Origin of the sequence: Allonocardiopsis opalescens (assembly GCF_003002095.1) — a bacterium.
In the GTDB taxonomy this organism is placed as follows: domain Bacteria; phylum Actinomycetota; class Actinomycetes; order Streptosporangiales; family Streptosporangiaceae; genus Allonocardiopsis; species Allonocardiopsis opalescens.
In genome coordinates this window covers 56,331-171,673 of sequence record NZ_PVZC01000001.1, presented here as the reverse complement: position 1 = coordinate 171,673, position 115,343 = coordinate 56,331, and the positions used below count along the sequence as shown (strand labels likewise).

87 protein-coding genes, 1 other RNA gene and 1 pseudogene (1 of these 89 only partly in view) are annotated in these 115,343 nt (G+C 74.4%); 27 read left to right on the top strand and 62 right to left on the bottom strand.

Annotated elements, in window-relative coordinates; all coding sequences use genetic code 11:
- The first annotated feature begins 124 nt into the window (after positions 1 to 124).
- On the top strand, positions 125 to 1,168 hold the full coding sequence (locus tag CLV72_RS00700; protein ID WP_106237470.1) for an aminotransferase class V-fold PLP-dependent enzyme: 1,044 nt from the start codon (positions 125 to 127) through the stop codon (positions 1,166 to 1,168).
- A 14-nt stretch (positions 1,169 to 1,182) separates the two neighbouring features.
- On the opposite strand, the gene CLV72_RS00695 is transcribed toward CLV72_RS00700, so the two are convergent.
- Entirely contained in the window at positions 1,183 to 2,388 is a 1,206-nt protein-coding gene (locus CLV72_RS00695; protein WP_106237466.1) for an ROK family transcriptional regulator, read from the bottom strand.
- Between the two features lie 230 nt (positions 2,389 to 2,618).
- On the opposite strand from CLV72_RS00695, the gene CLV72_RS00690 reads away from it, so the two are divergent.
- The 3 genes from CLV72_RS00690 to CLV72_RS00680 all read left to right on the top strand — a co-directional run bounded on the left by CLV72_RS00690 (position 2,619) and on the right by CLV72_RS00680 (position 4,835).
- Positions 2,619 to 2,939, top strand: coding sequence for a hypothetical protein (locus CLV72_RS00690; RefSeq protein ID WP_106237463.1), 321 nt, complete (start codon positions 2,619 to 2,621; stop codon positions 2,937 to 2,939).
- Positions 2,940 to 3,042: 103 nt separating this feature from the next.
- Positions 3,043 to 3,642 carry a TetR/AcrR family transcriptional regulator gene (locus CLV72_RS00685; RefSeq protein ID WP_106237459.1) on the top strand — a complete coding sequence of 200 codons (600 nt, stop codon included), beginning with the start codon at positions 3,043 to 3,045 and terminating at the stop codon, positions 3,640 to 3,642.
- Entirely contained in the window at positions 3,639 to 4,835 is a 1,197-nt protein-coding gene (locus tag CLV72_RS00680; protein ID WP_106237455.1) for an FAD-dependent oxidoreductase, read from the top strand. The genes CLV72_RS00685 and CLV72_RS00680 overlap by 4 nt, the downstream gene beginning before the upstream one ends.
- Before the next feature lie 34 nt (positions 4,836 to 4,869).
- Here CLV72_RS00680 and CLV72_RS00675 read toward each other — a convergent pair whose 3' ends face one another.
- The 3 genes from CLV72_RS00675 to CLV72_RS00665 form a co-directional block, all read right to left on the bottom strand.
- The gene (locus tag CLV72_RS00675) at positions 4,870 to 6,810 is read right to left on the bottom strand and encodes a serine hydrolase domain-containing protein (RefSeq protein WP_170140829.1); all 1,941 of its coding nucleotides are present in this window, start codon (positions 6,808 to 6,810) and stop codon (positions 4,870 to 4,872) included.
- A 617-nt stretch (positions 6,811 to 7,427) separates the two neighbouring features.
- Positions 7,428 to 7,801, bottom strand: a transfer-messenger RNA (tmRNA) gene (ssrA, locus tag CLV72_RS00670).
- A gap of 129 nt (positions 7,802 to 7,930) precedes the next feature.
- Complete coding sequence (locus tag CLV72_RS00665) at positions 7,931 to 8,509, bottom strand: PadR family transcriptional regulator (protein ID WP_106237448.1); 579 nt, start codon at positions 8,507 to 8,509, stop codon at positions 7,931 to 7,933.
- A gap of 138 nt (positions 8,510 to 8,647) precedes the next feature.
- On the opposite strand from CLV72_RS00665, the gene CLV72_RS00660 reads away from it, so the two are divergent.
- Positions 8,648 to 9,538, top strand: coding sequence for an SDR family NAD(P)-dependent oxidoreductase (locus tag CLV72_RS00660; RefSeq protein WP_106237445.1), 891 nt, complete (start codon positions 8,648 to 8,650; stop codon positions 9,536 to 9,538).
- Complete coding sequence (locus tag CLV72_RS00655; protein WP_106237441.1) at positions 9,535 to 10,443, top strand: SDR family NAD(P)-dependent oxidoreductase; 909 nt, start codon at positions 9,535 to 9,537, stop codon at positions 10,441 to 10,443. Before CLV72_RS00660 ends, CLV72_RS00655 begins: the two co-directional genes overlap by 4 nt.
- On the opposite strand, the gene CLV72_RS00650 is transcribed toward CLV72_RS00655, so the two are convergent.
- The gene (locus CLV72_RS00650) at positions 10,440 to 11,348 is read right to left on the bottom strand and encodes an SDR family NAD(P)-dependent oxidoreductase (RefSeq protein WP_211302644.1); all 909 of its coding nucleotides are present in this window, start codon (positions 11,346 to 11,348) and stop codon (positions 10,440 to 10,442) included. The two genes, CLV72_RS00655 and CLV72_RS00650, sit on opposite strands and share 4 nt — an antisense overlap.
- A gap of 108 nt (positions 11,349 to 11,456) precedes the next feature.
- Here CLV72_RS00650 and CLV72_RS00645 point away from each other — a divergent pair, with 108 nt between their 5' ends.
- Entirely contained in the window at positions 11,457 to 12,053 is a 597-nt protein-coding gene (locus CLV72_RS00645) for a TetR family transcriptional regulator (RefSeq protein WP_211302643.1), read from the top strand.
- A gap of 60 nt (positions 12,054 to 12,113) precedes the next feature.
- Here the strand turns inward: CLV72_RS00645 and CLV72_RS00640 are convergent, their stop codons facing one another.
- From CLV72_RS00640 to CLV72_RS00540, 20 genes and pseudogenes are all read right to left on the bottom strand, one after another.
- Complete coding sequence (locus tag CLV72_RS00640; protein ID WP_170140828.1) at positions 12,114 to 14,039, bottom strand: penicillin-binding transpeptidase domain-containing protein; 1,926 nt, start codon at positions 14,037 to 14,039, stop codon at positions 12,114 to 12,116.
- Between the two features lie 25 nt (positions 14,040 to 14,064).
- Positions 14,065 to 14,538: an SsrA-binding protein SmpB gene (gene smpB, locus CLV72_RS00635; protein ID WP_106237430.1), complete on the bottom strand. Its 474-nt coding sequence runs from the start codon at positions 14,536 to 14,538 to the stop codon at positions 14,065 to 14,067.
- A gap of 155 nt (positions 14,539 to 14,693) precedes the next feature.
- Entirely contained in the window at positions 14,694 to 15,602 is a 909-nt protein-coding gene (ftsX, locus tag CLV72_RS00630) for a permease-like cell division protein FtsX (RefSeq protein WP_106237427.1), read from the bottom strand.
- A gap of 80 nt (positions 15,603 to 15,682) precedes the next feature.
- A complete protein-coding gene (gene ftsE, locus CLV72_RS00625) occupies positions 15,683 to 16,372 on the bottom strand; it encodes a cell division ATP-binding protein FtsE (protein WP_106240935.1) in 690 nt (229 codons plus the stop codon).
- 478 nt (positions 16,373 to 16,850) lie between these two features.
- Positions 16,851 to 17,969, bottom strand: coding sequence for a peptide chain release factor 2 (prfB, locus tag CLV72_RS00620; RefSeq protein WP_106237424.1), 1,119 nt, complete (start codon positions 17,967 to 17,969; stop codon positions 16,851 to 16,853).
- 56 nt (positions 17,970 to 18,025) lie between these two features.
- Complete coding sequence (locus tag CLV72_RS00615; protein ID WP_106237421.1) at positions 18,026 to 18,877, bottom strand: tetratricopeptide repeat protein; 852 nt, start codon at positions 18,875 to 18,877, stop codon at positions 18,026 to 18,028.
- Positions 18,878 to 19,018: 141 nt separating this feature from the next.
- Complete coding sequence (locus tag CLV72_RS00610) at positions 19,019 to 24,025, bottom strand: NAD-glutamate dehydrogenase (protein WP_106237417.1); 5,007 nt, start codon at positions 24,023 to 24,025, stop codon at positions 19,019 to 19,021.
- A 312-nt stretch (positions 24,026 to 24,337) separates the two neighbouring features.
- Positions 24,338 to 26,986, bottom strand: a complete 2,649-nt coding sequence (locus CLV72_RS00605; protein ID WP_342755644.1) for an acetoacetate--CoA ligase — start codon at positions 26,984 to 26,986, stop codon at positions 24,338 to 24,340.
- A 50-nt stretch (positions 26,987 to 27,036) separates the two neighbouring features.
- Complete coding sequence (locus CLV72_RS00600) at positions 27,037 to 27,723, bottom strand: HAD family hydrolase (RefSeq protein WP_106240931.1); 687 nt, start codon at positions 27,721 to 27,723, stop codon at positions 27,037 to 27,039.
- A 112-nt stretch (positions 27,724 to 27,835) separates the two neighbouring features.
- Positions 27,836 to 29,464: an L-glutamate gamma-semialdehyde dehydrogenase gene (gene pruA / locus CLV72_RS00595; RefSeq protein ID WP_106237409.1), complete on the bottom strand. Its 1,629-nt coding sequence runs from the start codon at positions 29,462 to 29,464 to the stop codon at positions 27,836 to 27,838.
- A 43-nt stretch (positions 29,465 to 29,507) separates the two neighbouring features.
- Positions 29,508 to 30,158, bottom strand: coding sequence for an HAD family hydrolase (locus tag CLV72_RS00590; RefSeq protein WP_106237406.1), 651 nt, complete (start codon positions 30,156 to 30,158; stop codon positions 29,508 to 29,510).
- An 845-nt stretch (positions 30,159 to 31,003) separates the two neighbouring features.
- On the bottom strand, positions 31,004 to 31,411 hold the full coding sequence (locus tag CLV72_RS00585; protein WP_106237402.1) for a DUF3224 domain-containing protein: 408 nt from the start codon (positions 31,409 to 31,411) through the stop codon (positions 31,004 to 31,006).
- Positions 31,412 to 31,746: 335 nt separating this feature from the next.
- Positions 31,747 to 32,226 carry a DUF6912 family protein gene (locus tag CLV72_RS00580; RefSeq protein WP_106240927.1) on the bottom strand — a complete coding sequence of 160 codons (480 nt, stop codon included), beginning with the start codon at positions 32,224 to 32,226 and terminating at the stop codon, positions 31,747 to 31,749.
- A gap of 44 nt (positions 32,227 to 32,270) precedes the next feature.
- Positions 32,271 to 33,971 carry a glycoside hydrolase family 3 protein gene (locus CLV72_RS00575; RefSeq protein ID WP_106237398.1) on the bottom strand — a complete coding sequence of 567 codons (1,701 nt, stop codon included), beginning with the start codon at positions 33,969 to 33,971 and terminating at the stop codon, positions 32,271 to 32,273.
- Between the two features lie 608 nt (positions 33,972 to 34,579).
- Positions 34,580 to 36,268 (bottom strand): phosphoenolpyruvate--protein phosphotransferase, encoded by a 1,689-nt coding sequence (gene ptsP / locus CLV72_RS00565; protein ID WP_106237391.1) that lies wholly within the window; start codon positions 36,266 to 36,268, stop codon positions 34,580 to 34,582.
- Complete coding sequence (locus tag CLV72_RS00560) at positions 36,261 to 36,530, bottom strand: HPr family phosphocarrier protein (RefSeq protein WP_170140826.1); 270 nt, start codon at positions 36,528 to 36,530, stop codon at positions 36,261 to 36,263. Before CLV72_RS00560 ends, ptsP begins: the two co-directional genes overlap by 8 nt.
- Positions 36,523 to 37,287, bottom strand: coding sequence for an HAD family hydrolase (locus CLV72_RS00555; protein ID WP_245929785.1), 765 nt, complete (start codon positions 37,285 to 37,287; stop codon positions 36,523 to 36,525). The genes CLV72_RS00560 and CLV72_RS00555 overlap by 8 nt, the downstream gene beginning before the upstream one ends.
- A complete protein-coding gene (locus CLV72_RS00550; RefSeq protein ID WP_106237383.1) occupies positions 37,278 to 37,721 on the bottom strand; it encodes a PTS sugar transporter subunit IIA in 444 nt (147 codons plus the stop codon). The genes CLV72_RS00555 and CLV72_RS00550 overlap by 10 nt, the downstream gene beginning before the upstream one ends.
- A 20-nt stretch (positions 37,722 to 37,741) precedes the next feature.
- Positions 37,742 to 37,996, bottom strand: a pseudogene (locus tag CLV72_RS00545) (PTS sugar transporter subunit IIB); the annotation flags it as partial.
- Positions 37,997 to 38,035: 39 nt separating this feature from the next.
- The gene (locus CLV72_RS00540; RefSeq protein ID WP_170140825.1) at positions 38,036 to 39,079 is read right to left on the bottom strand and encodes an SIS domain-containing protein; all 1,044 of its coding nucleotides are present in this window, start codon (positions 39,077 to 39,079) and stop codon (positions 38,036 to 38,038) included.
- 235 nt (positions 39,080 to 39,314) lie between these two features.
- Between CLV72_RS00540 and CLV72_RS00535 the strand changes: the two genes are divergently transcribed.
- From CLV72_RS00535 to CLV72_RS00525, 3 genes are all read left to right on the top strand, one after another.
- The gene (locus CLV72_RS00535; protein ID WP_425428038.1) at positions 39,315 to 40,058 is read left to right on the top strand and encodes a GntR family transcriptional regulator; all 744 of its coding nucleotides are present in this window, start codon (positions 39,315 to 39,317) and stop codon (positions 40,056 to 40,058) included.
- Between the two features lie 100 nt (positions 40,059 to 40,158).
- Positions 40,159 to 41,676, top strand: a complete 1,518-nt coding sequence (locus CLV72_RS00530) for a PTS transporter subunit EIIC (protein WP_106237372.1) — start codon at positions 40,159 to 40,161, stop codon at positions 41,674 to 41,676.
- Between the two features lie 315 nt (positions 41,677 to 41,991).
- A complete protein-coding gene (locus CLV72_RS00525; protein WP_106237369.1) occupies positions 41,992 to 42,378 on the top strand; it encodes an Rv3235 family protein in 387 nt (128 codons plus the stop codon).
- Between the two features lie 549 nt (positions 42,379 to 42,927).
- Here CLV72_RS00525 and secA read toward each other — a convergent pair.
- On the bottom strand, positions 42,928 to 45,813 hold the full coding sequence (secA, locus tag CLV72_RS00520; RefSeq protein ID WP_106237365.1) for a preprotein translocase subunit SecA: 2,886 nt from the start codon (positions 45,811 to 45,813) through the stop codon (positions 42,928 to 42,930).
- Positions 45,814 to 46,032: 219 nt separating this feature from the next.
- Here secA and CLV72_RS00515 point away from each other — a divergent pair, with 219 nt between their 5' ends.
- Positions 46,033 to 47,235, top strand: coding sequence for a winged helix-turn-helix domain-containing protein (locus CLV72_RS00515; RefSeq protein WP_106240915.1), 1,203 nt, complete (start codon positions 46,033 to 46,035; stop codon positions 47,233 to 47,235).
- Between the two features lie 275 nt (positions 47,236 to 47,510).
- Here CLV72_RS00515 and CLV72_RS00510 read toward each other — a convergent pair whose 3' ends face one another.
- The 6 genes from CLV72_RS00510 to mtrA all read right to left on the bottom strand — a co-directional run bounded on the left by CLV72_RS00510 (position 47,511) and on the right by mtrA (position 55,208).
- Positions 47,511 to 48,224: a response regulator gene (locus CLV72_RS00510; protein ID WP_106237361.1), complete on the bottom strand. Its 714-nt coding sequence runs from the start codon at positions 48,222 to 48,224 to the stop codon at positions 47,511 to 47,513.
- A gap of 212 nt (positions 48,225 to 48,436) precedes the next feature.
- On the bottom strand, positions 48,437 to 49,114 hold the full coding sequence (gene hpf, locus CLV72_RS00505; protein ID WP_106237358.1) for a ribosome hibernation-promoting factor, HPF/YfiA family: 678 nt from the start codon (positions 49,112 to 49,114) through the stop codon (positions 48,437 to 48,439).
- Positions 49,115 to 49,595: 481 nt separating this feature from the next.
- Positions 49,596 to 50,384: a ComF family protein gene (locus tag CLV72_RS00500; RefSeq protein WP_146159300.1), complete on the bottom strand. Its 789-nt coding sequence runs from the start codon at positions 50,382 to 50,384 to the stop codon at positions 49,596 to 49,598.
- Positions 50,385 to 50,973: 589 nt separating this feature from the next.
- Positions 50,974 to 52,782 carry an LpqB family beta-propeller domain-containing protein gene (locus tag CLV72_RS00495; protein WP_106237355.1) on the bottom strand — a complete coding sequence of 603 codons (1,809 nt, stop codon included), beginning with the start codon at positions 52,780 to 52,782 and terminating at the stop codon, positions 50,974 to 50,976.
- The gene (gene mtrB / locus CLV72_RS00490) at positions 52,775 to 54,493 is read right to left on the bottom strand and encodes an MtrAB system histidine kinase MtrB (RefSeq protein WP_106237351.1); all 1,719 of its coding nucleotides are present in this window, start codon (positions 54,491 to 54,493) and stop codon (positions 52,775 to 52,777) included. The genes CLV72_RS00495 and mtrB overlap by 8 nt, the downstream gene beginning before the upstream one ends.
- A 37-nt stretch (positions 54,494 to 54,530) precedes the next feature.
- Positions 54,531 to 55,208 carry an MtrAB system response regulator MtrA gene (gene mtrA / locus CLV72_RS00485; RefSeq protein WP_106237348.1) on the bottom strand — a complete coding sequence of 226 codons (678 nt, stop codon included), beginning with the start codon at positions 55,206 to 55,208 and terminating at the stop codon, positions 54,531 to 54,533.
- Between the two features lie 716 nt (positions 55,209 to 55,924).
- Here mtrA and CLV72_RS00480 point away from each other — a divergent pair.
- The 5 genes from CLV72_RS00480 (at position 55,925) to CLV72_RS00460 (ending at position 61,719) form a co-directional block, all read left to right on the top strand.
- Positions 55,925 to 57,145: a DUF7847 domain-containing protein gene (locus tag CLV72_RS00480; protein WP_106237345.1), complete on the top strand. Its 1,221-nt coding sequence runs from the start codon at positions 55,925 to 55,927 to the stop codon at positions 57,143 to 57,145.
- On the top strand, positions 57,142 to 57,771 hold the full coding sequence (locus CLV72_RS00475) for a DUF4129 domain-containing protein (protein WP_245929783.1): 630 nt from the start codon (positions 57,142 to 57,144) through the stop codon (positions 57,769 to 57,771). Before CLV72_RS00480 ends, CLV72_RS00475 begins: the two co-directional genes overlap by 4 nt.
- A gap of 448 nt (positions 57,772 to 58,219) precedes the next feature.
- The gene (locus tag CLV72_RS00470; RefSeq protein WP_106237342.1) at positions 58,220 to 59,431 is read left to right on the top strand and encodes a DUF4350 domain-containing protein; all 1,212 of its coding nucleotides are present in this window, start codon (positions 58,220 to 58,222) and stop codon (positions 59,429 to 59,431) included.
- Positions 59,428 to 60,414 (top strand): AAA family ATPase, encoded by a 987-nt coding sequence (locus CLV72_RS00465; RefSeq protein ID WP_106237337.1) that lies wholly within the window; start codon positions 59,428 to 59,430, stop codon positions 60,412 to 60,414. The genes CLV72_RS00470 and CLV72_RS00465 overlap by 4 nt, the downstream gene beginning before the upstream one ends.
- Positions 60,415 to 60,423: 9 nt before the next feature.
- A complete protein-coding gene (locus CLV72_RS00460; protein WP_106237334.1) occupies positions 60,424 to 61,719 on the top strand; it encodes a DUF58 domain-containing protein in 1,296 nt (431 codons plus the stop codon).
- A 10-nt stretch (positions 61,720 to 61,729) separates the two neighbouring features.
- Here the strand turns inward: CLV72_RS00460 and CLV72_RS00455 are convergent, their stop codons facing one another.
- A complete protein-coding gene (locus CLV72_RS00455) occupies positions 61,730 to 62,725 on the bottom strand; it encodes a stage II sporulation protein M (protein ID WP_106237331.1) in 996 nt (331 codons plus the stop codon).
- Between the two features lie 116 nt (positions 62,726 to 62,841).
- Between CLV72_RS00455 and CLV72_RS00450 the strand changes: the two genes are divergently transcribed.
- Positions 62,842 to 63,750, top strand: coding sequence for an RDD family protein (locus CLV72_RS00450; protein WP_245929782.1), 909 nt, complete (start codon positions 62,842 to 62,844; stop codon positions 63,748 to 63,750).
- Positions 63,751 to 63,775: 25 nt separating this feature from the next.
- On the opposite strand, the gene ahcY (CLV72_RS00445) is transcribed toward CLV72_RS00450, so the two are convergent.
- Both ahcY (CLV72_RS00445) and ahcY (CLV72_RS00440) read right to left on the bottom strand, forming a co-directional pair.
- A complete protein-coding gene (gene ahcY / locus CLV72_RS00445) occupies positions 63,776 to 65,035 on the bottom strand; it encodes an adenosylhomocysteinase (RefSeq protein WP_106237324.1) in 1,260 nt (419 codons plus the stop codon).
- A 5-nt stretch (positions 65,036 to 65,040) separates the two neighbouring features.
- Positions 65,041 to 66,477 carry an adenosylhomocysteinase gene (gene ahcY, locus CLV72_RS00440; protein WP_106237321.1) on the bottom strand — a complete coding sequence of 479 codons (1,437 nt, stop codon included), beginning with the start codon at positions 66,475 to 66,477 and terminating at the stop codon, positions 65,041 to 65,043.
- 143 nt (positions 66,478 to 66,620) lie between these two features.
- Here ahcY (CLV72_RS00440) and CLV72_RS00435 point away from each other — a divergent pair, with 143 nt between their 5' ends.
- The gene (locus tag CLV72_RS00435) at positions 66,621 to 67,034 is read left to right on the top strand and encodes a MerR family transcriptional regulator (RefSeq protein ID WP_106237318.1); all 414 of its coding nucleotides are present in this window, start codon (positions 66,621 to 66,623) and stop codon (positions 67,032 to 67,034) included.
- Between the two features lie 57 nt (positions 67,035 to 67,091).
- On the top strand, positions 67,092 to 68,345 hold the full coding sequence (locus tag CLV72_RS00430) for a hypothetical protein (protein ID WP_106237314.1): 1,254 nt from the start codon (positions 67,092 to 67,094) through the stop codon (positions 68,343 to 68,345).
- Positions 68,346 to 68,369: 24 nt separating this feature from the next.
- On the opposite strand, the gene CLV72_RS00425 is transcribed toward CLV72_RS00430, so the two are convergent.
- From CLV72_RS00425 to CLV72_RS00385, 9 genes are all read right to left on the bottom strand, one after another.
- Positions 68,370 to 69,728 carry a serine/threonine-protein kinase gene (locus CLV72_RS00425; RefSeq protein ID WP_106237311.1) on the bottom strand — a complete coding sequence of 453 codons (1,359 nt, stop codon included), beginning with the start codon at positions 69,726 to 69,728 and terminating at the stop codon, positions 68,370 to 68,372.
- A gap of 201 nt (positions 69,729 to 69,929) precedes the next feature.
- On the bottom strand, positions 69,930 to 70,817 hold the full coding sequence (locus CLV72_RS00420; RefSeq protein WP_146159299.1) for a hypothetical protein: 888 nt from the start codon (positions 70,815 to 70,817) through the stop codon (positions 69,930 to 69,932).
- A gap of 195 nt (positions 70,818 to 71,012) precedes the next feature.
- Entirely contained in the window at positions 71,013 to 71,627 is a 615-nt protein-coding gene (locus CLV72_RS00415; RefSeq protein ID WP_146159298.1) for a hypothetical protein, read from the bottom strand.
- A gap of 122 nt (positions 71,628 to 71,749) precedes the next feature.
- Positions 71,750 to 72,580, bottom strand: coding sequence for a hypothetical protein (locus CLV72_RS00410; RefSeq protein WP_106237302.1), 831 nt, complete (start codon positions 72,578 to 72,580; stop codon positions 71,750 to 71,752).
- Between the two features lie 320 nt (positions 72,581 to 72,900).
- Positions 72,901 to 74,871, bottom strand: a complete 1,971-nt coding sequence (locus CLV72_RS00405; RefSeq protein WP_106237299.1) for a serine/threonine-protein kinase — start codon at positions 74,869 to 74,871, stop codon at positions 72,901 to 72,903.
- Positions 74,872 to 75,136: 265 nt separating this feature from the next.
- Positions 75,137 to 76,282, bottom strand: coding sequence for an SIS domain-containing protein (locus CLV72_RS00400; RefSeq protein ID WP_106237296.1), 1,146 nt, complete (start codon positions 76,280 to 76,282; stop codon positions 75,137 to 75,139).
- A complete protein-coding gene (locus CLV72_RS00395) occupies positions 76,279 to 76,518 on the bottom strand; it encodes a Trm112 family protein (RefSeq protein WP_106237292.1) in 240 nt (79 codons plus the stop codon). The genes CLV72_RS00400 and CLV72_RS00395 overlap by 4 nt, the downstream gene beginning before the upstream one ends.
- A gap of 50 nt (positions 76,519 to 76,568) precedes the next feature.
- Complete coding sequence (locus CLV72_RS00390) at positions 76,569 to 77,933, bottom strand: phosphomannomutase/phosphoglucomutase (protein ID WP_106237288.1); 1,365 nt, start codon at positions 77,931 to 77,933, stop codon at positions 76,569 to 76,571.
- 65 nt (positions 77,934 to 77,998) lie between these two features.
- On the bottom strand, positions 77,999 to 78,391 hold the full coding sequence (locus CLV72_RS00385; protein ID WP_106237285.1) for a DUF3499 domain-containing protein: 393 nt from the start codon (positions 78,389 to 78,391) through the stop codon (positions 77,999 to 78,001).
- A 252-nt stretch (positions 78,392 to 78,643) separates the two neighbouring features.
- On the opposite strand from CLV72_RS00385, the gene CLV72_RS00380 reads away from it, so the two are divergent.
- Positions 78,644 to 79,012, top strand: a complete 369-nt coding sequence (locus tag CLV72_RS00380) for a metallopeptidase family protein (protein ID WP_106240905.1) — start codon at positions 78,644 to 78,646, stop codon at positions 79,010 to 79,012.
- A gap of 31 nt (positions 79,013 to 79,043) precedes the next feature.
- On the opposite strand, the gene CLV72_RS00375 is transcribed toward CLV72_RS00380, so the two are convergent.
- The 4 genes from CLV72_RS00375 to CLV72_RS00360 form a co-directional block, all read right to left on the bottom strand.
- Positions 79,044 to 80,447: a DUF5719 family protein gene (locus CLV72_RS00375; protein ID WP_106237281.1), complete on the bottom strand. Its 1,404-nt coding sequence runs from the start codon at positions 80,445 to 80,447 to the stop codon at positions 79,044 to 79,046.
- Complete coding sequence (locus CLV72_RS00370; protein ID WP_245929781.1) at positions 80,448 to 84,371, bottom strand: glycosyltransferase; 3,924 nt, start codon at positions 84,369 to 84,371, stop codon at positions 80,448 to 80,450.
- A 259-nt stretch (positions 84,372 to 84,630) separates the two neighbouring features.
- Positions 84,631 to 84,918, bottom strand: a complete 288-nt coding sequence (locus CLV72_RS00365) for a WhiB family transcriptional regulator (RefSeq protein WP_106237277.1) — start codon at positions 84,916 to 84,918, stop codon at positions 84,631 to 84,633.
- A gap of 180 nt (positions 84,919 to 85,098) precedes the next feature.
- The gene (locus CLV72_RS00360) at positions 85,099 to 86,778 is read right to left on the bottom strand and encodes a hypothetical protein (RefSeq protein WP_106237273.1); all 1,680 of its coding nucleotides are present in this window, start codon (positions 86,776 to 86,778) and stop codon (positions 85,099 to 85,101) included.
- A 468-nt stretch (positions 86,779 to 87,246) separates the two neighbouring features.
- On the opposite strand from CLV72_RS00360, the gene cofD reads away from it, so the two are divergent.
- Positions 87,247 to 88,203 (top strand): 2-phospho-L-lactate transferase, encoded by a 957-nt coding sequence (gene cofD, locus CLV72_RS00355; RefSeq protein ID WP_106237269.1) that lies wholly within the window; start codon positions 87,247 to 87,249, stop codon positions 88,201 to 88,203.
- A 67-nt stretch (positions 88,204 to 88,270) separates the two neighbouring features.
- Positions 88,271 to 89,539 carry a coenzyme F420-0:L-glutamate ligase gene (locus CLV72_RS00350; protein ID WP_425428037.1) on the top strand — a complete coding sequence of 423 codons (1,269 nt, stop codon included), beginning with the start codon at positions 88,271 to 88,273 and terminating at the stop codon, positions 89,537 to 89,539.
- A 7-nt stretch (positions 89,540 to 89,546) separates the two neighbouring features.
- Here CLV72_RS00350 and CLV72_RS00345 read toward each other — a convergent pair whose 3' ends face one another.
- Positions 89,547 to 90,527: an ArsR/SmtB family transcription factor gene (locus CLV72_RS00345; RefSeq protein WP_106237265.1), complete on the bottom strand. Its 981-nt coding sequence runs from the start codon at positions 90,525 to 90,527 to the stop codon at positions 89,547 to 89,549.
- Between the two features lie 408 nt (positions 90,528 to 90,935).
- On the opposite strand from CLV72_RS00345, the gene CLV72_RS00340 reads away from it, so the two are divergent.
- Positions 90,936 to 91,853, top strand: coding sequence for a hypothetical protein (locus tag CLV72_RS00340; protein ID WP_146159297.1), 918 nt, complete (start codon positions 90,936 to 90,938; stop codon positions 91,851 to 91,853).
- A gap of 146 nt (positions 91,854 to 91,999) precedes the next feature.
- Entirely contained in the window at positions 92,000 to 93,598 is a 1,599-nt protein-coding gene (locus tag CLV72_RS00335) for a Na+/H+ antiporter (protein ID WP_106237260.1), read from the top strand.
- Between the two features lie 7 nt (positions 93,599 to 93,605).
- Here CLV72_RS00335 and CLV72_RS00330 read toward each other — a convergent pair whose 3' ends face one another.
- The 7 genes from CLV72_RS00330 to CLV72_RS00300 all read right to left on the bottom strand — a co-directional run bounded on the left by CLV72_RS00330 (position 93,606) and on the right by CLV72_RS00300 (position 105,220).
- On the bottom strand, positions 93,606 to 94,910 hold the full coding sequence (locus CLV72_RS00330; protein ID WP_146159296.1) for an extracellular solute-binding protein: 1,305 nt from the start codon (positions 94,908 to 94,910) through the stop codon (positions 93,606 to 93,608).
- Positions 94,911 to 95,059: 149 nt separating this feature from the next.
- Complete coding sequence (locus tag CLV72_RS00325; protein ID WP_146159295.1) at positions 95,060 to 97,069, bottom strand: vWA domain-containing protein; 2,010 nt, start codon at positions 97,067 to 97,069, stop codon at positions 95,060 to 95,062.
- A 329-nt stretch (positions 97,070 to 97,398) separates the two neighbouring features.
- Positions 97,399 to 100,071: a bifunctional FO biosynthesis protein CofGH gene (locus tag CLV72_RS00320; RefSeq protein WP_106237250.1), complete on the bottom strand. Its 2,673-nt coding sequence runs from the start codon at positions 100,069 to 100,071 to the stop codon at positions 97,399 to 97,401.
- Between the two features lie 118 nt (positions 100,072 to 100,189).
- Positions 100,190 to 102,145 (bottom strand): serine hydrolase domain-containing protein, encoded by a 1,956-nt coding sequence (locus CLV72_RS00315; protein ID WP_106237247.1) that lies wholly within the window; start codon positions 102,143 to 102,145, stop codon positions 100,190 to 100,192.
- 233 nt (positions 102,146 to 102,378) lie between these two features.
- Positions 102,379 to 103,542, bottom strand: coding sequence for a glycosyltransferase family 4 protein (locus tag CLV72_RS00310; protein WP_106237243.1), 1,164 nt, complete (start codon positions 103,540 to 103,542; stop codon positions 102,379 to 102,381).
- Complete coding sequence (locus tag CLV72_RS00305) at positions 103,539 to 104,354, bottom strand: hypothetical protein (RefSeq protein WP_106237240.1); 816 nt, start codon at positions 104,352 to 104,354, stop codon at positions 103,539 to 103,541. The genes CLV72_RS00310 and CLV72_RS00305 overlap by 4 nt, the downstream gene beginning before the upstream one ends.
- Before the next feature lie 155 nt (positions 104,355 to 104,509).
- Positions 104,510 to 105,220, bottom strand: a complete 711-nt coding sequence (locus CLV72_RS00300; RefSeq protein WP_106237237.1) for a class I SAM-dependent methyltransferase — start codon at positions 105,218 to 105,220, stop codon at positions 104,510 to 104,512.
- Positions 105,221 to 105,365: 145 nt separating this feature from the next.
- Here CLV72_RS00300 and CLV72_RS00295 point away from each other — a divergent pair, with 145 nt between their 5' ends.
- Positions 105,366 to 106,310: a lysylphosphatidylglycerol synthase domain-containing protein gene (locus CLV72_RS00295; RefSeq protein ID WP_245929780.1), complete on the top strand. Its 945-nt coding sequence runs from the start codon at positions 105,366 to 105,368 to the stop codon at positions 106,308 to 106,310.
- Positions 106,311 to 106,537: 227 nt separating this feature from the next.
- On the opposite strand, the gene CLV72_RS00290 is transcribed toward CLV72_RS00295, so the two are convergent.
- The 5 genes from CLV72_RS00290 to CLV72_RS00270 form a co-directional block, all read right to left on the bottom strand.
- Positions 106,538 to 106,753 (bottom strand): hypothetical protein, encoded by a 216-nt coding sequence (locus CLV72_RS00290; protein WP_211302641.1) that lies wholly within the window; start codon positions 106,751 to 106,753, stop codon positions 106,538 to 106,540.
- A 112-nt stretch (positions 106,754 to 106,865) separates the two neighbouring features.
- Positions 106,866 to 107,180 (bottom strand): alpha/beta hydrolase, encoded by a 315-nt coding sequence (locus CLV72_RS00285; protein ID WP_106237229.1) that lies wholly within the window; start codon positions 107,178 to 107,180, stop codon positions 106,866 to 106,868.
- 393 nt (positions 107,181 to 107,573) lie between these two features.
- Positions 107,574 to 108,671 carry a glycosyltransferase family 4 protein gene (locus CLV72_RS00280; RefSeq protein ID WP_106237226.1) on the bottom strand — a complete coding sequence of 366 codons (1,098 nt, stop codon included), beginning with the start codon at positions 108,669 to 108,671 and terminating at the stop codon, positions 107,574 to 107,576.
- Positions 108,661 to 109,605 (bottom strand): glycosyltransferase family 2 protein, encoded by a 945-nt coding sequence (locus tag CLV72_RS00275; RefSeq protein WP_106237223.1) that lies wholly within the window; start codon positions 109,603 to 109,605, stop codon positions 108,661 to 108,663. The genes CLV72_RS00280 and CLV72_RS00275 overlap by 11 nt, the downstream gene beginning before the upstream one ends.
- Positions 109,606 to 109,669: 64 nt before the next feature.
- Positions 109,670 to 111,847 (bottom strand): hypothetical protein, encoded by a 2,178-nt coding sequence (locus CLV72_RS00270; RefSeq protein ID WP_245929779.1) that lies wholly within the window; start codon positions 111,845 to 111,847, stop codon positions 109,670 to 109,672.
- Positions 111,848 to 112,050: 203 nt separating this feature from the next.
- Between CLV72_RS00270 and CLV72_RS00265 the strand changes: the two genes are divergently transcribed.
- Together CLV72_RS00265 and CLV72_RS00260 are read left to right on the top strand one after the other, a co-directional pair.
- The gene (locus tag CLV72_RS00265; RefSeq protein ID WP_106237219.1) at positions 112,051 to 112,935 is read left to right on the top strand and encodes a TIGR03089 family protein; all 885 of its coding nucleotides are present in this window, start codon (positions 112,051 to 112,053) and stop codon (positions 112,933 to 112,935) included.
- Positions 112,936 to 112,963: 28 nt separating this feature from the next.
- On the top strand, positions 112,964 to 114,493 hold the full coding sequence (locus CLV72_RS00260; RefSeq protein WP_146159294.1) for an LCP family protein: 1,530 nt from the start codon (positions 112,964 to 112,966) through the stop codon (positions 114,491 to 114,493).
- Between the two features lie 65 nt (positions 114,494 to 114,558).
- Here the strand turns inward: CLV72_RS00260 and CLV72_RS00255 are convergent, their stop codons facing one another.
- Positions 114,559 to 115,343: the final stretch of a glycosyltransferase gene (locus tag CLV72_RS00255; RefSeq protein ID WP_106240895.1), read on the bottom strand. Its footprint extends 1,327 nt past the window's final position; the window shows 785 of its 2,112 coding nt (coding positions 1,328–2,112); its start codon lies off the right edge, out of view — the gene reads right to left on this strand; the stop codon is at positions 114,559 to 114,561.

Below are 115,343 nucleotides of genomic sequence, written 5' to 3'. Positions count from 1 at the left end.
GCGGCCCGCGGAGCCGCCCGCACGGGGGCCGGGCGGCGGTCCAAAGCAGCGCTTCACGGCGTGCAAAGCAACGCGAAGGCGGTGGCGCGCGTCCGCGGGCGGCATGATCGGTAAGACTGTACCCATGAGCGCTGACTGGCCGGGACGGTTGTGGGACCCCAGCCCCGGATGGCTGAACACCGCGAGCTACGGGCTGCCGCCCCGACCCGCCTACGAGGCGCTGACCGCCGCCCTGGACGACTGGCGGCACGGCCGCACCGACTGGATGCCCTGGCACGTGCAGTCCGATCGGGCCCGGGCCGGCTTCGCCGAGCTGGTCGGCGCCGACGCCTCCGCCGTCACGATCGGCGCGAGCGTGTCCGGCCTGCTGGCCCCGGTGGCGGCCGCGCTGCCCGAGGGCTCGCGCGTGGTGGTGCCGGAGGTGGAGTTCACCTCCAACCTCTTCCCCTGGCAGGTGCACGCCGACCGGGGCGTCGAGGTGGTCACCGTGCCGCTGCGCGAGCTGCCCGGCGCGATCGACGCCCGCACCACCCTGGTGGCCTTCAGCCTGGTCCAGTCGGCCACCGGCGAGATCGCCCCGGTGGCGGAGGTGCTGGCCGCGGCCGAGGAGCACTCCGTGCTGACCAGCGTCGACGCCACCCAGGCGGCGGGCTGGCTGCCGCTGGATGCCACTCGCTTCGACGTGGTCGTGGCCGCCGCCTACAAGTGGCTGATGGCGCCGCGCGGCGCCGCCTTCGGCTACCTGTCGGAGCGGATCCAGGAGCGCACCCGGCCGCTGGCCGCCGGCTGGTGCGCGGCCGAGGAGCCGCACTCCTCCTACTACGGGCCGATGCGGCTGGCCGAGTCGGCCCGGCGCTTCGACATCTCCCCCGCCTGGTTCAGCCACGTCGGCGCGGCCGCCTCGCTGCGGCTGATCAACGACATCGGCGTCAAGCGCATCCGCGACCACAACGTCCGGCTGGCCAACCGCTTCCTGACCGAACTCGGCGAGCAGCCGGGCGACAGCGCGATCGTCACCGTGGACCGCCCCGGCGCCGCCGAGGCGTTGGCCGGCGCGGGGGTGCGCACCTCCGTGCGCGGCGGCCGGGTGCGGGCGTCCTTCCACGTCTACACCACCGACGCGGACGTGGACCTGGCGCTGGAGGCGCTGCGGCCGCTGCCGCGCTGAACCCGCCCGGGGCGCTACCTGAGCAGGGCCTGGTTCACGTACTCGGGCGCCAGGTAGTGGTCGATGGCGAGGTGCCCCGCGCCGACCACACCGGCGTCCTCGCCGCTGCGGCTCGGCAGCACCTCCAGATCGTGGGTGGCCAGCGGCAGCGAGCGGCGGTAGATCACCTCGCGGATGCCGGCCAGCAGCTGCTCGTGCACCCGCGCCATCACCCCGCCCACCACGATGGTCTCGGGATTGAAGAAGTTCACCAGCCCGGCCAGCACCTCGCCGATCAGCCGGCCGGCGTCGCGGACCAGCCGCAGCGCCTCCACATTGCCCGCGGCGACCAGGTCGACCACGGCGCGGCCGTTCTCGGCCGGGTAGCCGAGCTGGGTGACGCGCTGCGCCAGCGCGCCGCCGCCGGCGACCGCCTCCAGGCAGGCGGTGTTGCCGCAGCGGCAGGCCGCCTCCTCGTGGCCGCTGACCCGGATGTGCCCGATGTCGCCCGCGCTGCCCTGCGCGCCGCGGTGCAGCCGGCCGTCGACGATGATGCCGCAGCCGATGCCGGTGCCGATCTTGACGAAGAGCAGGTATTGGGCGTCGGGGTAGCACAGCCGCTGCTCGCCGAGGGCGAGCACGTTCACGTCGTTGTCGACCAGCACCCGCACGTCGTACCTGCGGGTGAAGAAGTCGGGGATGGCGTACTCGTTCCAGCCCGGCATGATCGGCGGGTTGATCAGCCGTCCGCTGGCGAACTCCACCGGCCCGGGCACGCCGATGCCGATGGTGCGCAGGGTCTCCACCGGCCGGCCGGTGGACTCCAGCAGGTCGTGCAGGGCCCTGTCGACATGGCCGAGCACGACGTCGGGGCCGTCGGAGATCAGGATGGGGTCCTCGCGGACCGCGAGGACGGCGCCGCCGATGTCCATCAGCGCCAGCCGGCAGTGGGTGGCGCCGAGGTCGACGCCGAGCACGACGTTGTCGTCGGTGCTGAGCCGCAGCAGCTTGGGCGGGCGGCCGCCGGTGGATTCGCCGTCGTCGGTCTCCACGGCCAGGCCGTGCGCGATCAGGGCGTCCACCCGCTGGGATATAGTCGACCGCGCCAGCCCGGTGAGCCGGGCGAGGTCAGTGCGCGAGGTGGCGGCGCCGCGGCGGATCAGCTGCAGAACGTCGCCCGGCGAGCCGCTCTCGACCCTGTTGGCGCTCAGTCCGTTCGGACTCCCCGATGGCGACGGCATACGTTCACGCTAATCGCACTTATAACCCGCGTCAACGTGACTTGCGCCAGTGAACGAACGAAGTGATTCCACTTTCGTCGGCAAGGATCAGCCCTCGATCCGGTCCCGCTGCGGCGCGTCGCCGCCGCTCTCCGTCACAAAGACGGACACTGAGGGTGACGGAGTGGCGACGGCCAGCAATGATACTGCGCGCCGCCGTCCCGGATCCGAGCATTCGGAGGAGTAGTCCGATGACCGTTCCCCGGCACGCCAGGCCCGCACCCTTCCCGCCCGGCCAGGTCACTTCCACCGCCCGACGCCACCTCGCCGACCTGGCGACGGCCATGACGCCCTACGGGCTGTGGGCCCGGGTGATCGACGACGCGCAGCCGTTCCTGCGGGTGAGCAACCCGGCGTCGAAGTACGCCGAGGAGGACGTGGTGTGCGTGCGGCGCAGCCACGGCTACAGCTTCGCCACCACCTTCGACCTCGACCTCGGCCCGACCCACGACATCGACAGCGCCGCCTGGCGGCTGGCCTGGCTGCTGGGCGCCGAGGGCACCCAGCGCTGAGCCCGGCACCGGGCGGTCCCGCGCCGGCCGCTTGACTCCTTGGGCGTTCGTCCAATAGCTTCGTATTGGACGAACGCCCAAGACGAGTGGGGAGGCGGGGCGGATGGCGGCGCAGGCGCCCGAACGGGGCGGCGAGGTGCGGCGGCGGCTGCTGGAGGCGGCCGCCCTGCTGATCGGCGAACGCGGCTGGACCGCGGTGAGCACCCGGGTGCTGGCCGAGCGGGCCGGGGTCGCGCCCGGCCTGGTGCACTACCACTTCCACTCGCTGCCCGCGCTGCTGCGCGAGGCCGCGATCACCGCGATGCGCGGCGTGCTGGCGGAGGCGGCGCCGCCGCGGCCCGGCCCCGGCGGCGCTCCCGACGTCCTGGACGCCTTCCTGTCCGTCCTCGACCGCTACAGCGGCGACGACCCGGGCTCGCTGCTGTTCATCGAGGCCTACCTGGCCGCCACCCGCGACGGCGAACTGCGCGCCGAACTCGCCGGGCTGCTCGCCCAGGTCCGCGACGCGCTGGCCGCCCGGCTGGCCGAGGCCGGGCAGGCCGAGCCGGAGACGACCGCCTCCGTGCTCGCCGCCGCCCTGGACGGCCTGTTCCTGCACCGCGCGCTCAACCCGGAACTGACGGCCGCCGCCGTGGGCCCGGTGCTGCGCCGGCTGATCACCACCGACGGCGGCGCCGAAGCGCCGGAAGGAGAACCGGCATGAGGACCCTCATCTGCGGGGCGGGCATCGCCGGCCTCGCCCTGGCGCTGCGCCTGGCCGACCTGGGCGCGGAGGTCACCGTCGTCGAGCGGGCGCCCGGCCCGCGCGCCCAGGGCTACATGATCGACTTCTTCGGCCCCGGCTACGACGCCGCCGAGGCGATGGGCGTGCTGCCCCGGATCAAAGAGCTGGGCTACGCCATCAAGGAGATGGCCTACCTGGACGAGTCCGGGCGCCGCCGGGCCGGCCTGGACTTCGCCCGCTTCGCCCGGATGGCCGAGGGCCGGCTGGTCAGCGTGATGCGCCCCGACCTGGAACGGGCGCTGCGCGAGGGTGTCGAGGGCCGGGTCGACCTGCGCTTCGGCCGCACCATCACCCATATCGACAACCGCCCCGACGGCGTGCGCGCCACCCTGTCCGACGGCACCGTCTTCGATGCCGAACTGCTGGTGGGCGCCGACGGGATCCACTCCTCGGTGCGGCGCGCCGTGTTCGGCCCCGAGGAGCGCTTCCTGCGCTACCTCGGCTTCCACACCGCCGCCTTCGCCTTCACCGACCCCGAGATCCACCGCGAGGTGCGCGACCGCTTCGTGCTCACCGACACCACCGAGCGTGAGATGGGCCTGTACGGCCTGCGCGACGGCCGCACCGCCGTCTTCACCGTGCACCGCGCCGCCGATCCGGCCCTGCCCGCGGATCCCCGGCAGGCGCTGCGCACCGAGTACGCCCCGCTCGGCTGGCTGGCGCCCCGGGTGCTGGCGCACTGCCCCGACCCGTCCCAGGTCTACTACGACCAGGTCGCCCAGATCGAGATGCCCGAGTGGAGCCGCGACCGGGTGGTGCTGCTCGGCGACGCCTGCCAGGCCGTCTCGCTGCTGGCCGGCCAGGGCGCCTCCCTGGCGGTGGCCGCCGCCTACGTGCTCGCCCACGAGCTGGCGGCCGGCGGCACCGTGGCCGACGCGCTCGCCCGCTACCAGGACCGCTGGCACCGCGAGGCGACGGAGAAGCAGCAGCTGGCCCGCCAGGGCGCGGAGTGGTTCCTGCCCGCCTCGCGCACCCGCCTGCGCCTGCGCCGCCTCGCCCTGAACCTGGCCCGCCTCCCCGGTCTGGAACGCCACTTCGCCGCCGGCCTGGTCGGCAAGCCGAGCACCGCGATCCAGCACCTGACCTCGTCACCCGAACCCCTCGGCCGCTGAGGTCCGCCCCGCAGGCGGGGCCACGCACGGCCGGCTACGGCAGGGCGGGCACGTGGTAGGCGAAGGCCCACACGAGGTAGGCGGCGCAGGCCAGCACCGCAACGGTGTGGTGGATCCGTCCGGCCCGGGTCCACCACGCGTTCCGCCAGGCGAGGACGGTCGCCGCCGCGGCGCCGACCGTGGCGGGCACGGCTGCCGGCGGCAGGATCCCGATAGCCGTCAGCAGCGGGGACGTGCCCAGGAAGAACGCCGCCTGGGTCCCCTCGAAGTCGGCGAACATCGCCACCACCGACGCCGCGGACGCCAGGCACAGCACCGCCGCGGCCCAGCCGGGGACCGAGGCGAGCCAGGGCCCGCGGTGCGGCCGGTTCCGCAGCCGGCGGACGGCGCGGGCGAGGGGCCAGCCCGGCACAGCCGCCGCCAGCACCGCCAGACCGGCACCGACCACGCCCAGGTGCAGGTGGGGGTGCTCGTACCAGGCCAGCCGGTGCAAGGGCTGCACGGGATTGCCGGTGGCCAGCGACCCGTCGGCGCCGAAGCGGATCGTCTGGTGGCCGTTCTCCTCGCGGAACAGGCCCGGGGCGACCGGGTGCCACCGCCGCGGCTGCGACGGCCCCCATCCGACCGCCCCGGTGGTGCGCAGCGTCCCGTCCGGCGCGGCCGTGACCGCGACGGTGTTCGTCAGGCCCGCGAGCCGGCCGAGGTCCACGGTGTCGCCGATCTGCGCCGCGAGGTATGTGCCCGCGTACTCCTCCGCCTCGGACGGCGTTGCGGTGCGCGGGCCCGCTCCGGGCGCCGCCCCGGCCGGGGCGAAGCGGTCGGCGAAGGCGTCGACCAGGTCCCAGGCGGAGTCCGCCGCGCCGCCCTCGCCGCCGTTGTACGACGCGTAGATGCCGATGCGCCGCTCGGGGATCAGCGCGAGCACCGCGAAGGACCCGGGTATCGAGCCGCGGTGGACGAGGAGCCGCTGACCGCCTCGGGTGTACTCCTGGAATCCGTACCCCATGCCGGGTGTGCCGGACGCGTTCGCGAACTGCCGGCTCAGCATCTGCTCGACGCTGTCCGGACGCAGGATCCCCCCGCCCCCGTCCAGCATCGCCCCCATGAACCGGGCCATGTCGGCGGCGGTCGTGCGAAACCCCGCCCCGTGCGGCGGCATGTGCCCGTAGCGGGCGCCTTCGGCGGGGACGTGGCGCCCGTCGACGAGCCGGTGCCCGACGGCCTCGCCCTCGTGGACGCGGCTCGGCGTCGGCTGGGTGAAGGTCGTCCGGTCCATGCCGAGCGGCCGCAGGATGTTGTCGTCCACGTACCGGTCGAATGGCAGCCCGGACCGCCGCTCCACCAGGTATCCGGCCAGCGCCATCCCGAAGTTGGAGTACACCGCCCGCTCCCCGGGCGGCCGCACCCGCTCGGGCAGCTCCTCGGCGAGGTGGACCCCGAGCGGCCGCACGTCGCCCGGATCGGCCGCCGCCGTGCCCGAGTCCCGCACCGCGAAACCGGCCGTGTGCGTCAGCAGATGCGCCACCGTCACCGGCCGCCCCGGAAAGTCGTCCTCGACCTCGAAGTCGAGATAGGCGTTCACATCGGTGTCCAGCTCGATCGCCCCGTCCTCCACGAGCTGCATGACCGCCGCCGCCGTGAGAACCTTCGCCACCGACGCCGCCGCGAATGCCGTCTCCTCCGCGTCCACCAACCGCCCGCTCGCCACCTCCGCCAGGCCGTACTCCGTCGCGAGAACCCGCTCACCCCCCGCCACAACGGACACGGCCGCACCGGGAATCCGATACCGCTCCAGCTGCGCAGGCACGAACCCCTCAACGAACTCCGCCGCCGCCCGCGCCGACAACTCGTCGCCCACCGCCCCCGTCGACACCTCCCCAGCAGCCGGCCCCGGCACCGCGAACACACCCAGCACCGCCACCGCCACCGCCCCACCAAGCAAGCGCCCCCAGGTCAGCAGCCCAGCCGCCCCCACCGCCCCACCCCGAGCAGAAGCCGAAGCACCGGCGCCATGGCCGTATCTCGCGAAGTAACCGATCACCCCGCCATGCTCTCCACCGCCCCACCCCCACCTCACGCCACCAGGCACCCCTCCACCAGTGGAGCTAACCCCCCACCCGAAGCGGGGGCGCAGCCCAAGAAGGCAAGGAGCAGAGTTCCAAGGGGGCAAGACCCCCAAGGGGGGCCAGGGGCCAAGGCCCCCAAGGGGGGCGAGGGGGCGAAGCCCCCAGCAGGGGGCAAGGGGGCGGCAGCCCCCAACCCCGGCACGGACCCGCACCGCGCCACACACGCACATCCGCACACCGCCGAGGCCGAAGCTCAACGCCCCCACGCGGGGGCCAGGGGCGCAGCCCCACAGCCGTGAACGACGGTCGGCCACCCACCGGCTTCCCATCCACCCCACATCGTCGAGGTGAGTCCTCAACGCACAAAAACCCCACATCGTCGAGGTCGGTCCTCAACGAAGTGGGGTTCGGGGGTCCAGGGGGCAGAGCCCCCTGGCGTGGGGGCCCGGGGGCCGTGCCCCCGGAAAGAATCGCCGAAACGACCCTGCGAAGTCGCCCGCAAGGGCGACGAGCAAGGTCGTCCCAGTCGTGGAGGTGGCGGGAATCGAACCCGCGTCCTTCAGTACATCAACAGGGCTTCTCCGGGTGCAGCCTGTTAGGCGTTCTACTCGGCCCCAGCGCTCACACAGGCAAGTCGCTGACGGGCCCAGCCACGGTCAATGTCCCGATCGGCCCCCGTGGCCGCTGTCGATCGGTGAGTCCCCTGAACGATGCCGGACTCTGGGGCGGGAACGTCCCCAGGCCGACAGAGTTCTACTCTGCCTCAGGCGGCGAGAGCGAACTCAGTGCGCTGAGAATTGGCACTTATTGTTTTGCGGTCGCAGTGTTAACGAGGTTACGTCCGCGGTCCTCGACCCGCTTCCCCTGCATCAACTACCGAAGTCGAAGCCAGTCACCCCCCTGTGGATTTGTCAACGCGCGGGGCCCGTTGCGTGGTGGCACGTGCGGGGCGCCTGCGCGGTGTTCATGTGGCGTCGGCGTACCGGCCACCTTCGAACACTATCGAGTCAACGGTCGGGACGCCAGCGGTTATTCCGGCGGCGGCGGGTCGGCGGGGTGGCGGTCGCCTTCGGCGCGGGGGGCGGTGAGGGGGGTGGCGGTCTGGGCCCATTCGGCCCAGTCGGCGAGGGCGCCGAAGAGGCGGACGGCGGCTTCGACGGTGATGCGCATGGCGTGGGTGCGGGGAGAGTCTCCGTAGTCGCCGCGGTCTTTGGCGGCGGCGAGTTCGCGGTATTTGTCGGCTTGTTCGCGGTAGTAGCGGGCTTCGCGGCCGAGGTGGCCGGTGAGGTCGCCGGGTGTCATGTGCTGGAAGAAGAAGGCGCGGACGAGCGGTTCGAAGCGCATGGTGTGGTCGGTGTCGGTCTGGGCGAGCCAGCGGCGGAGTTCGGCGGTGCCGGTGTCGGTGACGCGGTAGACCTTGCGGCGGCGAGGGCCTTCGTGGTCGACCTCGATGAGGCCGTCGGCGGTGAGGCGGGAGAGTTCGCCGTAGATCTGGGGGTGGCCGGCGGGCCAGACGGGGCCGAAGATCTCGGCGCAGCGGTTGGTGAGGTCCCAGCCGCTGGCGGGTTCGTCGGTGATGAGGCCGAGCAGCGCGTGCCGCAGTGACATGGGTCGCCTCCTCGCCGGTTCTCGCTGACCAGTATCGCGGGTGCCCTGTGGTGGGCGGTCCGTCGGGCTTGACAGCGTGAGTCCTGCTGGATTTACATGTCTATCAGAACATGTCTAACTGAACATGTAGGAGAGATCATGTCTGACTCCACCGGCTCCGTGCTGGTGACCGGCGCGGCCGGCGGCATCGGCGCCGCCACCGTCGCCGCGCTGGCCGGCCGCGGCTACCGCGTGTTCGCGGGCGTCCGCTCGGCCGACCAGGCGGCCGCCTTCGACGGAGCGGCCCGGGTGCACCCCGTCGTGCTCGACGTCACCGAGCCCGACAGCGTGCGGACCGCGCTCGGGCAGGTCGCCGAGCGCGCCTCCGGCCTGAGCGCCCTGGTCAACAACGCGGGCGTGATCGTGCAGGGTCCGCTCGAACTGCTCTCGGCGGCCGAGCTGCACCGGCAGTTCGCGGTGAACGTCTTCGGCGCCGTGGCGGTGGCGCAGGCCTCACTGGACCTGCTGCGGGTCGGCACCGGCGGGCGGCCCGGGCGGCTGGTGAACATCAGCGCCCCGACGGCGAAGCTGGCCGTCCCCTACCTGGGCCCGATCTCGGCCAGCAAGGCGGCGCTGGAGGCGCTGAACGACGCGCTGCGGGTGGAGCTTGCGCCGTGGGGCGTCCCGGTGACCGCGGTCCGGCCCGGCGCCTCCGACACCGGCATCTTCGGCAAGGCCGACGCCGCGTCCCGGCGGGACCGGGCCCGGCTGCCCGCCGACCGGCAGGGGCTGTACGCGAGCGCGATCGCGGCCATCGAGAAGGCCACGGCGAACCAGTCCTACACGCCGGCCCGCGAGATCGCCGCCGTGGTGGTCCGGGCGGTGACCGACCGGCGGCCGCGGCCGTACTACTCCGCCGGGCGGGGCGTCGGCCTGCTGCTGGCGCTGAGCGGGCTGCCCGCACGGCTGCGCGACCGGCTGATCAAGCAGTCCTTCGGCCTGAACGGCGTCACCGCCCCCGCGGCCGACCCCGCCGGAAGCCGGCCGTGAGCCCCGCCCCGGCGCCCCGCGGGCGCCTGACGGTGCTGCTGACCGGCGCCACCAGCGGGGTCGGCCGGGAGGCGGCCCGGCGGCTGGCCGCCGCCGGCCACCGGGTGCTCGGGGTCGGCCGCGACCCCGACCGCGCCGCCGCGCTCACCGCCGAACTGCGGGCCACCGCCACCCGCTCGGAGCTGCTGGCCGCCGACCTTTCCGCCCGCGCGGGCTGGGACGCCGTGGCGGCCTGGGCGGCCGAGCGCACCGACCGGCTGGACGCCCTGGTGCACAATGCCGGCGTGATGACCCGCACCCGGCAGGAGACGCCCGACGGCAACGAGCTGAACCTGGCCGTGCACCACCTGGCCCCGTTCGCGCTGACCGGGCGGCTGTGGCCGCTGCTCGGCAAGGGCGCGGTGCCCGACGGCCCGCCCGCCGCGCCGGGCGGGCCGGCTCGGGCGCTGCCCCGGGTGGTCTGCGTCAACAGCGAGGGCCACCGCAGCAGCATGGGCGGGCACACCGGCATCCGGGTCGACTTCGACGACCTCCAGTCCCGCCGCGGCTTCGACCCCTTCCTCACCTACAGCCGCACCAAGCTCGCCAACCTGTACTTCGCCTACGAGCTGGCCCGGCGGCACGGCGACGAGGCGGCCGTGGCCGCGCTGCACCCGGGGGTGGTCCGCACCGACCTCGGCAGGCAGTTCCCCAAGGTGCAGGTGATGGCGGTCCAGCTGATGGCGATCAGCCCTCGCCGCTCGGCCACGTCGGTCACCGCGCTCGCGGTGGAGCCGCTGGACCGCAACGGCGGCTACTACGACCGCGACCGCCCGGCGCGCTCCTCGGGCCCGTCCTACGACGAGGCCGCGGCCCGGCGGATGTGGGCGGCCACCGAGGAGCTGTGCGGCCCCTTCGGCGGCTAGGCACCCGCCGCGGCACCGGGACCGGACTCCACCGGGGCGAGTTCGGCGCACAGGCGCCAGACCTCCGCGCGGACGCGCGGATCGGCGGTGCCGCGCGGCCAGCGGACGCGTCGGCGGCGCTGGTCGAAGTAGCCGCCGGTCACCGCGGCCACCCCGTCGTCGCAGGCCAGGTACACACTGGAGTCGGAGGCGCGCACCAGCGCCGCGCCGCCGTAGAGCACCGGCATAAGCCGGCGCAGCAGCGGCACCGCGGGTCTGACCGGCGCCGGGTAGGCGGCGGCGGTCAGACCCCGGTTCATCTCCGTGTAGGCGTGGCCGGGGTAGGCGACGTTCACGGTCACGCCCTCCGGCGCCAGCCGCTCGGCCAGCACGCGCGACATCGCCATCAGCGCCAGCTTGGTCTGGTTGTAGTGGGACAGCGCCGTGTAGCGCCGCTCCCCCTGGAGCCGGTCGAGCGCGATCCGACCGATCGGCACGCCTCCGGCCAGGTTGACCACCCTCCCGGCGCCGCTCGCCCGCAGCGCGGGCAGCAGCGCGCGGGTCAGCGTGAACGGCGCGAGCACATTGGCGGCGAAGGTGGCCTCGACGCCGTCCTCGGTCAGCTCCCGGAGCTCCCGCACGGCTCCGGCATTGTTGACCAGCACGTGCAGCCTGCCGTCGCAGCGGTCGGCCGCCCGCTCGGCCAGCTCCAGCAGGTCGGTGCGACGGGTGACGTCCGCGGTGAGCGCCTCGGCCGGCGCCCCGGTCCCGCGGCGCAGTTCCCGCGCTGCCTCGGCGGCGCGGCCCGGGTCGCGTCCGACGAGCAGTACGCGCGCCCCCATCTCGGCCAGCCGCCGCGCGGTCTGCCGGCCGATGCCGCCTGTAGACCCGGTGACCAGCACATTCCTGCCCCGCATATCTCCCATGTCCGCTCCCGTGGTCATGTCACGCCACCGCCGTCCGGTGGCATCGACTGCCATACTGGCACTGAGTGACATATACGGCAATAGATGCCAGGTCGTACACTCGGCGACATGACGGATGAGGGGACCGCCCGGGGCGGACTGCGCGACCGCACCCGGCGCACCATGCGGGCGGAACTCGCCGCGCTGGCGGTACGGCTGTTCACGGAGAAGGGCTACGACGCCACGACCGTCGACGACATCGCACGGGAGGCCGGCGTCTCCAAGCGGAGCTTCTTCCGCTACTTCGCCACCAAGGAGGACGCCGTCTTCAGCGCGGTCGAAACGCTGAGCGAGCGGGTCGCCGACGACATCCGCGCCTGCCCGGCCGGCGACGGCCCGTGGGAGTGCCTGCGCCGGGTGCTGGGCCGCTGGGAGCGGGAGATCGACGCCTCGCAGCGGCGCCTGTCCGATCTGCGGCTGATCGAGGCCACCCCGGCGCTGCGGGCCGCCTTCGCACGCAAGCGCGAGGAATGGCGCGACCAGGCCGCACAGGCCCTGCGCGCACGCCCCGGCACCGAACTCGACCCGTTCACCGCCGACCTGCTGACCGCGGCCGCGGCCTCGGCCCTGGACGCGGCCTCACGCGAATGGCTCCGCTCCGGCGGCACCGCCGACCGGGGCGCCCTGCTGGACCGCGCCTTCAGCGTGCTGCGCCCGGGCGTCTGAGCGTCCCCGCGCTCCCCGCCGCCCGGACCGGACCGCTTCTGCGCGGCCGGGCACCCGCCGCTACTGCTCGCCGTCCACGCTGGACGGGAGCGCGGCCAGGAACTGCGCGGCGGCGGTGACGGCGAACTGCTGGGCGCCTACGGTCGGCACGGTCTGCACCGCGATCGCGAAGGCGATATCGCCCCGGTAGCCGACGAACCACTGCACCTGGCGGGTCTCGCCGTCGATCTCCTGGGTGGCCAGGCCGGTCTGCGCGTACACCGGGTCGTCGCCGACGTTGGCCTCCTGGGCCAGGCCGTCGGTGACGGTGGCGCGCATCAGCTCGCGCAGCGGCTCCAGCCGGGCCGCCTCGTGCGGGCGGGCCGGGGGCCGCTCCTCCTGCACCGGCGAGGTGACCAGGCGGGGCGGCCACCAGGTGCCGTCGGAGACCGCGCCGGCCGCCAGCGCCATCGCGATCGGGCTGACGGTGACGTCCTGGCCGACGGAGGCGGCCGCCAGGTCGGCATTGCTGCGCAGCTCGGGGAAGGCGCCCGGGTAGGCGTCCACCGGCAGCGACCAGTCGATGCCGATGCCGAAGCGGGCGGCGGTGTCGGCCAGGACCTGCCCCTCCAGCGAGCGCGACAGCGAGGCGAAGGCGGTGGTGCAGGAGTTGGCGAAGTCCTGCTCGAAGGTGGGGGTCTGGCTGGTCATCTCGAAGACCGGGTAGCCGGCCAGGCCGGTGGAGAGGTTGGCGAAGGTGCGGCCGTCGACCGTGCTGGTCTCCTCGCAGGCCACCTCGGCGCCCGGCTCCACCACGCCCCCCTCCAGCAGCGCGGAGGTGGAGATCATCGTGAAGGCGTCGCCGGCGAAGAACTCGCCGGTCAGCGCCGCGTCGTTGCGGTAGCCGCCCGGCTGCTCGGCGACGGCGAGCACATCGCCGGTGCCGGCCTGCACGGCCACCAGGTGCGAGTCGGTCGGGATGTTGGCCAGCGCCGTCTCGGCGGCGGCCAGCACCTCGGAGTCCAGGGTGGTGTGCACGGGGGTGCTGGCCCGCCCGGCCCACTCCGCCAGCACCTCGGCGACATTGCCCTCGGGGTCCAGGGTGACCACCCGGGTGGTCGCCGTGCCGGCCAGCTCGACCTGGAAGGCCTCCTGCAGCCCGGAGACGCCGACGGTGTCGCCCGGCTGGTAGCGGTCGCCGACCTCGGCCTCGTCCTGGCGGGACGGGGTGCCGCTGACCGCGCCGATCAGCGCGCCCGCGTGCGCGGGCACCAGCGGCATCTCGATGTCGCGCTCCTCCACGCCGGGGATGCCGGTGACGGCGCTGCGCAGCTCGCCGGTGAAGTCGTTGCGGCGGAAGACGACCAGCGGCACGAAGTCGTTGGGCGGCGCGGAGGTGACCCGGTTCAGCAGCCGGTCGGCGTCGTGGTCGGTCGCCTCGGCCAGCTGGGTGACGCTCGCGGTGACGTCCTCCAGTTCACCGGGCAGCACGCCCAGGGCGACCACGGAGGCGTTGTCGACCAGCGGCTCGCCGTCGCGGTCGAGCACCTGGGCGCGCTCGGGGATCTCGTGCGAGACGGCCAGCCGCTCCCCGTCGCCCAACTGGGGGTGGATGACGCCGGGCTGCCAGACCACCCGCCACACGCCCTCGATCCGGTTGAGGGTCAGCTGCCCCTCGTACTCCCAGACGGGGTCGCTGATGCCGAGGTCGACCTCGGCGCGGTAGGCCGCCGACGCCGTCTCGTCGGCGACGGAGATGGGGCCCAGCCCGAAGCGGATCGCGGCGATGTCGAGGTGGCCGTGGTGGGCGCGCAGCGCCCCGGCGACCTCCTCGGCGGGGGCGCCGGTGGTGTAGGCGGCCGCGGACTCGTAGTCGCCCGCCTGCCAGTCGAGCAGGAAATTGCGTACCGAGATCTCCGGACTCGCCTGCGCGGCGCAGGCGGTGCCCGCGGCGGCGATCACCAGGCCCGCCAGCGCGGCGCCGATCCGACGGACGCGGGACCTCATTGCGCGGTGCACCGCTGGCCTCCTGTCAGCGCCGCCGCCGCTGGGCGCGCTCGATCTCCCGAGCCGCCTCCCGCGTGGCGATGTCGTGCCTCTTGTCATAGCTGCGCTTGCCCCGGACCAGCGCGATCTCGACCTTGGCCTTGCCCTCTTTGAAGTACAGCCGCAGCGGCACCAGGGTACGCCCGGGCTCGCGCGTCTTGGCGATCAGCCGCTCGATCTCCTTGCGGTGCAGCAGCAGCTTGCGCGAGCGGCGCGGGGCGTGGTTGGTCCAGGTGCCCATCACGTAGACCGGGATGTGCACGTTCTGCAGCCAGACCTCGCCGTCCTTGATGGTGGCGAAGCCGTCGACGAGGGACGCGCGGCCCTCGCGCAGCGACTTGACCTCGGTACCGGTCAGCACCATGCCGGCCTCGTACACGTCGTCGATGTGGTAGTCGTGCCGCGCGCGCCGGTTCTGCGCGATCACCTTGTTCTCCTGGTCGCCCTGCTCCCGTGCCACCGCTTACTTCCCGTCCCGACTGCGGCCGACGGTCCTCGGCCCACGTACACCGCCGGGCGAGCCGATCGGCCCACCCGGCGGCGATGCACTGCGTTCCGGGCGATGCCGCCCGGTACTCCCCCGGAATCCTAGATCGTGTCCGGCGGCCCCCGTACCTAGACGCGGAGGTAGCGGCGGAGCGAGATGAACGACGCCAGCGAGCACAGCAGCACGCCGAGCACGATGGAGAGCAGGATGACGTAGATCAGTTCGCTGATCGGAAGCGTCGTGGCGAACTGGAAGTAGTCCTGCATCCCGTCCAGCAGCAGGAACTTGGCGGCCACGATGAATATCGAGCCGACGATCCCGCCGATCAGGCCGGCGATGGCGCCCTCCAGCAGGAACGGCAGCTGGATGTAGAAGTTCGACGCGCCGACCAGCCGCATGATGCCCGTCTCCCGGCGCCTGCTGTAGGCCGACAGCCGGATGGTGTTGCCGATCAGCAGCGCCGCCGCCACGATCTGCACCAGCGCGACGATGAAGGCCGCGTTCTGCAGGCCGCTCAGCAGGTCGAAGAAGCGGTTGAGGATCTGCCGCTCGTCATAGACGTTGTCGACGCCCGGCGCCCCCTCGAAGGCGCTGGCCACCTGGTTGAAGTCCTGCGGGTTGTGCAGGGCGACCCGGAAGGACTCCGGCAGGTCCTCGGGGTCGGCGGCGTCGACCAGGGCGGGGTTGGACTCGAAGCGCTCGCTGAAATGCTGCCACGCCTCCTCCGCCGACTCGTAGGTGACGCTCTCCACCTGGGGCATCGCCTCCAGGTCGGTCTGGATCTGGGCGCGCTGCTCCTCGGTGGGCGGGCCGTTCTCCTGGCACTGCGGGTTGGCCGACACCTCGTTGCAGAGGTAGATCGTGACCTGGATCCGGCCTTCCCAGAAGCCGCGCATCTGATCGACCTGGCGGTTGATCAACAGACCACTGCCGAACAGTGCCAGCGAGATCGCCACCGTGACGATGACCGCGATCGTCATCGTCAGATTCCGGCGGAGGCCGATCCAGATTTCCGAAAGTACGAACTGTGCTCGCATTGTTGCCTCAGGGTCCGTCCTCGTCAGGCCGCGCGGCCCGACACATCAGCGCCCGAACAGGGCTGGTCACGGGGAACGACTCAGTACGCCTGTCCGTAGACGCCGCGCGACTGGTCCCGGACGACCTTGCCCTCTTCGAGCTCCACGACGCGCTTGCGCATCGAGTCGACGATGGCGGCGTCGTGGGTCGCCATGACGACGGTCGTTCCGGTGCGGTTGATCCGGTCGAGCACCTTCATGATGCCGATGGAGGTGGCCGGGTCGATGTTCCCGGTGGGCTCGTCGGCCAGCAGGATCATCGGCCGGTTCACGAACGCGCGCGCGATCGCGACCCGCTGCTGCTCGCCGCCGGACAGCTCGTCGGGCATCCGGTCGGCCTTGCCCTCCAGCCCGACCAGCTCCACGACCTCGGGCACCACCTTGCGGATGAACCGCCGGGGCTTGCCGATGACCTCCAACGCGAACGCGACGTTCTCGAAGACGTCCTTGTTGGGGAGCAGCCTGAAGTCCTGGAAGACGCAGCCGATACGGCGGCGCAGGTGCGGGACCTTCCAGTTGGACAGCCTGGCCAGGTCCTTGCCGGCGACATGGATCCGGCCGTCGTTGGGCCGCTCCTCCTTGAGGACCAGCCGCAGGAATGTCGACTTACCCGAGCCCGAGGGGCCGACGAGGAAAAGGAACTCTCCCTTTTCGACCTGGATGGAGACGTCCTCAAGAGCGGGACGCTTCTGGGTCGGGTAGCGCTTGGTGACGTTATCGAAGTTGATCACGGGCGCATGCTCTCGCAGGTTGTGGTGCCGGGTGTCGCTTCCGACCACCGCAGGATTCCGGCCGAACCGGCCAGCTGACAGTGTAGAGGGGAACGTGCCGCGGAATGTCCCGCATCGCATAATGCGTGGGAGCTGGGACCGCTATGACCGGGCAGGGGCGTCCGGTCACCGGGCGGGCGGACGCGCCGCCCGGTCGCGCGGTGCCTGGGACGACCGCTGGTCGCGGTGCGGGCCGCGTCGCCGGTGTCACCCGGCTCGGGGCCCCGCGGCTCCGCTGACGATCGCTCCCACCTCGCTCCCGTGGTGTTCCGGCTGACGAATACGAACAGATGCTATAACAGTTAAATAACACGCGAGACCATGACGAACCGGATGAGTCTCACACTCCCGGGGGTCTCTGTGCCGCGCATCACTGTACTGCCTCGCGCCGCCCGCGCCAGGGCGGTCGGCCCGCGACGGCGCCGGAGCCCCGGCGCCCTCAGTTCTCGCCGCCGCGCTCGCGGCTGCGCATCCACCGGATCTCCGCCTCGATGAACGCGTCGATCTCGCCGTCCAGGACCGCGCCGGTGTTGCCGGTCTCGGCGCCGGTGCGCACGTCCTTGACGCTCTGGTAGGGCTGGAGCACGTAGTTGCGCATCTGGGTGCCCCAGCTGCTCACCGCCTCGCCGCGCAGCTCGGCCATCTCGGCCGCCTCCTCCTGCCGCTTGCGCTCCAGCAGCCGCGCCTGCAGCACCCCCATGGCGGTGGCGCGGTTCTGCAGCTGCGAGCGCTCGTTCTGGCAGGACACCACGATGCCCGAGGGCAGGTGGGTGATGCGCACCGCGGAGTCGGTGGTGTTCACGCCCTGGCCGCCGGGGCCGCTGGAACGGTAGACGTCGATCTTGAGGTCGCTCTCGTCGATCTCGATGTGGTCGCTCTGCTCCACCACCGGCACCACGTCGACCCCGGCGAAGGAGGTCTGGCGGCGGTTCTGGTTGTCGAAGGGCGAGATGCGCACCAGGCGGTGGGTGCCGTGCTCGCCGCGCAGGGTGCCGTAGGCGTAGGGCGCCTTGACCGCGAAGGTGGTGGACTTGATGCCCGCCTCCTCCGCGTAGGAGGTCTCGTAGACCTCGGTGGCGTAGCCGTGCCGCTCGGCCCAGCGCAGGTACATGCGCTGCAGCATCTGGGCCCAGTCGGCGGCGTCGACCCCGCCCGCCTGGGCGTTGATGGTGACGACCGCCTCCCGCTCGTCGTACTGGCCGCTCAGCAGGGTGCGGACCTCCAGCTGGCTGATCTCCTTGCGCAGCGCGGCCAGCTCGCGCCGGGCCTCCTCGACCGTGTCGGCGTCGTCCTCCTCCTCGGCCAGCTGGAACAGCACGCCGAGGTCGTCGATCCGGGAGCGCAGCCCGCCCACCCGGTTGATCTCGCTCTCGACGGTGGACAGCTTGCGGGTGACGGCCTGGGCCCGCTCCTGGTCCTCCCAGAGCGCCGGGTCGGCAGCCTCTTCGCGGAGCCGGTCGAGCTCGGAGCGCTTGGTGTCCAGATCGAGCACGGACTCGATGCTCGACAGCGTCGACGCGAGTTCCTTGATCTCCTCAACGGGCTCCATGTCTGCCATATCGGCAGTCTAGAGGCTGTCCGGCGGCGCGGCCGCCGTGTCGGCGCCCGCGGGCCTCACAGGCCGGCCGCGGCGCAGGCGGCCCTGACCCGCCGCTCCAGCTCCGCCACCTGCCCGGCCGTCTCCGGCGGGACGCGCAGGCCCCGCAGCCGCGAGAGCGCCAGCGCCGCGTCGGCGGCCCGGCCCAGCCGCAGGTCCGCCTCGATCGCGTGGATCAGCGGCACCGGGCCGTGCACACCGCGCCAGCGGCGCAGCACCACGTCGGCCAGCTCGGCGAGCAGCCCGGCGCCCAGCAGCGCCTCCGCCACCCCCGACAGCGGCCCCGGATGGTTCGGGGCCAGCTCGCAGGCCGCCTCGAAGCAGGCGAAGGCGTCTTCGCGGTCGCCGCGGTCCAGCAGCACCGTGCCGATCATCAGATGCGCCCGCCAGCTGCGCGCCTTGTACCGCTCCAGCCAGTCCAGCGCCGCCTGGGCGCCGCCGTGGCGCAGGTAGTGGCGGTAGCCCCAGTGCAGGGTCTCCCAGTGGTCGGGGTCGTACTTCAGCGCGTTGCCCAGCGCGGTGCCGACGTCGTTCTCGCTGCCGCGCCAGGCGGCGAGCGGCGCGAGGCTGAACCAGATCCCCGCCGAGCCGCCGTGGGCGCGGATGTGGTCCAGCAGCACCCGCTCGGCGCCCTGGTGGTCGGCGCAGGTGCGCTTGACCAGGGCGAGCACCGCCGCGCTGCGGGCCGGTTCGGGGTCGATCTCGGTCAGCCGCCGCGCGGCCTCGCGCACCTCGGTGGCCCGGCCCTCGTCCAGCGCGGCGACGATGAGGTCGTGCAGGCGGTCGGGCTCGTCCCAGGCGGCCCGCAGCCACTCCGCCAGCTCTTCGCGCGTCAGCGCGGCGGCTGACCGATTCGCCCGGCGACTCACCGTTGAAACCTGCTCCACTGGCATCGTAAGGACGAGGAGGTTAGTACCGTACTCCCCGGTTTCGACCCCTTTCCACCCCGTCCGCCGCTTCGGTACCGGGATGTTCGTCACCCGGCACCGGCCCGCCCGGGGCGACGCGGCTCAGCCCGCCTCCTCCCGGGTGGACACCAGCGTGCGCACCGCGCGCAGCGCCACCGACAGCGTCGCCATGTCGAAGCGCTCGCTCTCCCAGATGTCGGACAGGGTCTCCCTGGCCCGCGCCACCGCCACCGCGTTGGCCTCCTCCCACGCGGCCACCCGCTCCGCCGCGCCGCCGCCCGGCGCCGTCGTCGACAGCACGGTGAGGGTCAGCTTGGCGTGCGCCGCGTACAGCTCGTCGCGCAGCGCCGAACGGGCCATCGTGTTCCACCGGTCGTCCCTGGGCAGCGCGATCACCCGGTCCCGCAGCCGGGCGATCTGCAGCCGGTCCGCCAGGTCGAAGTACACCTCGGCGACCCGCCGCACCGGCTCGCCGCGGTCGGCCGCCACCTCCACCAGGTCGAAGGTGGAGAAGGCCGGCACCATCGCGGCGGTCCGCTCGGCCAGCTCCACCGGCACGTCCGCCTTGACCAGCTGGTCGCGGCGCTCCTGGAAACCGGCCAGGTCGCGGCCGCGCAGCAGCTCGGGCAGCTGCGGCACGATCGTCGCCACCCCCTCGCGGAAGAAGTTGACCACCTCGCCGATCGGGTACCGGGCCGGCCGGTTCAGCAGCAGCCAACGGCTGCCCCGCTCGCTGAGCTTGCGGCACTCCAGCAGCAGCTTCAGCTGGGTGGCGGTGGACACCCGCTCGTCCAGCTGCTCGACCGCGTGCCAGAAGCCGCGCAGGTCGAACACGTTGCGGGAGACCGAGAACGCGCGGACGATCGCCGGGACGTCCGCCCCCGTCTCCTCCCGCATCCGGAACGCGAAGGTGGAGCCCGACCGGTTCACCAGGTCGTTGACGACCGCCTTGGTGATGATCTCCCGCCGCAGCGGATGGTCGGCCATCCGCTCGGCGAAGCGCTCCCGCAGCGGGGTGGGGAAGTACCGCACCAGCCGCGCCTGGAGGAACGGGTCGTCGGGCAGGTCCGACTCCAGCGTCCGCTCCGCCAGGTCGATCTTGGTGTAGGCGTGCAGCACCGACAGCTCGGGCCCGGTCAGCCCGGCGCCACTGGACCGGCGCTCGGCGATGGCCTTGGCGTCGGGCAGGAACTCCAGCCGCCGGTCCAGCCGCCCGGACCGCTCCAGCTCGCGCAGGTAGCGGCCGTGCACGTGCAGCAGCTGCGGCGCCTGCTTGCGCGAGGCGGCCAGCACCACGTTCTGGTGGTAGTTGTTGCGCAGCACCAACCCGGCGACCTCGTCGGTCATCGCCAGGAACAGCTCGTCGCGCTCGGCGCGCGACAGCTCGCCCGAGCGCACCGCCCGGTCCAGCATGATCTTGATGTTCACCTCGTGGTCGGAGGTGTCCACCCCGGCGGAGTTGTCGATGAAGTCGGTGTTCACCATCCCCCCGGCCAGCGCGAACTCGATCCTCGCCAGCTGGGTGAGCCCCAGGTTCCCGCCCTCGCCGACCACCCTGCAGCGCAGCTCGGACGCGTCGATCCTGACATGGTCGTTGGCCTTGTCCCCGGCCGCCGCGTGCGACTCCGACGCCGCCTTCACATAGGTGCCGATCCCGCCGTTCCACAGCAGGTCCACCGGGGCGCGCAGCACCGCCTGGATCAGCTCGGGCGGCGACAGCCGCGCCACGTCCTCGGGCAGGCCCAGGGCCGCCCGCAGCTGCGGGCCGACCGGCACCGACTTCGCGGTGCGGGAGAACACCCCGCCCCCCGGCGAGATCAGCGCCGGATCGTAGTCCTCCCACGAACTGCGCGGCAGCTCGAACAGGCGGCGCCGCTCCGCGAAGCCCACCGCCGGATCCGGGTCGGGGTCCACGAAGATGTGCCGGTGGTCGAAGGCGGCCACCAGCCGGGTGTGCTCCGACAGCAGCATCCCGTTGCCGAACACGTCCCCCGACATGTCGCCGATGCCCACCGCCGTGAACGGGGTCGACATCACATCGACGCCGATCTCCCTGAAGTGCAGCTTCACCGACTCCCAGGCGCCGCGGGCGGTGATCCCCATCGCCTTGTGGTCGTAGCCCACCGAGCCGCCCGACGCGAAGGCGTCGCCCAGCCAGAAGCCGTACTCGGCCGCGATCTCGTTGGCGATGTCGGAGAAGGTGGCGGTGCCCTTGTCCGCCGCCACCACCAGATAGGTGTCGTCGCCGTCGTAGCGCACCACGCCGTCGGGCGGCACCACCCGGCCGCCCACCAGGTTGTCGGTGATGTCCAGCAGCGCGCTGATGAACTGCCGGTAGCAGGCGACCACCTCGGCCATCACCGCGTCGCGGTCGCCGCCCGCCGGCAGCCGCTTGCACACGAAGCCGCCCTTGGCGCCCGTCGGCACGATCACCGCGTTCTTCACCGTCTGCGCCTTCACCAGGCCCAGGATCTCGGTGCGGAAGTCCTGCGGCCGCTCCGACCAGCGCAGCCCGCCGCGGGCCACCGGGCCGAAGCGCAGGTGCACCCCCTCCACCCGCGGCGAGTACACGAAGGCCTCCAGCCGCGGCCGCGGCAGCGGCAGGTCCGGGATGCGCTCGGGGTCCAGCTTCAGCACCAGGTACGGGTGGAAGGGCGGCGCCCCTTCCGCCCCCGAGCGGGCCGCCTGGAAGTAGTTCGTGCGCAGGGTCGCGTCGACGCAGGCGAGGAAGGTGCGCAGGATGCGGTCGTGGTCCAGGTTGGCCACCGCGTCCAGCTCACCCATGATCTCCTCGGTGATCGCGGCGGTCCGCTCGCCCTCGCCCCCCTGGTGGCGCGGGTCGAAGCGCGACTCGAACAGCCGCACCAGCAGGCTCGCCAGGTGCACGTTGGAGACCAGCACCCGCTCGATGTAGGACTGGCTGAAGGTGATGCCGGTCTGCCGCAGGTACCGGGAGTAGGCGCGCAGCACGGTGATCTGCCGCCAGGTCAGCCCGGCCCGCAGCACCAGCGCGTTGAAGCTGTCGGACTCCACCTCGCCGCGCCACATCGCCATGAACGCGTCGCCGAACAGCTCGATGTAGTCCTCGGGCCGGGTCAGCGCCCCGCCCGCACGCGGCACCGGCGCCCCCGACAGCCCCGCCACCGCGTCGGCCTCCTCCGGGTAGCGCAGGCCGAACACATAGATCCAGGCCGGGCGGGACCGCTCCCGCGACGGCGCCACCGGGTACGGGCGCTCGTCGACGACCTCCACGCCCATCCGCTCCAGCATCGGCAGCACGTCCGACAGCGACACCGGCCGGTCCGTGCGGAACAGCCGCAGCCGCCACTGGCCGCGCTGCGGCCCCGGGCACAGCCGCACCGAGGTCGCGCCCTCCCCCGCCGCGCCGCCGTCCGCCTCCCCGTACAGCTCCTCCAGCGCCGCGAGGTCGCCCAGCGCGTCGGCGGCCGGCACGTCCGCCTTGTAGCCCTCGGGCAGCGCGCCCGCGTAGGAGCGCAGCAGCGCCGCCGCCCGGTCCGGGCCGAAGCGCTCCGTCAGCGCCTCGATCAGGTCGTCGTCCCAGGAGCGGGTCGCCGCGATGACGCGCGCCTCCAGCTCGGCCTGGTCCACCACCGGCAGCGGGCGGCCCCGCTCGCCGCGCACCACCACGTGCAGCCGCGCCAGCTGGGAGTCGCTGACCATCGCGCTGTAGTCGAAGGAGGTCGAGCCGAAGGCGTCGGTGAGCACCCGCTGGATCTCCACCCGCACCTGGGTGGTGTAGCGGTCCCTCGGCAGGTACACCAGGCACGACATGAAGCGGCCGTAGGTGTCGCGGCGCAGGAACAGCTTGGTCTGCCTGCGCTGGCGCAGCCGCAGCACCCCCCGCGCGATCGGCAGCAGGTCGTCCACCCCGGTCTGGAACAGCTCATCGCGCGGGTAGGACTCCAGCAGCTCGATGAGGTCCTTGCCGTCGTGGCTCTCCGGGTCCAGCTCGGCCCGGCGCAGCACCTCGGTGAGCTTGCGGCGCAGCACCGGCACATGGGAGATGCCCGCACTGTAGGCGTCGCGGGTGAACAGCCCCAGGAAGCGCCGCTCCCCCACCACCGCGCCCGACGCGTCGAAGCGCTTCACCCCGACATAGTCCAGGTAGTGCGGGCGGTGCACCGTGCTGCGGGAGTTCGCCTTGGTCAGGATCAGCACATGCGGCTCGCGGGCCTTCGCCCGCACCTCCTCGGGCAGCCGCGCGAAACTCTCCGAGGTCGCCTTGTCGGCGCGCAGCAGCCCCAGGCCCGTGCCCGGCACCGGCCGCAGCGCCTCGCCCCCGCCCGAGTCCGGCCCCTCCGGCGCCTCCACCAGGTCGTACTCGCGGTAACCCAGGAAGGTGAAGTGGCCGCCCGCCAACCAGCGCAGCAGTTCGACCCCGTCGGACACCTCATCGCCCGGCACGCCCGCGCCCTCGGGCACCTCCGCACCCGACTCCAGCCGGTCGGCCAGGTCCAGGGCGCGCAGCCGCATCTTCGCGGCGTCCTCGTCGACCTGCCGCACATCGGTGAGCACCCGCTCCAGGTCGTCCTGGAGCCGCTTCAGCTCCGCCGCGCCGCTCTGGCGGTCGATCTCGATATGCATCCAGGATTCGGCGAACTTCGCGCCGTGCGCGACCGACTCCCCCGCCAGCGTCGGCGGGGCGCCATTGCCCAGCACCTCCACCAGCCGGCCGTCCACCGAGCGGATCACCCGCAGCTGCGGGTGGATCACCTGGTGCACCCCCACACCGCGCCTGGCCAGCTCCATCGTCACGGAGTCCACCAGGAAGGGCATGTCGTCGGTGACGATCTCGATCACCGAGTGCGCGACGGCCCAGCCGTCGGCCTCCACCGTCGGGGTGAACGCCTGCACCTTGGCGCGGCCCTGCGGGCGCAGCTCGGCCAGGCGCCGGTGCCGCAGCACGATACCGCCGAGCTCCTGCGGGCTGCGCTCGGCGATGTCCTCGGGCGGGACGTGCCGGTAGTACAGCTCCAGGAAGTCAGCGGTGATCTTCGGACCGTCCGCGGACGCGGCGGGCAGGGCGGCGCACGCCGCCCGCACCCGGTCCAGCAGATCCGAGCTGATCTCGTCGGCTTCGGCGGACATGCTCGCTCTCACTCCCTTGTGAGGTGGTGGGACGTGCGTCGCGTCCGGGGCGCGGGCCCGGGACGGATCGGCCGGGCGCCGTCCGACTCACCGGACGGCCGCTGGCGGGACGACTCCGTCGTCGCCCCGATCGGCCCATCGGAACACCGTACCTGGGGGCGCTTGAGCGACGCTTGCGGCGGGTGCCGGTTTCGCACCGCATCGGGCGGTGCGTGCCGCATTATCCCGGCGCCCACCTCGGCGAACCCCCATTCCGCCACGCTAACCGCCCCGACGGCCGCCCGCAGGCCACTCCGCGAAGCTCCCGGCCGCTCAGCCGCCGTCCGGCACGAAGTGCGCCAGCACCTCCGGATTGGCCAGCGAGTCCCGGCTCGCCGCCCGCTCCACCGGCACCCCCTGCAGGATCTTGCGGACCGGGATCTCCAGCTTCTTGCCCGACAGGGTGCGCGGGATGCCCGGCACCGCCCGCACGTCGTCGGGCACATGCCGCGGCGACAGCCGCTCGCGCAGCTGCGCGCGCAGCCGCGCCACCAGCTCCGCGTCCAGCTCCCGGCCTTCGGCCATCGCCACGAACAGCAGCAGCTCCCCCTCGGCGCCGAGCCGGCCGGTGTCGATGACCAGGCTGTCGGCGATCTCCGGGAAGGTGTCGACCACCCGGTAGAACTCGCTGGTGCCCATCCGCACCCCGCCACGGTTCAGCGTGGAGTCGGAGCGGCCGTAGATCACGCAGCCGCCGTCGGCCAGGATCTTCAGCCAGTCGCCGTGCCGCCACACCCCCGGGTACTGGTCGAAGTACGCGTCGCGGTACCGGGAGCCGTCGGAGTCGTTCCAGAACCGGATCGGCATCGACGGCATCGGCGCCGTGATCACCAGCTCGCCCACCTCGCCCGAACCCACCGGGGAGCCGTCGGGCCCGTAGGACTCGATCCGGGCGCCCAGGCAGCGGGTGGCCAGCACCCCGGCGCGCACCGGCAGCAGCGGCGACGGGCCGATGAAGGCCGTCACCACGTCGGTGCCGCCCGACGCCGAACCCAGCAGCACATCGCGCTTGACCGCCCGGTACACCCAGCTGAAGGCCTCGGGCGGCAGCGGCGCCCCGGTGGAGCCCACCCCCCGCAGCCGGGAGAGGTCGTAGCGGGCGCCCGGCTGCTCACCCGCCTTCATGCACGCCACCAGGTACGGGGCGCCGGTGCCGAAGTAGCTCGCCCCTTCCTCGGCCGCCGCCCGCCACAGCGCGTCGGTGCCCGGATGGGTGGCCGAACCGTCGTACAGCAGCACCGCCGACCCGGTCAGCAGCCCCCCGGCCAGGTAGTTCCACATCATCCAGCCGGTGGTGGTGTACCAGAAGAACAGGTCGTCCGGGCCCAGGTCGTGGTGGAAGGCCAGCACCTTCAGATGCTCCAGCAGCACCCCGCCCTGGCCGTGCACGATCGGCTTCGGCAGGCCGGTGGTGCCCGAGGAGTACACGATCCACAGCGGATGCTCGAAGGGCACCTCCTGGTACGGCGGCCGCGCCGGATGGCCCTCACCGCCCAGCGCCGACCACGGCACCGCCCCCTCCGGACCGCCGCCCCCCACCGCGACCGTCGCGGCCAGCCCGGGCAGCGCTGCCCGGATCCCGGCCAGCGCCTCGGACCGGTCGTAGGCCTTGCCGTTGTAGGCGTAGCCGTCGACCGCGATCAGCACCTTCGGCTCGATCTGGCTGAAGCGGTCGATCACACTCGCCGCTCCGAAGTCCGGCGAGCACGCCGACCACACCGCGCCCAGGCTCGCGGTGGCCAGGAAGGCGATCAGCGCCTCGGGCACGTTCGGCAGGTAGGCGGCGACCCGGTCGCCGCGCTCCACCCCCAGCTCCCGCAGCCCCCACGCCACCCGCGCCACCTCCGCGCGCAGCTCCGCGAAGGTGTAGGCGCGGCGCGCGCCCGACTCGTCGCGCGCCACCACCGCGACCGCGTCGGGCCGGTCGTCGGCGTGGCGCAGCGCGTTGCGGGCGTAGTTCACCGTGGCGCCCGGGAACCAGCGCACCTCCGGCATGGTCTCGCCCTCGCGCACCGGGCCGCGGCCCCGCTCGCCCAGCACGTCGAAGTACTCCCACACCGCGTCCCAGAAGGCGTCGGTCTCGGTGACCGACCACACCCACAGCTCGCCGTAGGACAGGAAGGCCGTGCCGCGGGTGCGCGACAGCCAGTCCATGAAGGCGGTGACCCGGGCGTGCTCGCGCTCCTGCACCCCCGGCTCCCATAGCAGCGCTTCCTCGTGCACCTCGCCGACCTGGTGTTCCGACGCGCTGATGACGGCCTCCCGCAGTTCAGGGCCCCGGCTCCGGCGGGCCCGCCCGGACACGGCACGCGGCGGGGCGACCGGCTCCGCCGCTCCCCCAAGCATGGCAGCCCCGCGCGGTCGCGCAAGAGTGCGGGGGCGGCGGGCCGGCGCGCGCCGGGGTGGGGGCGCGGTCAGCCGCCCGCGTCCGCGGCCGGGCCGCCGATGCGGGACCACCACGGGCCCGGCGCGACCAGCCAGTGCAGGACGAGGCTCACCGGGAACGGGCGCTCGGACCACCTCTTCGCCGACCGCCTCGGCGGCCTCCCGGTACGCGCCGTCCCGCAGCTCGAAGCCGATCAGGCCCGGCCCCTCGGGGTCCGGGGTGGCGATCCAGTACGACCCGATGCCGAAGGCGGCGTACTCGCGGAGCTTCACCCGGTGGTCGCGCAGCACGCTGTGCGGCGAGACGACCTCCACGGCCGGCAGCGGCGGTTTCGTCTGGTAGGGCTCCTCGGAGGACTCCGCCCGGATCACCACCGCGTCCGGGATCCGGTGCTGCGCGCCGTCCCGATCGAGGTCCATGCCCGCGCGTCGCAGCACCTCGAAACCGTCGGGCGCCGCGTCCGTCAGACGGTGGCCGAGCCGCGTCACCGCCCGGGAGTGCCCCGGTGCGGGCGAACGCCGTGTTGATGCCGTCATGACCGCCGCCATGGCGGCCGACACCGACAGTGGCGGCGGCGTCACACCGCTCAGCCCCCGGTCAGGTCCCGGATCGCCCGGCGGACCGCGATCGCGTCCGTCAGATCCGGCAGCACCAGGTCCGCGCCCGCCTCCCGCAGCTCGCCCTCGGTGGCCGCGCCGCTGGCCACCGCCAGCGCCGAGGCGCCGCCGATGTGCGCCGCCTCGATATCGCGGACGGCGTCGGACACGAACACGGTCGTCTCGTCGGTGAAGTTCGCCGTGTACGCCTCCCGCGCCCGCGAGCGCACCACCTGCAGCAGGCTGCCCTTGGGGAAGTCCTCGGAGCCGTAGCCGCCGATCTCGGTGTCCAGCAGCGCGGTGAGGCCGAAGGCCTCCAGCTTCGCCAGCGCGTTCGGCCGGATCGAACCGGTCAGCACCGTCTGCACGGTGGCGTCCAGCCGGCCCACCGCCGCCAGCGCGACGTCCGCGCCCGGCATCAGCCGGCCCCGCACGAACAGCTCGCGGCGCCGCTCGGCGAAGGCCCGCTCCAGCTGCTGGGTGTAGGCGGGCAGCAGCTTCTCGTCGGTGGCGACCCGGTTGACCGCCAGGAACTCGAAGAAGATCTCCGAATCGGTGCGGCCCTCCGTCGGCACCAGCCGCACCAGCGGCCGGCCCGTGACCCACTCGAACGCCTCGGCGCACGCGTCGCGGGTCACCTTGCCGACGTCGAGCAGCGTGCGGTCGATGCTCCACAGCACGAGCCGCTGCGCACTGGGTGGGGGCGTGCCGTCGATGGGGGCCTCCGGGGGGCGTGTCCGTATTGTCGACGGATACGTTACTGCGCTCCCACCCCCCGGACGCCCACGCTCAGCCCATGTGCGGATAGCGGTGGTCGGTGGGCGGCACGAAGGTCTCCTTGATGGACCGCGGGCTCACCCACCGCTGCAGATTGAACAGCGACCCCGCCTTGTCGTTGGTGCCGCTGGCCCGGGCGCCGCCGAAGGGCTGCTGGCCGACGATCGAACCCGTCGGCTTGTCGTTGACGTAGAAGTTGCCCGCCGAGAAGCGCAGCGCCGCGTGCGCCCGCACCACCGCCTCGCGGTCGTCGGCGATCACCGCGCCCGTCAGCGCGTACGGCGCCGCGTCGGCCGCCTGCGCCACCACCGCGTCGTAGTCGCCGTCCTCGAAGACGTGCACCGCCAGGATCGGGCCGAAGTACTCGGTGGTGAACACCTCGTCGGTCGGATCGTCGCACTCCAGCACCGTGGGCTGCACGAAGTAGCCCTCGGAGTCGTCGGCGCCGCCGCCCGCCACCACCCGGATCGACGGGCTCGCCGCGGCCCGCTCCAGTGCCGCGCTGTTCTTCGCGAAGGCCCGGTCGTCGATGACCGCCCCCATGAACGTGGACAGGTCCGCGGCCACATCACCCATGGTCAGCGAGGCGACCGTGTCCAGGAAGCCGTCACGCGCCTGCTTCCACACCGAACGCGCCACATAGGCGCGCGAGGCGGCCGAGCACTTCTGGCCCTGGTACTCGTACGCGCCGCGCACCAGCGCCGTCGCCAGCACCGCCGGATCGGCCGACGGGTGCGCGATCACGAAGTCCTTGCCGCCCGTCTCACCCACGATCCTCGGATAGCCCCGGTAGCGGGAGATGTTCTCCCCCGCCGTCCGCCACAGGTACTGGAAGGTGCGGGTCGAACCGGTGAAGTGGATACCGGCCAGGTCGGGCTGGTCCAGCGCCACCTTCGACACGGCCGCCCCGTCGCCCGTGACCATGTTGATCACCCCGGGCGGCAGCCCCGCCGCCTCCAGCAGCCGCATGATGAAGTGCGCCGACAGCTGCTGAGTGGGCGAGGGCTTCCACACCACCACATTGCCCATCAGGGCCGGCGCCGTCGGCAGGTTCCCCGCGATCGCGGTGAAGTTGAACGGGGTGACCGCCAGCACGAAACCCTCCAGCGGGCGGTACTCCATCCGGTTCCACACCCCGGGCGGGCTCTGCGGCTGCTCGGCGTAGAGCCGGCGCGCGTAGGACACGTTGAACCGCCAGAAGTCGATCAGCTCGCAGGCCGCGTCGATCTCCGCCTGCTGCACCGACTTCGACTGGCCCAGCACCGTGGCCGCGTTCAGCACCGCCCGCCACGGCCCCGACAGCAGCTCCGCGGCGCGCAGGAACACCGCGGCCCGCTCGTCGAAGGGCATGTCCCGCCAGGCGGGCGCCGCCGCCCGGGCCGCCTCCACCGCGGCGAGCGCGTCGGCCTTGGTGGCATTGCGCATCCGCCCCAGCACCGCGGCGCGGCGGTGCGGCTGCACCACGTCGATCGGCTCACCCGAGCCGAGCCGGTCCACACCGCCGATCGACATCGGCAGATCGAGGGGGCCGTCGGCCAGCTCGGCGATCTTGGCGGCGAGTTCGGCCCGCTCCGGGCTGCCCGGCGCGTAGCCGCGCACGGGCTCGTTCACCGGAGCCGGCACCTGGGTTACGGCGTCCACTCTGACAACCCCCTGGAAGCGACGACACTGTCACTTCCGGAATCTACCCGGACGTCCCTTCCCCGACATACCCCGCCACGTCGGCCAGCGAGTCCACCACCGGCACCCCCACCTCCTCCAGCGACGCCCGCGAGTGCATCCCGCCGCTGTACAGCACCGCCCGCGCACCGGCCGCCCGCGCGGCATGCGCGTCGTCGACGCTGTCACCCACCACCAGCACCGTCGCCGGATCCACCCGCAGCTCGGCCAGGTGCCTCACCAGGTGCTCGGCCTTCAAACCGCCGCCCTGGGCACGCACCCCGTCGATCCGCACAAAGGACCCGGCCACCCCCAGCTCCATCACCTTCGGCACCAGCTCGGCATGCCGCCACATCGACAGCAGCGACTGCGTGTGCCCCGCCGAACTCCAGGCGTCGATCAGCTCCCGCGCCCCCGCCGTCAGCGCACACGTCGGCAGATAGCGCCGGTACGCGGAGTGGAACGCCTCGTCCAGGCGCTCCCACTCCCCCTCGGCCAGCGGCCGCCCGAGCAGCCGCTCGTAATACACCCAGATCGGCCGCGTATACCGCGACCGGAAGTCCTCAGCCGTGAACGGCCCCAGCCCGTAACGGAGGATCGAATCATTGGTGGCGCAGACCACCGCATCCAGATCGTCGAAGAGCGTCCCGTTGAAATCCCAGACGATATGCCCCATAGCCGCGCCATCCTACGGCGGCCCCCCGACACCCCCACCGGCGGGGACACACGGCGACCGGCCCACGGGCCGGGCCGGCGCGGGGAGCGGCGGACGCATCCTGGCGGCGGTCATCGCCGTCGCGGGGCCCGGCGGCCGCACCTTGGCGGTGGATGGCGGCCAACGGACACCCGGCCGAGTCGCCCCCGAACCCGTCGCCCGGACGGAGCGCCACCGGCCGGCCGAGCCGGCGACGGTGTCCACCGAGCACCAGGCCATACCGCCACCGGTCCGGAGAACCTCGGTCAGCCGATCAGGCCACGCCACCCCGGCCGGCCGACCACACCACTCCGGTCAGAAAACCGCTGATCAGCCAACCCGGCTATTGCACACACCAAACACCCGTCCGCACCGCCGCAGATCAGAACTCCACCGCTCAGCCGAGCCGGCGACGGCATCCATCGAACATCCGGCCATGCGGCCCGTCCGTAGAACAACCGGTCAGCCGACCCGACAACAGCGATCGCCAGACACCCGGCCACGCCACTCCGGTCAGAAAGCCGCTGGTCAATCAACGCGCAACAACACACGCCAAGCACCCGGCCATGCAGCCGGTGCGGAGAGCCAGGGGTCGGCCACCCCCCGCAAGGGCACGCGCCCAGCACACGGCCGCACCGTCCGGTGCGGAAGCCTCCTGCCAACCGAACCGGCAACGGCGCCCACCAAGCACCCGGCCATACCGCCGCAGATCAGAACTCCACCGCTCAGCCGAGCCGGCGACGCATGCATCGAGTACCCGGCGCGTCACACCGGCAGCGGCGCCCGTCAGTCACCCGGCCGCACCGCCCGGACCGAAGCGCCGCTGTTCAGCCCAGGCGGTATTCGAACCAGATCCGGTGCGTGCCGTCGGCGTCGACCGAGATCCCGCCGCCACCCGAGATTCCGGCCAGCCCCCCGGTGCCGCTGCCGGGCACGACGGCGAAGAACTCGTCCGCGCGGTCACTCCCGGACGTCGACGCGGAGTGCACGAAGTTGAACGAGCCCTCCCGTCCGCCCAAGGTCCCTTCGAAGGACTCCATGGCCACATAGGTGCCGACACCGCTCGCCTGGTCGAAGGCCGAAGTGAACACGGTCGCCGACCGCCCGGCCACCTCCCCCTCGAAGCGCTTCTCCATCGTCGCCACCCCCACCGGCAGGCCAGTGGACACGCCCGGCTCCACCGCCAACTCGGCCGGAACGAACGACGTGACAGCGAAGGTCCCCGCAGCTCTCATACTCCGACCGTACCGACCCGCCCCGACAGCCGAGCGGACCGATGACGGGGCGCCGCGCGACCCGGCCGACACCGTGGTCTGAAGCAGGGCACCACTGCTCGCCCGACCGGCGGCGTTCCCTCGTAACGCCACCAGAACCACAAGCCGAGGTGGGCCGCTCGCCTCCCGGAACCGAGCCACGGCCGCCCGCAGCGCTCACTCTGATCGCGCTGCGCGACGAACAACCCTCGCCACTCCGGCGTCCGGGGCGGCCGTCAAGACGCCGACGTCGCCGTGTCGACACACGCGGGATCCGGCCGAACAAGGCCGCAGGGCGGCATCGGCGACGCGCCACCTCACAGGTAGCGCAGCTCCTGCGTCGCGTACCACAGCAGCTCGTGCCGCTCGGCGTCGCTCTCCGCGCGCTCCACGGCCTCGGCGTCGCCGTCGGCGGCCGCCAGCGCCGCGGCGGCCGCGGCGATGTCCGGGCGGGCCGCGTCCTCGTCGACGTGGCCGGAGACCACAAGCTCAAGGCCGACAGGCCCGTCGACACGGACCCTGGCCTCCCGTTCGGGGCTGACAGCCTCATCGGGCACCTCGGCGGCCAGCACCAGGCGCCGATCACCGCCTTCGGCGGCGAGCAGCCGCAGCGACGCACGCGCCGCGGCGCGCATCGCCTGGTACTCCAGTTCCTCCGGGTCGTCCGTCCCCAGTTCGGCGGCCAGCGCCCCGGTGGGGGCGTAGGCCGTCAGGGGTCCGCCGCCGGCCGCCTCGACGGCCTTGCTCTCCAGCACCCGGGCCAGCGTGGACAGGCTGCCCGGCAGGTAGATACGCATCGCCACCGGAGTGTAATCCGTTCCGGCGCCGTCCCCGCCCCCGGTCAGTAGCCCAGGCCGTCGCCGATCGCGAACTCGGGCCCGTCGCCGGCCGGCACGGCGACCGGCAGCCGCCCGCTGGGCGCGACCTCACCCGTGATCACCCGGGCGGCGGCGCGCAGCGAGACCTCCTGGCCCGAATAGGTGGCCAGGTAACCCGCGATGCCCGGCAGGGCGGCGACGTCATAGGGCGTGCCGACGGCTACCGCCACCACAGGTGTGCCCGTGTCGACCAGCGCGGCCACCGCCGCCCGCTGCTCGGCGTCGCCGCGCGCGCCATTGGTGCCGACCACGGCCAGATCGGCGCCCGCCGGCCCCTCGGTCACCACCTCCACGCCCGACTCGCCGAGCGCGGCGGCGAGCGTCTCGGCCCCGGAGCCGCTGACGTGCACCGTCGCCCCCTCGGCGGCGGGAAGCACCGGCGCGCCGTCGACCTCGTCATTGCGCAGCAGCGTGACCGACCGGTCGGCGACCCCCTGCGCGGCCGCCAGGCTCTCCTGGCTGCGGATCTCGGCCGGCGCGTCCGCGCCGGACTCGGCCGCCTGCTCCGGGAAGAGGCCGAGCCGCGCCTTGAGTTCCAGCACGCGCCGAACCGACTCCTCCAGCCGCTCGGAGCTGATCCGCTCCTCCTCGACGGCGGTCAGCAGCGCGTTGTAGGCGAGATCGAGATCGGGCGGCATCAGCAGCAGGTCGACACCCGCCTCCAGGGCCCGCACCGCGACCTCCCCGTCGCCGTGGCTCTCCCTGACCGCCTCCATGTTGAGCGCGTCGGTGACCACCACACCCTCGAAGCCCAACTCCTCGCGCAGCACACCGGTGACGATCGGCTCCGAGAGCGTCGCCGGGTCGCCGGAGTCGTCCAGGGCCGGCATGGACAGGTGGCCGACCATGACCATGTCGGTGCCGGCCTCGATGGCGGCCCGGAACGGCGGCAGGTCCGTCGCCTCCCAGTCGGCCCGCCCGGTCTCGATCACCGGCAGGCCGGTGTGGCTGTCGGTCGCGGTGTCGCCGTGCCCCGGGAAGTGCTTGACGGACGTGGCGACCCCGGCCTGCCGGAAGGCGCCGACCTCGGCCGCGACCATCGCGGAGACCGCCTCGGGATCGGCGCCGAAGGACCTGATGCCGATCACGGGATTGTCGGGATTCACGTTCACATCGCCGACCGGCACGAAGTCGGTGTTGATGCCGAGCGCGCGCAACTCGGTGCCGGTGATGCGGCCGAGTGTGGCGGCGTCGTCGGTGCTGCCGGTGGCGCCGATCGCCATTGCGTCGGGGAACTCGGTGACGATGGAGCCGAGCCTGGCCACCAGGCCCTGCTCCTGGTCCACGCCCAGCAGCAGCGGCGCCCCGGCGCTCGCGGCGCGCCCGGCCTCCTGCAGGCCGCTGGACATCTCGGCGATCTGCTCGGCGTCGGCCAGGTTCTCCGGAAAGTAGATCACGCCGCCCAGGTGGTACTGCTCCACCAGCGGCGCCGCCTCCTCCGCCGTGGTGCCCGGCACGGTCGGCATCAGCAGCTGGCCGACCCGCTGCTCGGTGCTCATGCCGTCCAGCACGGCCTCGATGTCCACCTGGTGCGCCTCCTGCTCGGCCCCGCCGCCGGTGGCATCCGCCGACGCGCCGGGGACGCCCTCGCCTCCGGTCGAGCACGCGCCGAGCACCAGAGCGGCGGCGATCGCGATCAGGCCCGTCTGGCGACGGCGTGACATGGGACTCCTCCGGTTCGACACTCGGGGCACCGGGCCGGCCCGCGACGGAGCGCGACCGGGCCGACACCCGGACCGACCGACCTTAACAGCGCCGACCCCGCCGAACGACGCACCTTAGCCACTCCCGCAAGCCCCCACCAGGCTCCCGCCCAGATCTGTGGATAAGCCCCACCCCGGCCCCCGGTTCATCCACAGCCCGCCACGGCCGCCTGGCCGACCACCGCCCCGACCGGCATTCTTCACGTGTGGCGGTCACGTTGCCGCCTCTTCTCAGGTCGCGAGGGAGGGATGGTGGATGCGCGCAATCCATCCCGCCAACACCTCGGGCCTGGGACGCCATAGGCCGTCGACGCGTGTCGGCGGTGCTTCACGGGAAGCCCGGGACGCGGCCAATGCCGCGCCCCGGTCCGACGACGAAAAACGATGGCCGCCGGGCGTACTCGCGGCAACGTGACCGTCACCCCGACCACCCAGGAAAGGAGCCGCCGAACCCCAGCACCCCCCACCAAGGGCAGGGCCGGGACCGAAGCACAGGGCGGAAGACGCCGACACCCCACCGACACGACAGTGTCCACCGATGGGTTGCCGACGCCTCCCAGCCCTGGCTCCTACAACCCGAGCTCAGCCAATCCAGGCAACTCGGCACGGGCCGCCGCCCGGGCCTGATCGGCGCTGCGCGCCGCCCGGGCCGCCGCGGCGGCGTTCCGGCACTGCTCATGCGTGTTCGACGCCAGCGCCACCCGCACCAGCGGCAGCGCCGAGGCGCCCATGGACAGGCTCGTGACTCCCAGCCCGGCCAGCACGCACGCCAGCGCCGGATCGGCGGCGGCCTCACCGCACACCCCGCAGGGCTTGCCGACTGCGCCGGCCGCCTCGGCGGTGGCCGCGACCAGGTCGAGCAGACCGGGCTGCCAGGGGTCCTGGTGGGCGCTGAGGCTTCCGACCTGGCGGTCGGCGGCAGCTGCGTACTGGGCGAGGTCATTGGTGCCGATACTGAAGAAGTCGACCTCGCCGGCCAGGTCGCGGGCGCGCAGTGCGGCGATTGGGACCTCGACCATCACACCGGCGCTGGCGACGCCCGCTTGTCCGGCCGTCGCGGCGAACCACGCCGCCTCCTCGGCGTCGGCGACCATCGGTGCCATGACCTGGAGTTCGGCGCGCGTGCCCTCGGCGGCCGCCACCAGTGCGGCCAGCTGGGTGGCGAGCACGTCGGGGTGGCGGCGCAGGATGCGCAGGCCCCGAACGCCCAGGGCGGGGTTCGGCTCGTCGGTGGCGCTCAGGAAGGCGAGCGGCTTGTCGGCACCAGCGTCGAGCACTCGGACCACGACCTTGCCGCCGGGGAAGGCGTCGAGGGCCGCACGGTAGGCGTCGCGCTGCTCGTCCAGGCTCGGCGGGGCGGCCCGGTCGAGGAAGAGGAACTCGGTACGGTACAGGCCCACGCCCTCGGCGCCGTGTTCGAGTGCGGCCGCGATGTCCTTGGGGCCGCCGATGTTGGCCAGCAGTGCGACGGGGTGGCCGTCGCGAGTGCGGCCGGGGCCGCTGGCCTGCTCGGCCGCGGCGGCGCGCGCCGCGATCAGTGCGCGGGCCGCTTCGACGGCGCCCTCCTCGGGGTCGACGTGCACCTCGCCGGTGCTGCCGTCGACCATGACGCGGGTCTCGGCCGGGATCGAGGTGGCGCCGGCCGCCGCGACGACGGCGGGGACGCCCATCGCGCGGGCGAGGATCGCGGTGTGGCTGGTGGGTCCGCCCTCCTCGGTGACGAAGGCCAGGACGCGCGCCGGGTCGAGCACTGCCGTGTCGGCGGGGGCGAGGTCGCGGGCGACCAGCACGAAGGGGTGGTCGACCTCGGGCACGCCGGGTACCGGGACGCCCAGGAGCCGGGCCACCGTGCGGTCGCGGATGTCGTCGAGGTCGGCCACCCGCGCGCCGAGGTACCCGCCCGCCGACTCCAGCAGCTTGCGGAACCGGGCGAAGGCGTCGAAGACGGCCCGGGCCGGGGTCGCCCCTTGGACGGCCCGTTCCTTGATCGCGTCGGCCAGTCCGGGGTCGCGCGCCATCAGTGCCTGGGCGCCGAGCACCTCCTGGGCCTCACCTCCGGCGGCGGCGCCGCGGGCCTCCAGGTCGGCGGCGGTGGCCTCCAGCGCTTCGGATGCCAGCCGAACGGCGGTCTCGGCGTCGCCGTTGAAGCGCTCGGTGCCGGACGGCTCGGGTACGGCTCCGGCCAGCAGCAGCACCGGTCCGACGCCCAGCCCGGCGCTGACTCCGACGCCGCGCACCGCCGCGGCCGGCTCAGGCACCTGCAGCCTCCGCGTTGACGATGCCGACCAACTGGTCGAGCAGGGCGTCGGCGTCGGGGCCCTCGACCCGGATCACCACGTCGTCGCCGTGCCGCACATCGAGGCCGAGGACGGACAGGATGCTCTTGGCGTTCACCGCGTCGCCCTCGCCCTTGGCCACGGTCACGTCCGCGCCCGATGCCGACGCCGCCTGCACGAACAAGGCGGCCGGCCGGGCGTGCAGTCCGACCTCAGATTCGACCTTTACCCGCCGCTCAACCACGGCTGCTCCCTTCCTCGGCATCCTCATGGGCTCCCGTTCCGGCAGAGGCCCCGGTCAGGGGCTCTCCGGTGGGAAGTCGTACGTGCGACAAGTCAGCCACGACCAGATCGGCGTGTGCCAGTTCCGACGCGTGGTGTGTCGTGGTCAGCGCCACGCAGGTGAGTCCGGCCGCCTTGGCGGCGGCGACCCCGGCCGGGGCGTCCTCGAAGGCGACCACCCGCTCGGGCGGGTGGCCGAGCAGCGAGGTGCCCAGCCGGTAGCCCTCGGGGTCGGGTTTGCCGACGGTGACGTCGGAGGCGCTGACCAGTACGCCGAAGCGGTCGCGCAGCCCGATCTGGGTGAGCAGCTGCTCGGCCCAGGCGCGGGTGGCCGAGGTGACCAGGCCGAGGTCGACGCCGCCGTCGGCCAGTTCGCGGGCGAAGGCGACGGAGCCGGGCAGCGGGCCGACCGGCGGCAGGTCGGTGCGGAGCTGGAAGCTCCGGATACGGGCGATGATGTCGTCGACGGACGCGCCGGGGAAGAGGTCGCTCAGCTCCCCCAGCACGTCGGCACCGCGCCGCCCGACGAAGCCGCGCAGCAGCTGCGGCGTGTGCGGAACCCCGTAGGACTCGAACAGCAGCGTCCACACCTGGAAGGAGCGGGGCTCGCTGTCGATGAGGGTGCCGTCCAGGTCGAAGAGCACGCCGAGGGGCATGACGGGCAGGGTGTGGAAGGCCGCCGGGGCGTCCGGCCCGGCCTGGGCGCCGCTCACGCCCACCGGAACAGGGGGTCGCCGGCCGCCACGGCGCCGGAGACGGCCGTGGAGATGACATCGCCCTCGGCGTCCAGCGCGACCACGGGCACGACGGGCGACTGGCCGTCGGCCTCGATCTGCGCGGGGTTCCAGCGGATCACCGGCTGGCCGGCCGCCACCTCGTCGCCCTCGCTGACCAGGAGCTCGAAGCCGTCTCCGCGGCGCTTGACGGTATCGATGCCGAGGTGGACGAGGACGGCGCGCCCGTTGTCGGCGACCACGAAGGCGTGGGGGTGCAGTTTGGCGATGGTGCCGCCGATGGGCGCCACCGCGACGCCGGGTTCCCTGGCGGGTTCGATCGCGGTGCCGGGTCCGACGATCGCCTGGGCGAACACCGGGTCCGGTACGGCGTTCAGCCCGACGACCTCGCCCGCGACCGGGGCAAGCACTGTGGTCACATTCGCTCCGTATCTCGCGGCTAGTCGAGGAGGTCCTGGATGTCGTCGTTGAGGCTGTCGGCCTCCGGTCCGACGACGACCTGGATGATCGAGCCCGAGCTGAGGACACCGTGCGCCCCGGCGGCGCGCAGGGCGGCCTCGTCGACCTTGGCGGGGTCGCGCACCTCGGTGCGCAGGCGGGTGATGCAGGGTTCGACGTCCAGGATGTTGGCGGCGCCGCCGAGTCCCGCGACGATGGCCTGGGCCTTGTCGGACATGCTGGTCTCCTCGCTCTCTGGCTTCCTGCGGCCTGTCCGCCGTCCGCGGTGCGGGGCTCAGGTGGTCTGGGTGACCTTGCCGAGCCCGCGCGGAGCGTCCGGGTTGATGCCCAGACGCCGGGCCAGCCGCTCGGTGAGCAGCTGCCCGGGCACGATCAGGCCGATCGGGGCGAGCCATTCGGGCAGTCGGGGTCCTTCCAGCGAAAGGGTGCACGCCTGTCCGAGTCGGTCGCCGCCACCGATACCGTACGCCGCCGCCCCGGCGGCGGTCACCCGGCGGGCCAGCTCGACGGTGCCGTCGAGGGTGGGGCCGGAGTCGGCGGCGAGCAGGATCGCGGGCGTCTTGTCGTCGACCACGGCGATCGGGCCGTGCAGCAGGTCGGCGTAGGACAGGCCCATGGCGTGCAAATAGCACGCCTCCTTGAGCTTGAGCGCCAGTTCGAGGGCGCTGGAGTAGGCCAGGCCGCGGCCGGAGACCACCGCGCCGCCGACCCCGGCGAGGCGCTCGACGATCTCTTCCAGGTCGCCGTTGGCCTGGCCGAGCATCCGCTCGATCTCGTCGGGGACGAGTTGCAGTTCGCCGGCGTCCACGTCGGCGCCCAGGCCGAGGGCGAGGACGGCGAGTGCGGCGAGCTGGGTGGAGTAGGTCTTGGTGGCCGGGACGGCGACCTCGTTGCCGGCCCGGGTGACGAGCGCCACGTCGGCGACCTCGGTCAGCGGGGAGCCCGCGCCGTTGGTGAGGCCGACGGTGCGGGCGCCGTTGGCGGCGGCCCACCGGAGGGTTTCGACGATCTCCTCGGTGCGGCCGGACTGGGAGATGGCGACGGCGAGGACCCCGGCGAGGTCGACGTCCTTGCGGTAGGTGGTGGCGATCGACGGGGAGGCCAGCGAGGCGAGCCGTCCGGCGTGGGCCTGGACCAGGTAGCTGCCGTAGACGCCGGCGTTGTCGGAGGAGCCGCGTGCGATGAACAGCACCTGGCGGGTCTGCCGGGCCAGCGCGGCGATCTCGGGGACCTGGGGGAGCAGCGCGTCGAAGGTGTCGCGCAGCGCTTCGGGCTGCTGCGCGATCTCCGCGTGCATCCGGGTGGTCGTCGGGGTCATCGCCGCCTCCTGTCAGTGCGCCGCGTCGGCGCGGCGCCGCGTAACCGCTGGTCCGAGCCGGGCCGGCCGACCCGCTGGCGGAGCCGTCCGGTGCCGTGACCCAGCCGTGACCAGATCGGCTGCGCTCGATACGTTGACATGCCAAATGCGGTGTGGTCTAGTCCGGCCTAGACCAGCACTCAGCCTACCTAATCAGATCGAAAAACGGACAAGCCCACCGAGGTGTCATGTGCCGCTGATCGACCCGCAGAGCCCGGTGCCGAAGTACTCGCAGCTTCGGGAGATCCTGATCGACTGGATCGAGGACGAGCAGATCCCGGTCGACTCCGCGATCCCCTCGGAACGGGAGCTGGGGCAGCGCTACGGACTGTCCAGAATGACGGTGCGCCAGGCGGTCGATCTGCTGGTCAGTGAGGGGCGGCTCTACCGGGTGCCGGGCAAGGGCACCTTCGTCGCCCGCCCCAAGATCGACATGGCGCTGCGACTGGCCTCCTTCAGCGACGACATGCGCAGCCGGGGCTTCCAGCCGGGCGCCCGCGACCTCAGCCGCCGGATCATCCCGGCCCGGGGCTTCCTGGCCCGGGTGCTGGGGATCGAACCCGGCTCCCCCGTGCACTACCTGGAGCGGCTGCGCACCGCCGACAGCGAGCCGATGGCGATAGAGCGCTCCAACATCCCCCTCTCGGTCGCCCCGGACCTGGACGAGCACGACCTGACCGACCGCTCCCTGTACCGGCTCCTCGAGGAGGAGTACGGGGTGGTCATGGACGCGGGCGAGCAGAGCATCGAGGCCGGGATCTGCGACCCCGCCGACGCCCAGGTGCTGCACCTCCCCCAGGTCAGCGCCGTCCTGCAGATGCAGCGCCGGTCCTACGCGGCCGGCACCTGCGTGGAGCTGGCGGTCTCCACCTACCGCGCGGACCGCTACCAGCTGCACTCCGCGCTGGAGATCCCGCACCGCAAACGCCCGCTCGGCTGACCCCCGGCCGCGCGCCCCTGCGGCCGGCCCGGCCGCTCCGTCCGTCGATCCCGTCACCCGACAGCACCGCTATCCGCAACCAGTTCGAGGAGGCTCAACGATGAGTGCCAGCGCAGACGTGGGGGACGGCCTGCCGGCCGCCCCCAAGCAGTCGTCGAAGACGATGGCGGTCCTGCAACGGATCGGCCGCAGCCTCATGATGCCGATCGCGGTGCTGCCGGCCGCCGCGATCCTGCTCCGGCTGGGGCAGGGCGACCTGCTCGGCACCAATGACGTCCGCGGCGAGGACGGCGAGCTACTCAGGTCCGAGCCGGGCGGTCTGGCCGACGTCCCCGGCATGGAGTGGATGGCCGAGGTCGCGCCGATCATCGGGAACGCGGGCGACGCGCTGTTCCAGGCGCTGCCGCTGCTGTTCGCGGTCGGTGTCGCGATCGGCTTCGCCCGGCGCGCCGACGGGTCGACCGCGCTGGCCGCGCTCGTCGGCTACCTGGTCTTCGACCGCGTCTCGAAGACGATCTTCTTCAACTACTTCCCGGACAGCCCGGTCGGCACGGCGATCACGACGCAGACCTGGAGCGAAGGCGGACCCGTCCCGGTGATCAACTGGGCGGCGAAGAATCCCAGCGACGTCCTGGGCGGCATCCTGATCGGTGTGATCGCGGCGCTGCTGTGGCAGCGCTTCTACCGGATCAAGCTGCCGACCTGGCTCGGCTTCTTCGGCGGCCGGCGGTTCGTGCCGATCATCACGGCGGTGACCGCGCTGGGCGTGGGCGTCGTGTTCGGCTTCGTCTGGCCCACGGTGGGCAGCTGGATCGGCGCCTTCGGCGAGTGGATCACCGGGGCGAGCGTCGTCGGCACCGGCGTGTACGGCGTGGTGAACCGGCTGCTGCTGCCGTTCGGCCTGCACCACGTGGTGAACTCGCTGGTCTGGTTCGTGTTCGGCTCCTTCCCCGACCCGCTGAACCCGGGCGCGACCGTCAGCGGCGACCTGAACCGCTACTTCGCGGGCGACCCGACGGCGGGCGGCTTCATGGCCGGCTGGTTCCCGGTGCTGATGTTCGGCCTGCCCGGTGCGGCGCTGGCGATCTGGCGGGCGGCGCCGAAGGCGAAGCGGCCGATGGTGGGCGGCCTGATGATCTCCGGGGCGCTGACCGCGTTCGTCACCGGTATCACCGAGCCGATCGAGTTCGCGTTCATCTTCGTCGCGCCGCTGCTGTACGGCGTGCACGTGGTGCTGTCGGGCCTGTCGTTCGTGATCGTTTCCAGCTTCGGCGGCCAGCTCGGCTTCGGCTTCTCGGCCGGCCTGATCGACCTGCTGCTGAACATCGGCAAGAGCAACACCGAGCAGGGCCTGCTGATCATCCTGCTCGGGCTGGTGTACTTCGCCGTGTACTACCTGGTGTTCTACTTCCTGATCACGAAGCTGAACCTGAAGACGCCGGGGCGTGAGGACGACGCGGTGGAGACCGTTCCGGAGACGGCCGGCGCGGCGCCGGCCGAGCCGGCGCCGGGTGCGTCGGCGGAGGAGGGCGCCCGACCGGGCGGCTCCCCGGCCGGCGGTTCCGGTGCTCCGGGCGAATCCGATGATCCGGGCGACGCGGAGCGGCGCTCGACCTAGCGCCCGGCACGATTGGCGGCCATTGCGGCCATTGCCCGTCGATCAGGGCTTTGCCCTTGTTCACGGCGTCCGGCGAGAGAGCTTCTCGCCGGACGCCGTCATTATTCGGTAAACGGATGGAAGATTCTTCCTGCTGGATATACCGAAAACGGCTCTGTAGAGCGCTTCCTCGATAGTGACCATTTGCATTCGTGGGCCGCCCCGGCCTCAGCGAGGAGCGCGCATGCCGAACAACTCCCCCATCTGCGTCCCGTCCCGCGTACCGAGCCCCCGGTCGATCCCGTCCCGAGCGACGGCGAACCGTCCGCCTCGGAGGTGACCGGAACGCTGGCGCTGGACTTCGGCGGCGGCGCGCCGCCGGACGGGGCGGCGCGGCTGCGCCGGGTGGCCGGCCGCCGCCCCGGTGAGCTGCCGCCGGCCCGGTTCGCGCAGGCCATCGCGGAGGTGCTGGCCGGTCAGCGGCCGCCCGAGCAGCTGACCGGGCGCATCAGCGCGCAGGCGTACCGGCGGGTGGCGGCGCGGATCGGGATCTACCGTGCGCGCACCCGGCCGCGGCTGCGCTCCACCCAGTTCCACGTGATCAAACCCGGGACGGCGGAGATGACGGCGGTGATCGACTGCGGGGAGCGCACCCGCGCCCTGGCGCTGCGCCTGGAGCGTGTCGACGGGCGGTGGATCTGCGCCGCGGTCGAGACCGACTAGGCGCGGCGCGGCCCCGTGCGCCGAGCGGCCCCCACCCGGCCAGGGTGGGGGCCGCGCTCGCGGATCCCGTCCGCCGGTCCCGCACGGGAGGGCCGGGCGCCGCCGTTTCGCGCGCCGTCGCGGTGGGGCGGGTGAATTCCACGCTCGTACCACATCTCCCGACGATTCCGGCTGTTTTCCACAGGCTCGGATCGGATGCCGGGATTTGTCCAGAACCGGGCGGTAGGCGGCGCGGGAAGAGGGCCGGATGCGGAAGAATTGTTGTAGGGGTGCCCCCCTGGGTGGGAGGGGGCTGTACTCACGGAAGCCGTTCCGGGATTCCCTGAACACTCGCGGCCCTGATTTCGACGCTGGCGCTTTCCAGGACGCCATTCAGTTCCCTATTGCGACGGCGGCGCAAAGGCGCGCAGCGTGGCCCTGGGGCCGTACCGGACGTATCCGGGGCGCCCGCGCACCGCCCGTCATAGGACATCCGGGAGCGAACGCCGGCGCGCCCCGCCCGGAATCCTCCGGGCGGGGCGCGCCGGTCGGTGCGCGGCGGGCGCCGGCTCAGCTCACCCGGTTCTTCGGGTCGCCGTGGCAGCGCTTGAACTTCTTGCCGGAGCCGCAGGGACAGGGCGCGTTCCGCGGCACCTTCTCCATGTCGTCCTCGACGGTCTCGCTGTGCCGCTCCACGCCGCCCTCGCCGTCGACGGTGGGGGCGGTGTAGTTCAGCCGGGTCGGCTGGCTGCGGCTCAGCCCGGCGACCACGATCTCGTCGTCGGTGTCGGTGTCGGCATCCTCGTCGTCGGCCGCGGCGGCCGGTTCGGCCGCCGGGGTGCCGCCCGCCGCCGCGGTGTCGGGCGCGGCGGCCGCGTCGGTGAGGACGCCACCCGCGGCGGTGCGGGCCGCGGCGGCCGCCGAGGCGGCGGTCAGCTTGGGCGCGGCGGGCTCGCTCCTCCGCTTGACCTCGGCGTTGAACAGGTGGCCGACGGACTCCTCCTTGATGGCCTCCAGCATCGCGGTGAACATGTCGTAGCCCTCGCGCTGGTACTCGATCAGCGGGTCGCGCTGCGCCATGGCCCGCAGGCCGATGCCCTGCTGCAGGTAGTCCATCTCGTACAGGTGCTCGCGCCACTTGCGGTCGAGGACCGAGAGCACCACCTGGCGCTCCAGCTCGCGCATGGTCTCCGCGCCGAGCTGCTCCTCGCGGCGGTCGTAGGCCGCCTGTGCGTCGGCCAGCACCTTGGTGGTGATCGACTCGGTGGTCAGCTTGGTGGTGTCGCCGTCGAACTCGTCGAGCAGGTCGTCGATCGTGAAACCGATCGGGTAGAGCTGCTTGAAGGCCTTCCACAGCTTGTCGAAGTCCCAGTCGTCGGCGTCGCCCTCGGCGGTGGCGGCCGCGACATAGCCCGACAGGGCGTCGTCGATCATGCTGCGGACCTGCTCGTGCAGGTCGGCGCCTTCGAGCACCTTGCGGCGCTCGGCGTAGATGACCTTGCGCTGGAGGTTCAGCACCTCGTCGTACTTCAGCACGTCCTTGCGGATCTCGAAGTGCTGCTGCTCGCGCTGCCCCTGCGCCGACTGGATGGCCTTGCTGACCACGCCCGACTCGATCGGCTGGTCGTCGGGGATGTTCAGCCGCTGCATGATGATCTCGACGCGTGCGGAGTTAAACAGCCGCATCAGGTCGTCCTGGAGGGACAGGTAGAACCGGGACTGGCCCGGGTCGCCCTGCCGGCCGGAGCGGCCGCGCAGCTGGTTGTCGATGCGGCGCGACTCGTGCCGCTCGGTGCCCAGCACGTACAGGCCGCCCGCCTCGACGACCTCCTCGTGCTCGGCCTCGACCGCCTGCTTGGCCTTCTCCAGCGCCTCGGGCCAGGCCGCCTCGTACTCCTCGGCGGCCTCCAGCGGGTTCAGCCCGCGGGCCTGCAGCTCCTCGTCGGCGATGACGTCGGGGTTGCCGCCGAGCATGATGTCGGTACCGCGGCCGGCCATGTTGGTGGCGACGGTGACGGCGCCCTTGCGGCCGGCGCGGGCGACGATCGACGCCTCACGCGCGTGGTTCTTCGCGTTCAGCACCTCGTGCTCGACGCCCTTGCGCCTGAGCATCTGCGACAGCATCTCGGACTTCTCGACGCTGGTGGTGCCGATGAGGACCGGCTGGCCGCGCTCCTGGCAGTCGACGATGTCGTCGACGACCGCCTCGAACTTGGCCTCCTCGGTCTTGTAGACGACGTCGCGCTCGTCGGTGCGGGCGTTGGGCTTGTTGGTGGGGATGGGCACCACGCCGAGCTTGTAGGTCTGGTGGAACTCGTTCGCCTCGGTCATCGCGGTACCGGTCATGCCGGCCAGCTTCTCGTAGAGGCGGAAGTAGTTCTGAAGGGTGATCTTGGCGAGGGTCTGGTTCTCGTCCTTGATCTTCACCTTCTCCTTGGCCTCGATGGCCTGGTGCATGCCCTCGTTGTAGCGGCGGCCCGCCAGGACGCGCCCGGTGAACTCGTCGACGATGAGCACCTCGCCGTCGCGGACGATGTACTCCTTGTCCTTGTGGTACAGCTCCTTGGCCTTGATGGCGTTGTTGAGGAAGCTGACCAGCGTGGTGTTGGCGGAGTCGTAGAGGTTGTCGATGCCGAGGAGGTCCTCGACCTTCTCCACACCCGCCTCAAGCACGCCGACGGTGCGCTTCTTCTCGTCGACCTCGTAGTCGACGTCGCGGCGCAGCCGGGGGACGATCTTGGCGAACTCGCCGAACCACTTGGAGTTCTGCTCGGCGGGGCCGCTGATGATGAGCGGCGTGCGGGCCTCGTCGATCAGGATGGAGTCGACCTCGTCGACAATGGCGAAGTGGTGACCGCGCTGGACGGTGTCCTTCAGCGACCAGGCCATGTTGTCGCGGAGGTAGTCGAAGCCGAACTCGTTGTTGGTGCCGTAGGTGATGTCGGCCAGGTAGGCCTCGCGGCGCCTCTCGGCCTTGATCTCGGGGTGGATGACGTCCACCTTGAGGCCGAGGAACTGGTAGATGCGCCCCATCCAGGCGGCGTCGCGCTTGGCGAGGTAGTCGTTGGTGGTGACGACGTGGACGCCGTTGCCGGCGAGCGCGTTGAGGTAGGCGGCCAGCGCGGAGGTCAGGGTCTTGCCCTCACCGGTGCGCATCTCCGCGATGTTGCCGAGGTGCAGCGCCGCGCCGCCCATGATCTGGACGTCGTAGTGGCGCTGGCCGAGGGTGCGCTTGGCCGCCTCGCGGACCACCGCGAACGCCTCGTACATGAGGTCGTCCAGGCTCTCGCCGTCGGCGTAGCGCTGCTTGAACTTGTCGGTCTCGGCACGCAGGTCGGCGTCGGAGAGGTCGACGAAATCGTCTTCGATCGAGTTGACCTGCTGAGCGATCCGCTTGAGCCTGCGCAGGATCTTGCCTTCGCCGGCGCGAAGGAGTTTGTCGAGTAGAACTGGCACGTCTCTGAGTACTCCTCGCAAGACTTGGGGCCTGCATGCCCAGGCCGCCCAAGGTACCGCGCCGCCGTACGGGCAGTCGGCGACAGTCGTCCAGGCTTCACATGGTAGGCGAGTTGAGCCTTCCGCGGACCAACGCGTTTCCACTGTCCGTCGTTCCCCGACTACACCACCGGCAAAGCCGAGTGGCCGGTGTCGGCGCGGGCGCCTAGTGTGCCGGACATGACTTCTCCCCCGGCCAGAACCCGCTCCGCCCCCGCACCCCGGTACCAGTTGTCGGCCGAGCAAGCCAGGCGCATGCAGCTGCGCGCCCAGGGCTTCCTGGGCGCGGCCGGCCGCGCCGGCGGCCCCGCGGGGGTGCTGCGCCGGCTCGGCGCCGTACAGCTCGACACCATCTCGGTCCTCGCCCGCTCGCACGAACTCGTCGCCTACGCACGGCTGGGCGCGGTGGGCCGCGCCGCCGTCGAGCACGCGTACTGGGGCAGCGGCGGCGACGGGCCGCACGCGTTCGAGTACTGGTCGCACGCCGCCTGCGTGCTGCCCGTCGAGGAGTGGCCGCACTTCGCGTTCCGGCGGCGGGCGTTCCGGCGGCGCGGCTGGCGCTGGCACAAGGTGCCGGAGCGCTCGGGCGACCAGGTGCTGGCCAAGCTGCGCGACGAAGGGCCGCTGACGGCGACCGAGCTGGGCGGGGCCAAGCGGGGCGGGCCGTGGTGGGACTGGTCCGATGTGAAGATCGCGGTGGAGTGGCTGCTGGACATCGGCGAGGTGGTGTGCGTGCGGCGCGACGGCTGGCGGCGCGTCTACGACCTGCCCGAGCGGGTGCTGCCCGCCCGGCTGCTCGGCCCGGAGCCCACGGACGAGGAGTGCCTGACCCGGCTGGTGGCCGCGGCCGGGCGCGGGCTGGGGGTGGCGACCCGCGCCGACCTGGCCGACTACCACCGGCTGAAGGCCGTGCAGGTCGACGGTGTGCTGCCCGGTTCCGGGCTGGTGCCGGTGGAGGTGGCGGGCTGGCAGGCGCCGGCCTGGGCGCATCCCGACGCGCTCGCCGAGGCCGACGCGCGCGGGCGGCACCGCACCACGCTGCTGTCGCCCTTCGACTCCCTGGTGTGGGACCGGGCGCGGGCTGAGCGGGTGTTCGGCTTCGTGCACCGGCTGGAGGCGTACGTGCCGAAGGAGAAGCGGGTGCACGGCTACTTCACGATGCCGCTGCTGGCCGGCGGGCGGCTGGTCGGCCGGGTCGACCCGGCCAGGGACGGCCGGACGCTGGTGGCGCGGCAGCTGTCGGTGCACGGTGCCGCGAACGTGCCCGCGATGGCTTCGGCGCTGCGCGAGGCGGCCGGCTGGGTGGGCTGCGACGCGGTGCGGGTGGAGCGGTGCGACCCGCCGGAGGCCGCGGCGCAGCTGGAGAAGCTGGCGAACGAGTAGGGGCGGCGGTCGGGGGGCGGCGACCGCAGGGGTGGGGGTTTCTGGAAGAAGTCCTTCCCCCGCCCACCCAGGGGGCCTCCCCGACACCCATTCTGTCGTCCTGCGGTGTGCGGGGCGATGGCGGCGGGGTGGGTGTGGACGGGCCTGGCCGGATGGGGACGGGTTTTCCTCAGGCGCCGGGCGGAGTGCGCGGGCGCGTCCACAGGGGCGTGGACGGGCGGGCGGAGCGACCGGGCAGGGCGGGGCGCGGCCGCCGGGACGAACCGGGGCGGCGGTCAGCCGATTTCGAGGATCTTCTCCCGGACGGCGTAGACCACGGCCTCCATCCGGGAGTGCAGTTGCAGCTTCTCCAGGATGTTGCGCACGTGGTTCTTCACCGTGTTCTCGGAGATGAAGAGCTCCTTGGCGATGTCGCGGTTGTTGAGGCCCTTCGCGACGAAGCGCAGCACCTCCATCTCCCGGTCGGTGAGCCGGGGGGTGGGGACCTGCGGCTGGCGCTCCTCGCCCTTCCTGGCCAGCGCGGTGAACTCGGAGATGAGCTTGCCGGCCATGGAGGGGTTGATCAGCGACTGGCCGCCGTGCACGGAGCGGACGGCGTCGGCGACCTCGTCGATGGGGATCTCCTTGAGGAGGTAGCCGCTGGCTCCGGCCTTGAGGGCCTCGAAGAGGTCCTCCTCCTCGTCGCTGATGGTGAGCATCACGATCTTGGCGCTGGGCACGGCGTCCTTGATGCCGGTGCAGGCGGCGATCCCGCTGGTGCGCGGCATGCGCACGTCCATCAGCACGACGTCGGGCAGGACGTCGCCCGCCTGGCGGATGGCCTCCTGGCCGTCACCCGCCTCACCGACCACCTCGATATCGCTCTCGCCGCTGAGCACCATGACGAGGCCGTGCCGGAAGAGGGCGTGGTCGTCTACCACCTGCACGCGGATGGGCTCGCGGTTCGCGGTGGTGTCGGTGCCGGCCAGGGTCTGGGGGGTTCCGCTCACGCCGTCCTCCTGGGCCGGGGCCCGGCCGCGGCGCGACCCGGTGCACCGGACCGCCGCGAGCCCGCCCGGCCTTCGTGTCCGTGGGGGTGGACGCTCTGTCAAGAACTCTGACCGAATCGGTTACCGGACGCAAGCACTGGGCCGGTAAGGCTCGGCGCGTCGCGCGACACGCCGAGGCGGCGGGCACCCGCCCGCCGCCTCCGCGCCCGGCGTCACTCGTCGATCAGGCGCAGCACTCCGTAGTTGTAGCCCTTGCGCCGGTAGACGACGCTGGGGATGCCGCTCTCCTTGTCACGGAACAGGTAGAAGTCGTGGCCGACCAGTTCCATCTCGTGCAGCGCCTGGTCGATGGTGATCGGCATGGCGCTGTGGAACTTCTCCCTGACCACCAGCGGTCCGTCGCCGTCCATGTCGATCTGGACCAGGTCGTCCTGCTCGGTGTCGGAGCGCGGACGCTCGAAGGTGTCGGGAACCGGTTCGTCGATGACCGCGACCGGCGCGGGTTCGGCCATCAGTCCCGCGGCCACGCCGTTGCCCGGGTCGGTGTCGGTCATCAGGGCGGCGGTGGAGGGCATGGCGGCGCCCTTGTGGATCTTCCGGCGGTCGCTGATTTTGCGCAGCCGGGCCTCCAGCTTGCCCAGCGCGAGATCGAGTGCGCCGTACCGGTCGTCGGCCGACGCCTCGGCCCGGATCACCGGGCCGCGGGACCGGATCGTGAGTTCGACCCGCTCGCGCTGGTCGGCGAGGCGTGGGTTGCGTTCCTGGGACACCTCCACATCTACGCTGATCACCTTCTGGTCAAGCTTCCCGACCTTGGCCAACTTGGTTTCAACGTGCTGCCGGAAACGGTCGCTCACCCCGGTGCGCCGGCCCTTGACGATGATGTCCACAAAACCCCCTCGATCCATGGCTATGGAGGATGCGTTCAGCGTGCGGTGGTCGTGCTGTGCGATCGGGCTCCCTTCGCGGTGGTGGGCGTGCGGCCCGGCGCTGGCGCCGGGCGGTCCACCCGGTGGACCGCCGCCGGACCTGCCTCGTACCCGGGCGGTCGGGAGCCGACACCGGTTGCGGGGCGGCGGCACGCGGCGGTCTCCGGTGGATGCGGACGGGGGCGGACGGAACCGCGGTGCGGCCATCGGACCGGGAGGTCGGGGCGCACGGCGCGGATCGGCGGCGCTTCCCGACGGATCAGACCGGACCGGGCCTGGCCCCCGCCGTTCGAGGCGGTGCGAGTGTCCACGGTCCGACCCCTCATACCTGCACGCTAACGCGCGGCGGCCCGAATGTCAGTGGAAATGTTTGCAAAATAGTTAGAGACCGGTTCGCGTTTCGCTGCGCTCCCGTGACCGGAGTGGTGTCGCGGTGGGGGCGTCAGGCGACCGCGAAGGTGATCGCCGCGCGAACGTCGGCGCCGGCGGCGCGCAGCGCGCGGGCGGCCTCCGCCAGGGTGGCGCCGCTGGTGGCGACGTCGTCGACCAGGAGCACGGGGCGGCCGGCCAGCCGGGCGCGCCAGCGCCCGCGCACCGCGAGGGCGCCGTGCAGGTTCGCGTGGCGGGCCCGGGCGTCCAGCCCGACCTGGTCGCGTCCGGGCCGGCGGTGCCGGAGCGCGGGCGCCGCCATGGCCGTTCGCCCGTCGGCGGACAGGGCTCGGGCCGCCTCGGCGGCCATCGCGCCGACGGGGTCGTAGCCGCGCCGCAGCCGCGCGCCGAGCCGGGGCGGCACCGGCACCAGTCGGACGGTGGCGACGCCGGCCGCCCGGCGGGGTGGGCGACCGGGCTCGGCCGGGGCGGATGCGCCGGTGGCGGCGAGCGCGGCGCGCACGGCATGCGCGAGGGCGCGGCCCATCGGCGCCGCGAGCCGGTGGCGGCCGCGCTCCTTCAGGGCGAGGACCACGCTGCGGCCGGTGCCGCCGTAGCCGGTGAGGGTCCAGCACGGCGGGCAGCCGGGTGTGCGCCGAGGGCCGCAGCGGCGCGGGGCGGCGGCGAGCTCATCGAGGCAGGCGGGGCAGAGTTCGGGGCCGTGCCGGCCGCAGCCGGCGCAGCGGCGCAGCAGTACGAGGTCGGCGGCCGCGGCCGGCAGGCCGGTGGGGGTGAGGGGCGGGCCTTCGCCCGCGGAGGCGGGGAGGCGGGCGGGGCGGGGGGATGCGGGTGCGGAGCTCATGGCCTCAGCGTGTCGGGCCGGCGGCGGGGCCGCCAGCGGCGGTCGGCCGCCTGTGGACGGATCCGGCCGCGGCGCCGCCGAACTGTGGAAAAGCCGCCGCATCCTTGACAAGCGCGCCTCGCGCCGCCGGGCGCGGCTCCGTGCCGGGCGCGGCGTCCGGCCCGGCGGGGTGGGGGCGCGGGAGACCTGCGTGCATGCCCCGCCCACCCAGGGGGCCACCCTCCCCTCAAGCCTCTCGCGTTTCGGTGCGCCCCGGGGAGGGGTTACTCGCGGGTTGTGGACGACTCGGCCGCCACGGGGGTGGTTGTGGATGGCCGGGCCGGCTGATTTGACGGCAGGTACGGGGTGGGTCGTGGGGCCGGAGGTGGGCTTACGGGGTGGGGATGATCTGCCCGGAACGGGCTCTGCTTGCCTGGACGCGACTCCCCGGGCCTGGCCGGAACGGGCTCTGCGAGCCTGGTCGGAGAGCGCTCTGCGAGCCTGGTCGGAACGGGCTCCGCAGACCTGACCGGGATGGGTTCCGCAGGCCGGGTCGGAGTGGATTCCACGGACCGGTCAGGGCCAGGCCGCAGGTTTCGGCCGTCGGGTGCTACCCGGGGTAAGCGGCGTAGGCGCCTTCGGCGGCGTGCTGCCAGACGAGGGTGTCGTCGGTGTACCAGATCCAGCCGTCGCTGGCGCCGGCCAGGAGGGGCTGGCCGGGGGTGGCGGTGATGGACTGCATCTCCACGCCGGAGGGGGCCGAGGCGCTGATCAGTTCGGTGCCGTGCACGGGGACCTCGTAGGCCTGGAGGCTGCGGCCCTCAAGGCGGCCGATCAGGGCCAGGGTGCCGGCGTCGCGCCAGGCCAGGTCGGTGACCTCGCTCAGCTGGGTGGCCAGGGGGACGAATGCCTCGGCGCCGGCCTCCTCGCCGGTGTGCACGATACGGCCGAGCAGTACGCCGGTGCCGTCCTCGCCCTCGCGGGCGACCACGGCGGCCGCCCGGGCGCCGTCGCGGGAGACCCGCCACTGGAGGATCTCCTGGTCGGCGAGTTCGGGTACCGACACCTGCACGGGGTCGGTGCCGTCGCGCAGCAGCCACACCACGCTGGTGGGCTCCTCGGCGGTGCCGCGCCGCTCCACCACCCACAGGCCGCCGTAGGGGTCCCAGGACAGGGCGACGAAGTCGCCGTCGGTCAGCACGGTCTCGACCTGGGCGTCCTGGCGCAGCCGGATCAGCTGGACCTGGTCGCCGCCGGGGCTGAGCCCGGCCGCCCACTGGCCGTCCAGGGAGACGGCGGGGCGGGCCAGCGGCGCGCTGCCGTCGCCGGCCGGGCCGGCCACCTGGGAGAGCGCGAACGGCGGCCTGCTGTCGAGCTGGGCGAGGCCGGTGCTCTGCGCCAGGTAGGCGTGGGCGTTCTCGCCGACGGCGTCGGGGTCGTACTCGGCCCACATGTCGACGGTCTGCACGCCGTCCTCGTCCATGCCGGGCACCTCGACGGGGTTGCCGGCGGTGAGCAGCCGCACCGACTGCACCTCGGGGAGCCCGGACAGGGTCCACAGCAGCTGCGCCGACATCGCGCGCCGGGCGTCGGCGGACGCCTGGGCGACCTCGGCGCTGAGGTCGACGGTGAACTCGCCGCCGTCGGCGCTCACCCCCAGCAGCTCGGTGCCCTCGGGGAAGGCGGTGCGCACGGCCGGGGACAGCCACTCGGTGCCGCCGCGCACCAGTGCGGCGACCAGCTGGAACGCGAGGTCGCTGCGGGAGTGGATGGGCAGGAACACCGGGTCGGGGACCAGCCGCTCCATGTCGGGGCTGAAGTAGTACAGCTGCATGGGGCGGTAGGCGCGCGAGGAGCTGGACCTGTTCAGCAGCAGCCGCTCGGGCAGCTCGGCGATCCGCCACTGGCCGTCGACGCGCTCCAGCCGGAAGGTCTCCTCGACGCGGCTGCCCGGTTCGGCGGCGACGTACTGGCCGCCGGGCTGGATGGTGGCGACCTCGTCGGCGCGCAGGGTGACCGACGCCCGGCCGCCCTCCTCGGGGAGGGTGGCGACCAGCTCGTGGTTCTCGTAGACGACGATGGAGCTGCTGGGCTGCCAGGTCTGCTGGGCGTCGGGGGTGAGGTAGTCGCGGGCGGCGCCGTAGTCGTTCTCCAGGCTGCCCAGCGCGGTGAGGAAGCCGGTGACGAGTTCGCGCTCGTTGGCGTCGGCGGCCGGCGGGGGCGGCAGCAGGCCGATGTAGGGGTCGGCGCCGTCGGCGGAGCCCGCGCCGCCGCTGCCCTGCATCACCGGCCCGCCGGTGGGCACCATCGCGCAGGCGCTGAGCGAGCTGAGCGCGACGGCGGCGGCGATCGCGGTCAGCGCGGCGCCCAGCGGGCTCCTCCTGCGGCGCGGCGGGCGGGCCGCCGGGGTGTCACTCATCGGTCCAGGCACCTCCCGCCCAGGACGGATCGGGTTCGGACGGGACCGGCCTGCTCCGGTTGATCTCCACTTCGGCCGGCACCAGCGGCAGCGGCGATCCGCGCAGCTCGGCGCCTGCCTCGCGGGGCAGGGTGAGCCGGAACTGGGAGCCGCGGCCGAGCTGCCCCCACGCCTGCAGCCAGCCGCCGTGCAGCAGGGCGTCCTCGCGGGCGATGGACAGGCCCAGCCCGGTGCCGCCGGTGGTGCGCACCCGGGAGGGGTCGGCCCGCCAGAAGCGGTCGAAGACCAGGTACTCCTCGCCTTCGCGCAGGCCGACGCCGTAGTCGCGGACCACGACGGCGACGGCGTCGCGGTCGACGCCCGCGGTGACGGTGACGTCCTTTCCCTCGCTGTGCTCGATCGCGTTGACGACCAGGTTGCGCAGGATGCGTTCGACGCGGCGGCTGTCGAGTTCGGCGGCGCACGCCTCGACCGGCAGCCGGAGCACGACCTTGATGCCCTTGCGCTGGGCGAGCTGCTCGCTGTCGGCGACGACCTTGATCACCACGTCGCGGATGTCGACGGACTCGGGCGCGAGGGTGGCGGCGCCGGCGTCGTGCCTGCTGATCTCCAGCAGGTCGGCCAGCATCTCCTCGAAGCGCTCGACCTGGCCGTGCAGCAGCTCGATGGAGCGGCCCTGGGTGGCGTCGAACTCCTCGCGCTGCTCGTGCAGCATGTCGGCGGCCATCCGCACGGTGGTGAGCGGGGTGCGCAGCTCGTGGGAGACGTCGGAGACGAACTGGCGCTGCACCTTCGACAGCTCCTCCAGTTCGCGGATCTTCTCCTGGAGGTTGCCGGCCATGTCGTTGAAGGACATGGCGAGCCGGGCGAGGTCGTCCTCGCCGCGGACGTGCATGCGCTCCGACAGCTCGCCCTTGGCCAGCCGCTCCGCGGACATGGCCGCCTGCCGGACGGGCAGCACCACCTGCCGGGTGACCAGCGAGGCGACCAGCACCAGCAGGATCACCATCGCGGTGCCGACGGCGATCAGGGTGCTGCGCACGAGTTCGAGCATGTCGGCCTCGTGCGTGAGCGGGAAGACGTAGTAGAGGTCGAGCAGCGCGGTCAGGCGGGCGCCGACGACGAGGCCGGGTTCGCAGCGGTCGCGGTCGGCGCCGTCGCGGTGGACGCAGGTGTAGGTGAAGTACTGCTCGTCGAAGGAGCCGCGTTCGTGCAGGTCGTCGCGGAGCCGCTGCGGCACGCTGTCGGCGTTGATGTCGCGGCTGAACCGGCCGGTGCCGCCGGGCTGGGAGGGCAGGATCACCACGTCGTACAGGCGGGTGGAGCCGCTGCGCTCGGTGAGGCTGGCGCTGATCTCGTCCAGGCGGGCGTCGTACTCGGTCTGGTCGGTGGCGGCCAGTTCGTTCTGGGCGTAGCTGAGCCCGGCGTAGTGCTCGCTGAGCGCGGTGGTCTCCTTGGCGCGCAGCACTCCGGCGGTGATCTGCTGCAGCAGGAAGAAGCCGAGCAGGCCGGTGAGCAGCGCGGAGACGGCGAGGGTGGAGGTGACGATGCGCAGCTGCAGCGAGCGGCGCCAGGTGGTGTGGGCCCGGTGGACGAGGTCCCGGGCGCCCTTCCTGACAACGACGTACCCGCGCCGGAGCCCGCTGCGGACCCGTCGGCGCCGTTCGGCCGGCGCCGCCGTCGCGGCCCGGTCGCGCGCTGTCTTCACCACCGGTTCACCCTGCCGCGCCGGAGGTGCGCGGCACCTCTCAGGCCGGCCCGGCCTTGTAGCCGACGCCCCGCACGGTGACCACGATCTCGGGGTGCTCGGGATCCTTCTCGATCTTGGCCCGGAGCCGCTGGACGTGCACGTTCACCAGCCGGGTGTCGGCGGCGTGGCGGTAGCCCCAGACCTGTTCGAGCAGCACCTCGCGGGTGAAGACCTGCCGCGGCTTGCGGGCGAGGGCCACCAGGAGGTCGAACTCCAGCGGGGTGAGGCTGATGGGGACGCCGTCGCGCTTCACGGAGTGGCCCGCGACGTCGATGGTGATGTCGCCGATCTGCAGCACCTCGGGCGCCGGCTCCTCGGTGCGGCGCAGCCGCACCCGGACCCGGGCGACCAGTTCCTTCGGCTTGAACGGCTTGACGATGTAGTCGTCGGCGCCCGACTCCAGGCCGAGGACGACATCGACGGTGTCGCTCTTGGCGGTGAGCATCACGATGGGAACGCCGGACTCGGCGCGGATCTGCCGGCAGACGTCGATCCCGTCGGCGCCCGGCAGCATCAGGTCGAGCAGTACGAGGTCGGGACGGGTCTCGCGGAACGCCTCGAGCGCCTTGTCACCGTCGTGCACGAACGAGGGTTCGAACCCCTCGCCGCGCAGCACGATGCCCAGCATCTCGGCAAGGGCGAGGTCGTCGTCGACGACCAGCACGCGTCCTTTCATGGCACCAATCGTTGCACGCAGGGGAGAAAACCCGGGCCGCCCGCAGGGGCACGGCCGCCCTCGGCGGTCCTGGTGGCGGGCCGTCCGGCCGGGCCTGGGGCCCGTCGGCCGTCGCGACGCACCAGTGCTTTCTCGTCGTCAATGAATTATCGGACTGATTCGGTGTGGCTTCCGCTGACCGGCCGTCGCGGCGCGAGGCCCTGGGGCCGGGCGCCGCGGGTGGGCACGGGTGGTGTGCTCACGGAAGTCAAATTGTAAGTGTTGTCCAGGCGAACTGGTCAACGGCGCTGACCAGTGCGCTCGGCGGCGGGACGGGGGCCCGCCGGCCGCCCGGCGCGGTGCGCGGGCGGGCGCGGCCGCGGCGGCCTTCAACCGCCGGACCTGCTCGGACCTGCGAGGACGCGGCGCGCCCCCGCCACATTACGGCCCGATCACACGAGTGTGACGTATTCCATCCTATTTGCGTCCGCCAAGGGTCGGACACCGTGCGCATCGGAATTCACGCATCGCGATCGACCGGTCACGCAAATGGCAGGCCGGCGAATTCGCCGCTCGCGGCGGGCCGGCGTGCCCGGGATCGGCCACGACGCGATCGCCGCGCCGCGCGGCGGCATGCCAGGATGGGGACGGGCGCCGACCGTGGCCGGGGGCGCCGGGTCCCGCGGCCGGTTCCGGTCGGCGGGCCGTGACCGCCGCGTTCGCCCGAGGAGCCGAAGATGAGCAGCAGCAGCGGATCGGAGTGGGCCGCGCCCGACGGCGATCTGCCGCCCAGCTGGTCGCCGGAGCAGCCGCCGCCCTACCCCGGTCCGGGCGGCCCGCCGCAGGGGTGGGCACCGCCGCCCGGCGGCCCGACGGGCCCCGGCGGACCGCCTCCCGGCCCCCCGTTCGGCGCGCCCAAGCCGGGCGTGGTGCAACTGCGCCCGCTGACGCTGGGCGACATCATCAACGGCGCCTTCACCTATGTGCGCCGCAATCCGCAGACCAGCCTGGGCCTGGCCATCGTGGTGATGGCGGTGGCCAACCTGCCGGTGGCGCTGGGCTTCTACTTCATGTTCGGCGACATCTCCGGCCTGCTGGGCCAGGCGCTGAGCAACCCCGAGGCGCTCGACCCCGACGTCTTCCCCTACAGCACCGAGTCGATGGCCGTCACCTACGGCGGCACCCTCGTCACGGCGCTCGCGCAGGCCGTGGTCACCGCGCTGCTGACGGTGGTGGTGGCCCGGTCGGTGCTGGGCGGGCGCACCTCCATCCGGGAGGCGTGGGAGGCGGCGCGGCCCCGGCTGTGGGCGGTGGTCGGGGTGTCGCTGCTGGCGACCCTGGTGAGCGTGCTGCTGTTCGGCGCGGTGATCGGCCTGGTGCTGGGGATCTCGGTGGTCGACGGCACCGGCGGCCTGGTGGCCGGGCTGGTCGGGATCGTCGGCTTCATCGCGGCCGCGGTGCTGACCGTCTGGATCTACATCCGCTTCTTCAGCATGGCGGTGCCCGCGATCGTGCTGGAGCGCGTCGGGGTGGTCGAGTCGATCCGGCGCAGCGGCGAGCTGGTGCGGCGGGGCTGGTGGCGGGTGTTCGGCATCCTGCTGCTCAGCAATCTGCTGATCTACGCGATCTCCCAGATCCTGCAGCTGCCGCTGATCCTGGTCTTCGGCTTCGCGCTGGTGCTCGGCCCGGGCACCACCTGGGCGCCGATCGTGATGGCCGTCGGCAACTATCTGGGCCTGCTGCTGGTGTCCGGCCTGACCTCGGCCTTCTCCGCCGGGGTCACCACCCTGCTCTACGCCGACCTGCGGATGCGCCGCGAGGGCCTGGACCTGGCGCTGCGCACGGCCGCCGCCGAGGCCGGGCCCGAGGGGGCCGCGGCCGCCGCCGACCCCTGGCGGCGCGACGCCGCCCCGCCGCCGTCCGGGCCGGAGGCCCCCGCGCCGGGTCCGGGGGCGTGACGGCTTCCGTGGCGGGCCTGCCCGACCTGGGCGCGGACGAGGCGGCCGGGCTGGCCCGCGAGGAGCTGAGCGACCCGCTGTACCGGCGCGACGAGCCGTCGCTGGTGGAGTGGCTGTGGGAGCGGGGGCGCGACTTCCTGTCCGACCTGGCCGGGCGGGTGGGCGACGCGCTGCCCGGCGGCTGGCTCACCCTGGTGGGGGTGCTCGCGGTGGTGCTGGCCGTGGGCGTGTTCGTCTTCTTCTACGTGGGCCCGGCGCAGCGGCGGGCCCGCCTGGCGCGCGCCTCCGTCGACCCGGTGAGCACACCGGCCGACCACCGCGCTCGGGCCGAGCGGCTGGCCGCGGCGGGGCGGCACGGGGAGGCGCTGCGGGAGCGGATGCGCGCGATCGCCGCCGACCTGGAGGAGCGGACCGTGGTGGATCCCAGGCCGGGCCGCACCGCCCACGAGCTGGCCGCGGCCGCCGCCGCGGCGCTGCCCGAGCACGCCGATGCGCTGGCCGCGGCCGCGCGCCTGTTCGACGACGTGTGGTACGGCGGCCGCACCGCCGGCCCCGGCGACTACCGGAGCGTGGCCGACCTGGACGAGCGGCTGCGCCGCAGCCGCCCGGCGGAGGTGGCGCGGTGAGCGGCGCGCTCCCCCCATCCCCCTCCCGCCCGGGGGGACGACCCCAACACCATTCTCCCGCGCCGAGCTGCGCCCGGGCGAGCGGCCGCGGCGGCCTGTGGACGGCCGGGACCGTTTCGGCCGCGGCTGTGGACAACGCGGCCTCGCGTTTGACGGCTCGCGGGCGGCCGTCCTGCGGTGGGGCGTCCGCTCCGCGAATGCCGGGCGCGCGGACCGGCCTTATCGGGGCTTCCTCCACTTGGACGGTTCCGGACGCGTCGCCGCCGGGCGCGCGGACCGGCCTCATCGAAGCCTCGTCCACTTGGACGGCTCCGGACATGCCCCCGCCGGGCGCGCGGACCGCCCCGGTCGGGACTTCGTCCGCCCGGACGGCTCCGAACTCGCCCCCGCTCGGCCGCGGGGCGGTTCGGGAGCGGACCGGCCCGGCCGGTGGAGCGGAGGTGGCGCGGTGAGCGGCGCGCCGAGCACTGACGTGCGGGACGCGGGTACCGCGCGCTCCGTCACACTGCGGGACTGGGTGGCGCGGTGGCGGCCGCTGATCCTGATCGTGGCGGGTGTGGTGCTGCTGGCCGTGGTGTTCGGGCTGCTGAGTTCGTCGGCGCCGACGGGGCGGCTGGATCCCGAGGCGCCCGACCGGGAGGGGAGCCGGGCGGTCGCGGAGATCCACCGGGAGCGGGGCGGCCGGGTGGACGTGGCGCGCGGGCTGGAGCAGGCGGCGGGGCTCGTCACCGGTGACAGCCTGCTCGTGGTGGTCGACGGCGGGAACATTCTGCCCGACCGGGCGCCCGAGCTGGCGGAGCTGGCCGGCGGCGCCGGGGCGGTGCTGCTGGTGGAGCCGCCGCCGCACCTGCTGTCGGCGGTCGTGCCGGGCGTGGCCGAGACCGGGAGCACCCCGGTGCGCACCCGCGCCGCGCGGTGCCCGGCCGGGGCGGCGGGCGGGGCGGCCGAGGCGCGGATGGGCGGCGCCCTCTACACCGCCGATGAGCTGCCGGGCGCCGTCGGCTGCTTCCCCGCGCAGGGCGGCGCCGCGCTGCTGCGCGCCGAGCTCGCCGGGCGGCCGGTCACGGTGCTGGGCACCGGGGAGCCGCTGCAGAACGGGCGGCTGCTGACGGCCGACGACGCGGCGCTGGCGCTGAACCTGCTGGGCGAGCGCGAGCACGTGGTGTGGCTGATCCCCGACCCGCCGCCGCCCGGCTCCGGGCAGCCGGTGCCGCTGGACGCGCTGATCCCGCGCGAGGTCGTGCTGGGCGCCGTCCAGCTCGGCATCGGGGTGGTGCTGGTCGCGCTGTGGCGGGCCCGCCGCCTGGGGCCGGTGGTGGCCGAGCGGCTGCCGGTGGTGGTGCGCGCCTCGGAGACGGTCGAGGGGCGGGCCCGGCTGTACCGCTCGCGGCGGGCCGCCGACCGGGTGGTCGAGGCGCTGCGGCTCGGCGCGCGCGAGCGGCTGCGCGCCCGGTTGGGCCTGCCCGCCGACGCGGCCGCCGCGCAGCTGGTGCGCGCGGTGTCGGCCCGCACGGGGCGCCCCGGCGCCGAGGTGGACGCCCTGCTGTACGGTTCCGTTCCACCCGGCGCGGCCGGGACGGCGGAGCCCTCCGACGACGCGGCGCTGGTCCGCTTCGCCGACGCGCTTGACACCCTGGAGAGAGAGGTACGCCGATCGTGACCGAGCCCGTCCCCACGGACGCCGCCCCGGACGGCTCCGCCGAGGCCGCCCGCGAAGCGCTCACCGCGCTGCGCCAGGAGGTCGCCAAGGCCGTGGTCGGCCAGGACGCGGCGGTGACCGGACTGGTCATCGCGCTGCTCAGCCGCGGCCACGTGCTGCTGGAGGGCGTGCCGGGCGTGGCCAAGACCCTGCTGGTGCGCAGCCTGGCGGCGGCGCTGTCGCTGGACAGCAAGCGGGTGCAGTTCACCCCCGACCTGATGCCCGGCGACGTCACCGGCTCGCTGGTGTACGACACCCGCACCGCCAACTTCGAGTTCCACGCCGGGCCGGTCTTCACCAACCTGCTGCTGGCCGACGAGATCAACCGCACCCCGCCGAAGACCCAGGCGTCGCTGCTGGAGGCGATGGAGGAGCGGCAGGTGTCGGTGGAGGGCGCCGCCCGGGCGCTGCCCGATCCCTTCGTGGTGGCCGCCACCCAGAACCCGATCGAGTACGAGGGCACCTATCCGCTGCCCGAGGCGCAGCTGGACCGCTTCCTGGTCAAGATCGTGATGCGGCTGCCCGAGCGGGAGGAGGAGGTGTCGATCCTGCGCCGGCACGCCGAGGGCTTCGACCCGCGCGACCTGTCGGGGGTGAAGCCGGTGGCCGGCCCGGCCGATCTGGCCGCGGCGCGCGCCGCCGTGCAGCGGGTGCGGATGGCCGACGAGGTCACCGGCTACATCGTCGACCTGTGCCGCGCCACCCGCACCTCGCCGTCGGCGCGGCTGGGCGTCTCGCCGCGCGGCGCGACCGCGCTGCTGCGCACCAGCCGGGCCTGGGCCTGGCTGAGCGGCCGCGACTACGTCACCCCCGACGATGTGAAGGCGCTGGCCAAGTCCACCCTGCGGCACCGGCTCCAGCTGCGCCCGGAGGCGGAGCTGGAGGGGGTGACCGCCGACGGCCTGCTCGACGGCGTGCTCGCCTCCGTGCCGGTCCCCCGGTAGGGGGCCGCCATGGCGCTCACCGGACGCACCGGGCTGCTCGGCGTGCTGGCGTCGGTGCTGGTGCTGCTCGTGCCGCTGGACGGCTGGATGCTGCTCATCGTGGCGCTGGTGCTGCTGGCCGGGGTGCTGGCCGATCTGGCGCTGGCGGCGAGCGCGCGGCGGGTCCGCTTCGAGCGGTCCGGCGACACCGCGATCCGGCTGGGCGAGTCGGCGACCGTCACCCTGACCGTGGCGAACCCCTCGCGGCGGCGGCTGCGCGGCCGGCTGCGCGACGCCTGGCCGCCGAGCGCGGCGGCGCTCCCCCGCGACGTGCCGCTCGACGTGCCGGCCGGGGAGCGGCGCCGGGTCGCCACCGTGCTCACCCCCACCCGGCGGGGTGACCGGCGGGCCGCCGCCGTCGCGGTGCGGTGCACGGGGCCGCTGGGGCTGGCCGCCCGGCAGGCCGTGCACGAGGTGCCGTGGACGGTGCGGGTGCTGCCGCCCTTCCACAGCCGCCGCCACCTGCCCGCGAAGCTGTCGCGGCTGCGGGAGCTGGACGGGCAGCACCGGGCGATGATCCGGGGGCAGGGCTCGGAGTTCGACTCGCTGCGCGAGTACGTGCCCGGCGACGACGTGCGGTCGATCGACTGGCGGGCCACCGCGCGGGCCACCTCGGTGGTGGTGCGCACCTGGCGGCCCGAGCGCGACCGCCGGATCCTGATCGTGCTCGACACCGGCCGCACCTCGGCGGGGCGGGTCGGCGACACCCCGCGCCTGGACCACTCGCTGGACGCGGCGCTGCTGCTGGCGGCGCTGGCCGCGCGGGCGGGCGACCGGGTGGAGTTCCTGGCCTTCGACCGGCGGGTGCGGGCGCATGTGCGCAGCGCCGGCACCTCCGACGTGCTGCCGGCGCTGGTGCAGGCGATGGCGCCGCTGGAGGCGGAGCTGGTGGAGTCCGACGCGGGCGCGCTGGTGGCCACCCTGCTCGGCCGGGCCAGGCAGCGGGCGCTGGTGGTGCTGCTCACCGATCTCAACGCCGCCGCCGTGGAGGAGGGGCTGCTGCCGGTGCTGCCCGCGCTGACGGCGCGCCACCTGGTGCTGGTGGCGGCGGTGGCGGATCCGCGGGTGGAGCGGATGGCGGCCGGGCGCGGTGACGCGCCCTCGGTGTACGCGGCGGCCGCGGCCGAGACGGCGCGCACGGAGCGGCGCAGGGTCACCGCGGAGCTGCGCAAGCGGGGCGTGGAGGTGGTCGACGCCGAACCGGAGCGGATCGCGCCCGCGCTCGCCGACGCCTATCTGGCGCTGAAGGCGCAGGGCCGGCTGTGAGGGGGCGCGCTCAGCCCGCGGTGGGCAGTACGTCGGGGCGGTCGGCGGTGTCGCCGGTCTCGCCCTCGCGCACGGCGCGGCGGCCGAGCACCAGGATGTAGGCGAGGAAGAGGGCGAGCGCCACGGCGCCGATGCCGACCCTGATCCAGGTGACGTGCACGTATCCGGTGACGAAGCCCTCGATCAGCCCGGAGACGCCCAGGACGACGATGAGGCCGAGGGCGATGCCGACGGCGGCCCGCCCCTCCTCGGCCAGCGCCCGGCCGCGGGTGCGGCGGCCGGGGTCGACCACCGTCCAGCCCAGCCGCAGGCCGACGCCGCCGGCCAGGAAGACCGCGGTCAGCTCCAGCAGGCCGTGCGGCAGGATCAGGCCGAAGAAGATGTCGCCGCGGTCGTGGGCGAACATGAAGCCTCCGACGGTGCCGAGGCTGGCGGCGTTGCCCCACAGGATCCACAGGGTCGGGATGCCGAGCAGGACGCCGAGGATGAGCGCGACCGCGGCGACCTGGACGTTGTTGGTCCACACCCGGGCGGTGAAGGCGGCCGAGGGCGACTCGGTGTAGTAGTTGGCGAAGTCCTGCTCCACGAGCTGCTGGACCTCGGCGGCCGGGACCAGGCTGGCCTGCACCTGCGGGGTGGCCGCCACCCACCAGCCGATGGCGGTGCTGACCAGCACGAAGGCGATGGAGGTGGCCAGCCACCACCAGCGGACCCGGTAGACGGCCGCCGGGAAGCCCCGGGTGAAGAAGTGGGTGAACTCGCGCCACAGCGGGGCGTGGGAGCCGGTGACGGCGGAGCGGGCCCGCGCCACCAGCGCCGACAGCCAGTTGACCAGCGCGGGGTCGGGCTGGGCCGAGCGGACCAGGGAGAGGTGGGTGGCGCTGCGCTGGTAGAGGTCGACGAGTTCGTCGACCTCGGTGCCGGTGAGGCGGCGGCGCCGCGCCACCAGCTGCTCCAGGCGGCGCCACTCCTCGTGGTGCGCGGCCACGAACGCGTCCAGGTTCACCCGGTTACCGTAACGCGCCGGGCCGGTCCGGGGCGCGGCGGACTTGCGGCAGACTGGGGCGTGGGCCGGCCGGGCGAGGGCCGGTTCGGGAGCGACGACGGGCGGAGGGGGTCGCGGTGTCCGATCTCGTCACGGGCGAGGCCGTGGTGCTTGACCTGCCGAGCGCGGGCTTCGCCAGCCGGGCGGTCGCCCTCTTCATCGACGTGGTGGTGCAGGCGGGGCTGGCGCTGCTCGCGGTGGTGGCGGTCACCTCGCTGGGCTCGGGGGTGGACCCCGCCACCACGGCGGCGGTGTCCGTGCTGCTCACCCTGCTGATCCTAGTCGGCTACCCGACCCTGTTCGAGACGCTGAGCCGGGGCAGGTCGCTGGGCAAGCTGGCGCTGGGGCTGCGGGTGGTCGGCGACGACGGCGGCCCGGTGCGCTTCCGGCAGGCGCTGGTGCGCGGGCTGGCCGGCATCGTCGACTTCTGGCTGCTGGCGGGGGCGGTCGCGCTGGTGGTGTCGCTGGTGAACAGCCGCGGCAAGCGGCTGGGCGACATCCTGGCCGGCACCCACGTGGTGCAGGCGCGGGGCCTGCGCCGCCGCGAGGTGCGGCTGGAGATGCCCGCCGAGCTGCGCGGCTGGGCGGCCACCGCCGAACTCGCCATGCTGTCGGACGACCTCGCCGTCACGGTCCGCAACTACCTGGACCGCTACGCCCAGTTCACCGACGAGACGCGCGCCTCGATGGGGGCGCGGCTGGCCTCGGCGGTGGGCGGGCAGGTCAGCCCGCCGCCCCCGCCGGGCACCCCGCCGCCCGCCTACCTGGCGGCGGTGCTGGCCGAGCGGCAGGCGCGCGCCGAGCGCCGCGCCGCCGAGCGGGCCGCCTCGGCCGCCCGCACCGCGAACACCCCGGCCCCGCGGCCCGGCGCCCCGGGCGGCTTCCCGGCGCAGGCGGCGCCGCCCGCCGCTCCGGCCGCCCCGCCCCGGGACGCCCCGCCGGACGGGGGCGGCGGCCGCGGCACCGGCTTCGTCGCGCCGGACTGACCGGCGCGGCGGCCCGCACGCAGGCTCACCGCCAGGAACTGAGGTACTCCTGCTGGGCCTCGGTGAGCGTGTCGATGCGGATGTCCAGGGCGGCCAGCCGCAGGGTGGCGATCTCGGTGTCGATGGCGTCGGGCACCTCGTAGACGTCCGGGGCGGGCGGGTCCGCGGCGAGGGCGGCCAGCCACTCCACCGTGAGGGCCTGGGCGGCGAAGGAGAGGTCCATGACGGCGGCGGGGTGCCCCTCGGCGGCGCCGAGGTTCACCAGGCGGCCCTCGGCGAGCAGGACGAGGCGGCGGCCGTCGGCCAGGACGTACTCGTCGGCGTGCGGGCGGACGCCGCGGGGCGGCCCAACGGCGCGCTCGGCCAGGGCGGCGACGTCGATCTCGACGTCGAAGTGTCCGGAGTTGGCCAGGATGGCGCCGTCCTTCATCGCGTCCAGGTGCTCGCCGCGCACCACGTCGCGGCTGCCGGTGGCGGTGATGACGATGTCGCCGACGGCCGCCGCCTCCGCCATCGGCAGCACCGCGTAGCCCTGCATGGCGGCGTCCAGCGCCTTGACCGGGTCCACCTCGGTGACGACCACCCGGGCGCCCATGCCGCGGGCCCGCTCGGCCAGCCCCCGCCCGCAGTAGCCGAAGCCGGCCACCACCACGGTCTGCCCGGCGATGAGGGTGTTGGTGGCGCGCATGATCCCGTCGAGGGTGGACTGGCCGGTGCCGTAGCGGTTGTCGAACATCCGCTTGGTGGCGGTGTCGTTGACGGCGACCATCGGGAAGCGCAGCGCCCCCTCGGCCGCCATCCGGCGCAGCCGGATCACCCCGGTGGTGGTCTGCTCGCAGCCGCCCACCACCCCGTCGAGCAGGTCGGTGCGCTCGGTGTGGCAGAGGTTCACCAGGTCGCAGCCGTCGTCCAGCAGCAGCTGCGGCCCGGTGCCGAGCACGGTCAGCAGGTTGCGGTGGTAGGTGGCGGCGTCCATCCGGGAGCGGGCGTGCACGGCCACGTCGTAGGCCGCCACCAGCGCGGCCGCGGTGTCGTCCTGGGTGGACAGCGGGTTGGACGCGGCCAGCGCGACCTCGGCGCCGCCCTCGCGCAGCGCGCGCAGCAGATTCGCGGTCTCGGCGGTGACGTGCATGCACGCCGCGATGCGCAGCCCGGCCAGCGGGCGCTCGCGCACGAAGCGGGCCCGGATCCGGTCCAGGACCGGCATCGAGCGCTGCGCCCACTCCACGCGGCCGACCCCGGCCTGGGCCAGGCCGGGGTCGGCGATGTCGTGCGGAACCGGCACGGCGGTCAGTACCGGTAGTGCTCGGACTTGTAGGGGCCCGCCACGTCGACCCCGATGTAGGCGGCCTGCTCCTTGCTCAGCTCGGTGAGCTTGACGCCGAGCGCGTCCAGGTGCAGCCGCGCCACCTTCTCGTCCAGCAGCTTGGGCAGCACGTACACGCCGATCGGGTACTCCTCGGGCTTGGTCCACAGCTCGATCTGGGCGATCACCTGGTTGGTGAAGCTGTTGGACATCACGAAGCTGGGGTGGCCGGTGGCGTTGCCGAGGTTCAGCAGCCGGCCTTCGGACAGCACGATGACGGAGTGGCCGTCATCGAACCTCCACTCGTGCACCTGCGGCTTGATCTCGATCTTCTCGACGTTGGGGACCTTGGCCAGCCCGGCCATGTCGATCTCGTTGTCGAAGTGGCCGATGTTGCCGACGATGGCCTGGTGCTTCATCCGGGCCATGTGGTCGGCCATGATGATGTTGAAGTTGCCGGTGGTGGTGATGAAGATGTCGGCGGTCGCCACCACGTCGTCCAGGGTGGTGACCTGGTAGCCGTCCATGGCCGCCTGGAGCGCGCAGATCGGGTCGATCTCGGTGACGATCACGCGGGCGCCCTGGCCGCGCAGCGCCTCGGCGGCGCCCTTGCCGACGTCGCCGTAGCCGCAGACCACGGCCACCTTGCCGCCGATCAGCACGTCGGTGGCGCGGTTGATGCCGTCGGGCAGCGAGTGCCGGATGCCGTACTTGTTGTCGAACTTGGACTTGGTCACCGAGTCGTTGACGTTGATGGCGGGGAAGCGCAGGGTGCCGTCGCGGTGCATCTCGTACAGGCGGTGCACGCCGGTGGTGGTCTCCTCGGTGACGCCCTTGATCCCGGCGGCGATCGCCGACCACTTGCCGGGGTTGGCGCCGATGGAGGCGCCAAGCAGGCCGAGTACGATGGCGAACTCCTCGGAGTCGGCCGTCGACGGGTCGGGGACCGCGCCGGCCTGCTCGTACTCGGCGCCCTTGTGCACCAGCAGGGTGGCGTCGCCGCCGTCGTCCAGGATCATGTTGGGGCCGTCGGCGCCGGGCCAGGTGAGGGCCTGCTCGGTGCACCACCAGTACTCCTCCAGCGTCTCGCCCTTCCAGGCGAACACCGGGACGCCGCGCGGGTCGTCGGGGGTGCCGTCGGGGCCGACGACCACGGCCGCGGCGGCGTGGTCCTGGGTGGAGAAGATGTTGCAGCTCACCCAGCGGACCTCGGCGCCCAGCGCGACCAGGGTCTCGATGAGGACGGCGGTCTGCACGGTCATGTGCAGGGATCCCATGATGCGGGCGCCGCGCAGCGGCTGGGCGGCGGCGTACTCGGCCCGGGTCGCCATCAGGCCCGGCATCTCGTGCTCGGCCAGCCGGATCTCCTTGCGGCCGAACTCGGCCAGTGCGAGGTCGGCGACCTTGAAGTCGAAGCTCATGTCTCTCCCGTTCGTCCAGTGCGCTGCCGAGTCTAGGACCGCGGGGCCGCCGCGCACCGCGAATCGGTGCGATACTGACAAGGGAATGTCAGATTGCCCACCGGGGTGGCGCTCGCGCTGGTGGCGACGGTGAGGAGGACGGCGTGGCAGCATCCGATTCCGACGGGTCCGCCCCGCTGGGCATCTCGGCCGCGGCCGAGCGGCTCGGCACCACGCCGCGGATGCTGCGCTACCGGGAGGGCCTGGGGCTGCTGCCCCGCACCAAGGAGCAGCCGAGCGGCCGGGGCCACCGCCACCGCCGCTTCTCCGCCGAGGACCTCGCGGCGGTCGCCGCCGGCCTCGAACTGGAGCGCCGCTACGACATCTCCCCCACCGCGCTGGCCTTCGCGCTGCGGGTGCTGGCCGAACCCGCCACCGCCGCGCAGGTCCGCGAGTTCGGCCGGCGGATCGGCCGGCTCGCCCCGCCCGCCCGGGTGCTGGACTTCGAGAAGCAGAAGGCGCTGCGGCTGCTGCGCCCCGACCCCGCGCCGGCCCGCCGCGCACTCCCCGAAAAATAGGGCGCTCTGGTAGGGATTCGCGGCGCCTGGGGCGGTTACGCTGATCGGGTGAGGCCGATGAGCGGAATCGACTGGAGCGGCGGCTCCGGGGGCACCGCCGTGGATCCGGCGGGCGCCGAGGCCCGTGAGCGCCTGGCCTCCGTCGACCGGCTGCGCGAGGTCTGCGACGACTTCCGCGCCGCGCTGCCCGCCGACCGGCTCCGGGCGCTGCGAGCGCGCAGCCTGCGGCGGCACGCCGCCGAGGTGGGCGTGCTCGACGGCCTGGTGCGCGTCGACCGCGAGGCCGCGCAGCGCTTCGCCGCCGACGGCCTGGAGGCCGCCGGGCTGGCCGAGCCCGACCGCTCCGCGCTGGCCGCGGTCCACCGGGCCGTGGACGCCGCCGCCGACGCCTGCCGCACCGGCGAACGACTCGGGCCCGAGATGCTGGCCGAGCTCTACCGCTCCTTCCCCGGCACCTCGGCGCAGCAGCCCGCCGAGCGGCTGCGCCCGGTTGCCGAGCTGGCCGAGCGGCTGGCCGGCCGGCACCCCCTCGTGCAGGCGGCGGGCGTCCACCACGCCGCGCTGCGCTCCCTCGACGGCCTGCCCGCCGCGCACTGCACCGCCTGGGCCCTGGCCACCTTCACCGCACTCCAGGCCCGCTACGCTCCGCTGGCCGCCGACCGCGCCGCCGGCGCCGAGCACGCCCGGGCGCTGCGCGCGGCCGACCGCGGCGATCCCGGCCGGCTGGTGGAGCTGTTCGCCCGGATCCAGGAGGCGGGGCTGCGGGCCGAACTGGCCGCGCCGGGCCCGGCCGACCGCTCGCGGCCGGTGCGCGGCGCCTCGGTCGCCGCCGCACTGCACCGCCGGCTCGCCGCGGAGGTCGAGGCGCACCGCAACGGCCTCGCCGACGTCTTCCAGGAGATCGACACCGGCTGCGGCGCCTCGGTGGTGTCCGGGGCGCCGCCCGACCCCCGCTCCGGCTGGTGGCGCCGGCAGCTCGACCACGCCGCGGCCCGCGCCGCCTTCCAGCCCGGCGACGACAGCTGGTGGGTGCGGCTGCAGCTGAGCGTGGGCGCGGCGACCCTGCGCTACCTGGTGGCGATCCAGCAGGTGGGCGACGGCCGCACCGGCGTCTTCGCGGTCACCGCGCACGCCGAGGCCGTCGGCGAGCGCGCCGGCCGGGCGCCCGGGGAGCCGCTGCTCGACCTCTCCCCGGTCGACTGCGTCACCCTGATCCACACCGACACGGTGGGCGAGCGGGCCGCGGCGGTCGAGCGCTTCGCCGGCGACACCCTGTCGGCCGCCGTGGACGGCTTCGCCCGCCGCCTGTGAGCGGCCGGGGAACGCGCACCGGCCTCAGCCGCTGGACAGGCCGATCAGCACCACGATGAACACCAGCAGCAGCATGAAGCCGACCACCACCGGCAGCAGCCAGGCGGGCAGGCCGGGATCGGAGCGCGGCGCCGGGGCGGGGGTGTAGCCGCGCGGCGGGACGGGCGGGCGCGGCGCGGGGCCGCCCGGCGCCATCCTCGGCGGGCCGGCGACGCCGTGCTGCGCGGGCGGCCGCGGCTGCGGCTGCGGCGGCAGGGTGCGTCCGGTGCCCGGTCCCGACGGGCCGGTGAAGCTCCGGTTGGGGAAGCCGGCCGGGTTGGTCATCCCGGGGGCGCGCATCGGCCCGGGAACGGGCGGGCCGGTCGGGGGGCCGGTGGGCGGGCCGGTGCGGTGCGGGGCGGCGGGCCGGCCGGGGCCCGGGTAGCCGTGCGGCCCGGTGCCGGGCCGGCCGAGCGGCGGCGAGGGCACCGCGCCGGGGAAGCCGGAGTGCGGGGTGGAGCCCATCGAGCCCAGCGCGGCGCGCTGGCCCTGCTCCAGCATGCTCTCCGGCCCGGGCTTGTCGTCGGCCTCCGCGTCGTCGTGGCCGAGCAGCCGCAGCAGGATGCGCTGCGCGCTGGGGCGCCGGGAGGGGTCCTTGTCCAGGCAGTCGCGGACGATGCCCAGCAGCGGCTCGTCCAGGCCGGCCAGCTCGGGATCCGCGGTCATCACCCGCTGCACGACGGCCGGGACGCTGTCGGAGCCGAAGGGCGCGCGGCCGGTGGCGGCGAAGGCGATCACGCCGCCCCAGGCGAAGATGTCGGCCTTGGTGTCGACCTGCCTGCCCTCGACCTGCTCGGGCGACATGTAGGCGGGGGTGCCGACGATGGAGCTGGTGAGGGTGGCGGTGCCGTCGACCGCCTTGGCGATGCCGAAGTCGATCACCCGGGCGCCGTCGGGGCCCAGCAGTACGTTGCCCGGCTTGAAGTCGCGGTGCACGATGCCGGCCTGGTGGATGGCGGCCAGCGCGGTGGCGGTGGCCACGGCGAGGCGGTGCAGCCCGGAGCCCGAGCGGGGTCCCTCGTCGGCGACGGCGTCCTGCAGGCTGGGACCCTGCACGAACTCGCTGACCACGAACGGGGGCTCGTGGTCGAGGTTGACGTCCAGGACCTGGGCGGTGCAGAAGGGCGCCACCCGGCGGGCGGCGCGCACCTCCTTCTCGAAGCGCTCGCGCATCGAGGAGTTGGCGGCCCATTCGTCGTTGAGCACCTTGACCGCGACGCGGACGCCGCCGGTGTCCTCGCCGAGGTAGACGACGCCCTGCCCGCCCCGCCCCAGCCGGCCGAGCAGGCGGTAGCTCCCGAGTTCCTCGGGGTCGCCGCTCAGCAGCGGTTCGGCGTCGGGCATGAAGCTCCTCCAGTCTGAGCGCCGGCCCCTCGGCCCGGGACCGCGCCTCCAGCATCGCACGGCGCCGGTACCGGCGCTCCCGCGCGGTCGTGCGCGTACGAACCTACCGGAGCCGGACACGCCCCGCGGGGGGACCGCCGGCGGCGGAGGCCGGTGCCGTCCGCGCGGACGGCACCGGCCGGGGGCTGCGGCACTGGCGGATTACTGCGGCGAGGCCGCCACCAGCGGCGGGATGTCCTCGCCGGACGGCCCGGCGTAGACGTTGAGGGTGCCGATCCGCTCCAGTACGACGATCTCCCAGTCGGGGCAGTTGTCGCCCTGGGTGAGGGAGGCGTTCATGTAGTAGCCGCTGTCGTTGGTGTCGGCGGAGGTGGGCTCGGGGTTGTACTGGTAGGTGGTGAGGCTCCAGGTGCACTCCGCGCTGCCGGGCAGGCCGCTGGCCGAGCCGATGCTCAGCTCGGCGGTGGTGCCGCCGGCCTCGACCTCGATCCACGCCGCGGTGGCGGCGTAGTCGGTGTAGTCGTCGCGGCTGGACTGGATGCTGCCGCTCCAGGAGCCGCCGTAGTCCTCGCCGAAGGCCATGTCGCCGCCACCGCCGCCACCGCCGCTCTCCGGGGTGCTCTCCTCCGGTTCGGGCTCCTCGCTGGGCGGGGGCTCGGAGGGGTCGGACGGCGGGTTGCTGCTCTGGGCGACCGGGCCGGGGTCGGGGCCGGGTTCGGGGCTGTCGTCGCGGAGCAGGATGACGGCCGCGACGATCGCCACGATGCCGAGCACCAGCACACCGGCGGTGATGCCGACGATCATCCCGGTGTTGCTCTTGGGGGGCGGCGGCGGGGGCGGCGGGCCGAATCCGCCGCCGCCGGGCGGCGGGTAGCCGCCGCCCATGTCGCCGTAGCCGCCGCTGGGGGCGGCGTGGCCGGGGTAGCCCCCGGAGGGGTCACCGGACGGGTAGCCGCCGGAGGGATGCCCGCTGGGATAGCCGCCGGACGGGTATCCACCGGAGGGGTCGCCGGGCGGAGGGTAGCCGCCACCCGGATATCCGCCGCTCGGGTAGCCGGAATTTGGATCCGGGTAGCCACCATTAGACACGTAAGCCTCCTTGTGGACGGCCGGGAATCACAGCTCTGGGCGGTTCACCACCACCGGGCCGCGTTGACTCAGATGCCAACGCTCCGGGCACGGTTCCACATGGACGCCGCTCGCAGCGTCGTTTTGCGATCAGTCAACCCCCACCGGGCGAATGTATCGCATTTCGGGGCAAGCCGAACGCGTTCCGACGGCTGTTCAGCCCCTGTTGAGACTTCCGGAGGACATCGACGCGGAGGTCGACGGATCCTCGCCGCCGTTGAGGTAGAGCCGCAGGCCCGAGCCCTCGCGGCTGAGGTCGGCGCTGCCGGCGTAGTGGCACTCGGCCGGCCCCTGGGAGATGTCGGCGGCCGCCGACACGGTGCCCACGACATCGCGCTCGGCGGTCAGCACCCCGGTGCACTCGCCGTGGGCAACGGCGGCCTGGGCGGCGCCCGGCTCGATGGAGACGGTGACCTCGAAGGTGGAGCCGTCGACGCGCTCCAGGGTGCCCTGCCACTCGCCTTCGAGGTCGGCGGGGAAGACGCCGTCGCCGGCCGGGGCGGCCGCGGGGTCGTCGCCGAGGCCGGCCGGCGAGACGGGGTCCTCGGGTCCGTCGCTCACGAACAGCAGCACCACCACCGCGGCGAGCAGGGCGAAGCCGAGCGCCCCGCAGGCGAGGACGAGCACGGTGTGCGGGCGGCGCTGCGGCGGCGCCTCGTCGTCGGCGGCGAAGGCGACCGGGCCGAAAGCGGCCAGATCCTCCGCCGACTCCGCCGACGGGGCGTCGGCCACACCGAGGTCTCCGGGCTGTGCGTGCTCGGATGCTGGCATCAGCGTCCTCCAGGGATGGGCAACGGCTCCCGAATGTAACGCACGCGTGCGGCGCCCCGCACGGGGACGCCGCATCGCGGGCGTACGCCCCCGGGCCGGTGTTCGGCCCGGGGGCGGCGGGATCACTCCCTGGACATCTGGGCCAGCGGGGAGATCTGTTCGGTCTCGCCGGAGTCCTGGGCGTAGACCAGCAGCGAGCCGCCCTGCTCCTCCAGGACCACCGAATCGAAGGTGGGGCAGTCGGAGCCCTGGGTGAGGCTGCCCTGCATCCAGTAGCCGCTGTCGTCGATGTCCGGCGAGGAGTCCTCGGCCCGGTACTCCACCAGGCTGAGGTCCCAGGCGCACTCGACGTCGCCGCCGAAGGAGCCGCCGAGCCGCAGCTGGGCGTTGGTGGTGCCCTCCTCGATCACGGCGCTGGCCTCGGTGGCGGCGTAGGAGGTGTAGTCGGCCCGGGCGGAGTCGATCATGCCGCTCCAGGTGCCGGCGTAGGCGGCGGAGAAGGCGTCGCCGCCACCGCCGCCGCCGGTGTCGCCGCCGGAGTCACCGCCGCTGTCGCCGCCGGTCTCACCGCCGGCCTCGCCGCCCTCCTCGCCCGCCGAGGGGGCGGAGGACGCCTCGCCGCCGCCGGCGGCCGGCGGCTGGTCGCCCGCCGGCGTGCCGCCCTGGTTCATGAAGAACACCACGCCGATCACCGCGACGACGCCGAGCACCAGCACGCCGACGACGATGCCGATGATCAGGCCGGTCTTGCTCTTGGGCGGCGGGGGCGGCGGAGGGCCGTAGCCGCCCGGGCCGCCGGGCCCACCGGGTGGCATGCCGCCGGGCGGCGGGTAGCCGCCCTGCGGCCCCGACTGCTGGTAGCCGGGCTGGGGACCGGAGGGCGGGTAGCCGCCCTGCGGCCCTGACGGATAACCGGACTGCGGATCGTAGGGTGATCCTCCCGGGTAGGACACGGATGCCTCCTCGTGGACGGCCGAGAACTCGTCCCCCGTGTCGGAGCGCGAGACGGCCGGCCGCCGACACGCACCGTCGGAACCGATGGGGGCACAGGGGGTGAGATGCCAAGGACCGTGGCGGGGTTCCCGATGAGGGGAATGAGCGATCACCGATGCGCGGCCGAGACGGCGCGGACCGCTCTCTGCACGGACATATGCACTTGAATGCGAAGCGACGATCCGGAAACCGGTAATACCGGGCGACCGGAAACTCCGCCCCACCCTAGTACCTGATCAGTGCGGTCGGACACAAGGGGCGTCCGGCCGCCTCCGCGGCCTCAGTCGTCCGGGTACAGGCTGGCCAGCGCCGGGACGTTCTGGTTGGACGGGCCCGCGTTGACCAGCAGCACGCCGTCGCGGTTCTCCAGCACCACGTAGGAGTAGGCGGGGCACTCGACCTCGCCCGAGGAGGTGCCCTGCACCGCGTTCATCCAGTGGCCCGCCGTCTGGGGGTCCTCGGGGTCGCCGACGTCGTAGGTGGTCAGGGCGTAGGTGCAGTCCGGCTGGTCGTCGCCCGAGAGGGCGGCCAGGCTGAGCTGGGCGGTGTCGCCCTCGTCCACCTCGACGCTCACCGCGTAGGTGTTGGTGGGGTCGTAGCCGGACCAGCCGCCGACGTACTCGGGGCCGAAGTCCGTGCTCGGCCGGAGCATGAGCACCGCCACGATGGCGACCACGACCAGCACCGCCGCGCCGATGCCGATGCCGACGTACAGGCCGGTGCGGCTCTTGCGCCCGGACGGGAACTCGGCGGCGGGGCGCGGCGGCGGGAAGGCGCTCGCGCCGCCGCCCGGGCCGGGCTGCTGGTAGCCCTGGGCGGGCGGCTGGTAGCCCTGGGTGGGGCCGTACCCGCCGGCCGCCGGGGGCTGGTAGCCGCCGCCGGGGGTCTGCTGCTGGTAGCCCGCGGTCGGGGCCTGGTAGCCGTAGGGCTGCTGCGGCTGCGGGCCGCTGCCGTAGGAGGAGGGCTGGCGGGGGTTGGGCTGCGGGCCGCTGCCGTAGGCCGGCGGCTGCGCGCCGGGCCGCGGGCCCGGGGGGAAGCCGCCGGGCGGGTACTGGCCGGGCCGGGGGCCCGAGCCCTGGCCGGGGTTGTAGCCGGTGGGCTGCTGCCAGCCCTGGGCGGGGGTGGACGGCTGCGGCGGCGCGGGCTGCTGCGGGGCGGAGGGCTGCGCCGACCAGGCGGGCTGCCCGCCCGAGCCGCGCCCGCCGCCCGGCGGGGTCTGCGGGAAGCCGGCCTGGGGGCCCGAGGCGTGGCCGGCGGGGTAGGGCTGAGGGGTGCCGGGAGCGGGCTGCGGGAAGGCCGGCTGCGGCCCCGACGCCGGGGTGGCCGGGGAGGAGCCCGAGCGGCGGCCGCCGCTGCGGCCCGCGCCGGGCCACAGCACGTCCTGGGTCCACACGGCGGTGCGCTGGCCCTGGCTCAGCGCCTGCTCGATGGGGAGCGGGGTCTCGGAGCCGTGGCCGAGCAGCAGCCGGCTGAGCAGCAGCGAGGCGCTCGGGCGGTGCTGCTTCTCCTTGTCCAGCGCCTCTTCGACGATGGTGCGCAGCGGGCCGGTGAAGCCGTCGAGGTTCGGCGGCTCCTTCAGGACGCGGTTCATCACCTTGGGCACCGTGTCGGAGCCGAAGGGCGGCTTGCCGGTGGCGGCGAAGGCGATCACGCAGCCCCAGGCGAAGACGTCGACGGCCGGGGTGACCAGCTCGCCCATCAGCTGCTCGGGCGCCATGTAGGCGGGGGTGCCCATGATGGACGCGGTCTGGGTGACGGCGCTGTCGACGACCCGGGCGACGCCGAAGTCGACCACGCGCAGGTGGTCGGCGGCCAGCAGCACGTTGGCGGGCTTGAAGTCGCGGTGCACGACGCCGGCCTCGTGGATGGCGGCGAGCGCGGTGGCGGTGCCGACGGCGAGCTTGTGCAGCGCCTCGCCGCTGCGCGGACCGCTGTCCTCGATGGCCTGCTGCAGCGAGGGCCCCTCGACGAACTCGCTGATGACGTAGGGCGGCTCGGCCTCCAGCTCGGCGTCCAGGACGGCGGCGGTGCAGAAGTGGGCGACCCGGCGGGCCGCGTTCACCTCCTTGGTGAAGCGCTCCCGCAGCTTGGGATCGCCGGCCCACTCCTTGTTGAGGACCTTGACGGCGACCTTGCGGCCGTCCGGCGCCTCGCCGAGGTAGACGACGCCCTGCCCCCCTTGGCCCAGCCGGCTTACCAGGCGGTACGCGCCCAGCTCCCTGGGGTCGGCGGACCGCAGTGGTTCAGGCATCACACTCTCCCTACGCCGCGGCCGGCGCCGCTCCGGCGGCACCTCGGGCCCGGCACTCCCCGCATACACCCACGAAGCATCCTGCCAGCTGCCTATGGTTCTACACGGTCCGGCCGGCAAAACCGAAACCGCATTGTGCCCCGCTGTCCGGGCCGGAGCGCTTTCCCCCCATTGTCCCCCGGGACCGCGCCCGGCACGGCCACCGGGACGGATCGGGGCCGCGGGGCGGGTGGGAGCGGTGGGGACGGGAGGGCGGGAGCCGGCCTCAATCGGGCCGGTCCTCGCGCTCGCTGCGGAACTCCCGGGCGGCGGGGGTGGGGGCCGGGTCCATGCCGTAGGCGAGGGCGAGGTAGGCGCTGGCGTAGTCGAAGGTGCCGATCAGCCCGGCCAGCCGGGTGACGGGGTGGCCCTCCTGGGCGGCGAGCTGGGTGACGGGCAGGCCGCGGTCCTCGGCCAGCCGGACGGCGGCGGCGCGGGCCGCGGCGATGTGCGGCTGCTCCTCGACGTCGTGCAGCACCACCAGGCGCAGACCGCGCAGGCCGTCGGCGGGAGGGTCGGCGAAGAGGTCGCGCTCGCGCCACGCGCCCGAGCCGAGCGGGCCGTCGAAGATGCCGATCTGGGCGTGCCCGGCGTCGGGCAGTTCGCCGCAGAGCGCGGGGTACTTGGCGTTCTCGGCCAGCTGGCCGACGAAGCGCCGGGCGGCGACGGTGGTCAGCGCGGAGGTGCCCCACACGACCGGGAGGGTGTCGGCCAGTTCGAGCGCGAGGGTCTTGGCGGGGTTCACGAAGGACTCCGCCATCAGCCGGCACGCGGTGGCGACCTCCTCCAGCCGCACGGCGGCGGCCTCGAAGACCTCGGGCGGGGAGTCGAGGACGCCCAGGCGCGCGGCGGCGACCAGCACGGGTACCGCGAGGCCCCACAGCGCGGCGCGCGGGAGGGACTCGGCGTCGGCCGGCACGAAGGCGCCGCGCGAGCGCTCCGCCAGCGCCGCGAGCGGGCTGTCGGATGCGGCCACCGCCAGCAGCCGGGAGCCGCGGCGCACCGCCTCGGCGGCCACCGCGAGGGTCTCGCTGGTGCGCCCGGTGCGCGAGACCGCGACCACGAGGTCGTCCACGCCCGCCCAGCCGGGCAGCCGGCCGTCGGTGACCACGGAGACCGGCACCGGGCAGCCCGGGCCGAGCAGGGCGGCCAGCAGCCCGCCGACCAGCGCCGCCGAGCCGGACCCGGCGAGCAGCAGGGCGCGGGGCCGCCCCTCGCGGGCGAGGGCGTCCAGCCGCGACTCCTCGGCGGCCCGCACCGCGATGCGGATCTCGGCCGCCGAGGAGGCCGCCCGGCGCAGCATGCCGTCGGCGTCGAGGTGGCGGAGCTGGGCGGGGTCGTCCAGCCGCAGCTCGTCCAGCCGGTGGGTCATCGCGCGGCGGCTCCGGTGCCGGGGCGGCGCGCCTCGTCCACCAGCAGCACCGGGATGCCGTCCCTGATCGGGTAGGCGAGGCCGCAGGCGGGGTCGGTGCAGACCAGCTCGGCGGCGGTGGCCGGTTCGCCGCCGTCGGCGGCGCCGTCCAGCTCGCGCTCGTCCAGCCGGATCGGCGACTTGCACTGCGGGCAGGCCAGGATGTCCAGCAGCCAGCTCTCGATCTTCACGCTCATGCTCCCATCCTGCCCCAGCGACGGGGCCCCGCGCGCCCCCGGGGATTGCGCTAAGCGCGGACGATCGCCAGTACCTCATCGCGCAGGGCCGCCATGGCGGCGGTGTCGGGCGCCTCCACGTTCAGCCGCAGCACCGGCTCGGTGTTGGAGGCCCGCAGGTTGAACCAGCTGCCGTCGTCGAGCTGGACGGTCAGCCCGTCCAGTTCGTCCAGGCTCGCGCCGGGCCGGCTCCCGAAGGCGCCGGCGACCGCGGCCAGCCGGTCGGCCTGGTCGCCGACGGTGGAGTTGATCTCGCCGGAGGCGGCGTAGCGGGTGTAGGCGCGGGTCAGCTCCGACAGCGGGCCGTCCTGCTCGCCGAGGGCGGCCAGGACGTGCATGGCGGCGAGCATGCCGGTGTCGGCCCGCCAGAAGTCGCGGAAGTAGTAGTGGGCGGAGTGCTCGCCGCCGAAGATGGCGCCGGTGGCGGCCATCTCGGCCTTGATGAAGGAGTGGCCGACCCGGGTGCGCACCGGGCGGCCGCCGTGCTCGGCGACGATCTCGGGCACCGAGCGGGAGGTGATCAGGTTGTGGATGACGGCCGCGCCCGGCTCCTTGGCCAGCTCGCGGACGGCGACCAGTGCGGTGACGGCCGAGGGCGGCACCGGCTCGCCCTTCTCGTCCACCACGAAGCAGCGGTCGGCGTCGCCGTCGAAGGCGATGCCGATGTCGGCGCCCACCTCGCGGACCTTGGCCTGGAGGTCGACCAGGTTCTTGGGTTCGAGCGGGTTGGCCTCGTGGTTGGGGAAGGTGCCGTCGAGCTCGAAGTACAGCGGCACGATCTCCAGCGGCAGCGCGGGGAGCACGGCGTCGCCGAGCACCGCGGGCACGGTGTGGCCGCCCATGCCGTTGCCGGCGTCCACGACGACGGTGAGCGGCCGGGAGCCGGAGAGGTCGGTGAGGGAGCGCAGGTGCGCGGCGTACTCGGCCAGCAGCTCGCGGCGGGTGACGGTGCCGGCGGGGCCGCCGTGGGCGGGCACGCCGCGCTCGACCAGCTCGCGGATGTCGGTGAGGCCGGTGTCGCGGCCCACCGGGGCGGCCCCGGCGCGGCAGAGCTTCACGCCGTTGTACTGGGCGGGGTTGTGGCTGGCGGTGAACATCGCGCCGGGCATGTCGAGGGAGCCGGAGGCGAAGTAGAGCAGGTCGGTGGAGCCGAGTCCGGCGGCGATCACGTCGGCGCCCTGGGAGGTGGCGCCGTCGGCGAAGGCGGCGGCCAGCTCCGGCGAGGAGGGGCGCATGTCGTGCGCGGTCACCACCGTGGCGGCGCCGGTCACCCGGACGAAGGCGGCGCCCACCGCGCGCACCACCTCCGCGTCGAGCTGGTCGGGGACCACCCCGCGGATGTCGTACGCCTTGAAGATGCCATCGAGGTCGGCCACCGTTACTCCGTCCCGCCTGGGCCCGCTCCGGGCCGGTTCGTCGTGCGGACGTCCCGGTGCGAAGCCTAGTCCGCCGAGGGGTCCGGACGGCGGGCGGGTGGCGCGGAACGCAGCACCCGCAGGTGCCCGCGGCGGCCGATCTCCACGCCCTGCCCGACGGGTTCGTGGCCGGGCCCGGAGTGGCCCAGCGGGGGGCGGGCGGCCTCGCGCACGGCGTTGGCCAGCGCTTCGAGGTCGTCATTGGCCGGCTCGCCGGCCTCGGCGGGCAGCCGGACGACCTCCCAGCCGCGGGGGGCGGTCAGCCGCTCGGCGTGGTTGGCGCAGAGGTCGTAGCAGTGCGGTTCGACGTAGGCGGCCAGCGGGCCGAGGACCGCGGTGGAGTCGGCGTAGACATAGGTGAGCGTGTAGACGGCTGGCTGCCTGCACGCGGTACGCGAGCAGCGTCGGACGAGGCTCACGCCTAGGAACGTATCCGGTTCCGACTCTGTCCGCTACTACCCGACTAGCGCGTTTTGACGTCGGCGGGGTCCGTCGCCGGGCCGGCCCAGCGCCCCCGACGCCCGTGCTCACCGTGTGAAGCCGATGGGCCAAAGTTCCGCGCGGGGATGCCGTTGCGGGCGGACATGACCTAACCTCGAAGTGTGCGTCCATTGCACCCGAAGAAACTCCAGGCCCGGCGCCCGCGCCGCCGCGACCGCCACGGCCGGGGGATGCGCGGGCCGCTGGTGCCCGCCGACGTCCCGCTGGCGCGTACCCGCGCGCAAATCTTCGACGACCTGGTGCTGGAGGCGGTCGACCGCTTGGAGCGCCGCTGGTCCCGTGAGCTGGCGGGGGTGGAGTTCGCCGTCGAGGAGGTGCCCAGGATCGACTCCTGGACCGTCCCGGGCGACCCGCTGCCGCTCTCGCGCCTGGACCCCGCCCGCCCCGGCCGCTCCGCCCGCATCGTCGTGTACCGGCGTCCGCTGGAGGGCCGCGCCGGCGACCCCGAGGAGCTGGGCGCCCTGGTGCACGACATGGTCGTGCAGGAGGTCGCGAACCTGCTCGGCCTGGAGCCCGAGGCGGTCGACCCCAACTACTGAGCTCTGCCTCCGGCCTCGCCGCCGCTCGGCGCTACTCCACCACGGTGGTGAGGGTGTCGGAGGTGTGCGGGAGCGTCACGGTGACCGGGGCCGGGGGCACCGGCAGGATCGTCATCCCGCCGTCGTTGCGCTGCACCCGCGCCACGTAGATCGGGCTGGAGCCCTCCAGCACCCGCACCAGGGCGGCGAAGCCGCTCTCGGCGCCCGTCGGGGCGGCCGGCTCCACCGGCAGCAGGCCGCCGGCCGGCACCTCCACCCGCTGCGGCTCTCCCGCCGCGCCGTCGGGGCCGGTCGGCACGACCTCCACCTGCGCGGCGCCCTCGGGCGCGGCCAGTAGCAGCTCCTGCTCGAAGCCATCGCCTGAGCGGTTGCCGGGCACCACCGCCGTCCCGGTCACCGGCGGGACGGGGGCGGTGAAGGCGCGGTCGCCGCCGCCGGTGGCGAGCACTCCGGCGGCGATGGGGGTGTCGGAGCTGAGCCGGATCGCGGCGGCGCGGTCGGTGAGCACGCCCGACAGGTTGGCGGTGGCCAGCGCCCCGGCCGGCACCTCCAGCTCCTCCTGGTCCTCGGGCACGAAGGTGCCGTCCTCGGCGATCGCGCTGATCCGCACGGTGGCGGAGTCGCCCGGCGAGGCGACGGCCAGCAGCCGCTCGCCCGAGCCGTCGGGCAGTCCGGGGATCACCACGTCGGTGGCGAGTTCGCCACTGGCCGGCACCCAGTCTGAGCCGGAGCCGTCGGCGGCGAGCAGGCCGGAGGCGACCCGGCCGGTGGTGGTGCGCACGTGCACCGCGACGACGGGGGCGCTCTCGCTGATCTCGTTGAGCGACTGCACCGTGCGGCCGTGCGGCTCGATCTCGACGGTGTCGCCCTCCAGGGTCTGGAGGGCGCCTTCGGCGGCGTAGACGTCGATGTGCACCCGGGTGGGGGTGTCGTCGACGTTGACCAGGTGCAGGTCGAGGTCGTCGACCTCGCCGGCGCCCGGCGCCAGGTACCAGAAGCCGAGGCCGGGCGGCGCGCAGGGGGCGGAGAGCAGGTCGCCGGAGGCGGTGGTGGTCTGCACCGCGGTCAGGCCGGCCGCCACCGGGCCCTCGGCGCGCATCACCAGTTCCTCGGTGTCGGCGGCGGCGTCGAAGCCCTGGCCGGGGCCGCCGATGGTGCCGATCTCGGACTCGGTGCCGTCCAGGGCGGTGGCGGCGAACAGGCTGGGGGCGTCGCCCGTCTCGGCGGGCGGGGTGAAGGCGGCCACGCGGGTGTCGCCGTCCTCGGGCACCGGGCAGACCCGGAGCGCGGACTCCACGGCGGCCTCGACGGTGGCGGGCTGCTCGGCCGGCGCCGACTCGGCGGGCCGGGTGGCCTCGGCCACGCCGAACAGGGCGGCCATGGCCACCACGACCAGCAGGACCAGCGCGAACCTGTTCTCGATCAGAGTTCTCACTCAGTCACCACGCCCTCGGCGGGGGTCGTCGTCGCGCGTCTTGCGGCCGAAGAACCCGGTGTTGGTCTTGCGCCTGCGGCCCTTGGCGCGCCGGCCGCCGCGGGGCTCGCCGGCCCCGGTGGTCTCGGGCCCGCCGTCGGCGCGGGCGCGGCGGCCGCGGCGGGGCGCGGCCTCCTCGGCGCCGTCCGGCGCCTCGGTCGGGCCGCTCGGGCGCGGGGCGTAGAGATCGGCGTAGGGGTCCGCGGGCTCGGGCGCGGCCGCCGGGGGCGGGTACGGCTCGGGCGCGGGCCGGGCGGGCGGCCGCTCGGGGCCGGGCGGCGGGGTCTCGCGGCGGTCGGTCCTGCGGCGCTCGGAGCGGCCGCTGCCGCCGGCGGCGGGCTCGGGCGGCCGGGCGGGGTCGACGGGCGAGGGGTCCTTGGCCCACCAGCCGCGCGCCGGCGCGGCGGGCGGCTGCTCGGGTTCGGGCGCGGGCTCCGGCTCGGGCGGCCGGGCCGGGGCGGCGGGCCGGCGCGGCGGGTCCGGGGTGCCGGCGACGGCGGGCTGCGCGCCGGTGCGGGCGGGCACCGGATCGGCCGGCTCGGCCTCGGGAGCGGGCCGGGCGGTGGCCGGGCGGGGCTGGGCGCCGTCGCGGCGGGCCCGGCGGCCCCGGTAGGGGCCGGAGGGGCCGAACTCCAGCGGCCGGTCCAGCCAGTCGTCGGCGGCCTCCTCCTCTTCCTCGTCCTCGTCGGTCTTCGCGCCGGGCAGCGCGAGCACGACCACCAGCGCGAGCAGCGCGCCCTGGACGCCGACGGTGGCGGTGCGGCCGAGGTTGTTGCGGGTGACCTGGAGGGTGCCGCCCTCGGGCGGCAGCCGGAAGGCCTGCATGACGTCGTCGGTCTCGAAGGGCTCCAGCGGGCGCCCGTCCAGGCTGGCCTGCCAGTTGCCGTCGGCCGCGGGTTCGGCCAGTTCGAGGACCCGCCCCTCGGGGCCGGGCGGCAGCTCGGTGCCGCCGTCGACGGCCGAGGCGTCCAGCACCAGGATCTCCTCGGCGGGGGCCGCCTCGGCCGGCTGCCCGCCGCCCTCGGGCGCCTGCTCGCCGCCGGCCCGGAAGGGCGGGACGACGCGGAGCAGGCCGGTGGCCTCGCGCACCCGCCACAGGCCGTAGTACTGGGTGAGGTTGGCGCGGACCAGGCCGGGGTCGCCGTCGAGCACGTCGACCAGGCGGGGGTCGACCTGGGGGCCGTCGGCGGCGCCGGGCCGGCGGGGCGCGTCCTCGTCGGCGAGCACGCCGGGGACGGCGGCCACGTCGTCGCGGGCGGGGACCACCACGAAGCGGATGCCGAAGCGGGCCAGCCGGGCGGAGTCGTCGGCGCCGCGGCCGGAGGCGAGGCCGGCGACGATCTCGTTCAGCTGGGTGCGGACGGCCTCTTCGACCGGGACCTGCTCCTCGCCGAAGCGGGGGTCGCGGCCGCGCAGCACGGTGTAGTCGAGGGAGCCGTCCTCGACCGGGGCGAGGACGAGGGTGCGCGGCTCGGTTCCGTCGGCGCTGAGGGCCTGCACGAAGGGGGGCAGCGCCTGGGGGCTGTCGCCGCGCAGCGGCCCCTGCACGCCGTCCCAGACCCACAGGCCTGCGGCGGCGGCCGGGGTGCTCAGCGCGAGCAGCGCGATGACGCCGGCCAGCACCCGGCGCAGGCCGCCGGCCTTGAACAGGTCGCCGATGGACTGGGCGGCGGTGGCGGCGGCCAGCAGCAGCGCGGTGGCGGCGAAGGCCAGCGCCACGCCCGGCCAGGCGGCGGCGGGCTGCCCGCCGGTCGGGGGTTCGAGCACCACCCTGCTGACCAGCACCGCGACCAGGACGCCGAAGAGGGTGAGCGCCCAGCCCGCGGCGACCAGGACGCGGCGGCGGCGCAGCAGCAGGGCGAGCAGCGCGGCCAGCAGGAAGCCGGCGGTGACCCACACGGGCGGCATGCCGGGCCCGCCGGGGGCGAGCAGCAGCAGCGACTCCGAGGACAGCCCCACCTCCGACAGCTCGGGGCGGTGCAGGCCCGCTTCCAGCAGCCACAGCGAGGGGCTGGTGAACAGCCGCAGGGTCCACGGCATCAGCAGCACCAGCGGGGTGATCAGCGCGATGGCCAGGCTGCGGTACAGCTCGCGCTGGGCGCCGCCGAAGGCGAGGGCGATCAGCGCGCCGCACAGCAGCGCGATCGGCCACACCAGCGGCACGAAGGCCATCGCCACCGCCAGGCCCAGGCCCAGGCCCCAGGCGGCGCGGCGCGACTGGCGGCGCGGCGCGGTGATCATGCCGGTGGCGAGGAGGCCGAGCACCGGGAACAGGGCGTGCACCACGGCGGTGCCGATCCGGCCCTGGCTGATGGCGCCGGTCACCACGGGCAGCAGCGCGTAGGAGGCGGCCATCCACAGCTGCGCGGGCCGGTAGGTGACGACCCGCCTGGCCAGCAGGTACGCGGTGAGCCCGGCCAGCGGGACGCAGCCGAGCAGCAGCACCGTGACGGCCAGCCAGGGCTTGCCCAGGAAGAGGGTGGACAGCATCGCCAGCACGGCCACGTACGGGGGCGCGGCGGTGTCGGAGCCGGCGCCGACGTCGTGGGCGCCGGAGAGGTAGATCTCCCACAGGTCGGAGGCGCCGCCCCAGACGGGCACGAGCGCGCCGCCGCCCAGCCGGCCGCCGCCGAGCAGCGAGCGTTCGGCGATCAGCGCGATCAGGGCGAGGCCGAGGATGAGCAGCACGCCGGGGTGGGTGAAGGTGCGGCGCAGCAGGCTGCCTTCGTCCTGCAGCGGGTCGTCGTCCTCGGCGTCGGGGTCGCCGGCCGCCTGGTGGCGGCCGGCGTTGTCGGAGCCGCTGCCGGGGGTGAGGATGCCCGCCGCCGTCTCCACGGCGCGGGCCCAGGCGACGCCCCTGGCCAGGAAGGGGCGGATGGCGCTGTAGGTGCGCCGGCGGTTGCGGGCGCGGCGGCGCCGGGCGCGCAGCAGCGCGAAGGGGCTCAGGCACACCGAGGTGACGGCCATGAACTCGTCGAGCGCGCTGGCCGGCTGCTTGCCGATGATGTAGAGCAGGGTGCGCAGCAGCGAGGCGGCGACGTTGCGGAAGAAGGACGCCACCATCGCGCCGAAGGGCAGGTTCGCGAAGAGCACGAACATGGCGTTGCGGCGGTCGACCCGGCGGGGGTGCTCGCTGACGGCGCCGATCTGCCTGCGGCGGCGGGCGGACGCCTCGGCGTGGTAGGCGACGGCGTCGGTGACGACCAGCACCTTGTGGCCGGCGGCGCCGGCCCGCCAGCAGAAGTCGATGTCGTCGCGGAACAGGCGCAGCTTCGGGTCGAAGCCGTCCAGTTCGTCCCAGACGTCGCGGCGGACCAGCATGCAGGCGCTGCCGACCGCCAGCACCTGGCGGTTGCCGTCGTGCTGGCCCTGGTCGAACTCTCGGGTCTCCAGGCCGGTCCAGCGGCGGCCGGCGCCGTCGATGGTGACGCCGACCTCGACCAGCAGCCTGCGGTCGTGCCAGTCGCGCAGCTTGGGGCCGAGCACGGCGGCGCGGGGGTCGGCGTCGGCGGCGGCCAGCAGCATCCGCAGCGCGTCGGGGTGGGGGGCGGAGTCGTCGTGGACCAGCCAGACCCACTCCACCACCTCGTCGGGGTGGACCTCGGCGGGGATCCTGACCTGGGCGGCGGCCGCGGGGCGCGCCAGCGCCTGGGCGACGGCGGCGCCGTAGCCGGTGTCGCGGGGCAGGGTGCCGACGGCGCGCGGGCCCAGCTGCTCCTCCAGCAGCCGGGGGCCGCTGTCGGCGCTGCCGGTGTCGACCGCCACGATGCGCTGCGCCGGGCGGGTCTGGCCGCGCACCGCGGCCAGGGTCTCGGGCAGCCATCTGGCGCCGTCGTGCGCGACGACGACGGCGGTGACGATGTGGCGGGCTGGGTTCTGCGCCAAGTTCGGGGCGTCTCACATCCGGGGGCGGGGACGGCGGCCGCTGGGCCGCACGGCGCACCACCTTACTTGTTTTGTCCGCCTTCGTTGGCCGCGTGCGAATTTCGGCCCGCACCCCCGGCCTTCAGGACGAATCCCCAGGTCGAGACGGGTCGGACCGTAGATCCGCCCGCCGGCGGGAGTGCCGGTGGGCGGAACGCGGACGGTCCCGGCGCGCGGTGCGCGCCGGGACCGTCCGCCTGCCTCCGGGTCGGACCCGCGATCAGAATTCGGACAGATCGGCGAAATCCTGTCCGACCGCCTTCTTCAGGCGGCGGCGTTCGCGCTCGGACAACCCACCCCAGATGCCGAAGCGCTCGTCGTTCTCCAGCGCGTACTCCAGGCACTCGGCCCGGACGTCGCAGGCCCGGCAGACCTTCTTGGCCTCGCGGGTCGAACCGCCCTTCTCAGGGAAGAACGCCTCTGGATCCGTCTGAGCGCACAGTGCGCGCTCCTGCCAGCCCAGACTCTCGTCTGCGCCGTGCGCAAGCGGGATGACCACCTCGCTCATGCGCACCTCCTAGCCCCCTTGTTGTGCCCTCCCTCTATTCCCCCATGGGAGGGTCTAACCACACCAATGTAATTACACGTGCGTGTCTCACTAAACGTCAAGCGATTGACGTGCTACTTCGGCCCGAAATGGCGGCGACCCCCGGCGTAAAGGCACCGGGGGTCGCGGTAGTCGGGTCGGTCAGCGGCGGTCGTCGTCCGCGGGCGCGTCGTCTCCGCCGTCACGGCCGGAACGCCCGGACTGGCCCTTCCCCTGCTGGTAGTAGGGGTCGTAGCCCTGCTGCCCCTCGTAGGAGTAGCCCGGCGTGCCGTACTGCCCGCCCGCGGGGGCGGATGGCTCGCCGTGGCCGGGCTGGCCCGGATTCAGTTGGGACGCGGATTCGCCGCCGTTGCGGCCGCCGCCGGTGTCATACCCCCCGTATGACTGGCTATCAGCGTAGCCCCGCGAGCCGTCGTACGCCATGCCGGGGTCCCCCGCGGCCGCGCCGCCCTGCTGGCCGGAGTCGCTCTGGCCGTAGGACGAGCCGCCGTAGGAGTCGCCGCCGTAGCCGTAGGAGGAGCCGCCGGTGCTCGATCCGCGGCCCTGGTCGTCGCCGTAGGAGGGCTGCGGGCCCGAGCCGGTGGAGCCGTAGCCGCTCTGCAGGTAGTCGCCGCCCGGGGCGGGGCTCTGGTAGCCGCCGGAGGGCTCGGAGCCGGCGGGCGAGGAGCCGGAGACCGAGCCGTAGGAGCCGCCCGAGTTGTAGGCGTCGTCGGCGTGCGAGCCGTAGCCGCCCGACGGCGAGCCGCCGCCGGGCTGGCGGCCCTGGCCGGGGCTCCACTGCTGGGTGGCGTGCTCGGGGCCGCCGCTGCCGCCGTAGGAGGGGGCGGCGGGGGCGTGCGCCGGGTTGTCGGGGTTCCAGCGCTGGGTGGCGTCGACGTCGCCGCCGCCCGCGGCCGGGGCGTCGGGCAGCTGGGACTGGCCGTACCAGCCGTACTGCACGGCCTCCTGGGCGGCCTGCTCGCCGGCGGAGCTCACCGGGGGCTGCTGGCCCGGCGCGCTCTGCTGGGACTGGCCGTAGCCGGGCTGGCCGTAGGGGTCGCGGGCGGTCGGGGAGTCGTCGGCGCCGCCGTAGCCGGGCTGCGGGCCGCTCGCCCCGTAGGACTGCTGCTGCTCGCCGTAGCCGGACTGGCCGCCGTAGCCGGGCTGCTGCGGGGCGGCGGACCCGTAGCCGCCGGAGTCGGCGGCGAAGCTCTGCTGGGCGCCGGTGGAGGGGTGCGCGGGCTGCTGGCCGAACTGGCCCTGCTGCTCGAACTGCCCCTGCTGCGGGAACTGGCCGGACTGCGGCTGGCCGAACTGGCCCTGCTGGGCGAACTGGCCGGACTGCGGCTGCTGCGGGAACTGGCCCTGCTGGCCCTCGCCGGGGAAGGGCGCGGGGTAGCCGCCGCTCGGCGGGAAGCCGTAGCCGGGCTGCGGCTTGGCGGCCGCAGGCAGCGCGCGGAAGACGGTGAGGTTCACCCAGACCGCGGCGCCCAGCAGCGCGAAGGCGGCCAGCGAGCTGAGCACCGAGCCCAGCACGAGCACCACGGCGCCGCCCGAGACGAGGTCCATGACCATGGCCGACAGGCCGAGCAGGATCCACAGGCCCGGCACCACCATGGCGAAGATCACTGTGGTCCTGGCCTGCGGGCCCGGCTCGCCGACCAGCGCCACCAGCAGCGCGACCGCCACCGACAGCGCCGCGACGGTGAATCCGGTGAAGGGGTCGAACCCGCCGGGGTCGACCGCGACCCTGAGCACGCCGCCGATGAACCCGGCGGCCAGCGCCCCGAGCACCACCCAGGCGCCCAGGTCCTTGAGCTTGTATATGGCTTCCCTGTTCACGGTCGCTCCCCCTCCGAGTCCGCTTGCCGCGCCGGTTCGCGAGCGGCCGCGTCCCGGCGGAGCCGCTTCGTCGCGTGTCATCACGGATCGGATGGTCGTTGTTCGGTAAACGTCTCTGGCGTTGCCCCGATGGTACGGACGGATGCCGCCGCGCGCCGGGCGGCGGTCGGCGCCGAGCGGTGCGTGCGCGCCGCCGGCGGGGTCGGTACCGGCTGTACCCTTCGTACCGATCGGCGGCCACCGGTACCGATCGGTACCGGTCGGCGCACATTCGACACCATGCCCCGGGCCGCTCGTCGGCAACCGGGTGACACCGTACCGAACCTGGCTGTCGTATCAGACATTTCGCTGATGAAAACGGCTGATACGGTGGCGCGTTCCGCCGGTTCGCGGCGGCTTCGGACGGCGGGCGCCGCGCCCCGGCCCGGCGGCCGCGGGCGGACCGCCGAGCTGCCAGACTTGGCTGCCATGCGCATAGTCGTACCAGCGGGGGGCGTCGGCGGCGCCCGCTTCCTGCGCGGCCTGAAAGCCGCGGCACCGGAGGCGAAGATCACCGTCATCGGCAACACCGGCGACGACATCACCCTGTTCGGGCTGCGGGTCTGCCCCGACCTGGACACCGTGATGTACACGCTCGGCGGCGGCATCAACGAGCAGCAGGGCTGGGGCCGGGCCGGCGAGGGCTTCGCGGTCCGCGAGGAGCTGGCCGCCTACGGGGTCGAGCCGCAGTGGTTCACCCTGGGCGACCGCGATATCGCCACCCACATCGTCCGCACCCAGATGCTCGGCGCGGGCTACCCGCTCTCGGCGGTCACCGAGGCGCTGTGCGACCGCTGGCGACCGGGCGTGCGGCTGCTGCCGATGAGCGACGACCGCGTCGAGACCCATGTGGTGGTCGACGACCCCGACGGCGGGCGGCGGGCGATCCACTTCCAGGAGTGGTGGGTGCGGCACCGCGCCGGGCTGCCCGCGCACGAGATCGTGGCGGTGGGCGCGGAGCGGGCGGCGCCCGCGCCCGGCGTGCTGGCGGCCATCGAGGAGGCCGACGCGGTGCTGCTGCCGCCGTCCAACCCGGTGGTGAGCGTGGGCACGATCCTGCAGGTGCCCGGGATCCGCGAGGCGATGGAGCGGCGCCCCGTGGTGGGGGTGTCCGGCATCATCGGCGGCTCCCCCGTGCACGGCATGGCCGACGCCTGCCTGAGCGCGATCGGCGTGGAGTCCAGCGCCCGCGCGGTGGCCGAGCACTACGGGTCCGCGCTGCTGGACGGCTGGCTGGTGGACGAGGCCGACGCCGGGGTGGCCGCCGAGCCGGGCCCCGGCCTGGACGGCATCGCGGTGCGCGCGGTGCCGCTGTACATGAGCGACCTGGAGGCGACCGCCGCGATCGCCCGGGCGGCGCTGGACCTCGCGGCGGAACGGAGGTAGGGCGGTGGCGGCGGTGGAGCGGCGGCAGACGGAGACCGGCACGGGGCCGGTGTCCACATCCGGCCGGATCGAGATCTGGGGGGTGACCGGGCTGCCCGAGATCGGGGCGGGCGACGACCTCGCCGCGCTGATCGCGGCGGCCGAGCCGGGCCTGCGCGACGGCGATGTGCTCGCGGTCACCTCCAAGGTGGTGAGCAAGGCCGAGGGGCGGATCGCGGCGATGGACCGCGAGGCCGCCATCGACCAGGAGACCCAGCGGGTGGTGGCCAGGCGCGGCGGCACCCGGGTGGTGCAGACCCGCCAGGGCCTGGTGATGGCGGCGGCGGGCGTGGACGCCTCCAACACCCCGCCGGGAACGGTGGCGCTGCTGCCCGAGGACTCCGACGCCTCGGCCAGGCGGCTGCGCGGGCGGCTGAGGGAGCTGCTCGGGGTGTCGGTGGGCGTGCTGGTCACCGACACCTTCGGCCGCCCGTGGCGGGTCGGCCAGACCGACGTGGCCATCGGCGCGGCCGGGCTCGAACCCCTCGCCGACCTGCGCGGCACCGCCGACTCCCACGGCAGGGTGCTGGAGGTCACCCTGAACGCGGTCGCCGACGAGCTGGCCGGCGCGGCCGAGCTGGTCAAGGGCAAGGTGTCCGGGGTGCCGGTCGCGGTGGTGCGGGGCCTGGGCGTCGTCACCGAGAACGACGGGCCGGGCGCGGCGGCGCTGGTCCGCCCGGCCGACGAGGACCTGTTCCGGTACGGATCGCGCGACGTGCTCGCGGCCCGGCGCACCGTCCGCTCCTTCACGGACCGGCCGGTCGACGGCGCCGCGGTGCGGCGCGCGGTGGCGGCCGCGCTCACGGCCCCCGCACCGCACCACACCACGCCCTGGCGCTTCGTGCTGCTGGAGTCGGCGCCGGTGCGCACCCGGCTGCTGGACGCGATGCGGGCGGCCTGGGCCGCCGACCTGGAGCGCGACGGCTTCCCGCCGGACCGCGTCGAGCGGCGGCTGCGCCGCGGCGATGTGCTGCGCAAGGCGCCGTACCTGGTGGTGCCGTGCCTGGTGGCCGACGGCGCCCACGCCTACCCCGACGAGCGGCGCGCCGCGGCCGAGCGCTCGATGTTCCTGGTCGCGATGGGCGCGGGGGTGCAGAACCTGCTGGTGGGGCTGGCCATGGAGGGCCTGGGCTCGGCCTGGGTGTCCTCCACCCTGTTCTGCCCCGACGTGGTCCGCGCCGAGCTGGAGCTGCCGGCCGACTGGCAGCCGATGGGCGCGGTCGCCGTCGGGCACGCGGCCGAGCCGCCCCGCGACCGCCCGCCCAGGGACCCGGCCGACTTCGTGGTGGTGAGGTAGGCGCGCGTCAGGTGTCGGGGTGGGCGCGCAGCAGGGCGGCGCCCAGCGGGGTGAGGGTGTGCAGCACCGAGTTGGCGTCGCGGCGGCCGGTGACGAGCCCGTTGCCGCGCAGCACGGTGATGTGGTGGCTGGCGGTGGCGGCCGAGACGCCGACCAGCCGGGCCAGCTCCCCGGTGGTGGCGCCGTCGGCAACGGCGCGCAGGATGGCGGCGCGCGAGCGGCCGAGCAGCGCGCCCAGCGGCCCGGCGCCCGGTTCGGACGCACGGGCCGGCGGGCGGCGCAGCGGGTACACCAGCACCGGCGGCAGGGTGGGGTCGGCGAGCGCCTCAGGGCCCGGCCAGCAGAAGAACGACGGGATGAGCCGCAGGCCGCGCCCTGCCAGGCGCAGCTCGCGGTCCTCGCCGGGGCAGTCGGCGGCCAGCACCGGCGGCTGCCAGCGCAGGCCGGGCCGGAAGCCGTCGAGCAGGCCGTGCACGCCGCCGTCGAGCACGGCACGGGCGCGCAGCGCGCGCTCGGCGTCCACGCCGGCCTGCATCCGCGCCTGGTAGGGGGCGATCGCCGCCCGGTGGTAGCCGCGCAGCGCCTCGGCCAGCCGCTCCAGCTCGGCCCGCTCCTCCAGCCGCCGCAGCCGCGGCGGCAGGCCGCCTGAGGCGTCCAGCGGCCGCAGCCCGGCGCGGACGCGCTCGGGCGGGGTGGCGGCCAGGGCGGCGAGGCCGGCCTCCAGGCCGTCGGCGGACTCGGCGGGGGTGAGGAAGTCGGGGACGGGGCCGCTCGCGGGCACCAGCGGCAGCAGCAGGTCGCGCACGGTCCGGTCGAGCCCGGCCTCGGCGAGACCGGCGCGCGCCTCGCGCAGCCAGTCGGCGTAGACCTGCCGACCGCGCGGCGACTGGAGGCGCCGCAGGCTGGCGGCCGTCTCCCACAGCGGGTCCGGGGCGGCGGCGAGCCGGGTGCGGGCGAGGTCGTCGGGGGTGAAGTGGACGCGCAGCACGCACGCTCCCGCCTCTCGCGCTCCGCCGGCCCGGGCGCCCGCGCGGGCGGCCCGTCCAGGCCCGTCTGGGGACATTGTGGCCGGTGGGGGCGGGGGCGCGGAGCGCGGGGAGCCGTCCGGGCCGGGGCGGCGGCCACGTCCGGCCAGTGTGCCATCCGAAGCCCGGGCGCCGTTCGCGCAGGTCGGCGGGGTGCACTGCGGAGCGTGACCCTTCCGGAAACCGGGACGAACTGCGAATTTCGACCAGGGTCTAATCCGGATGACACCGGACCGCCGGCACTCCACTCTTACTGTCGATCCCTGATTGACAACTTAACCAACGCGATCGCCGGCCCTCCGGGCCGCGCAGGGCGCGCTTGGCACGGCGGGCGGCGGCGGCCGTCCGCCGACGAAACTGGTGGTGATGGCGTGCGAAGCAAGATCATGATCCCGGCCGCGCTGGCGGCGCTCGGGCTGGCCTTCAGCCCGACCGCGGCGGCGGCCGACGAGCCCGTCGAGGGGCCGTTGCGGGAGTCGGTGGGCGCGGAGGCCGGTCACGCTCCGCTGAACTCCTCGACGTGCTACTACTACTTCGACGACAGCCCCGAGGCCTGGTGGATCGTCAGCGGCGACTGGGACGGCGACGGCGACGACACCCCGGGCATCGCCTACGACAACGGCAGCAGCCTGCGCTGGTTCCTGTGGAACGAGAACGCCTCGGGCCCGGTCGACCACGAGTTCGGCTACGGCTCCACCGGCTACATCCCGGTGGTCGGCGACTGGAACGGCGACGGCCGCGACACCGTCGGCATCACCCGCGTCTTCGGCACCGCGATGCGCTGGCAGCTGCGCAACGACATCAGCTCCGGGCCGGCCGACTACGCCTTCAGCTACGGCTCCTTCGGCTACTGGCCGGTGACCGGCGACTGGAACGACGACGGCCGCGACACCATCGGCATCGCCCGCGCCTACAGCGGCGGTGTGCTGCGCTGGCAGCTGCGCAACTCCAACAGCGCCGGCTCGGCCAGCAACATCTTCAACTTCGGCCGCGACACCGACTGGCCGATCGTCGGTGACTGGAACAACGACGGCCGCGACGGTATCGCCACCGTCCGCCCGACCGATTCCGGCGAGTACCGCTGGCAGCTGCGCAACAGCCTGGTGAGCGGGAACCCGACCCACGTGTTCAACTACGGCATCAACGACAGCTGCGTCGTGCCGGGCGACTGGGACGGTGCGGGCGGCGACAGCCCCGGCTTCGTCTACGTCGACGCCGACAACTGGTTCGTCTGGGAGCTGCGCAACAGCCGCAGCGCCGGCGGGCCCGACTACTGGTTCCAGCTCTGACGCACCCCGGCCGACCGGCCGCCGCGTGACCACCACGGGGCCCTCCGCGACGCGGAGGGCCCCGTGCCGTACCCAGGGGGCCGCCCCGGCGGGGCGCGCCGCCGCGACCGGTGCCCGGCCCCACAATGGGGCCGGGGGGTTGGCCGATGGGCTACGAGGGGCTGTTCTTCGCCGGGCTGCTGGTGGTCGTGGTGATCCTGGCCGGCCGGGCGATCGCGAACCGCACCGGGCTGCCCGACGCGATCCCGCTGGTGCTGCTGGGCCTGCTGGTCAGCTACCTGCCGGGTATGGAGCGCTTCGAGGTCTCCCCCGAGATCGTGCTGCTGCTGTTCCTGCCGCCGCTGCTGTACCACGCCGCGTCCTTCACCTCGCCACGGGAGACCCGCGCCGAGTCGCGCGCCATCATCGGCCTGGCCGTCGGCGTCACCACCCTCACCGCGCTCGGCGTGGCCGCGGTGATCGTGCTGGTGCTGCCCGAGCAGGCGTCATGGCCGGTGGCGATCGCGCTGGGCGCCGCGGTGGCGCCCACGGACGCGGTGGCGGCCGGCGCGGTGCTGCGGCGGGTGGGCGCGCCGCGCCGGATCGTGACGATCCTGGAGGGCGAGAGCCTGATCAACGACGCGGCCGCGCTGACGATCTTCAGCCTCGCGCTCGCCGCGCTCACCCAGCCGCTGACGCTCGGCGGCGGGCTGTGGGAGCTGCTGCGCATCGTGGCGGGCGGGGTGCTGTGGGGACTGGTCGTGGCGGCCGTGGCCGGCCGGGTCAGAGGGCGGATCCGCGACCCCGACGACCAGCTGCTGATCTCGCTGCTGGTGCCGTTCATCGCCTACATCCCCGCCGAGAACCTGCACCTGTCCGGTGTGCTGGCCACGGTGACCGCCGGCTTCGTCCTGGGCACCCGGGTCGAGGGCCTGCTGCCCGCCGGTGTGCGGCTGAACGGGCAGACGATCTGGCAGGGCCTCGTCTTCCTGCTGGAGTCGGTGCTGTTCGTGCTGCTCGGCCTCCAGCTGCACGAGGTGCTGGTGGAGGTGGCCGGGCGGGATCCGGTGAGCCTCGTGCTGGCCGCCGTGGCGGCCATCGTGACGGCGGTCGCGATCCGGCTGGCCTGGGAGGTCGGCGTCATCGGGGCGGTCCAGCGGCTGAAGCTCCGGCGGAGCCTCGCGCCGCTGCCGCTGCGGGAGCGGGTGGTGGTCGGCTGGGCCGGGCTGCGCGGCGCGATCTCGCTGGCCATCGCGCTGTCGCTGCCGCAGACGGTGAACGGCAGGCCCTTCGAGGACCGGCCGGTGCTCATCTTCATGGCCGCGGCGGTGGTGCTGGCCACCCTGGTCGGCCAGGGCATGACGCTGCCGTGGCTGCTGCGCCGGCTGGGCGTGGGCGAGCGGGACGACCGGGCCTGGGACGTGGCCCGCGGCCAGCGGGCGCTGGACGAGGCGGCGCTGGCCCGCATCGACGAACTGGCCGCGCGGGGCGAGATCGGCGAGGAGACGGCCGAGACCCACCGGCAGCCGATCCGGCTGCGGCTGTCGCGGATGAGCGCCGCGCTGGACTCCGACGACCCCGGAGCGGCCGAGGACGCGGCGCAGCACCGGGCGAGCGCGGTGCGGCTGCAGCGCGAACTGCTCGCCGCGCAGCGCGGGCAGCTGGAGGAGCTGTACCGCGACGGGCGGATCACCCACGACACCTACCGGCACCTCCAGCGCCAGCTGGACCTCGACGAGCCCCGGCACCCCGACGGCAGGCGGTGAGCGCGCGTCAGCCGCCGCGGAGCACCTCGTTCAGCTCGTCGTCGAACTGCTCGGTGGACGGGACGACGGGCCCCGGCGGGCTGAGGTGGTCGTGCAGCTGGTCGCGCAGCTCCTCGCTGAAGGCGGTGTAGTACGGCGTGCGCGGCCGCGGCTCCGCCGCCAGGATCGCGCCGCGCAGACTGCCCAGGTAGATGTGGTCGCGCGGTTCGGCGACCGTCTCGTCGAAGTACAGGCCGCTCAGCGCGGGCGCGTATCCGGCGTCGCGCAGCTGCCGCTGGGAGCGCTCGGAGGTGAGGTGCGCGACCAGGCCGGCCGCCAGTTCGGGATGCTCGGAGGCCGTGGTCACCGCGAGGCTCTGGCCGCCCAGCGCCGCCCCGGGCAGCTCGGTGACGCCGAAGGACGGCTCCTCGATCTCCTCGGGATCCTCCCCGAAGCCGCCGTGCCAGCCGGCGAAGGCCAGCGTGCCGGTGTTCTCCCGACCCTGCTCCACGCTCAGCCCTTCGACGGCCTGCGGCCAGTTGCGCATCATCACCACCTCCCCGGACCGGAACCGCGCCCGCGTGTCGTCCTCGGCGTCGGTCAGCACACCGGGGTGGACGACACCGTCGCGGATCGCCTCCACCAGCGGTTGCAGGCCGGTGCTGAGGTCGCCGACCCGCTCGGCGGTGGCGCAGTCCTCGCCGCCGCCCTCGATCGGCTGGGTGCCCGCGCCCCACACCAGTTCGAGGGCGTTGACGACCAGGCCCTCGTAGTCGGCGTACTGGCCCGCGTAGCCGTGCACGGGCTCGTCGGAGCGCTCGACCATCAGGGCGGCCAAGTCGAACACCTCCGCCCAGTCGGCGGGCGGCTCGTCGCCCTCCTCCAGCAGGTCGGCGCGGTAGAAGAGCAGGCCCACGTCGGAGATGAACGGCACCGCCCAGTGGGCGTCCTCGTAGCAGACCGCCTCCCAGGCGGGTTCGAGGAAGCGGTCGGCGCCCACCTCGGCCGGGTCGACCTCGCGCACCCAGCCCTGCTCGGCGAACTCGGCGGTCCACTGGTTGTCGATGTTGACGATGTCGAAGGGCATGTCGGCGGACTGGGCGTCGGCGACCAGCTGGGCGCGTTGGTGGTCGGTGTTGCCGGACAGCTGGACGGTGTCGACGGTGACGCGGGGGTGGGCGAAGTCCCACTGCTCGATGAGCCGCAGGTAGACGCCGGCGTCGCGGCCCGCCGAGAGGTCGAGTCCGGTCGCCAGCACCAGGTGGACGCCGTCCCCCCGGTCCAGGCTCGGCGCGCCCGCGGCGGCCAGCGCGAACAGGCAGGCGGCGGCCACCGCGGCGCACGAGGCCGCGCGCCGGCCCCACCGGGCACCCGCGCCGGAGCCGCGGCCGCCGGCCGGTCCGGTGTCCGCTCCCGCGCCGGCGGCCCGGGCCGGGCCGGCCGCGCCCGTGTCCCTGTCCGGGCCGGTGCCCGGCGCCCCCATCACTCCCGCCCCCGGGCGTCGGCCACGATCTCGTGCAGGATCCGCGGGTCGGCGCCGGGCGGCGCGGCATGGCACCGCACGCCCGCGTCGGTCAGCGCGCCGGGCAGCGAGCCAGGGCCGCAGCCGTCGTCGCCGAAGGTCACCACGTGCACGCGCACGCCCTGCTCCAGCGGGCCGGCCAGCTCCTCGGCGAGTTCGTCCGCGGTGAGGCCGCCAGCCGGAAGCGGGTCGGCCACACCGTCGGTCAGCACCACCAGCACCCGGCCGGCGCCCGGTCCGCCCGCGTCCGCGAGCGCGCGGGCGCCGTCGGCCACCACGTCGGCCAGTGGCGTGGCCTGGCCGGTGGGTCCCAATGCGGCCAGGGCGTCGGCGACCGGCTCGGCCTGGCCGCCCTCGGTGTTGGCGGCCATGGGCACCGGTTCGTCGTGGTCGGTGGCGTCGGGGTCGCCGGGCGAGCCGGGGAAGGACCACAGGCCGACGGAGTCCTCCTCGCCGAGCAGCCCGACGAGGTCACCCGCGAGCCCGGTGGCCGCGCCGAGCCGGTCCGTGCCGCCGCCGGCCGGCACCTCCATCGAGGTGGAGGTGTCCACGGCCAGCAGGACGGCGATCTCGGGGCGGGCCTCCTCGTAGCGCTCCAGCACGGCCCGCAGCTCCTCGGCGGAGTACGCGGCGCCCGTCTCCAGGGGTTCCAGGCGCTCCGCCGCCCATACCGGCGCCACCGTGACGGTGCCCTCGTCGCCGCAGATCCAGCCGCCGCGGTCCGGGACGGGGCAGCGCAGCGCCCCGTCGGCGTCGCGGAACCCGGCCAGGGGGTGCCGGCCGTCCGGGGTCCTGGTGCCGGGGTCGGACAGCCACCGGTAGAAGGCGTCGGCCTCCTCGGCCACCCGGTCGTCGACTCCCCAGTCCAGCCGCACGTAGGGGTGGTCCAGCCAGGGGAGGTCGGCCGGGTAGTACGCCTGGAGCGGCGGCGGGGGGTCCTCCGGCCCGCAGCCCGGGCCCAGCGGCCGCCCGAAATTGTGGTCGATCAGCGCCCGCTCGGTGGTGAGCACCGCCACGGGCTCGCTGCCGGCCGACCGCTCCCGCAGCGCGCAGAGCAGGTCGCGGTCGCCGGCGCCGCCGAGGGAGGAGTCGGGGACGCCCCGCTGCGGGTGGGCGCCGGGTCCCGCGCTCCGGTACACCGCGGCGGTGTGCAGCAGCGCCGACACCGAGCCGTCGAGGTCGGGCCTGGCCAGGGCGATGTCGAGCGGGCCGAGCCGGTCCAGGTAGACCTCCAGCGGCTCCTGGACCACGTGCCGCCGCGGCCCGGGCTCGGTGTCCACGCCGACCTCCGCCGCCGCGTCCTGCGGGACGCCCAGCACCAGCGGCTCCAGCCGGGTGGAGCCGCGCACCTCGAAGCCGGGCGCCGAGCCGACGCCTACCGCGCGGTCGCCCTCGGCCCGGGCGCGGGCCAACACGACGTCCGCGGTGGAGGCGGGGATCCACACGTGCGGCCGCGGGCCCACAGTGGCGTCCCGCCAGCCGGTGGCCAGCCGGCCGCGCGCCTCGGCCGCCTCCGCCAGCGAGAAGACGGTGATGTGCACCGGCCGGCAGTGCGTCGGCCAGTCCTCCTCGGCGCGCACGTCGGCGTGCACCTCGGCTGCCTCGCCCATGATCTCCTCCTGGTCGGCGGGGACCAGGACGTTCATCTCGGCGGGCGGAGGGCACGAGGGGTCGGCCAGCCGGGTGTAGACGCCCACGACGGCGAGGCCGAGCACGGCCAGGGCGCCGACTCCCAGAACGAGCCAGCGGAGCCGGTACTCCTCGTTGAGGAAGGCGAAGATCGAGTCGACCACCAGCACCGCCAGCAGCAGGACGCTGACGATGGCGGCGACGATGTAGAGGGCACGGGCCCAGTCGAGAAGGGCCGGGAACAGACCGGCGAGATTGGCCGCGATCCCGCCGACCCCCACCAGGCCGAAGGTCGCGGTGGAACCGATCAGAATCCTTCTGGTCTCTTTTTTCAGCGCCATGGATCATGAAACCGGTGCGCGGGCACCGGTCGCCTCCCCGAAAGTGAGCGCGATCACGTCATGGGCCGACATTACCCCAATCACACCCACTTAGGGTCAGCTTGACGCTAACTCGCGATCACCCGCGCCGCAGCGGAACCGGCGGTTCTCGCGCCACCCGGGGAGCGCCAGGCCGGCCATTCACGGTCTCCCCATCGCTATCGACGACGGATCAATTCAATTCACTCCGCATTGAACGGCGAATTGACAGGATGAACGCTGGACGACCGTGAATTCGGTCGCGGGATCCCGCTCGCTCTGACAGGCGCTCCCGTTCGGCGCGATTCCCCTCACACCACCGGCAGGCTCCGCGTGCGCACGCTCTCGGCCACACCGTCGTGGGCGAGGGCGGTGGTGCGGCGCTCTTCGGTGGGGGTGCCGTAGAGGGTGGTGCGCTGGCGGAGGGGGCGGCCGGTGGGGGCGACGAGGGCGGCGATGTCGCTGATGGTCTTGTAGGAGCCCTGGCCCGAGCCGGCCATTCTGCTGATGGTCTCCTCCATCAGGGTGCCGCCCATGTCGTTGACGCCGCCGGTGAGCAGGCTGCGGCAGGTCTCGGGGGCGAGCTTGACCCAGGAGCACTGGATGTTGTCGATGGTGCCGTGCAGCAGGATGCGGGCCAGCGCGTGCACGGCGCGGTTCTCGCGCACGGTGGGGCCGGTGCGGGCCAGGCCGGCCAGGTAGATCGGCGCGTTGGTGTGCACGAAGGGCAGCGGGACGAACTCGGTGAAGCCGGGGCGGCCGTTGCGCTCCAGCGAGCGGCGCTGGAGCGAGGCGAGCAGCTTGATGTGCGCCACCCAGTGCGCGGGGGTGTCGACGTGGCCGTACATCATGGTGGAGGTGGTCGGGATGCCGAGGTCGTGGGCGGTGGTGATCACCTCCACCCAGGCGGCGGCGGGCAGCTTGCCCTTGGTGAGCACCCAGCGCACGTCGTCGTCCAGGATCTCGGCGGCGGTGCCGGGCAGGGAGTCCACTCCCGCCTCGCGGGCGGCGGTCAGCCAGTCGCGCACCGACAGGTCGGTGCGGGTGGCGCCGTTCATCACCTCCATCGGGCTGAAGGCGTGCACGTGCATGTCCGGGGTGCGCCGCTTGACCTCGGCGGCGATGTCGAAGTAGGCGGTGCCGGGCAGGTCGGGGTGGATGCCGCCCTGCATGCACACCTCGGTGGCGCCGGCCGCCCACGCCTCCTCGGCGCGGGTGCCGACCTGGTCCAGCGAGAGGGTGTAGGCGTCGGCGTCGGTGCGGCGCTGCGCGAAGGCGCAGAAGCGGCAGCCGGTGTAGCAGACGTTGGTGAAGTTGATGTTGCGGGTGACCACGAAGCTGACGCCGTCGCCGACGGCCTCGCGGCGCAGGTCGTCGGCGAGCCGGGCCACCGCCTCCAGTTCGGGCCCGTCGGCGTGCAGCAGCGCCAGCGCGTGCTCGTCGCTCAGCCCGGCCGGGTCGGCCTCGGCGGCGCGCAGCGCGGCGCGCACGTCGCCGTCGAAGCGGGCCGGGGCGGTGCCGGGCAGCCGGTCGCGCAGCTCGGTCCAGTCGCCGTACACCTCGGCGAAGTCGGCGCGGCGGTCGCCGGCGCGGCCCTCGGTGTCGATGCCGGTGTGCAGGTCGGTGCGGCCCTGCCCGGCCGCGCCCGGCGCCGCGGCGCCGGCCAGGCCGGACTCCGGCTCCTGCCACGGCCGCCCGACCGGGATCGCGCCCTCGCGGGCCAGGCCGTCGGGCCCGGCGAGGGCGTCGACGTGCCCGCGCAGCCGGGGGTCCAGCCAGGGCTCGCCGCGCCGGACGTACTCGGGGTAGATCGTCAGCCGCTCGCGCAGCGTGAAGCCGGCCTCGGCGGTGCGGGCGGCCAGTTCCTCGATCTGCGGCCAGGGCCGCTCGGGGTTGACGTGGTCGGGGGTGAGCGGGGAGACGCCGCCCCAGTCGTCGATGCCGGCCCGCAGCATCAGCCCGTAGGCGTCGTCCACCAGGTTCGGCGGCGCCTGGATCCGGGCGCGCGGGCCCAGCACGAGGCGGGCGACGGCGATGGTGGCGGCCAGCTCGGTCAGCTCGGCGTCGGGGCGGGCGCGCATGGCGGTCTTCGGCTTGGCGCGGAAGTTCTGGACGATGACCTCCTGCACGCCGCCGTACTCGCGGGAGACCTTGCGCATCGCGAACAGGGAGTCGGCGCGCTCGGCGTGGGTCTCGCCGATGCCGATCAGGATGCCGGTGGTGAAGGGCACATTGGAGCGCCCGGCGTCGTCCAGCACCCGCAGCCGGACGGCGGGGTCCTTGTCCGGGCTGCCGTAGTGCGGCTGCCCCTTCTCGGTGAACAGCCGGGCGGAGGTGGTCTCCAGCATCATCCCCATGGACGGCGCCACCGGCTTGAGCCGCTGGAAGTCGCGCCAGGTGAGCACGCCGGGGTTCAGGTGCGGCAGCAGCCCCGTCTCCTCCAGCACCCGCACGGCCATGGCCCGCACGTAGGACAGGGTGTCGTCGTAGCCGTGCGCGTCCAGCCACTCCCTGGCCTGCGGCCAGCGGTCCTCGGGGCGGTCGCCGAGGGTGAACAGCGCCTCCTTGCAGCCCAGCGCGGCGCCCTCGCGGGCGATCCGCAGCACCTCGTCGGGCGACAGGTAGGGGGCCGGCAGCTTCCCGGGCACGGTGACGAAGGTGCAGTAGTGGCAGCGGTCGCGGCACAGCCGGGTGAGCGGGATGAACACCTTGCGGCTGTAGGTGATGACGCCGGGGCGGCCGGCCTCATCAAGGCCCGCGTCGCGGACCCGTGCGGCGTAGTCGAGCAGCCGGTCCAGGTCGGCACCCCTGGCGTGCAGCAGCACCTCGGCCTCGGCCGGGTCGAGCGTCTTGGCGTCGCGGGCGCGGGCCAGCGCCCGGCGCATCGCGGCGGCGGTCGGCGGGGCCGGGTCGGACGGAGCGGTCGCCGGGTGCGCGGTGCCGTCGGTGGGCGCGGCGGTGTCGTGGCCTTCGAGTTCCCCCATACCGGAAACACTACGCACCAGGCGAGTCCGCGCGACGCGCGGACACCTGGTGCGTGCGTGTTCGGTGGTGTTCGTTTCGTCTCGTCCCGCCGGTGCGCCCGTAGGGGTGCGGCCGCCCTCAGCCGAAGGGCGTCCACACGAAGTTGTACACATGCCCGACCAGCAGGAACACACCCAGTGCCGGCACGATCACGGTGTGCTGCACCCGCCCGGCCGCCGTCCACCACCCGCGCCGCCAGGCCAGGACGGCCAGCACCGCCGCGAGCGCGGCGAGCGGCACGGCCGCCGCCAGGGGCGCGGTCAGCACGGGTGAATCCACCATCCGCAGCACGGTGGCGTTGTCCAGCCGGGTGAGCAGCCAGAGCAGGTAGCCGGTGAAGCCGGTGCTGAGCAGCACGGCCGCGGCGGTGGGCAGCCGGGCCCACCGGGCCGCGCCCCGGTACGGCGCCGGGTCGCGCCGCCGCAGCCGGCGCACCAGGGCCGTGACGGGCCAGACCGCGGCGGTGGCGGCCACCAGCAGCGCGATTCCGGCCGCGGCCAGGTGCGTCGTCGGCAGCAGGTGCCAGGCCGTGCGCTCGAAGGGCTGCATCGGCGCGCTGTCCAGCGCCAGGCCGACCACGGCGCCGCCGCGCTCGATGAAGGCGAGCTGGTCGGTGCCGTCCTCGGCGCGGAACAGTCCGGGCTCGACCGCGGTCCACCGCGCCTCGGGGATCATCGGGCCCGACGTGGTCAGCGCCCCGTCGTCGGCCACACCGACGCGCAGCTGCCCGAGCGCGGCCGTCGCGGCCGTCGCGTCGCTGCGGGAGGCCCGGGTGGGCACGTAGTCGCCGGTGTAGCGGTCGAGCGGGACGTCGGCGGCCGGGCCGGGCCCGGGCACCGCGCGGATGCCGGCGAACTCGGCCAGCACCTCCTCCACCAGCGTCCGCTGCACGCTGCGCAGCGGCGCCCCGGGGTCGCCCCGGCCGTCGCCGTTGGTCGCCACGTGGACGCCGAGGCCGAGTTCGGGCAGCACGACGTAGTTGGCGTGCGCGCCGACGAGGGTGCCGCCGTGCCCGTAGGCCCGCGCACCGTCCGACGGCCACTCCCAGGTGCCGTAGCCGGCGCCGGTCAGCCGGGGCTCGTTGCCGGCCTGGCGGGTCCCCATGGCGGCGAGGGCCGGCTCGGGCCGGCGCTGCTCGCCGCCGGCTCCGCCGGCGTCGAGCAGGGCGAGCATGAAGCGCGCCATGTCCTCGGCGGAGCTGTAGGCGCCGCCGGCCGGTCCGATGGCCAGGTGGAGCTCCGGGGCCGGGACGGGGCCGTCAGGGCCCGCGGTGTGCGGGACGGCGGCGCCCCGCTCCCGTGCCTCGTCCGGCCCGGCGAAGGCGCTGGCCTCCATGCCGAGCGGGGCGAAGACCTGCTCGGCCGCGTAGGCGGCGAAGGGCCGGCCGGAGACCTCCTGCACGATGAGCCCGGCCAGCGCGAGCCCGTAGTTGGAGTAGCTGGTGAAGCGGCCGGGCGGGCGGACCCGCTCGGGCTGCCGGTCGCGCACGTACGCGGCCAGCGGCGCCGCCCCGCCCGGCTCGGCGGCGGCCTGGCCGGCGACGGCCTCCTCGAAGCCGGCCGTGTGGGTGAGCAGGTGGTGCAGGGTGACCGGCTCGCCGGGGAAGGTGTCGGCGATCCGGCTGCCGGGCGGCAGGTAGCCGTTGACGTCGGCGTGCAGGTCGAGCCGCCCCTCGTCCACCAGCCGGAGCACGGCGAGCGCGGTGAAGGACTTGGCCACCGAGCCGACCGGGAAGGCGGTGCCGGCCTCGACCGGCCGCCCGGTGGCCGGGTCGGCGGTGCCGTAGCCGCCCGCGAACACCTGCTCTCCGCCGGCCACCACCGACACGGCGGCGCCGGGCACCTCGAACTCGGCCAGCAGCTCGGGCACCCGCCGGTCCAGGAAGTCCTCGACGGCGGCGGCCGTGGGCTCGGCGACCGGTTCGGCGGTGCCGCTCGGCGCCGCCGCCTGCGCGGCGGGCGCGGCGAGGCCGAGCAGCACGGCGGTGAGCGCCGCGACCGCCGCGGTCCTGGCGGGTGGTGACGGCTTGCGCATGGGCGCCTCCTGGGTTTCGGGCACTGCGGAGCGGGCGCCGAGGATCCGGATACGACGAGACCTCTTGGCGATGAACTATATCTGTTATAGCTCTAATAGATCAGAGAGGCAATCGCGTACGGTGCTCCGCCGGCCGGGCGCCGGCTCGCGCCCGGCGGCGTCGGTACACCGCAAGGCCGGACGGACGTGCCGCGGGCGCCGGCGGCGGCGCGGAATCCGAACGGCCGGAAGCCCTACCGGCGCCGGCTCAGCCGCTCGGCCAGGAACTCCTCCCAGCGGGCGGTGACGGCGGCGGGGCGGTAGTCCTCGGCGGCGGCCAGGGCGGCGGCGCCCATCCGGGTGCGCAGCGCGGGGTCGTCGATGAGCCGCAGCAGGCCCGCGGCCAGCCCCTGCACGTCGCCCGGCGGCACCAGCAGGCCGTCGGCGCCGTGCGTGATGATCTCGCCGGGACCGTGCGGGCAGTCGAAGCTGACGACCGGCACACCGCAGGCGAAGGACTCTATGATGGTCATCCCGAAGCCCTCGACCCGCGAGCTGACCGCGAGGACCGAGCCCTTGGCCAGCTCGCCGGGCAGGTCGTCGGTGCGCTTCATGATGGCGGCGTTGTTGTCCAGGCCGAGCCGCTGGATCCGGCGGCGCAGCCGGTTCTCCAGCCCGCCCTGGCCGTACAGGCGCAGCCGCCACTCGGGGCGTTCGGCGGCCACCAGCGCGAAGGCGTCCAGCAGCTTGTCGTAGCCCTTCTCCGGCCCCAGCCGCCCGGCCGCGACCACGATCGGGTTCTCCAGCGGGGCGCGGGGGAAGTCGCCGCCGGGCAGCGCGTTGGGGATGCGCACCGCCCAGTCCGGCGGCACCCGCAGGTCGCGCTGGTAGGCGCGGCGGTCGGCCTCGGTGAGCACGGTCAGCGCGTCCAGCCTGGGGTAGAGCAGCCGGGCCGCCAGCCGGACGCCGTCGCTGTGGTTGCCCCAGTGGATGTGCTCCTGGCCGACCCGCAGCAGGCGGCGCGGCGCGAAGCGGGCGGCGGCCAGGTTCAGGCCGGGCCGGGTCGAGACGAGCACATCGGCGTCCAGGCCGCGCAGCGTGCGGCGGAGCGCCCGCTCGGTGCGGGCGTTGAAGACGCCCTGCCGCTTGGCCTCGGTCGGCGGCAGCCAGCGCACCGGGCGCCGGGCCCGGCGGCGGTCCAGCCAGGAGCCGGGCGGCGCGCCGCTCCAGTCGGGGGTGGGGGCCATCGCGCGCAGCCGGACGCGCGGGTCCAGCGGGAAGAAGGGGCGGTCGCAGTGCCGGGCCATGCTGATGATCTCGACCTCGTGCCGCTCGGCCAGGCTGTTAGCCAGGTTCACGGTGGTGCGCACGGTGCCGCCCATGGCGAAGGCGTTGGCGATGAGGAAGGCGATCCTCACCGGGCGCCCTCCGCGCGGTCCAGGGCGGTGGCGGCCAGCGACAGGTCGTCGTGCACGGTGTAGTAGGGGGTGATCCGCATGGTGCGGCCGCCGTGCGGGAGCCGGACCGGCCGGAAGCCGATCCGCTGCTTCTTGCCGGCGATGTCGTCGGCCCGCGAGGCCAGCCGCAGCTCGGCGTTGAGCGGCCCGCCGGCCAGCACGGGATCCCAGAGGTTCTTGCCGCGCTCCTCGGCGTGCGCGTCCGCCAGCGGCCGCAGCGGGATCTCGGCGCTGAAGGCGCCGTCGTCCAGCAGCGCGCCGCAGGCCAGTTCGGTGCCGACGTGGCGCTGGCGCAGCACGATCCGCACCCGGTGGCGGCCGGGCGGGCGGGCCGCGAAGGCCAGCTCGCCGCGGACCGCGACCGTCTCCTCGCGGCTGCGCACCAGCTCGACCTCGGCATACGGGCGCACCTCGGCCACCTGGACCCGCAGCCGCCCGTCCGGGGTGCGCAGCACCCGCAGGTCGCGCGAGCGCGGCCGGGCGATGTAGCCGTACCGGTCGGCGAGGTTCAGCCCCGGGTCCTCGGTGCGGACGGGGGCGGTGCGGCCGCCGCCGTCGGGGCCGCAGACCTCCCAGAGCCCGGCCGGCAGGCCGCCGAGGTCGGCGCTGGCCCGGGTGCCGCGCAGCCGGACCGGCACCGGCAGCCCGGTGCCGGTGTCGCCGTGCTCCGGAACCGGCCGCAGCAGCAGCCGGTCGGGGCGTACGGGCGGCTCCTCCGCCAGTTCGAGGTGCAGCACGTCGTCCGGACCGACGCGGTTCCGCCTCGCCCTCATCGCACGCCTCCCCGTCCCGTCGCTCCCCGCCTGCGCGGGGACCGAATGACCTGAAACGGGTTAATGCCCTGGCAATGCGGAGTTAACTCGGAGTTTCCGTGTACCGGGACGAAGCGGGCACGGCCCGCCAGGGCCGCGAGCTGCGCGGACGGGCTTCAGGAGGCGGTGCGGCGGGCCCGGACCAGCACCACGCTGCCGCGGTCGTTGGGGGTGAGCGCGTCGCCGAGGGCCACCAGCGGAGTGAGCACGGCCGCCGCGTTGAAGCCGTAGCGGCCGCCGTGCGCGGACAGGCTCAGGTAGCCGCGCTCGGCCGCCGCGCTGCGGAACTGGTAGCTGTGGTCGAGCAGTTCGAGGCCGCGCTCGGCCAGCAGCTCGTCCAGCTGGGTGTGGGTGTAGGTGCGCTGGACGTGGAAGCGGCGGCGGTGCGCGTCGAACAGCCGCGGCCACGAGCCCGCCCGGGTGAGCGCGTCGGCCGACATGACCAGCTCGCCGCCTGGCGCCAGCACCCTGGCCATCTCCGAGAGCGCGGCCGGGCCGTCGTCGAAGTGCTCGATGGCGCAGATGGACAGCACCCGGTCGAAGGAGGCGTCGGCGAAGGGCAGCCGCAGCGCGTCGCCCTCGATCAGCGCGGGCGGATGGCTCAGCGTGCGGCCGCGCAGCATCTTGGACCTGGCCAGGTCGATGGAGACGGCGCGGGCGCCGCGCTTGCGCGCCTGGCCCGCCCAGTAGCCGTCGCCGCCCGCGACGTCGAGCACCCGCAGGCCGCGCAGGTCGCGGCCGAGCCAGCGCAGCAGGGTGCCGGCCTCCCGGAAGCGGCAGACATGGACCTGGTGCCCGATGAAGGCGACGGCGTCGGCGGTTCTCATACCGCCATGATGGCGCAGCCCGGCGGTGCCGGGACAAGTCACCCGCATGAACAGCCGGTACACGCACGGTGAGCGGCGCGGACGGGGTGGCCGCGGCGGAGCCGGCGGCGCACGCCGCGGCCACCCGCACCGATACGCTGGCCGGGTGGTGCGCAGACTCCGGGCCCTGCCCTGGCTCCGGGCCGCGCTCGCGGCGGCGCTGCTCGGCTTCGCCGGCTACGCCCTCGCGGCGAACTGGGCGGAGGCCGGGGCGGCGCTCACCCGCCTGTCGCCGTGGACCGTGCTCGGCGCGGTGCTCGCGGCGCTGGCCGCGCTGGTCTGCCAGGTGCTGGCCTGGCGCGCGCTGCTGGCCGACCTCGGCGCCCCGCTGCCGGTGGCCGCGGCCGGCCGGATCTGGGGGCTGGGCCAGCTGGGCAAGTACGTGCCCGGCATGGTGTGGGCCTTCGTCGCCCAGGTGGAGCTGGCCAAGGAGCACGACGTCGCGCGCAGCCGCAGCCTGGCCGCGTCCGTGCTGGCCTTCGCGGTCACCCTCGCCGTCAACGTGATGGTGGCGGCCGCCACCCTCCCGTTCACCTCCGCCGAGGCGGCCGGCCGCTGGTGGTGGCTGGTGCTGCTGGTGCCCGTGCTGCTGGCCTGCCTGCACCCCCGGCTGATCGCCTGGGGCGTGCGCACCGGCCTGCGCCTGCTGCGCCGCCCGCCGGTCGACGTCGCCGCCTCGCCGCGCGGCCTGGCCCGCGCCGTGCTGTGGACGCTCGCCGCCTGGGTGCCGCTCAGCCTGCACGCCTGGCTGCTGGTCGCCGGGGTCGGCGGCGGCTCCGCCCCGGGCACCTGGCCCCTGGCCGCCGGCGCCTACGCCCTGGCCTGGTCGCTCGGCCTCGTCGTCGTCTTCGCCCCGGCCGGCCTTGGCGTCCGCGAACTCGCCCTGGCCGTCGCCCTCGCCCCCGTCCTCCCCGAAGGCGCCGCCCTGGTGGTGGCCGGCCTGTCCCGCCTGGTCATGACCGCGGCCGACCTGGGCGGGGCGGGGATCGCACTGGCCCTGCGCCGCACGCCGTCCACCCACAGCCCCACGGGTGCGGCCGGAACGGACTAGGGCGTCGGCGGAGCGATCCGCAGCACCGGTTGACCGGTGACGGCGGCGATGCATTCATTGCGATCCACATACCGTCCGTGGACCACCACATGCCGGTACGCCAGGTTCCGTCTCAGTGATGAACAGCCGCATTACGGCACCGGTCCCAGGACGGGAACCCTGATGCTCAGCAACGGTGGTTCCTCTTGAGGATGTCGGAGTCGCCGCGCTTCCCCGCCTCCACCAGCTCAGCCAGCGCCTCCCGCCCGCCGGACCTGGTCGGTGGTCTCGCGCAGCGCGGTGTTCACGGTGTCCGACGGTGTCGTGGTGCCGAGCGCCTCGGCGGCCAGTTCGAGCGCTTCCTCATCGATCTCGACGCAGACTTCCGCCGAATCTCCTCCTCGACCGTGGCGGCGGCTGTCCAGCCGCGCACACCAGGCTATCGATACGAGCCGATATGTCATCTGTACGAATAGATTCTACGTCAAGCTCAGGGTCCTGGCCTCCTTGACGGGCCACGCGGCCAGGACCCGACGCGCCGTGCTGCGGACGGTCGCGAACTCCCTTCTCCGGCGGCTACCGCATACCGCTCCCCGAGGCCGGACACACCCCGCCCAGTTCCGGCAGCTCCCCGGTGCTCAGGTACCGGTGCGCGATCTCGCGCACGCAGCGGTTGCCGCCCAGGTATACGGAGTGGTCGGCCTCGGCGCCGATCCAGACGGAGCCCGGGAGCCGGGCGGCGACGGCGCGGCTGCCGGAGGCGGGGGTGGAGTCGTCGTCCAGGCCGTTGACGAGCAGCACCGGAGGCAGGCCCTCGGGGTCGAGCGGGCCGGGCGGGAAGGTGCCCTGGCCGCGGAGGCCGGCGCAGCGGCTGTACTGGGAGCGCGCCATCAGCCAGCCGATCCGCGGGACCGCCGCCGGGCGGCGTGCCGGCGCCGCGGCTCACGGGGGACGGTACGTCGGGGCGGCGCCGCGCGCCCGCGTGCGCGGGCCGGGGGCGGCGCCGGCTGCGATGACCGGCAACGGGGACTCCTCTTCCGGCGCACGCGGCGCCCGTGGACGGCTGGATCCGGCGCGGGCGGCCCCGGCGGTGCCCACCGGCCCGCGGTCGCCGCCCGCACCCGTCCAGCCTGGTGCGCCGGCCCCTCCGCCGCGTCATCCGCGCGGCCGCTCCACCCGCCGGGCGCTATGCCGCGCGGCATATCCCCGGGGGCGTACCGCGACCGGACGCCGAGGGCGCGTCAGCGCACGGGGACGGGCGGCGGCGTGCGGCCGCCGCGCCGCTCAGCCCGCCGCGACAGCGTCGACGTACCGGTCCCAGTACGGCCCCGGGTCCACCGGGCGGACCGCCTCGCGCATCCGCTTGGGCTCGCCGGGGCGGTAGAAGCGCTCGATCGCACCGGCCAGCGCGTCGGCGTCGCCGGGCGGGACGAGCAGGCCGTCCTCGCCGTCGCGGATCTGCTCGGGGAAGGTGCCGACCCGGCTGGCGATGACGGGCAGGCCGTGCTCGTGGCCGAGCCAGGCGTTCTGCGAGGCGGTGGCGCTGCGGTACGGCAGCACCAGGGCGTCGGCGGCGGCGAACAGCTCGGGCAGCCGCGACGCCGGGAGGTAGCCGTCGCGCAGCTCGACCCGGTCGGCGATGCCCAGCTCGGCCAGCTGCGCGCGGACGGGCTCCGTGCCGCCCCAGAACTCCCCGGCGACGGTCAGCCCGACGCCCGGCACCTGGGCCAGCGCGCGCAGCAGCACGTCCAGGCCCTTGTAGGGGCGGACGATGCCGAAGAAGAGCAGCCGCCCCAGCGGCTCGCCGTCGCGGGGCGCGGCGGGCGGGGCGGCGGGCAGGTGCGGCGGCAGCGGGGCGGCCGCGACCTGGGCCCCGGGCACCAGCCGCAGGGCGGCCGCGCGCTGCTCGCCGCTGTGCACCAGCACCCGGTCCACCCGGCGCAGCAGCGCCCGCATCAGCGCCGGGTCGAAGCGGCGCCGCTCGTGCGGCAGCACGTTGTGGCAGAGCGCCAGCGTCTCGGCGCGCCCGCCGATGCCGGCCAGCAGCCCCAGGTACGGCGGCACCTGGAGCGGCGTCAGCACGCTGAGCACGACCAGGTCGGCCGCGCGCCCCAGCGCCCGGCCGCGCCGCCACCAGCCGTCGGGGCGGTACCAGGCCAGCTCGCGGCGGGTGGGCTCGAAGGCGGGGCCGTCCGGCTCGCCGAGCGTCTGCCGCCCGGGGTAGAGCATGCGCGGGTACTGCGCCCGCCACGACTCGATCCCGGTGTCGTACCCGGCGGCGCGCAGCCGGTGCGCCAGCTCGCCGGTGTGCGCGGCGCCGCCGCCCTTGTACGGGTGGGCCGGTCCGACCAGGGCGATCCGCCGGACGGCGCTACTCGGCACGGGAGCGCACGATCAGGTCGGCCAGCAGCGCCATCGAGAAGATGATCATTCCGGTGACGAACAGGATGATCGTGTTGTTGGCGATCCGCACCGGGTTGAAGACCACGTCGTACACGCCTTTGCCCAGGCCGGTGCCGAGCAGCAGCAGCGCGGGCGGCATCAGCAGCTTGAGCGGGTTGAAGTACATCACCATCCGCAGCACCTGGAGGATGTAGCGGTAGGCGTCGGTGAAGAAGCGGAACTTCGAGGTGCCGGAGCGCTTGGCGTACTCGATCGGCAGGTAGGTGACGACCTTCTGGTTGCTCAGGAAGGCCAGCGTGAGGGTGGTGACGCAGGAGAAGCCGGGCGGCAGCAGCCGCAGGTACGGCCGCGCGGCCTCGCGCCGGAAGGCGCGCAGCCCGGAGTTGAGGTCGGGGATGCGGGTGTTGGTCAGCCGCTCGGCGATCTTGCGGATCACCCACTTGGCCGGGATGCGCAGCAGCCGGTGGCTGCCCTCCTCGCGCAGCCGGGCGCCGACCACCTGGTCGACCAGCTCGTCCTTGTCCAGCAGGTCGACCAGCTCGGGGATGCGCTCGTTGGGGTAGGTCATGTCGGCGTCGGTCCAGACGACGATGTCGCCGCGCGCCATCTGGCTGCCGATCCGCCGCGCGGTGCCGGCCCCGCCGTTCCTGGGGAACTCCACCACCCGCACCGCGGGGAAGCGCGGCGCGTTCTCCCGCAGCAGCCTGAGGGTGTCGTCGGTGGAGGCGTCGTCGATCGCGATCAGCTCGTAGGCGTGGCCGCTGGCGTCCAGCGCGGCGGTGATCCGCTCGATCTCGGCGACCACGTGGTCGCGCTCGTTGTAGCAGGGCAGCACGACGGAGACGTGCGGCTGCTCGGCGGCGGGCGGAGCGGGCGCGGCCGGTGCGGCCGGCTCGGGTGCCGGGTCACTCAACGGGGCCTCACAGGTTCGGCGGGAGCGCCGCGCGGGCGGCGGCGCGGCCCGGACGGGCGGGGGCTCAGGGCGACGGCGCCGGAGCGGCGGACTCCGGCACCTCGGCGATCCACACGTTCATGACCAGTTCGCCGGTCCGGGCGGGGGGTCCCTCCAGGATCAGCGCGTCGGTGCGGCCGCGCAACTCGAAGGCGTGGTCGGCGCTCGCGCCGGGCGGCAGGAAGGGCAGCAGGTCCGCCTCCTCGTCCCCGACGATCACCGGGCGGCGGCCGCGCTCGCGGATCTCGGCGGCGATCCGGGCCACCGTCGCCGGGTCGGCGGGCACGCCGTCGGCCAGCCGCGCCACCGGCAGCCCGCACATCCCGCGCACCAGCTGGTTGAAGCGGTCGGCGGTGTAGCCGTCGACCATCAGCACGCTCGCGCCGGGCCCGATCCGCTCGCACAGCCGCTCGACGGCCGCCACCGAGCCGGCGTCGGTGCGCGCGAAGACCAGCGGCACGCTCGCCGCGCCGGTGGAGGCGAGGACGGCGCCCACGGCCAGCACGCTGACGGCTCCGTACAGCCGCGCGCCCGCGCCGGACCCGCGCAGCCAGCGCACCCCCGACGCCACCGCCCAGACGGCCAGCAGGATGAAGGCGGGCAGCACCAGCGCGACCAGGCGCCGGCTGGCCCACGGGTGGTCGGGGGTGATGGCCGGGCGGACCAGCACGGTGACCACCGTCCAGGCCATCATCAGCAGCGGCAGCGCCCAGGCGAGGTCGCGGCGGCGCACCAGCCGCCAGGCCACCAGCGCCGCCCCGGCCGTGGCCAGCACCACCACCGGCACGCCGACGTACCAGGCGACCCAGTTCAGGGTTGACTCGGCGTAGGTGCGGTCGGGGTCGAAGGGCAGTCCCTCGATCTGCTGCAGCTGCCCGATCAGCGAGCGGGTGCCCTCGGCGGGCTCGGCGTGCCCGCGGGCGGTGTACAGCAGCGGCCGGACGGCGAGCGCCGCCATCACCGCCACCACCGCGCCGGCCGCGATCCCTGCCCACGGGCCGCGCCGCAGGTCGGGCAGGCCCCAGCGGCCGACGGCCCAGCCCAGCCCCGCGCTGGCCAGCACCGCCGCCGCGCACACCACCAGCAGCGGCACCACGGAGGCGGCCAGGTGCTGGAGGTAGGGCAGCGACAGGCCGTAGCCGGCGGCCAGGCCGTAGCCGGCGCCGACGGCGAGCCCGCCGGCCAGGGCGAGCGCGCGGGACCGCTGGACGTGCAGCAGCACCGCGATGAACGGCAGCACCGGCAGCATGTCGCGCAGCCCGTCGATGCGCACCACCACGCTCAGGCCCAGCGCCAGGCCGCCCAGCGCGGCCAGCGCCGGGCCCGCCGGGATCCGGCGGCGCCCGCCGGGGGGCGCCGGCGCGAGCGCGTCGACGACCAGCGCCATCCCGCCGAGCAGCAGGATCTGCGCGGCGGGCTCGCTGTAGGTGGAGCGGCTGACCCACATCTGCGGCAGGCAGACCGCCAGCGCCAGCGCGGCCACCGGCGCCCAGCGCGGGCCGACCAGCCGGGCGGCCACCCCGCCGAAGGCCAGCACCGCCAGGCCGCCCAGCACCGGGGCGACCGCGAGCATGCCGTGGACGCCGCCGATCCAGTGGCCGATGGCCAGGGTGAGCGGCACCCCGGCCATGAACTGCGGCCAGATGACGTCGCCGACCTGGTAGTAGGCCAGGCTCTGGTAGCTGAGCGCGGGGTCGTCCCCGGCGATCAGCTCGCGGTACTGCGGGACAGGCAGCGAGCCGTGCAGGGCCAGCCAGTTGCCGAACTGGGCGTAGCTGCCGGCGTCGCGCCGGATCACGATCTGCTCGGAGGCGTGCAGTAGCTGCAGCACGGTGAAGCCGACGGCCACCGCGAGCAGCGCCAGCAGCGGCCACCAGCGGTCCCAGCCGCCGCCCGCCTCGATCCCGGACCGCCGCGGCGCCCAGCGCGCGGCCAGCGCCAGCGCCAGCAGCACGGCGGGGCCCGCGACGACGGCGGCCATGACGGGGGTGAACACACCGAGGGCCAGCAGCGGAACCGCCGCCACCAGCCAGGCGGACAGCGCGACGGCGGGCGCGGCGGTGGCGAAGGTCAGCAGCCGCCCGGGCGAGGGCGTGCGGCCGGGCCGCGCGGCGGCGCCCAGGGCGTCGGGGCCGGCCGGCCGCACGCCGGCGACGGTGCCGGGCGCGCTCGCGGGACCGGGCGGCCCAGGAGTGACAGACATCGGTTCGTCACACTAGTCGACCACCGCTCGGCACTGCCGCAACCGCAGCGCCAACGAGGCGTTACGCTCGGGCGTCCCCCTTCGTAACAGAAATGTCGAGCGGCCCTTACATCCGGTGGGCCGGGCGGGCACTAGAGTTCCCCGGTGACACCCCCGGCTCTCAGCGCCCTCGGCACGACCCCGTCGTTCGGAAAGGACGGCCGGTGACCGGTTCCACCCCCGCCGACCTGCTGCGGGCCGCACTGCGCGCCGACCCGGGGCGCCCCTTCCTCACCTGCCACGACTCCGCCGGCCGGATCGAGCTGTCCTACGCGACCTTCGACAACTGGGTGGCCAAGACCGCGAACTTCCTGGTCGACGAGCTGGCCGCCGACCCCGGCGACCGCGTCGGGCTGGCGGTGCCCGTCCACTGGCAGAGCGCCGCGTGGCTGCTGGCCTGCTGGTCGGCGGGGCTGACCGCGGTGCCGCTGCCCCCCGAGGGCGAGCCCGAGCCGGCCGCGCCGGTCGACGTGCTGGTGGCGGGCCCCGCGAACCTGGACCGGGCGGTCGGCTCGGCGGCGGGCCGGGCAGCCCGCGACCTGGTCGGCCTCTCCCTGCACCCGCTCGGGCTGCCGCTGGCCGACCCGCCCCCCGGCGTGGTCGACTACGCCGCCGAGGTGCGCGGCCACGGCGACCACTTCGCCTCCGCCGCCCCCGCCGATCCCGCCGCGCCCGCGCTGGAGGCGGCGGGCGAGGTGCTGTCGGCCGGGCGGCTGGCCGCCGGCGCGGCGGAGACCGCGGCCCGCTGGAACCTGGAGCCCGGTGACCGGCTCGCCCTGGTGGACTCCCCGCACGCCCCGCTGCTGGCGCCGGGCGGCGCGCCGCCGCTGGACTGGCTGCTGCCGCCGCTGGCGGCGGGGGCGTCCTCGGTGCTGTTCCTGGATGCCGACACGCCCGGCACGGCCGGCGCCGGGCGGCCCGCCGGCGTGACCCGGGCCACTGCGCAGGCTGCGCTAGGCTCACGATTCGGCTCCGAGCGGATTACGGCGATTCTGGAACGTGCCCTCGGGGGATCTGCTCCCCCGGCCCCGGTTCGACAGCTGCGCTGAGCGCTGTCCCGAGCGAAGTGTCAACGCTGTGACCGATAAACGACGAACACGCAACCGCGCGGCGGAGGTGCACGAGGCACGCCGCCAGCGCCGGCTGCGGATCTTTGGCTGGGTCTCGGTCGTGATGACCTGCGTCCTGATCGCGGCCAGCCTGTCGGCGTACGGCTTCTACTTCTCACTGCGCAGCAATGTCGACCAGCACGACCTGGACGCCGCCCTCGGTGACGACCGCCCGGAGCAGTACGGCGAGGCTCTGAACATCCTGCTGATCGGCTCCGACGGCCGCAGCGGCGAGAACGCCCAGTACGGCGCCACCGACACCGTCGGCGAGCGCTCCGACGCGCTGATGCTGGCGCACATCTCCCCTGACTGGCAGGGCATCACCCTCATCAACTTTCCGCGCGACTCCATGGTGCAGCTGCCGGCCTGCGACCCCTACGAGGGCACCGCGGGCGCCCCGGCGCAGTACGCCCAGATCAACACCGCCCTGTTCAACGGCGGGCCGCCGTGCGTGGTGCGCGCGGTGGAGTCGCTGACGAACATCTACATCAACCACTTCGTGCACATCGACTTCACCGGCTTCACCGAGATGGTGGACGCCATCGGCGGCGTGGAGATGTGCATCCCCACCCCGATCCGCGACGAGCGGGCCCATGTGAACCTGGAGGCCGGCCCGCAGACCCTCAACGGCGAGCAGGCGCTGGGCTTCGTGCGCGCCCGCTACGCGGTGGGCGACGGCAGCGACACCGACCGGATCAGCCGGCAGCAGGTGTTCCTCGGCGCGCTGGCCAGACAGGTGACCAGCAGCGAGACCCTGACCAACCCGGCCCGGATGCTGGACCTGCTGACCGCGATCTCCAACTCCATCTCCTTCGACAACGAGCTGACCCTCGGCGCGATGGCGGAGATCGCCGGCTCGCTGGGCGGCCTGAACGCGAGCAGCATCCAGTTCTACACGGTGCCCTGGGGCGCCGACCCCATGGACGCCAACCGGGTGGTGTGGCGCACCGACGAGGCCAACGCGCTGTTCGCCGCGATCGCCAACGACACCGAGGTGGACGAGGCGGCGCTGGAGGAGGGCGAGGAGGACTCCGGCGGGGGCGGCGGCGGTTCCTCCGCGGAGCCCGAGGCGACCGAGACGGTCGACCCCTCCGGCCTGGTGGTCTCGGTCCTTAACGGCTCCGGCCAGACCGGGCTGGCCCAGCAGGTCGCCGACGAGCTGGCCGCACGCGGCTACGGCATCGGCACGATCGGCAACCCGCCCGAGGGCAGCGTCGCCACCACCTCGGTGCGGCACGCGGCGGGCGAGGAGTCGGCCGCCGCCACCGTGGCGGGCGAGGTCGACGGCGCGGCGGCCGAGGAGCCGTCCAGCGCGCTCGGCCCGGGCAATGTCGAGCTGGTGATCGGGCAGGACTGGACCGGGCTCACCGGCGGAGGGGGCGGAGACGGTGGCGGTGGCGGCGACCAGGCCACCATCCCCGAGGACATCGAGGGCCGCGACGCCAGCGGCAACCCCTGCGAGGGCGAGACCGAGGACATCTTCGCGCCGAACATGTGAGCGCACCGCGGCCCCGCCGCCCCCGCGGGGGCGGCGGGGCCGCGCCGTGCGTGTCCGGGGCCCGCTCAGGCGCGGGCGGCGGCCGCCGGGGCGGTGCCGCGCACCAGCTCGGTCCAGCGGTCGCAGACGCCCTCCAGCGCGTAGGCGGCCCGCACCTGCTCGCGGCCCAGCTCGCGCTCGGCGTCGAAGCGGCCGCCGCGCACGGTGTCGGCGATGGCGGCGGCGGCCTGGTCGGTGTCGGCGTGCACCCAGTGGTCGTCATAGATGGTGTCGGCGCCCGGCCAGGCCAGCACCACCGGGACCGCGCCCGAGGCCATGCCCTCGGCGGGCGCCAGGTGGAAGCTCTCGTCGTCGCTGGTCGACAGCACGAAGCCGATCCGGCGCAGCCACACGGCGACGTCGGGGCCGAAGGGGTCGAAGACCACCGCGCCCGACAGCTCAGGGCTGCGCTGGATCCGGCGGAAGACCCGCTCGAAGTAGGCGCGCTCCTCGCTGCGCTTCCAGATCCACCAGTACTCCCACGGCAGCTTGCTCTTGACGTGCAGCATGAAGCGGGGGTCGGTGCGGCGCAGCCGCTCCAGCACGTCCAGCGCCCGGTCCAGCCGCTTGCGGGAGGGCGCGATGCCGATGATGCCCAGGGCGTACTCGGCGTCGGGCAGCTTGGGCCGGTCGAGCTGCTCGGTGTCGACCCAGTTCGGCACGACCAGCACCTTCTCGGCCGGCCAGCCGGTGCGCCTGCGGGTCAGCTCGGCGTAGTGCGGGCTGACGCAGATGACGGCGTCGACCTTCTCGACGGCCAGCCGCTTGGGCCACTCCGAGTACAGCTCGAAGCGGTGCAACCGCACCAGCA

What these genes read in the sequence shown, in the direction of transcription:
- CLV72_RS00395 (WP_106237292.1), bottom strand. Translation starts at nt 76,518, where the DNA reads ATGAGCGTGAAGATCGAGAGCTGGCTGCTGGACATCCTGGCCTGCCCG.
- CLV72_RS00365 (WP_106237277.1), bottom strand. Translation starts at nt 84,918, where the DNA reads ATGAGCGAGGTGGTCATCCCGCTTGCGCACGGCGCAGACGAGAGTCTG.
- CLV72_RS00540 (WP_170140825.1), bottom strand. Translation starts at nt 39,079, where the DNA reads ATGACCCCGACGACCACCCGGATGCACGCGGAGATCGCGCAGCAGCCC.
- cofD (WP_106237269.1), top strand. Translation starts at nt 87,247, where the DNA reads ATGCGCATAGTCGTACCAGCGGGGGGCGTCGGCGGCGCCCGCTTCCTG.
- CLV72_RS00270 (WP_245929779.1), bottom strand. Translation starts at nt 111,847, where the DNA reads ATGTCTGTCACTCCTGGGCCGCCCGGTCCCGCGAGCGCGCCCGGCACC.
- ahcY (WP_106237321.1), bottom strand. Translation starts at nt 66,477, where the DNA reads ATGAGCTTCGACTTCAAGGTCGCCGACCTCGCACTGGCCGAGTTCGGC.
- CLV72_RS00640 (WP_170140828.1), bottom strand. Translation starts at nt 14,039, where the DNA reads ATGAGGTCCCGCGTCCGTCGGATCGGCGCCGCGCTGGCGGGCCTGGTG.
- CLV72_RS00335 (WP_106237260.1), top strand. Translation starts at nt 92,000, where the DNA reads ATGGGCTACGAGGGGCTGTTCTTCGCCGGGCTGCTGGTGGTCGTGGTG.
- CLV72_RS00605 (WP_342755644.1), bottom strand. Translation starts at nt 26,986, where the DNA reads ATGACGGCATCAACACGGCGTTCGCCCGCACCGGGGCACTCCCGGGCG.
- mtrA (WP_106237348.1), bottom strand. Translation starts at nt 55,208, where the DNA reads ATGAAAGGACGCGTGCTGGTCGTCGACGACGACCTCGCCCTTGCCGAG.
- CLV72_RS00400 (WP_106237296.1), bottom strand. Translation starts at nt 76,282, where the DNA reads ATGACCCACCGGCTGGACGAGCTGCGGCTGGACGACCCCGCCCAGCTC.
- CLV72_RS00425 (WP_106237311.1), bottom strand. Translation starts at nt 69,728, where the DNA reads ATGCCCGACGCCGAACCGCTGCTGAGCGGCGACCCCGAGGAACTCGGG.
- CLV72_RS00460 (WP_106237334.1), top strand. Translation starts at nt 60,424, where the DNA reads ATGGCGCTCACCGGACGCACCGGGCTGCTCGGCGTGCTGGCGTCGGTG.
- CLV72_RS00415 (WP_146159298.1), bottom strand. Translation starts at nt 71,627, where the DNA reads ATGCCAGCATCCGAGCACGCACAGCCCGGAGACCTCGGTGTGGCCGAC.
- CLV72_RS00515 (WP_106240915.1), top strand. Translation starts at nt 46,033, where the DNA reads ATGACTTCTCCCCCGGCCAGAACCCGCTCCGCCCCCGCACCCCGGTAC.
- CLV72_RS00495 (WP_106237355.1), bottom strand. Translation starts at nt 52,782, where the DNA reads ATGAGTGACACCCCGGCGGCCCGCCCGCCGCGCCGCAGGAGGAGCCCG.
- CLV72_RS00325 (WP_146159295.1), bottom strand. Translation starts at nt 97,069, where the DNA reads ATGGCGCTGAAAAAAGAGACCAGAAGGATTCTGATCGGTTCCACCGCG.
- CLV72_RS00315 (WP_106237247.1), bottom strand. Translation starts at nt 102,145, where the DNA reads ATGCGCAAGCCGTCACCACCCGCCAGGACCGCGGCGGTCGCGGCGCTC.
- CLV72_RS00305 (WP_106237240.1), bottom strand. Translation starts at nt 104,354, where the DNA reads ATGAGGGCGAGGCGGAACCGCGTCGGTCCGGACGACGTGCTGCACCTC.
- CLV72_RS00650 (WP_211302644.1), bottom strand. Translation starts at nt 11,348, where the DNA reads ATGGGAGATATGCGGGGCAGGAATGTGCTGGTCACCGGGTCTACAGGC.
- CLV72_RS00590 (WP_106237406.1), bottom strand. Translation starts at nt 30,158, where the DNA reads ATGGGGCATATCGTCTGGGATTTCAACGGGACGCTCTTCGACGATCTG.
- CLV72_RS00405 (WP_106237299.1), bottom strand. Translation starts at nt 74,871, where the DNA reads ATGCCTGAACCACTGCGGTCCGCCGACCCCAGGGAGCTGGGCGCGTAC.
- CLV72_RS00660 (WP_106237445.1), top strand. Translation starts at nt 8,648, where the DNA reads ATGTCTGACTCCACCGGCTCCGTGCTGGTGACCGGCGCGGCCGGCGGC.
- CLV72_RS00480 (WP_106237345.1), top strand. Translation starts at nt 55,925, where the DNA reads ATGAGCAGCAGCAGCGGATCGGAGTGGGCCGCGCCCGACGGCGATCTG.
- prfB (WP_106237424.1), bottom strand. Translation starts at nt 17,969, where the DNA reads ATGGCAGACATGGAGCCCGTTGAGGAGATCAAGGAACTCGCGTCGACG.
- CLV72_RS00665 (WP_106237448.1), bottom strand. Translation starts at nt 8,509, where the DNA reads ATGTCACTGCGGCACGCGCTGCTCGGCCTCATCACCGACGAACCCGCC.
- CLV72_RS00580 (WP_106240927.1), bottom strand. Translation starts at nt 32,226, where the DNA reads ATGCGTATCTACCTGCCGGGCAGCCTGTCCACGCTGGCCCGGGTGCTG.
- CLV72_RS00530 (WP_106237372.1), top strand. Translation starts at nt 40,159, where the DNA reads ATGAGTGCCAGCGCAGACGTGGGGGACGGCCTGCCGGCCGCCCCCAAG.
- CLV72_RS00680 (WP_106237455.1), top strand. Translation starts at nt 3,639, where the DNA reads ATGAGGACCCTCATCTGCGGGGCGGGCATCGCCGGCCTCGCCCTGGCG.
- CLV72_RS00285 (WP_106237229.1), bottom strand. Translation starts at nt 107,180, where the DNA reads ATGGCGCGCTCCCAGTACAGCCGCTGCGCCGGCCTCCGCGGCCAGGGC.
- CLV72_RS00430 (WP_106237314.1), top strand. Translation starts at nt 67,092, where the DNA reads ATGAGCGGAATCGACTGGAGCGGCGGCTCCGGGGGCACCGCCGTGGAT.
- CLV72_RS00610 (WP_106237417.1), bottom strand. Translation starts at nt 24,025, where the DNA reads ATGTCCGCCGAAGCCGACGAGATCAGCTCGGATCTGCTGGACCGGGTG.
- CLV72_RS00575 (WP_106237398.1), bottom strand. Translation starts at nt 33,971, where the DNA reads ATGTCACGCCGTCGCCAGACGGGCCTGATCGCGATCGCCGCCGCTCTG.
- ftsX (WP_106237427.1), bottom strand. Translation starts at nt 15,602, where the DNA reads ATGCGAGCACAGTTCGTACTTTCGGAAATCTGGATCGGCCTCCGCCGG.
- CLV72_RS00700 (WP_106237470.1), top strand. Translation starts at nt 125, where the DNA reads ATGAGCGCTGACTGGCCGGGACGGTTGTGGGACCCCAGCCCCGGATGG.
- CLV72_RS00320 (WP_106237250.1), bottom strand. Translation starts at nt 100,071, where the DNA reads ATGGGGGAACTCGAAGGCCACGACACCGCCGCGCCCACCGACGGCACC.
- CLV72_RS00380 (WP_106240905.1), top strand. Translation starts at nt 78,644, where the DNA reads ATGCGCGGGCCGCTGGTGCCCGCCGACGTCCCGCTGGCGCGTACCCGC.
- CLV72_RS00500 (WP_146159300.1), bottom strand. Translation starts at nt 50,384, where the DNA reads ATGAGCTCCGCACCCGCATCCCCCCGCCCCGCCCGCCTCCCCGCCTCC.
- CLV72_RS00290 (WP_211302641.1), bottom strand. Translation starts at nt 106,753, where the DNA reads ATGACATATCGGCTCGTATCGATAGCCTGGTGTGCGCGGCTGGACAGC.
- CLV72_RS00645 (WP_211302643.1), top strand. Translation starts at nt 11,457, where the DNA reads ATGACGGATGAGGGGACCGCCCGGGGCGGACTGCGCGACCGCACCCGG.
- CLV72_RS00585 (WP_106237402.1), bottom strand. Translation starts at nt 31,411, where the DNA reads ATGAGAGCTGCGGGGACCTTCGCTGTCACGTCGTTCGTTCCGGCCGAG.
- CLV72_RS00685 (WP_106237459.1), top strand. Translation starts at nt 3,043, where the DNA reads ATGGCGGCGCAGGCGCCCGAACGGGGCGGCGAGGTGCGGCGGCGGCTG.
- CLV72_RS00300 (WP_106237237.1), bottom strand. Translation starts at nt 105,220, where the DNA reads ATGAGAACCGCCGACGCCGTCGCCTTCATCGGGCACCAGGTCCATGTC.
- CLV72_RS00690 (WP_106237463.1), top strand. Translation starts at nt 2,619, where the DNA reads ATGACCGTTCCCCGGCACGCCAGGCCCGCACCCTTCCCGCCCGGCCAG.
- CLV72_RS00695 (WP_106237466.1), bottom strand. Translation starts at nt 2,388, where the DNA reads ATGCCGTCGCCATCGGGGAGTCCGAACGGACTGAGCGCCAACAGGGTC.